This window comes from Mycoplasmopsis agassizii, assembly GCF_002272945.1.
Classification (GTDB): Bacteria; Bacillota_I; Bacilli_A; order Mycoplasmatales; family Metamycoplasmataceae; genus Mycoplasmopsis_B; species Mycoplasmopsis_B agassizii.
This window is the reverse complement of record NZ_NQMN01000002.1, coordinates 57,672-173,014: the sequence shown is the minus strand read 5'-3', so window position 1 is coordinate 173,014 and position 115,343 is coordinate 57,672. Positions and strand designations below refer to the sequence as shown.

Genomic DNA, 115,343 nt, shown 5'->3' with positions numbered 1-115,343 from the left:
ATAATACTTCATTAAAAAAATGAAATGAGCAAGACAAAATCACTAAACCTGCTTTTACAAACAAGCAAGCGGCTAATAAATATATCGAAACTTTACAAAAAATTTTCGATGATAAAACAACATATGCAAATGATGTCAAATTAAAACTTGAAGTCGATTTAACTAAAGGTGGAATTGATTATAAAAATCAAAAAATCTATCTTTTAGGTACATATAGCATTGGAGATTTAGTTTTAGAAACAACAGAAGTTGTTCTAGAAGGTTTCAACGATAAACCATCTGAAGAGAGCAATTTAGTTTTAACGGCTTATAACGACTTTAATAAATTTAATTATCAAGTTAGAGAACCTAAAGAAACTGAAAAAGTTGATGCTAAATGAGTTGCTAGTTTACAAGATATTGATACCATTGAAAAACTAAACGACAAACTACCTGAAGATCAAAAAATAAGTTGAACTAATCAGGATAAAGGTGTTGAAGTTGAAGTCAAAATTATTGACTTTTCAAACAAAGATGGCTCATTAACTTTAGAGTTATTCTTTAAAAAAGGTGACATCAAATCAGAACCTATAAAAATTAATTTATCAGGATTTTTAACTGAAAAACAAGTTTTAGATAATGCTGTAGAAGTCTTTAAACATGCTCTGGATAAAGATAAAAATGGTGAAAATAAATATGAAGAACGCATGAAAAATTTTGTTCTATATTTAAAATCCAATGCTAGAGATACTCTAGATGATCAAGGTCTTTTACAGATGGTTGCTTACCAATCATATGTTAGCAATTTATTAAATTATGGAGATGGGCCTGCTTCTATTAAAGGTTTAAGTAAGCTTGCAAATGGTGCAACTATAGTCTTTAAAGATGGTGGACTTTCAGGTGAATGAGAATTCACTGTTCATTATGGTGGTTTAATTTCTGAAGTTTTCAAACTAAATATTCCACATCCTAAAACGCAAAATATTTAGTTTTTAAGAAATAAAAATAGCCAAGATTTAATTGTAATATTAGATGCAATTTTAAAAAAAACAAATAGCAATTTTCAAAAATTGGAAAATTGCTATTTTTGTGATCTTGATTTTTCTATAGATTTAATCTCTATCAAAAATAAATTTTGTTATAGCACTTTTCTAGAAGTTATCGTAAAAAATACAGTTTTGGACATAAATAAGGGTTATAACGTTATAAAAGATTATAATATATTTATATAAAATAAGGAGTTGCTAAATTTGCTTTACAAATTTAGCTGATATTAAGATGAGAAAAAAATTTCTAATTGTAACTAGTTTATCACTTGCATCAGTAGTTACTGCAACTGCAGCAATTGCTTGTGCACCTATTGATCAATCAATCAAACAAGATCAAGCAGAAGAAAAATTGAAACAAATAGTTAATGAACTAACTAACAAAAGTTGAACTGCTAATGTAAAAGATGAAGTTGATGTTGTCAAATCTCAATTTGAATCAATCGCAAGTGATTACAAAAACAAATTATTGAATTTAATTTCTGATGGTGATTATTTAGGTTATTTACTGGGTGGTATAAAGATAACAAAGATGGAAGTTGCTAACGCAAGTGAATATGTTATCAATTTAAAACTGTCATTTTCTTATGAAGAAAATGGCGTTGTTGCAACTAGAGAAGGGTATTTAAATATTGTTAATTTTGCGCTCAAAGACTGAGAAAGAGTGGCAAGATTTTTAAGTACTGAAATAGAAAAATTTACTGATAGAAAACTAAAAAAAGATTCTTCTAATAAGCAATTACTACCTGCTAAAAGCGATATTAATTCACTAGAATCTTGAAATAATAATACAGTTGGTGAACCTATTTCATTTGATAAAGATATCAATGTAACAATAACAAGAACACAAAGTGATACTGCAAAAGGTATTTCAGTTTTTGAAGTTAAACTTGAAAAATTAGGTCAAATACGAGAAAAAACTATCAAGGTAAGAGGCTTTAAAACAAAGTATTTAGACAGAAATGAAAAAGCTGTTGAAGCAACTGTAAATAATTTTATTTTAACAAAAGCAACCTTAGATCGAGGTGACATATATTTTCCCGAAGGAATGATACATGATTGAAATGGTACACGTAAAAGCCACAGCAATGAATTTAGAATAGATCATGAAAAATGAGCAAAAGTAAATTCTAATTCACACCTAAGAGCAAGTGCTTTTAAACCAACTATTTTGGATAATCAAAAATTTGAGCAAAGTCAATATTTTGATCACGATGCTTATAAGTATTTACAAGCAAGACTATTAGAAAAAAATAAAATTAAACTAGAAGAAGGTGTAACTGGCGAAGTAAAAGTTATTAGTGCTGATGACATCAAGGGTGAAGTTATTATCTCAATTACTTTCGTAAAAGGTGAAGCTAGATCTGAAGAAAAATTAGTAACTATCAGCAACTTTTTAAGCAGAAGAGAACTTGTTGGCATCGCTTTTGATACTTATTATGAGTCATTAAAAAAATGAAATGAACAAGACAAAATCACTAAACCTGCCTTCACTAATAAAGAAACTGCTAATAAATATATTGAGACTGTGCAAAAAATCTTTGATGACAAAGTAGCAACTGCAAACAATGTTAAGTTAAAACTAGAAGTTAATCCTACCAAAGGTGGAATTGATTATAAAAACCAAAAAATCTACCTTCTAGGTACATACAGTATTGGCAATTTAGTTATTGGCACAGAAGAATTAGTTTTAGAAGGTTTTAACGATAAATTATCTGATGATCATAATTTAGTTTTATTTGCTTATAACGAGTTTAATAAATTTGATTATCAAGTCAGAGAACCTCAAAAAGATGAAAAAGTTGATGCTAAATGAGTTGCTAGTTTACAAGATATTGACACCATCGAAAAACTAAATGACAAGTTACCTGAAGGGCAAAAAATAAGTTGAACTAATCAGGATAAAGGTGTCAATGCTGAAGTAAAAACTATTGACTTTTTAAATAAAGAAGGCTCAGTAACTTTAGAATTGATCTTCAAAAAAGGTAATGTCAAATCAGAACCTATAAAAATTACCTTATCAGGATTTTTAACTGAAAAACAGGTTTTAGATCAAGCTGTTGAAGTTTTTAAACACGCTCTCGATCATGATAAAAACGATAAAAACCAATATGAAGACCGTATAAAACACTTTGTTTTATATTTAAAATCTAATCCTAGAAATACTTTAGATGATCAAGGCCTTTTACAGATGGTTGCCTACCAAGCCTATGTAACAAATTTATTAAATTATGGAGATGAGCCTGCTGGCATTAAAGGTCTATCAGAACTTACAAACGGAGCAACTCTAATTTTTAAAAATGGTGGACTTGCTGGTGAATGAGATTTTGTTGTTCATTATGGAAGCTTAGTTTCTGAAACATTTACATTAAACATTCCTTATGCACAAACACAAGATCTTTAGTTTTTAAAAACTAAAAGCAAGCAAAAACAGAAGGCGAAAACCTTCTGTTTTTTACATTTTTGATAACTACAGCAAAAAATTATGCTGTTTTTAAAAGATTGATTTATTCATGGCATCAAAAAATATTTTGCTGTTAACAAAATCTTCAAAATAAAAATTATTTCTTGTTCTTTAAAATCTCCAAAATCTGGTCAACTGCTTTCTTAACATCTGCTAGGTCTTTAGAGTTTTTATCAATTTTCTCATTAAGTTCATTATAGTTTTTGTCTATTTTCTGATTAAGTTCATCATATTTTTTATCCATTTTTTTGTCAAGCGCATTTATTGATGCGTTAAATTCTTCTCGAAGTTCTTCTTTTAGTTTTTGATTTCCTGCGTTAAATTCTTCTCTCAGTTCTTCTTTTAGTTTCTTGTTACCTTCGGCAAACTCTTCTCTCAGTTCTTCTTTTAGTTTCTTGTTACCTTCGGCAAACTCTTCTCTCAGTTCTTCTTTTAATTTTTGGTTACCAGCATTGAACTCTTCACGCAACTCCTCTTTTAATTTTTGGTTACCTTCGGCAAACTCTTCTCTTAATGTTTGACTATTGGTAGCCATTTCTTCTCTTAAGTCAGTTTTGATTGAATCAGCATATTTTTTTCATTCAGGTTCATCACCATTACCTGGTTTTGTTCCACCACCAGTTTTTCCTCCTCCATCAATATCGATAGGTAATTTTTCTTCAGGTTCTCTAAATTCACCAAATACTTCAGAAACAATACGAAGTTGCTTGCGATCAGAACTAAATTCTTCCTTGACATCGCCTTCTCGAAGATCATAATCAACTTTGCGAGTTTTAATAGTTTCATTAAATCTTTTTGGAGTAAATTTCTTAGGATTTTTTTCTTCATTCTTTTTCATTATTTAATTATATCTAAAATATTTTGCTTTAAATTAAGGAATTTCAAAAAACTGTTTTTGACTTTAATTTTAAGGCAAAAACAGTTTTTGAAAGATAATCAAATAAATTATAAATTATATGTTTTGAACTAGATATTTTTATAATCTGCAAGTCTTATTATGACTATGACAAATTTCAAAATAAGACGATTAAATCTAACAAAAATGCTACTTTTATTAGAAAAAATCTAAAAAAACAGAAGGTCAAAAACATTCTGCTTTTGATTTTAAAAGTAAAACTTTTACACTAATAATTCAGAAATATCTTCACCTAAATCATTTAATCTAGGTACATCAAAATTTTTAGCAATTAAGTTTCCTGAAGTCATCATTCCAGTCACAGTTGGTAAAACTTTAGGATTTTTAAAAGCTTTTGAATAAATAGTTAATGGCAACAATTCACGAGTATGATTAAAACCTGGATAAGCAGGATCATTGCCATGATCACTAGTAATAATTAACAAGTCATCTTCAGTTAAAGCATTCACTAATTTTGCTAATTTAATATCAAAATTAGTAATATTTTGCCCATAACCATCCACATTACGTCGATGTCCGTAATGTGAATCAAATTCAACTAAATTAGTGAAAATCAGTTGTCTTTCTTTACCTTTTTCCATCGCTAGATCGATAGTTATATCCATCCCGACATTGTCACTGCCGCTAGGAATGTGCTTACTAATTCCTGAAGCAACGAAGATATCATTGATTTTTCCAACAGAAATAACTTCAACACCATGTTCAATTAAGTTATTTAAAATAGTGCGAGGTGGCACGTTGGCATAGTCATGGCGGTTGAAAGTTCTTGTGTATTTACCATTATCACCAACATAAGGGCGAGCAATAATTCTTCCTACATTTCATTCCGGTCTTGAAGAGCAAATGGCTCTAGCTTTTTTACTATATTCATATAGTTTATCAAGGCCGATTCAGGCTTCATTAGCACAGATTTGTAAAACAGAATCAAAAGATGTATAGACAATCACAGCGTTATTGTCTCTTTCTTCATGGGCTAGTTCATCAATGATTTCAGTTCCTGAAGCAGACTTATTTCCTACAATTTTTTTATTATCAAAAGCTTTTGATAATTCATCAATTAACTCTTTTGGAAAACCGTTTTCAAAAAAAGTTGGAAATGGTTTTTCAGTTTTGACACCCATCATTTCTCAGTGTCCTGCTAAAGTATCTTTAGCATTGGAAATTTCTTGCACAGGCATGACATAAGCAGAAGGCTTTTTAACTTTTCACTTATGGTCTAAATTAGCAATGTTACCAATCCCCATTTTTTTTCATTCATTAATTTCAAAAAGATCAGAAGTTGCTGCACTTTTAAAAGTGTTAGCACCTTCATCACCAAAAGCTTTTTGATCTTCATCAGCACCAATTCCTAGTGAATCAGTGACGATCATAAAAACACGTTTAAATTTTTTCATATATTATTCCTTTCAAATTTAGGTTAGAAATTAAATTCATGTTCAATTTTACTCTGCAAAATTAAAATTTATCAATATAATAAAAGTTAATGCAAAAACCTGAAAAAAAACCGAAAGTAAGGCCGAAATTTAAGGATTTTTGGCAAGTTTTCTACTTTATTCAAATAGTTACCTTCCTAGGATTTGGTGGAGGTAATGCTTTAATGCCAATTATTAGAAAGTATAGTGTCTTAAAGTTTAAGTGATTAAGTGAAGAAGAATTTGATAAGTTATTAATCGTTGCCAATATGTTGCCTGGACCTAGTGTCTTACAGGCTTTAACTTATATAGCAAGTATTAGGCTCGGTAAAATTAATGCGATCTGATTTGTTTTAATTGCAGTTTTACCCCATGTTTTACTTGCAGTTTTAGTTTTTTATTTATTTCAATTTCTACCTCCACGCTACTTATTTGTCGTTAATTTAGGGGTGTTGAGCGCAATTATTGCGACCTTAATTTTGTTTGGTTGAAGGTATTTAAAAATGTCTCATAAGGAATTAAGTATTCCTTTATGAGTCTCTTTATTTTGCTTCACGATCGTTTTTGCACTCTTTATTCCAGCACCTTATAATATCGCTGCAATTGTAATGGTTGGCTTAATTGCAGTCGTTTTTGTGATTGAATTTGTTCGGCAAAGAAAGCTAAAAAAACAACAAAAAACTGAAAAAGAAAGTAAGGATAAATAATGTTTATTGCTTTACTAGTTTCTTTACCTTACACAGTTTTTGTTTCCTTAGTAGTTTTTGGTGGTGGGCAAGTTTTTATGCCAATGTTTCAAAATATGTGAAACTTTCTGGCATCAACTTTTAATATTCCAATCGACCCTGAAACTATTAATAATATCTTTGTAGTTGGTAATTTAACGCCAGGAGTTTTTTCTACTCAGCTTAGTATTTTCACAGGTATTTTAATTTCGCAAGGACAATGATGGGGCTACTTAGCCATGTTTTTGACCTATGCAGTCTTTGTTTTACCAGCGACAATTATCATGATTATTTCGATGGCAATTGTTAAAAAAATAGAACATAATAGGTTCTTAGTTTTATCAATTAAATACATGAAACCAGTGATAGCAGGAATCATTATTGCTTTAGTTATTCAGTTATTAATCGGTTTACTATTACCTTTTGTTTCTTTCAACAAAAGCATTGATCAATATATAGTTTATAAAGATCCTAGCAATTTAAATAGCGATGCTAGTTTCTTTGTTGGTTGAAGACTTTATGTCTTACCTGTTTATTTAATTTTAGCAATTGGTGGTTCATTATTGATAAGTGGTAAATATAAAAAACACTTATTAATTAGTATTTTTTATTCACTTGCATTAGCCTTTTTATTTTTCCAACCATGGCTCGCCTAATTATTCGAATCGGTTTTCATTTTAATGAAACCGATTTTTCAATTTGGATTTAGTGAAGATAGAAGTTCAAAATTGAATTGTTAATTAGAAAATTTGTAAAGATAAAATCAGAGTAAAAAAATAAGTTTTTTGTATAATTATTTAGTGCGTTTACGTATGCAGTTAAACCCCCACATTAGTGTTAAAGCTATCATTTAGTACGCCCCATTGCCGTGATAGAAGTTGCTAAAGAACATAAGATATGAGATAGAGTTTTATAAGACTGGCTAACTAGTATGTTCTCAAGTGTTGGAATGGGTTGTCATCAAAGCGGCAGAGAAAAAGAGTCTTCGGACTCTTTTTTATTTGCTAAAATATAACAACAATGAATAACAATGACCTTAAATTATTAAGACCATATATGATAAAGAATAAGTATTTTTTCAAAAATTTAATGAATATATCTGTTGAAAATGTTCATCCCATAATTGTTTTTGTAGGAAAAAATCATTATTATTTTATGGCACTACAAAGTTATAAAGACAAGCACAAAAATATTGCTTACAATCTAAAAAAAATCATCTTGGAAGGACAGGGCGAAGGCTACCAAATGTCTATAAAGAGTATAATAGATAATGATGTAATTTATAAGGTGGAGAAGAATTTGTTAAATAAAAATGTTTTCTCAGAACAAAAAACAAAAGTAAAACTAATTAAGAGTATAGAAATAAAGCAAATATTTGATGATCTATCGAAAAGGTTGTTAAAAACACCACCTGAGATTGCACTTGCAGAAATAACATTAAATAAGTATAAGAATACTGAAACCAAAATTATTTACGCAAGCAATAGTGTAATGGAGTTATATAAAAATGCTTATGTCAATCACCCTGAGTTTTCGCTAAGCTACCTAAGAGATTTTGAATTTATGTTTTCAGAAAAACAAGTTTCTAAAAATTTTATTAATCACCCAACTATTCAACAAAGTGAATTAGTAAAAGAATTAGAAGACCTAAAATCAATGTTTGTGTGAAATATTCAAGAAATTATAAATTCTAATTTATCAGTTGATTTATCCAAAATAAAGCTATATAAATTTAGACATAAGCTTGATCTAGGAGCTTTAAATGAAAATGGAAATAGTCTAGGGATGAAATAAGTAAAAAGTCAAATAAAAAGTTTACTTATTTTATACTTTTTGAATAACCATTTAATTCAGACAGGCTTCAAGAACTCCCCACTACTGCTTTACTCCTTAAATAATTAAGTGATTTATTAAAAATATTTAAAACTTCTCAAAATTTTGTATAATTATATAGCATAGGTTATTCAAAAGAAAACTTATTTCATAACTATATGCACATTTAAACCCCCACATTAGTGTTAAAGCTATCACATAGTACGCCCCATTGCCGTGATAGAAGTTGCTAAAGAACATAAGATATGAGAAAGAGTTAATTTATTAACTGTCTAACTAGTGTGTTCTCAAGTAGTGGATTGGGCTGTCAATAAGCGGCAGAGAAAAAGAGCCTTTTTAGGCTCTTTTTTATTTTTCTTTTAGTAAGATTTTTTTTGTATTGATCAAGTAGAAATCTCCTTAATCAACTTTGAAAATTTGATCTTTTGGATTTACAAATTTATATTCTAGATCCAAAATATTTTTGTATTTTGACTCATCGAGTAAGATTAAAATTAAATCAGTTTTTTCAACTTTAGATTTTAAATAATCTAAATTATATGCACCAAGAAGCTGACCTTGTTTAACATGATCATCTTGTTTTACAATTGTTTTAAAACCTTTACCTTTTAAATTAACTGTGTCAATTCCAATGTGCAATAAAAATTTAATTTCATCTTTTGTGGTAATTCCATAAGCATGTTTTGAATCCATGACAGTTTCTAAAATACCATCTACAGGTGAATAAATTTTTATTACTCCACTTTTTTCTGATGGTGTAATTACAATTACTTGACCAAGTAAACCCTTTGAAAATACACCATCATTCATTTCATTTAAATGTCTAATATTCCCTAAAATAGGGCTTTTTACAACTAAAGGAGTTTCTAATTTTTCAATTTTATTTAATTGATTTTCTGATTTAGTAATTTCAATTTTTTCATTACTTTCTAGTTTATTAAATTTATCAGGGTTAATTTTATATTCATCTTTATATTTAGAAATTTGCGAATTAAGTGGTGCAGCACTAGGACCAAAAATTGCTTGTACATGATTATCACCAATTATTTGAACACCAAATGCTCCTGCTTCTTTTAATTTATCCTGAGAAACTTTCTTAGTATCTTTAACATCATAACGAAGTCTTGAAGCGCAATTTTCATAAACAAAAATATTTTCAAAACCACCCATACCATCAATTATTTTCATTAATTTAGGATCTAATTTTTCAGGATCATTTTTAGATTTTTTATTTTTAAAATCAGCCTTAGAAAATAATTTAATGTTATCTCCCCTTCCTGGAGTTGCTAGATCTTTTCATTTAATATAATAGTAAAAAATGAAATAGTATAACGGTCCATAGCCTAAGCCAACAACATATGCTCATCAAAAATTAGTACCCTTTTGAACAGGTATAATTCCATAAACAATCATGTCAATTATGCCACCTGAAAATGATCTAGCTAAATGAACTGATAAGACATTCATTAGTAAAAATGATAAGCCTTCTAAGAAAGCGTGAACACCTCAAAATAAGAATGAACTTAAGAATAAAAAGGTGAATTCAATAGGCTCAGTTATACCTGTTAAAAAACTAGTAAAGGCAGCAGGTAAAGTTGCTGACATAGCAATTTTACGTTTATCTTTTGGTGCAGCCATAACCATTGCAAATGCTGCAGCAGGTAAGCCTACTTGCATAACTGTAAAACTGCCTTGTAAGAATCTTCCTACCCTTGTATTAAAATGATTTTGAATGAAAGCATAAATTTCTAAGGTCTGATTTTCGCCATTTGCTCCTATTCTAAAAGTGACTGTGTTAAAGGTTTGTTTCACAACTTGCAAGGAAATTGTTGAATCACCTTGTCAAACATTTTGTTCGTTTTCTAATGATCAAATTCAATGCTGAACACCACTTCCATTTTGCTGAGCAACAACCTGAGCATTGGTTAAAGGATCAATAATGACATTGCCTGCATTAATAAAATTAACATATTGTGCTGATAAGTCACCTCCTACTTGTGTATATCAAAGTGCTGAATAAAAAACATGGTGTAAACCAAAAGGAACTAGCGATCTAGCAACATAACCATAGATAAAACTATCGATATAGACAGCTTTTGATAAGGCATCACCAAAAACTGCTAAGCCCTGACCTAGTCAAGGTCAAAAAATTAAAAATATGAATGCTAAAGGCACCATTGCTAGAACAGAAATAATTGGAATAAATCTTTTTCCTGCAAAGAAATTAAATACTGCTCAAAATTTAATTGCATTGAACTTACGATATAAAAATGCAACAATTAAACCAATGATAATTCCACCAAAAACTGAAGTCTGTAAGGACTTAAAGCCTAGCGAATCCCCGACAATTCCTTTCATAGCAGAAGGGTCTCTTCCTGATAGAGCACCATTAGTTCATAAGATGTCATAACCAATTAACGTTTTAATTGTATGGGTTTTGGTTGTACCATCTGTTAGTGTTTGAATTGCTTTTGTTTCCGTATTTATGGGATAAATAAATGCCTGTTGAATATTGACAAAAACTAAATAAGCAATGATAACACTAAAGACAGCAACACCTGCATCATCTGCAAAAGCAATTACAAAACCTGCAGCAAATAATAGTGGCAAGGCACCAAAAACTGGATTACCAATTGCTTGTAAAAAATTACCAAAAACTTTTAAACCATTTATTCCATTTGCATTAGAAGCAATTGCTGCACCAATACCTAAAAATAGACCTGCAACAGACATGATTGCAATAGGTAGTAAGAAAGCACCAGAAAGTTTTGATAGTAGTTTGCGACCTTTTCCACTATTATGGTTTGCCTTGCCCTTTGGTCTTGCAAAAAGTTTTCATTTGTGATCTTTTAATTTATTTTTTAAAGAAAATAAATTAATTTTGTTGACTTGTAAAAATTGCAATTTTTGCTCCTTTCTAAATTAGATAGAAAATAAAAAATAAATTTAAAGTCATATTAAAACTGCTATTTTTAGTAAATAGAAAAACGATTTATGGAGTGAGTTTTGTAAAGCTAAAAATAATGAAATTTCCTATTATAATAATTATATTAATTTGTCAAAAATTACTGAAGTAATTAATGATTTTTTAGAGGCTAAATTTATTCCCTAAATCTAAAAGATAATTTGAATTTAAATGAATACTTTTTCAAATTAAGATGCCTTAATTTCAAAAAGATGACTTCATGTTTTAATAATGCAAATATTTTTAGTATGTGTTTTTACTAAATAAAATAGTTTTGAACAAATATATTTAAACAATCTAGAAATAACTTAAAAGAGCCGTTTTTAGGGCTTTTTAGACATTATTTAAATAATTGATATCTTTCATTATTGGCATTGATTTATTATTTTAAAACTTGAAAAAATTAAAAAGATGATTACATAATTTGGAAATAAAAAAACGAACCCTATTAAAAAGATTCGTTTATGTTTTGAAATTAAGTTTTATTCAACTTTGAAAATTTCATCATTTTGATTTACATTTTCAAGTTTTAAATCTTTCATTTCTTTGTGTTCCGATTCATCAAGTAAAATCATGATTAAATCAGTTTTTGCAACTTTGGTTTTTAGGAAGTCAACATTGTATGCTCCAAGCAATTGACCTTGTTTAACTTGGTCACCTTGTTTTACAACTGTTTTGAATCCTTCGCCTTTTAAGTTAACTGTATCAATTCCAACATGTAGTAAGAATTTAACTCCATCTTTAGTAGTAATTCCGTAAGCATGTAATGAATCCATAACAGTTTCTAAAGTACCATCAACTGGTGAATAAAGTTTAATTACACCTTTATCTTCGCTAGGAGTAATTACAACTCCATTACCAAGCAGACCTGCAGAAAAGACACCATCATTAATATATCCTAAATCATTAATAGTTCCTGAAATAGGCGCTTTAACTGATAAAGCAGGTACTAATTTGTTAGTAGTTGCACTAGTTGTTTCTGCTTTAGTTTCTTCAACTACTGGAGAAGCATCTGCTGCATAGTTTTTGAATTTTTCAGGGTTAGTTGTGTACTCTTCTTTATATTTATGAATTTGTGCATTAATAGGTGAAGCACTAGGTCCAAAGATCGCTTGAACGTGAGTTGAACCTGTAATCTGTACTCCAAAAGCCCCTGCTGCTTTAAGTTTTTCTTGTGAAACTTTAGATGTATCTTTAACATCGTAACGTAGTCTTGAAGCACAGTTTTCATAAACCATGATGTTTTCAAAACCACCCATTCCTTCAATGATTAACATTAATTTAGGATCTAAGTCACCTTTAGCAACTTTTGCTCCTTTTGATTTGTAATCATCTTTTGAGAATAACTTAATAGTGTCTCCACGACCTGGTGTTGCTAGATTTTTTCATTTAATGTAGTAGTAGAAAATGAAGAAGTAAGTAGGCGCAAAACCTAAACCGACAACATATGCTCATCAGAAATTAGTTCCTTTTTGTACAGGTAACATTCCGTAGATGATCATGTCGATAAATCCACCTGAAAATGACATTGCTAAGTGAACTGATAAAACGTTCAATAATAAGAAGGCAATAGCACATAAGAAAGCATGTACACCTCAGAATAAGAACGGACTTAAAAATAAGAAAGTAAATTCAATTGGTTCTGTTATTCCTGTTAAAAAACTTGTAAAAGCAGCTGGTAAAACTGCTGATAAAGCTAATTTACGTTTATCTTTAGGTGCAGCCATAATCATCGCTAATCCTGCAAAAGGTAAGCCCATCTGCATGAAGGTGTACTTACCTTGCATAAATCTTCCGACTCTAGTTGAGAATTGATCCTGAATGAAGGCATATAGTGGTAATGTCTGATTTTCAGTGCTTCCATTTAATCTAAAAGTAACATCATTAAATGTTTGTTTTACCACTTGCAAGGAAATAGTTGAATCTCCTTGTCAAACATCTTGCTTGTTAAGAAGTGAATAAACTCAATTTGCCACTCCACTTGCAGTACTTGCTTCTGAAGCAACAACAGCTGCATTTGTTGCGGGGTCAATAATTATATGACCTGCATTTGTAAAGTTAGTGTAAGCAGCTGATAAGTCCCCACCAACTTGTGTATATCAAAGTGCTGAATAGAAAACGTGGTGCAATCCAAAAGGTACTAATGATCTTTCAACATAACCGAAGATAAGACTATCTGCGTATGTTGCTTTACCTAAAGCTTCCCCAAAAGCGGCAAGCCCTTGACCTACTCAAGGTCAAAATATTAGAAATAGAAATGCTAAAGGCACCATTGCTAATACTGAAATAATTGGAATAAATCTTTTTCCTGCAAAGAAGTTAAAGACTGCTCAGAATTTAATTGCATTAAACTTACGATAAAGAAAAGCAACAATTAAACCGATGATAATACCTCCAAAAACTGATGTTTGAAGTGAGGTAAATCCAAGCGAAGAACCTACTAGTCCTTTCATGGCGACAGGGTCACGACCACTATCTCCCCCGTTATATCATAAGATATCGTAACCCGTTAGGGTTTTGATTGTGTGTTCTTTAGTTGTTCCATCTGCTAGTGTTTCAATTGCTTTTGCTTCAGTATTTATAGGGTAAATAAAAGCTTGTTGTATATTAACAAATACTAAATAAGCAATGATGACACTGAAGACGGCGACACCAGCTTCATCCGTAAAGGCGATGACAAAACCAGCTGCGAATAGTAATGGTAAAGCACCAAAAACTGGGTTACCAATTGCCTGAATAAAACTTCCAAATGTTTTTAAACCTGCATTATCACCAGCATTTGAAACAATCGCTGCTCCAACACCTAGGAAAATTCCTGCAACTGACATAATGGCAATAGGTAGTAAAAAAGCACCTGATAATTTTGATAAGATCTTACGACCACGACCACTATTATGGTTTGCTTTGCCTTTAGGACGTGAAAATCATTTTCGTTTTTCTTTAGCAGGTTTTTCTGCTTGAGAAATCGAAGCTGACTTCATTCTTAAAGTTTGCATAATTTGCATTTTAATCCTTTCTTTTTTTATTAAAAAACTTCTAAGTTGTTAGAAGTAAATCCATTTTATCATAAATCCCGACCATTTGTCACTGCTTCTTCACAATGTGAAAAATTTTGCAGAATTTTTTTAAAAAAAATAATTAAAAACAGCAAGTGGTTTCACCTGCTGTTTATTATGCTACTTTTTTAGCCTTAAAGGTAGTCTTATCAATGGCGATTCGAATGTTTTCAATCGTATCTTGATCCTTCAATTTGTGATGCAAATTGATGATCAAGGTTTCACTATTATCATCAACAATTGTTGCTAGACTATCATGACTAACAAGGTATTGTTGATTCAAGAAAGTTACTCATTGTTCATCAATAAGACTATTTTTATTAACCAATATCTTTTGCAGATTTTTAGAACGCAAGGCTTTGTTGATTAATGCTAAAATATCATCTTCTTGCGAAAATGAAGCATCGCTTTGACTGCTTTTAATAATTGCATCTTGATTCTGACTAGCAGTTATTTCTTTATCAAAGTGGTCGCTAATTGCAACCGATGAAGCTACTAGTGAAGCAGAAGCAACTACTATGACAGCAAGTGTTATAAATAATTTTGTTCTGGCTCGCATGTTAATTTCTTGGTTAATTAGCTCTCGCCTTTTTCTCTTATCTTAATTATCTTAACACTAAAAAAGCACTCTTTTTTGAAATATATTAAATATCTTTTTTGAGTATTAAAAAACTGTTAAAAAACCAACTTTTTACTTTAGATTTATCTACCAGAAATTGCCTTATTAATTTTTTTAGAAAAAATCAAGTAAATTCCAAGGGGAATAATTGTAGCAATAACTGAACCTGCAGCTTGTAAGTTAATTAACTTAGAAAAACCTGTATCACCTAGGCTAAGAAATCAAATTGAAATTGTCTGATTATCAAAACTGCTTAACACAAATCTAGGTCATAAATAGTCATTTCAAGACTGCACTGAGGTAAAAACTGCTATTAAAAATCAGGCAAATTTGATTGAAGGAAAATAAACATAGGCAAATGATTCATATCATTTTAAATTATCCATTTTGGCTAACTTAATTTTTTTCTCTGAAATATTTTTAACTGCTGAATATAAATAATTAATCAAAAAGAATGAAAAAAAGCCGTTAATCATTAATGAAAAAATAAAAGGAAAGTTAATTAAATTAAACTGATTAGCAAATGTTTTTAAAGACAAATAAATTGTAATATCAGGTACTAAACTGATAAATATTAAAATTATGATAAAGGTTTTTCTAGTCAGATTTGTGACATTATTCAAACCAAAAGCAGCAAGCGTATAAATTAATAATCTTACTAAAACTAGGGAAACTAAAACTGCAACTGATAATCCAAAAGCATCTAAAAACTTTTGATCAACTATTTCTGAAAAATTTTCTCAATTGACTCCATCAGGTGTTAATGAAGCAATGCCACTAGTAATAAATGAATTGCTTGTTAAAGCAAGCACAATTAAATAATAAAGTGGAAACAAAATTAAAATTATAATGGCAATTATTAAAACATATTTAATAATTTCTTTTGAATAAAACTTAAACATGTTTCATTCCTTTTTTATTCGTAATTCATTTATGTTTTAAAAACATAAATGATCTTTTTAATAAGATAAAGATAAATTTTTTACGAACTATATAAATTAAAAAGATGATCATTAAAATGTAAACAAAAGCAATAAATGAAGCTGCATAAGCCATTTCAAAATTTATATTTATACTTCCATTAAGAGGTAAAAATAAATTATAAATAAAACTTGTAATTGTATGACCTCTAACAAGATCGAGATCGTTAAAATCAACAATTGCTGCAGGATACATTAAAGCAGCAAAAATGAAATTAGTGTAAATGATGTTAAAAAAGTTCTTCTTAATTTGAAAAATATAAACATTAAAAAATTTATCAACGATAGTTAACTTATCGTTTTTAAAATTCTTGAAATGAATTTCATTTACACGATTAAAAGTGAAGGTAAATAAAACTATATTAAAGGGTAATGATCTTCAAATCTGAAAAATTAAATAAACTCAAAGAATCGAAACTGAATTATCTGCAGTTCCAAAAGAGATATCTAAATTTAAAATGCTAGCCAAAATATTTTTTTCTCCAAAAAGCATAATAAATGAAGCACCGATTGCAAATGAAGAAATAAAAAATTGTGAATACAAAATAGTTGTAAAAACATTGATTGCAACTTTAATAATTATTGATGACAAAACCAGTGCAAAAACAATTCCCAAAAAAAGCGAAATAGGGGTTGCTACAAACATTAAAAAAGTTGAATTTTTAATGGCGTCATTAAAACTTTCACTTTCAATTACATCTTGAAAATTTTCTATTCCAGCAAAAGATTCTAATCTTGTGTGTGGCGGGTAAACATTAAAAGAATTTGAAAAAGTTACAAAAATTGGAACAATTGTAAAAATGATTAAAAGAATAAGTAAAGGTGCTAGCAAAACAAAACCTTTTCAATTATTTAAAAAGTAATTTTTAATTGCTTGCTTAAAAAAATTTGAATTAAATTTTTTAAGCATACACTCTATCACCTTTTTCATTAAAAACTAAAACTGAATCATTATCAATAATTAAATTGACTTTGTCACCTGCATTAAAAAGTCTTTTTTTGTCAAGTACAACTAGTGGTTTTTTATAATGATTTGAAAAAACTTCATAGTAAACATTTTCACCTATTTCTTTTTTAATAGTTACTAAATCATTTGGATTTTCATCATTTGAAATATGAATATTGTTTGAGCGAATAAAATATTTCTTACCAGTTTCTTCTTTTAATAAATTAATTTCTGGGTAACCAATAAATTTCGCAACAAATAAATTTGTTGGATTTGAATATAAATTTTGTGGTGTATCAAATTGCTGAACAACACCATCTTTTAAAACTAAAACATAATCTCCAACTATCATAGCATCTTGTTGATCATGTGTTACAAGGACAATACTTAAGTTAAATTGTTTTTGAATCTTAGTTAATCAAATTCTTGTTTTTTCTTTGATCTTAGCATCAAGTGCTGCAAAAGGTTCATCCATTAAAATAATGGATGAATTTTTTATAATTGCTTTCGCAAAAGCAACTCTTTGTCTTTGACCACCTGAAAGTTGCCCTGCATTTTTATTTAGAAATTCATCTATTTCTAACTTCTCAGTTATTTTTTTAATTTCCTTTTTAGCGATATTTTTGATTGAAAATTGTTTATATGTTGGTCTGAACTTTTTTATATCTTTGAAGAAAATTAATGTTCATAAAGACTTATAAATTAATCCTAATTTATAAGTTGTTCGTGACATTTGTTTCTTGTTTAAATTATTAATATTTATTAATTTATCGTATTGATTTTTTAAAAAATTATTTAGATATTGTTTATGAGTTTCTATAAAATTTTTATACTTTGAAATCAATCATGATTCAGAATTTTTAGCTGATAAAAAAATATTTCTGAAGGTACTAACTTGATCATATAAAACTGATTCTTGAGTTATGAAACTTAAGTCTTGGTTACTGTTTAAATTGATGTTTCCATTTTTATTTTTTAGAAACCCAGCAATTAGATTAAGTAGGGTTGTTTTCCCTGAACCAGAAGGTCCAAGCATTACTGAAATTTTATTTTTTGGAAAGCTTAATTTATCAATTTTCAAAACAATTTCCTTCTTATAAGAAAATTCTAAATTTTGAATTTCAATAATTGAGTCAGAAAAATTTTTCATTATTTAATTATGCTACCAAAATCACTTTTGTGAATTATAAAATTTGTAAATTGACCGATAGATAAATCGATTCCAGTAAGCGATAATTCTTTACTTGAAGTCAATATATTTTTAATTTCATGGTTATAGAAACCATCTTGAAAATTTAAAAAAATAGTTGTTGATTTTTTTATTAAATGCTGAGTTGAAGGTAACTTAACTTCAGATTGAATGTCAATAAAGGCATAGTCAATATTTACATTTTTATATTTTTCAAAATCAGTTATCTGATTTAAATAAAAAATATTTTTAAAATCATTTTGATTCAAAAAAACATCATCTAATTTTTTTGAATTAGAATTACTATCATCAACAAAAATATTAAATTTGCTTCAATCTAAACTTTCTTCGTTGGATAAAATATTTAGAAAAAAATATAAATCTTGCAGATTATCAGTTGAAGATATTAATAAATTTCCTGCACCTTTTACTCTTAAAATATTCAAAACTGATTGAACAGTTTTAATATACGCTTCTTTTTTGTCATCATAAATACTTAAATTAAAAAACATATAAACACCTCACAATAATATTTTTAATTTGCACTTTTTGAATTATAATTCAGCAATGACAGAAAAAAGAAAAATAGCTATTTTTCCTGGTTCCTTTAATCCCTTTCATAGGGGTCACTTTTTGATTTTAAAAAAAGCATTAAAACTTTTTGATTTCATTTATGTAGTTATAACTCAAAATCCTGATAAAACTAATTCTGATTATTTTGAACAAGCACAAAAAAATATTGAAAAATTAATTACTGATGAAAAACTTGAAAATGTAAAAGTCTTAATAAATAAAAATAAATTTACAGCTCACTTAGCCAAAGAATTAGGCGCAACTTTTTTAATTAGAAGTGCCCGAAATGTAATTGATTATAATTATGAAACAGAGTTAGCTGCTGGAAATAAAATGCTTAATAACGACTTAGAAACAATTATTATTTTTCCTGATTTTGAAGGAATTACATTTTCATCTACTCTTGAACGACATCAAAAATATTTAGACAAAAAAAATACGAAAAAGCCCTAAAACAGGCTCTTTTCGTATCATTTTATAATTATTTTTGTGGTGAAAATTCTTCATATTTTCTTTTGAAAAAGTTTTGAACATCTTCCATAGATAAAACTTCTTCAACTAAATAATCATCAAGTGGAACTAATTTTTCAGCTTCAAGTGAAACACTTATTAAAGTTTTTTTACTCTTATCTGAAAAGCGTAATTTAACGCTTTTTGATTCAAAAGGAATTGATAGTTTTTTAAAAACATCCTTAACAAAACTTAGTGCACTATTTTCTTTTTCGCCAACAATAAAACCACCGTTATATTGCTCTTTTATTAAATAATTAGCATATTGAACTGCCAGTCATTTTATTTGATAATAATCAAGTGCTCGTTCAAGGTCTTCAATTCAGTCAATTCTTTGTACTAAAAGAACAAGTAAAAATTCTTTTAAATCTGCACCCTGACTAATAAATTCAATAAATTTTCTAGGTGAAAGAATGTCTTTTAAAGTATCCATGCTATTAATAAAGTCATTAATTTGCAAGTTTTCTTTAACTTGAGCTAGGTTTCAATACTGATAAAAGTGGTATAAAAATGATGAACACAAAAAGTTAATTAGTTCATCCATATCAAAATTTTCATCTTCGGTATAGGTTGCCCACTCCATTAAAGAAATTCTTTGCATCGTATAAGTTGATGCATGTAAAGCAAGAATTTTGACTTCTGCTTCATGGCTTAATTTATTTTTCTTCACTACTAGAATCTTTCTATCTTTAAAATAATTTTAAAAGTTCAAAACTTTTAATTTGGATAATTAAAATTTTTAATTATCTTTTTTAGCATTAATTTCTGATGCTGCTTGTTCAATATTTTTGATAAGTTGTTTCATTTGATCTTCATTTAAAAATGATAATGATTGTCTTACATTTTCATTTAACGATTCAAGATCAAATCTTTTTAATGCTTCAAGATCTTCAACGGATAAAGTTAAAGTATTACCTGCTTGAATTTCTTGTGAAAGAACATTTCTTTCTCGGTAGGCTGCTTGTGGATTATTAAATAAATCAACGCAAGCATTTAAAGCAATTTGAATAATTAGAGCATCAAATTTCTTTGTACCTTCTTGGGTATAAATTTGGTATGGATTTTTTTGAGCATATTGTGCTAAGTTAGAATTTGTTCTTAATTTATCCATAGCATTAATATGATTTTGTCATAGGTGATCAAGTTGTTTTAAGATCTTACTTCTTTCTTCAACTAGAACATAACCTGCGCCATAATTTTCAGCAATATTAACTCTTAATTCTTCATATTCATCTTTTAAAATGTCGCTTAAATAATCAGCCATATCATCGATATGCATTGATCTTAATTTAGCTTCTTCAAATTTAAATTTACTTAAATTTAAGAACTGATTATTAATGTAATTAGTTAATTCAGAATAATTAATTTGACCTGTTTTTAAATAAAAAATAGGAAGCTTCAAAATATGATTTACACTACGATTAATCATGGCTTCAATTGTTTTTAATAAGTCATCTTGAGAAAGAATTAAATCACGTTGTGAATAGATTAAATCTCTTTGCTGTCTAATAACATCATCATAGTTTAAAACTGTTTTTCGAGAGTCAAAATTGAACCCTTCAATTTTGCGTTGTGCACGTTGCACAACTTGTAAAAGTTGCTTATCATCAATTGGTTTTGTACCTGCTTTGGCAAACATTGCTTTTCATTTATCTTGCACAGCAAAACGTAAAATTAATTGATCATCAAGTGATAAGAAAAATCTTGAATAACCAACATCACCTTGGCGACCACTACGACCACGAAGCTGATTATCTATTCTTCTGCTTTCTGCTTTTTCAGTTCCTAAAACATAAAGTCCACCAGCTTGCAATGATTTTTCATCAGGCTTAATGTCTGTTCCACGCCCTGCCATATTGGTTGCAATTGTGATTGCACCAAAGCGCCCTGCTTGCGAAACAATGTCTGCTTCAGAGGCATTTTGTTTAGCATTTAAAACAGTGTGAGGTAGCCCTGCATTTTTAAAAATTTCGTGCAGAATTTCAGATTGTTCAATTTGTTGTGTTCCAATTAATAGTGGTTGTCCTGTTTTATGAACTCTTTGAACTTCTTCTAAAATACCTTGATTTTTGCTTTGCATATCAAGATAAATTACATCATCATCATCCTTACGAACGATTGGTTTATTAGTAGGAATTACATTAACACGCATGTTATAAATGTCGATAAATTCTTGCTCTTCAGTTTTACCTGTCCCAGTCATACCTGATAATTTATTAAACATCCTGAAGAAATTCTGATAAGTAATTGTTGCTAAAGTTTTAGTTTCTGGTTCAATTTCGATTCTTTCTTTTGCTTGGATTGCTTGTTGCAATCCTTCTGAATAAGCACGACCTTCCATAACACGACCTGTAAAAGCATCGACTAGTTCAATTTTTTCATCTCGCACAATGTATTCAACATTAAGTGACATAATCTTATGAGCACGCAGTGCATTTTGAATGCGGTGCACCAGTTCTGAATTAGCAATGTCAAATAAATTATTTAAATTAAAAAATTTATTTGCTTTATCAATACCTGATTCAGTTAACTTAATAGTTTTTGATTCTTCATCAATTTCATAATCTTCTTGAGAAATTGTTCTAACAAATTGATCAGTTGATAAATACATTGAAGATTGATTTTTTTCTCCACCTGAAATAATCAAAGGTGTTTTAGCTTCATCAATCAAAATTGAATCAACTTCATCAATTAAAATATAGTTCAGCCCACGTTGCACTTTTTCTTCTAAACTACCAACCATGTTATCTCTTAAATAATCAAAACCTAGTTCAGAGTGAATTGAATAAGTCACATCACAAGCATAAGCTTGTCTTTTTAAAGTTGGGTTCATTTGTGGTTTATTAACACAGACACTAATTCCTAAAAAGTTATGTACTTCACCCATTTCTAAAGCATCACGTTCTGCTAGATATTCATTAACTGTTGAAACAATTACACCTTTTTTAGAAAGTGCATTTAAATAAACTGGAGCAATTGAAGTAATAGTTTTTCCTTCACCAGTTTTCATTTCAGCAACTGAACCTAGATCTAAAATAACTCCACCTAGCATTTGCACATCATAAGGAAACTTTCCTAAAATTCTTTTGGTTGCTTCACGAGCAGTCGCAAAAACTTCTGCTCTAATATGTTCTAACGTTTCACCTTTTTCAAGGCGTTCTAGGAAAATAGCAGTTTGTCCTTTTAATTCTTCATCACTCATGGCTGCAAATTTTTCTTTATATGAATTAATTCTCATTAATTCATTTTCAGCCACACGCATTTCAGTTGATTTAAAAACTTTGTTAAATGATTTTTTTAGATTTTCAAGCATATTAGTATTTTACTTTATAAAGAAAAAAGCAACCTGATTATTTCAGATAAAATTAAATTATGTATAATGCTGATTTAGAGAAATTAAAACGAGATTTTATTAAGTATTTATACGAGAAAAAAATCGAGTATAAACTGAATGATAATGCTGATCTAAAAGCAATTGATCTAACTTTTTGATTAAAAAATACCTTGTTTAAAATCATGTTTAAACAAGTAGAAAAATCTGATCAAGAACTTGATTTAGAAGCAATTGAAGAAGACATAATTTTTATGTCTAATTCAGTTTTAGATGATCAAGAATTATGATTAATTTCAAATCATGAACAACTTGAAGAAGTTAAAAAATATCTTGATGAACTATTAAAATAGTCAATTCAAAATATTTTTATTCTGCAAATAAAAAAATAGAACCTGTTAATTCAGGTTCTAAATTTAATTTATTTTTTTGCAGTTTTTTTAGCAGTTGTTGATTTTTTAGGTTTTTCTTTATTTTCAGAATCTTTTTCAGTTTTAGGTTTTTCTGCTTCTAAAGATTTAAGAATTTCATCATATTTTTTAGATTGTTCTTCACGATATTTAGTTAATTCTTCAAAACCCTTTTTGTCGTTTAATTCAATTAATTTATCTGCTACTAATGAGTTAACAATGGTTGCTTGAAGTTGCTCTTTTGTTAAAGCACCTGTAACAGTTTCTAAAGACATTTTATATGTTGCAGCTAATTTTTTATAGTGTGCATCATAATCTTTTTGCTCTGCATTAATTTTTTCACGACGTGAAATTTCAACGTAAATTAATTGATCTGTTAAAGAATTTTTAGCTTCATCTCTGATTTGTTCAGTTAATTTTTCTTCTGAAGATTTTAAATATTCTAGATACTCTGCTCTAGTTAATCCTTGTTGTTTTAAAGTGTCTTCAAAACGCTTGTTAATTGCTGACATTTCACGTAAAACTAGGGCTCTTGGATATAAAATTTCACTACCTTTTTTGATTTCTTTAAATGCTTCTGCTCTGAATTTTTCAATTGCTTTATCAGCAATTTCTGACTCAAGATTTTTCTTTAAATATTCCTTTAAAGATTTTTCATCAGTTACATCTTTAAGACTAATTTTGTCAAAAAATTCTTTATTTAATTCAACAGTTCCCGGCTTTTTAACATCTTTAACATTAATAGCGAAAACCGCTTCTTTTCCAGCGTATTCAGACACATAATAGTCAGTTGGGAAGCTAACTTTAATGTCTTTTTTATCACCAGTTTTTAGTCCAACAAGTTGTTCTTCAAAACCCGGAATAAATGTTTTGCCACCAATTTTTAATGAGTGATCTTCTGCAGAACCACCATCAAATTCAACTCCATCGATTGACCCAACAAAGTCAAAAACCATCTCATCACCTTCGTTAGCTTTTTCAGTTGTTGAATCTCATTTGGCATGTCTTCTAGTGAATTCTTGCATTGCTTCTTCAAGGTCTTTTTTATCAGGAGTTAAGTGTCCTAATTTTAATTTTAAACCTGTGTAATTAAATTTTTCCATTTCAGGATAAATTGGATATAAGAATTTAATTTCTAATTGCTCATCGCTAATTTTTGAAATTGTATAGTTAGGTGAATCTAAAATTGTATCTTTAGAAGGATCAATTTTTTCGTTAGCAATTTGTAAATATTTATTTAAAAATTTTTCATTAATTGCTTTTTCTCATTTTACCTGAGAAGAGATCCTTCTACTTGCTTGTTCTCTAAAAGCAGGGCTTTTTGAACCTGGTCTAAAACCATCAATTTTAACCGTTTTTAATAGTTCGTTAAATGCTTTTTCTTGCGCAGATTTTCATTCTGCTGAAGGTACAGAAACTTCAATAACGATTTCACTATTTTCTTTGTCTATAGTTCTTTTTGTCATTATTTCCTCTTTCATAATTTTTTGAAATTTTAAAAATTATTTATATTATATTAAATAACTCAATATTTTTTTATTTAATCTTATCTAAAAAAATCATTGCTGTTTCAATGATTTTTTGTTGATATTTTTCATCTAAAAAATAATCAACAATTAAAATCTTTTCATTAAAAATGATTTTTAATAAATCCTGAATATGTTCTTCGCTTAAGTTGTTACTTTGTAGCAACTGGCTAACTTTTACATATGCTAAAGATTTTTTAAAAGGCAAAATATCTTTCGTATTAAAGATTTTTTGATTGTAGAAAAAATCAAAATGTTCTTCTAATCTAATCAGTTTATCTAGTGCATGAAATTTTAATGAATGCTTATGAGCAGAATGAAAAATTTGTTTAATTTTATCTATTTCTGATGTTTCATTTTTTAAAATGCCATTAATTGAATCAATTACTAATTCATCTGGATAATTTTGAAAATTAGATAAAATTTCTTGATAGTTATAGTAATTATCTTCTAACTTATCAAGTTTAACTTTTTCAATTGCTTCATCAATTAAATCTTGTTCATGTTGAAAAACAAATTGAAACTTTAATTTTTCGAGCAGAAAAATTTTAGTTTTTACTTCTTCATTAAGCCCTAATATTGTTTCAATTTCAGTCTGAAGTTCTTTTGATGAATTGTCCATATGTTTATTAAATAAAAAAAATGGCGATCGCGAGAGGATTCGAACCTCCGACCACAAGCTTAGAAGGCTCGTGCTCTATCCAACTGAGCTACGCAATCAACCGTTTTTTTATTATAGTAAATTTTTAGTATCTTTTGTTAAAAAAATATTTAGAAAATTACACTAATTTTTCAGGTTAATTTTAGGCTATTTTGTTTCTTAAAAACTGACTAAAATATTGATTTTGTTAGCATTAATTTCATAAATAAAAAATATTGATGCTTTATAAATGGCATCAATATTCTAATAAGCAGTTAAAGATGTTTTCTTGATGACCTAAAAATATAACTAGATTAATCTAAGTAAATTTTTCAGTGTTTGATTTCATCTTCAAAAATATAATAAAACATTTTCTTTGAATAAGCACTCAAGTAATCTTTATTACTTACACTTGTATTTTTAAGTGGAGTTTGTAAAATCACCTGAGCAGCATAATTCATTGCTTGAAAATAAAAGTTGTATTTGTCATATATATTTTCATCTTTTCTCAAAAAAATTGATTTTGCGAATCTTAAATTTTGAATATCTAGCGGTCGATATTTTACACCTAAAGATTTTATATCAAGTTGTATCGTACTTATAGTTTTAAATAGATCTACTAGTTTTTGCTTTGTTAGCAATTTGGAATTTTCCATTATTGTTTTCTTATTGATTTTGTAATTTTTAGCAGTGTTTAAAGATTCTACAATCCAAAAAATAATTGTTGCTAAACCAGTTAAACCATAAATAATTTTTTCAATGATGATTGAATTTTGATCCGTGATGAATTCTAGTGAAATAACATAAGCTATTGAAAAATAAGATAATGGAATAATAGAAAGAGAAATAGCTAAAAAGATTTCTGTAAAAGCTCATGCTATGTTATTGCTTTTAGAAACTTTTCCATCAACAAAAGGTGTAATATATAAAATATTAAATTGCTTTAAACGTTTTTCAATCACTCTATTATTCTTTTGTGCTCTATTTCTAAACAATTTTAGACTTGCTAAAATTGCTAGCAAGGGAAATAAAAAAGTAAGCCCAAAAAATACTCATACAACTGTTTCAATCATGTTTAATACTCTACTTTTAATGCCATATTTATAGCATTGATTTATTAGATAGATATTTCTTTAATTATACCCTTTTCACCAAATTTTAAATATGAAAATAGGGTAACATCATTGCTATCCTATTTTTGGTTAATTGTTAATATTTATAAAACAAGAAAATTATTTCTGTCATTGATTAATTTCGTTTTTGAAAGCATGTAAAAAAACATATTTTGCAAAGCCTAATAAAAAGTCATCATCTTCGATATTAGAGTTTTTTAAAGCAAATAAATTTATCGCTCTAGTTATGCGAAATAGTGTTGAAAGATATAAATTATATTTGTCGTGAAGGGTCTTAAATTTACTTGATTGAAGGTGCCTTCTAAAAATATTTTTATGTGTTTCATAAATTCGAGAGTTAATTTTATACTCACCTAAGTCATAAGGAATTTCTTTAATCTTATTATAAAATTCAGTTAAATTAGCACCATCAAAAATTAGAGTATTAGTCCATAAATATGTGTTTCTTTCTCTATGATTTTTGATTATCATAATTCATGTTAAGACTAAAATTACAAATGAATAAAATCCTGTTAAACCATAAGCTATTTTTCAGGCTGGATATCCTGATTATCAGAAATAAATTCAACATTTATTCAAAAATAAATAGATACAATAATCAAAGGTGCTGTTCATGCAAAAAATCAAATGATCATTTCCATAAGGAATATTTGTTTTATCTTTGAATTAACAAGAGCTCCTTTTACAAAAAATGTAATTATAGGAATATCATTATCATGAAGTAAAGTTGTAATCTTGTTTTTTTGTCATAAAATTAGTTTATTCATGATGAATAAATAAAATATAGACATTATGTTATGCGAAAATGATGCTACAAAAATAACTACTCAATCATATAAATTAAACATTTATATTTCCTTTTATGAGCATGACAAAATCGAAGATCAAATTCACTTTTAAAAGAATATTTTTAAAAGCGAATAGTGATTTAATACATAAATTATTATTGATCTTATTTTTGATATACTGCATTCTCATTACTACATTTTTTAAATTTCTATTTGTCAAGAAATTACCACCAATAAGAAAACAGAATTATAAATTTAAAATTTAGCTAAAATTGTAATAGCAATTAGATAACAACTAAATTATATAATTTTTGCAAAAAGAGTAAATTAAAAGATACTCATTTTTACAGTTAATTAGTAATTAAAAAATTAAAATTAAACAATTTAAAATTTTTAGTTATATCATCTTTGAATTTCGTATTCAAATATTTTTTTAAAAATATTTTTTGCGTAAGCAAGCACAAATGTATCATAACTAAGTACAGGATTTTTCGAATAAAATCTAGATAGTACTCTTATCATACTAATAGTAGCCACAATGTATAAGTTATATTTATCATTAAAAGTTTTAATCTTTTTTGAATAGAGTTTTTTGTAAACAAGCTTTTGTTGCATCCCTAAAATTCCATTACTTAAGTCTGTATCACCAAGTTCGTGTTTTATATTTTTTATCTTTTCATAAAAGACACTAAAATCAGCCTTCTTAAAAATATTTGTGTTGTTAGAAATATAATTAACTCTAAATTTATGATTACTTCTAGTTTTTAATAACAATAAACTAAATAAGATTACTGCATAAAGACCTGATAGTCCATAAATTAACTGTTCCACAAAGATATTTTGATCTTGAGATATAAATTTAATTTGAGTTCAATAAAAAAGTGACATATAAATAAGTGGAAAAAGTGAAACTATAAATGAAAAAAACAACTCGATAAAAAAGAACTGCTTAATTATAGAATTTGAAAATTTACCACTTACATAAAGTGTTAAAAACGGAACACCCATCATAGTTAAATCATCTTTAATACGATCTAAAAATTTTAAAATGAATTTGTTAATTCAAAAAAGTTGAAGAATAAATAATACCTCTGGGAGCAGACTAAAAACTACAAAAATAACTCATATACCTGGTTTAAACATATTTATACTCCTTTACTTAATGATGATACAAAATAAAAATTTTCATTTATCATTCCTAATCCAAAAAATCACGAAACATAATTTCTATTTTTCAGTAGATTTTCAAAGCGTTATTTCCTTTTCAAAAATAGTATTAAATACTTTCTTTGCATATGCATTTAAAAATCTAGCATCACTTATTTTTCCCTTTTCAAGTGAATAAAATTTTATATTTGTTGCTATGTGATTGACTGAAAAAATATACAAATTATATTTATCGTTTAAAGTATTTTCAGTTTCCAACTTTTTTATTATGCGTTTATCTCTTCATACGATGATTTTGTAATATATGTTTAAATCATCATAATTATCTTGTATTGCATTCATTTCTAAATATAAATTTTTTAATTCGCTTTTTCTAAATTGATTTGTTGAAATATTTAAATTTATTAGTCTGAGTTTTTTATTTCTTTTAACTACCAAAGACATCAATAATCAATAGATTATTGTAAAAAATCCTGTTAAACCAAAAACTACTTTTTCAATAGTAATATCTATGTTTTGTTCAATTCTAATGTTTAAAATATTTATATTTATTGAATAAGCAAGTGATATAAAAATTAAGGGTATGAAAGATAAAAAAATAATTAAAAATCATTCACCGACAATTACATTTCGAAGGAGTTGATGACTATATTTTCCTGTAACATAACCAGTTATAAATGGAATTTTATTGTTCTTAAAAACGTTCATAATTTTGCTATTAACATTTATAATTAAACCTTTAGTTATGAATAATGCTCCTAATGGAACTAAATAAATTAAGAAAGTAAAACCAAATATTATTCATATTAAGATTGAAAACATTTTTATTTCTCCTTCCATATTATTAAAGAATAATTTTTTAAATTTCTTCCTTACACTAAAGTGCATGAGCTAAAAATTATTTTACAAAGTAAGTATTTTTTCAATCAACTATTTCTTTTTTAAAAACTGTTTCAAAAATATTTTTTGAAAATGCTATCTTGTAATTCTCTTTTGTCGATGTTTGTGAATTAGCAAAAGAATAATCAAATTTTTCAAGCGACTTATAAACCACTTTAAGATATAAATTATATTTATCTTCAATTGTTAAGTTGTTACTATTTTTAAATTGAACCTCTAGTTGTTTCATAGTTGATAAATATTCTTTTGTATTCTTTTCTCAGGAATGAATGTTGTATGAACTATTAGAAATTTGATCATATAAAGATTTCAAATCTTGGACTTCAAATTTCTTTAATTCTTCAACTTGTAATTGCTGTATTTTCTTTGCTGTTTTCAAAATAACTCATATATAAAAGGTAAAAATTAGTGCAGACAAAACTCACATTGCAATATAAAGTCCTAAAGGAAAATTTTCAAAATCAGGGTTATTTTCATCAATTACAATTGGGTCAATTAAAACAATTATTGTTGATATTATGGCTGGTAAAAAAGAACAAAAAATTAAAGGCAAAAGTTTAATTAAAAAATTTTTCTTGTTTTCTTTTCTAGCTATTTTGCTATCAACATATGAAGTCAAAACAGGTAAATCATTATTCTTAAATAAATTTAAAACTTGATGTTCTTGTCTTGCGAGGTCTTTTTTTAAAAAGTATCTTCCGTAATAAAAAAGAGCAAGCCATCCAATGACACCTAGACCCGTTAGAAATAAAAAAATATATGAGAGTGTCATATTTAAAACCTTAATAATTTTTTGAAAATTATTTTCATATTATAAACTATTGTCAAAAATAAAGGTTTTTTGTTTTGTTAAAAGAATGCAAAGAATAAGTCAAAAAAGCAGTTTTTTAAAACTAATTTAACTAAAATCTGTAGGTTTTTTAGAAAATAAAAAACCTACAGACACGATACTTCTCGATGTGGCTGCTACATCTCTGTCCTGACCAGGTTACAAGGTTATCATTCTATAGGCAAAGTTATTATAAAGATTTTTTTTTAAATTTAATCAAATTTTATGACTAGTTTCGCCATTAAAAAAAGCAAAAATTTATGATTTTGCTTTTTTATAATCAAAAATACAAATCAGCAATATTCTTATATAATAATCAAGTTATGAAAGTCGATCAGATTCTAAAAGTTAAAATTTATAAAATCAATGGAAAAGGTGTTCACATTAAATATGTTGGGCATTGAAGGGGCATAATTCAAGAAAATGCTAAAGGGCAAAAATTAAGAGAAGATGTTAAAGATTTTTTGCTAATAGGTGAATTTATTGAAGTGCAGATTACTAAGGTAGATGATGATCAGCAGTATTTTGAAGCAAGTTTCAACAATTTGCGCCCTAATCTAGACACTAGTCCTTCACACTATCAACTAAAACAGACAGTCGGTGGCTTTCGTAATTTAAAAAAACACTTAGATAAGGAAGTTAAAGAATGAAAAAAATCAAATTAGATTTAAGTAAAAGCACTATCAAAGATCACGATATCTTTGAATATGCTGAAAAAGTCAAATATATTAATGATAAAATGAACAACTTTTCAGCTCCTGGTTTTGAAATGCTAGGTTGAAAAGATTTAGCTGAAAACTATAACATGGAAGAGTTTAGAGCAATGGAAGCTAAAGCTAAAGAACTTGTTGAAGAACAAGTTGAACTACTTGTAGTTATTGGTATTGGTGGTTCATTTTTAGGAGCAAAAGCAGCGATTGATTTTATTAAAGGTGAATATCCTGTTAGAAATTCTATGGAAGTAATGTTTGCAGGAACAAATTTATCAAGTACTGATTTATATCAAAAACTGCAATATGCTGATAGCAAAAAATTTGCTATCTGTGTGATTTCAAAAAGTGGTAAAACACTAGAACCTTCAATTGCTTTCCGTGAATTTAGACTCTTATTAGAGCGCAAAATCGGACCAAATAATGCTTCAAAATATATCGTTGCAATTACTGATGCAAATAATGGTTTATTAGCAGAATTTGTTAGAGAAAGAAAATATACAAAGTTCATTTTACCCGAAAATATTGGTGGTAGATTCTCAGTTTTAACACCTGTAGGAATTTTCCCAATGTTATGTGCAGGAATTGATGCTTTAAAAGTTATTAAAGGTGCTGCTGAAGCAAATCAATATTTTAAAAGTAGCGATCTAGATTTAAATGATGCTTATAAATATGCAGTTGCTAGACACTTACTTCATAAGCGCTACCCTGTTGAATTACTAGTTTCATATGAAAATTCACACCTATATTTCTTAGAATGATGAAGACAATTATTTGGTGAATCAGAAGGAAAATTACGCAAAGGAGTTTTCCCTTCAACTGCACTTTTCACTAGAGATTTACACTCAATTGGACAATTTATTCAAGATGGTTCAAAAGTACTTTATGAAACAGTTATTTGAGTTGAAAGACCAAAAATTGATATTTCAATTGAAGATACAGTCGATGATCTAGATCAATTAAATTATTTAATTGATACTAGTGTTCATAATATAAACAGAGCAGCTTATGAAGCAACTGTTGATGCCCATTTTGCAGTAGGTTCAGTTCCAAATATTCAGGTTTTATTAAGTGATAATTCAGAAGAAAGTCTTGGTGCACTATTCATGTTTTTTGAAAGAGCAGTTGCCATCAGTGCCTACTTATTAGATGTTAATCCTTTTGACCAACCAGGCGTTGAAGTTTACAAAAACAATATGAATCATAAACTTAAAAAATAAGCAAAAATGTCAGTTTCAAACTGACATTTTATTTTGATTTTTTGGTGTCATTTAAAGGAAATGAATTAACAACTTTATCGAAAAAACTTTGTAATATATGTTGCAAATATTGTTTATTAATAGTAGTTTTTTCTAAATATTTTTTAACAAAAGCTTCTTTATCGCTATTTAAAACAAGCAGTACTTTTAAATTAGAAACACTAGTTTTATGAAGAATAGGAACTAAAAAGTTATCCAAATCTCAAGGGTTAGTTGAAGGATCTAAATTTTCAATTATTAAAAAATCACTATTTAATGCTTCATGAAAACTAACTTGACTTTGTTCAACTTGTTGCTTATTTTTATTTTGAATTTGACTTATAAATAATCTAAAATCAATATGCAAAACTTTGTGAGAACGTCTAGTTAATGACTCACTTAAAATAAAAATAGATTCAACTGGATGCATAAAATAAAAGTTATTTTCATCACCAAAACAAATTAAATAATTCTTTTTATTTTTAAAAAGCAATGGTGTCTTTTTAGGCGAAATAAATTGGTACAAATCATCAAAATCAAAATAATAATTTGACACTGATTTAAAGTTCAATTCAAAGCGTAATTTTCTACCCTCTTTATTCTCTAAATAAACAGGTACAATTTCAATTCTATTTTTGTTTGTAAAAACAAATTTTTTAGTAATTGCTTTTTTTACTAAATCATCTTTATCTAGTTCTTCATCCATTGTTGCATCGAGCATTTCAATAGCAAATTTTTCAATTTCTTTTTCAAAAACTTCAACAGGAATTTTATTTTTATTAATTGATTCATTTTCAAATTCTTTAAATCAATTACTTGATTTAATTTTTTTTCAAGTGTCTTCTAATGAATTTTTAAAGCCATATGAAGAAACTTTAATTTTGTCGAATTCACCTGAAAAATAGGGCTTTTTAGTATCTTTTTTATCCATAATTATTTGCTAAAGTTTTCTAAAAATCTTGTAAATGCAGCTTGTCTATCATCATCTAAAATATTTGATTTTTGATTCTTGATTTCTAAATCATCTGTATTAGAAATATTGTGATTCAGTTTGTGATTTGCATTTGGTGAAAAACTTTTTTCACCAATATTTTTTGAAAGTGAACGCTTTGTGTCAAACAGTATATTTGAAAAATGAGACTTAACATCTTCAAAAGTATTTAGCCCTCTATTGGCTAAATCATTAATTATTTTTTCTATTTTTCTTTCAATAATTTTGCCATCTCTTTTTCATACATAATTGATTACTAAATTAATAATATTTTGACGACTTTTTAGCATTCATGTTTTAATTAATTTTATTAAATTTTGATCAGCAACATGACCCTGTAAATAGTATATAAATTGCTCTGTATTTAATTTAAAAGCAGCTTCTTCATTTGAATGAAAAATCTGATTATTTAGTTCAAGAGTTAATGTCTGTTCACTAGCAAATGCTTTCTCATTAATTGTAACTTTTCCAAAAACTTCTGAAAAACTTTTTGACTCAATTGTGAATTCACTTTCATCAAATAGTTCTTCTTTTACAAAATAACTTTTGATTTCATTAAATCTATTTTGACCAACTTTTTTTAGTAAATAAGAACTTAAAATCTTATTACTAAAAAATTCTTCTGAGTTATTTATTTTTGCCAAATAAAAAAGAGTGAAATGTTTTGCATCATTATTTTTTGCAACTACAAGACCACATGCTTGTAGTTGAGCAAGCATTTCTTCAAACTTATTAATGCTAATAAAATTCGACATTAAAAAGCGATCTAGACTGTAATTAAATTGCTTACTTACTTTATGATGGTCAGCAAGTAATTGTAATAGCATAGCAGTTTCAAAACCGATAATAGGTAAATATAAAATACGTAGATTTCTAAAATCTTTTTCACTGTATTCTTCATACAGTTGAATTACAAAATTGTCATATTTCATACGCTCACCTCTTCAGTTCAAATCTCTCTACAGATTATTATGAGACCTAAAAGGCTATTTTTTTAAAAACTGTTTAAGAAATTCTGGATTTTGCCGTTCTTCATAGGATATATTAACAACGTTTTCGTTCGAAAAAGCCCTATTTATCGCCTCAAAAAGCTCAATTTGAGACTTATTAACATTGCGATTTTTGATATGTTTTTGTCTCTGTTGATCATTGACATTTAGAACATAAATCTTAGAAAAAAGTGCAAAAAAATTAAAATTTTTATTGTTTATGTCGGCGATTTCGACAAAATCGTAGTAGTTTGACTTTAAGTGCTCGTAAAGGTAGGGATGGACCACTTTGCTTAGCTTATCAAGGTTAGTTAAATCAGCCAGCAGTCAATCTCTCAACTTTTGCCTATCAACCTCTGTTTCAGTTACAAATTCACTACCTAGTTCGCTTTTAATAGCGTTATAACTAGGCTGGTTTGCCATGTAATTTGACCTATAAAATTCATCACCTATTAAAACTTTAAAGCCTAACTCACGCAACTGATTAGCAAAGTAACTTTTTCCACTAAAAGCCTTACCAGTTATCGCTTTCATATAGTTCCTCTAGTTCTCTGCTGACAGTATTTAGTTTTTTTTCAGCAAAAGATTCTCTTGCTGACTGATCAAAATTGACTTTTAAGCGATAATCTTCATCATCTAAACCTAAATCAAGATCTTTAGTTAAAGTGGCTAGTTTTTTACATTGAAAAACTAGTTCTTTATTTTCAAAAAGTTTTTCCTTTTGCTTATCTGAAACTGATGAATCTGCTAGTTTTTCATATAAGTTTTCTAAATTATTAAATTCGGTTAATAATTTAGCGGCAGTTTTTTTACCAATTCCAGGGACCCCTTTTAAGTTATCGCTTGAATCACCTGCTAGCCCTTTTAAATCAGGAATTTGCGAAGGTAAAACTCCATATTCATCTAAGAAGTTATCGATTGTGTACATTTTTTCTAGTTTTGTGTCATGAGTAACAAAAATATTTTTTTCAACTAATTGTAATAAATCATGGTCTTTAGAAAAAATGTAAACTAGGTCATTATCAGATTTATGTTGTGCTAATGTTGCAATTACATCATCAGCTTCATGATTAGTTTTACCACCAAAAGCAAAGTTAGCTGCTTTTAATAAGTTAAAAATACTCTTTAAGTCTTCACGAAACTGCTCAGGAGTTTCTGAACGTGTCGCTTTATAACCTTCATATGCTTCGTGTCTTCAGGTTTTTCCGGGCACATCAGTTGCTATATATAAATGAGTGGGTGCAATACTTTTAATTAAACTAAGTAATGACATGAAGAAAAAATGCTCCGTGCTAGTGATATATTTAGCACTTTGTGCAGCATAAAAAGAGCGAAAGGCTAGATAAGAGCCATCGATTAATAAAATGCGTTTATGTTGATTATTCATCAGTTTCCTTTGTCGCCAAAACTTCTAAAACACTAAAAACGTTATTCGAACTTTTGGCTTTATTTTTTTGAATTCTAACTAGATATTTTTGATCTTTTTTAACCTGATCAAGAATATCTTGATTGTTTTTTTTGAAAAACATGACCCCACTATTTTGATAAGCATCAGTAAAGTTCATATAAATTAAGTTACCACCTCGGTCTGTATCCTTTTGACCAATTCTAGTAATTGTAATTTCTAGTTCAGCAATTTGCTCTTCTTGCATATTACCTAGATTAACTGATTCTGCAAAGTTAAAAACTCGACCTAAATGTTTTTGCTCGTTAATTTTTTCCTGCTCGACATCTCTTTCATTTTCGTTAATGAAATCGCTTTCGGTTTCTAAATTATCAATATCGATAGTGTCTTGCTTGTTTAGTTTTGCAAAAGCTTCAAGTTCTTTATATAAAAGGTTAGCATCAGTTAGTTTTTCTTTAAGTTGATTTTGAGTTCCAAATTCTCTTAAAACACTTGCTTCGATCAGCAGTTCAATATTTTTTTGAGTTAAACCAGCCATTTTTGCACGAATTGCAAAGTTATAAAAGTTTGTGAACTTGTTTCTTGTTTTAAATTCAACTAATAACTTATTAAGTGTTGATTCACCAAAAGATTTAATCATGTCTAGGGGTAAATAAATTGTTCTAGTTTTTAAATCAATTGTATCTGCTAAGGTCAAGCGATTAATAGTAGGTGAAGCCACTTTTATATTTTGTGTATCTTTAATTTCATCCAAGATAAGTTTTAATTTATCTTGATCACCTTTAACTTTTTCAATTTGAGCTGCATAAAAATATAAAGGGAATTTAGCTTTTAAATAAGCTGTGTAATAAGTTAAATATGCATAAGCAACGGCATGACTTTTATTAAATCCATATTCTGCAAAGGATTGAATTTTTTCAAAAATATTTTCTGCTAGATTAGTTGGAAATCCATTATTTTTAGCTCCTAATAAAAATTCACCTTTCATGGAATCAAGCATGACTTGATCTTTTTTACCAATTGCCCTTCTAAATAAATCTGCTTTAGCAAAACTTAGTCCTGCAATTTTTTGAGCAATCTCCATAACTTGTTCTTGGTAAATCAAAACCCCATTTGTCTGTTTTAAAATTTCATCATACACTGGATGAATTTTTTCAATCTTATTTGGGTTATGTTTATTTTCAATATAAGTATTAATGTATTCCATTGGCCCAGGTCTATAAAGTGCAATGATATCGTAGATATCTTTGAAAACATTTACCTTTGCTCTTTTAAAAACATTTGTCATATTACTTGATTCAATTTGAAATAAACCAATTGTTTTTCCTGAAGAAATTAAGTCTTTAATATCTTCTTGATATTGAATATTATTCGGATCTAAATGTGCTAAATCCAGGTTATTTGAAACAACTTCTGCATTAGCATTTTGGCTATGAGTTTTTATAAATTTAATAATTGATTTAACGACAGTTAAAGCTTGTAGAGAAAGAAAATCAATTTTTAAAAAACCTAATTTTTCAAGGTATTCTTTGTCATATTGAATTTTAAAAAAACCTTTATCTAAATCTTGAGTAACAGGTAAATAATTTATTAGATCTTCATCTGAAATAATTAATCCTGCTGCATGTGTACCACTTTGTCGTGGTGCACCTTCAATTAATTTTGCTTTTTCAAAAAGATTTAAATAAATTTCTTTTAGTTTTAAAGTTCCCGATGAACCCTTGTTCATAAAGCGTTGTAATTCTTTATTTGTTTCTAAATTTTCAGCAATAGTTTTTTTGTCTTTTAAGTACTTAGATAATTCATTAATTGCTGTCACGCTAAGTGAATTTTCAGGCTCATTTGTTTGGTAATATCTATTTATATCTTTTAGTGCACTTTTTGCTGCTAAATAAGAATATGTTGTAATAGATGCAACTTTAGATTTGCCATAATTTGGTGCAATATAAGCATTAATTAAATGGTCTCTTTCACTTGCCTCAATATCAATATCTATATCTGGTAAAGTTACTCTTTCTTCGTTTAAAAAACGCTCAAAAAGAAGGTTATATTTTAATGGATTTACATCAGTTATTTTTAATAAATAAGCAACTAAAGAACCTGCAGCAGAACCACGTCCTGGACCCACTAAAACACCCGTGTTTTTCGCATATTTAATGATTTTTGAAATAATCAAAAAGTAGTCTTCAAAACCTAATTTTGTAATAACTCTTAATTCATTTTTAAGCCGATTTTTTGCTTCATCTAAATTGTTTTTAAACTCATCATTTTTTTGATTAAATGCTTCAATTAATTGTGCTTTTAAAATCTCTTTTGAATCTGTATTTTCTTTTGAAAATTTAGGAATAAAGGAAGTTGGTTTTTTAAAAGTTATATTGATATCTTTAACTAAATCATGAATTCTATTTATCATGATTTGATTAACATTTTTACCATCTTCCAAAACGCTAAAAACCATATTTTTATTGCTCTCATCAGAGTTAATAAAATTCATTATTTTAATGGCTTCATTATCTTCAAAATTCATTATTTTATTTTCCTGAATAAATAGTGATTTTGGATCATCTAAATTATTTTCTGAATTATAAAAATCATTAATTTGATTTTCTAAAAATTCATTTTTAGTAACTCTAAATTTTTCTCGTGGGTGGTTGATAATTATTAAATCATCTTGTACTTTAGATAAATCTAAAAGTGTTGCATGACCTGTAGTCAATGCCTTAAAAGATAATCTTCTTAAATTAATTAATCCACTATTATTTTTTGCTATCAAAATAATTCTTTTATTATTTTCTAAAAATAGTTCTAAACCAAAAATTGGTTTTATATTATTTTCTAAACAAGCAAAATAAAATTCAGCATGTGCATACATATTATTTTGGTCTGTTATTGCTAAATATTGCATCTGATTTTCTGATGCAAATTTTATTAAATCTTTAATAGTTATTTTTGAATTTAAGAAACTAAATTCTGTGTTTAAGTGAAGGTTAACAAAGTTGTTCATTTCTTAATTATAAAGTGTAAATGAATTATTTATTTTCATATGTATCAATATTTTTATGAATTTTTCCTCAAGAAAAAAACTTGTCTTTAATTACTGATTCAGACTTTTTATTTAAGCGAATTTTTCTATATCATTTTTTTTCAAATGAAAAACAGAAAATTTCGTAGAACTTGATTTTTAAAAGAACCATTGCTACATAAATGTAGCTTCATGAAATTAAATTTAACAAAGCTAAGATAACTAGTTGCATAAAAATTCTTAAGAAAATATTAACTGTTGTAACTTCAGTTAAATCTAATGAAAACGGATTATAAGGATCTGCAAAGTGATAGATTAAAACATAAGTCGTATAATCTGCAATATCAGCAGCATTTTGATTTTCCAAAATGTTGTTGATCAGAACATCCGATTCATAAGAAAGTAAAAACAAGATAGTGATTGAAATGTAGTAAAGAATAATGTAAATTGAAATTATTAATCGAGTTCTTCTTTTGATGATTAAATCTTTACGGTTTAAAAAGAAAATTGCAACTGTGACAATTGGAAATAATCCATGACTCATAATTGAATGAAAATTATCTTGTGCATTTGTTCACTCAACTGTGTAAGAAATCAATGCTCAATAAATTGTGAAAGTGATTGTGATTAAAGCTGCTGCTGAAAAAATAAAGTTTTTTGCTCAGTTAGTTTTAATAAAAGTAATAACTAAAACGGCTGTAGCGGCTATTAAATTTGTCTGAGTAGTAAAGTATAAAAAGCCATAACCATGACCTACGAAGACATATAAAGCATTTGAATTAACATCTCATGTGGGGCTCTTTATTAAGTTGATTGTCATCATCTCAATCAACATGAAAAGCCCAAAAACAAGAGTAAATAAATCAAGAATTTTAAATTCTTGATCTTTTAAAACAAATATTGTTCTACCTTTTACTACAAACCCTTTGAAGTTGTATTTAAAAAGAATGAGGTTAAAAAAATTATTAATTTTATATCTCGTTTTCATATTGCGTTCTTTTATATTTATTCTACTTCAAAAAACTCTGCCTTAAAAGAAGAAACAACTTTTTTTTCAAACTCATTTATTTCGTTTAATTCATCTTCAAGTTGTTTTGCTCTTGTAATACTTGGTCTAATTACTGGTTGTTTTGGAGCAAATAATTCACAAGATTCACTGCACTGTTTTATAGAAATATCATGAGTTAAATATTTCTTAGAACGGTTAATAATATCGTTTTTGTTTTCAGTTATTAAGGGTCTAATAATTTCTAAATTACTTTCGCTAGCGATTGTATTTAATGACTCTAAAGTTTGTGAAGCAACCTGTGCTAAATTTTCACCAGTTGAAATAGCAAGTGCTTTTTCATTTCTTGCTAACTTGTTTGCAAGGCGCATAAATGATCTTCTCATTAAAGTAATTTTATAACTTTGATCACTAATTAAACCAATGTAATTCATTAAGTCGGTGTACTCTGTAATATAGATTTTACTACGCCCTTGATACTTAGTAAAAACCTTCATTAAGTCACGTAATTTTGCAACAGTATTTTCATCAGTATGTGGTGGAGTTATGAAAGCTAAAAAAATAACTTTAACACCCCTTTTCATTAAATCAATTGCTGCAACGGGTGAATCAAAACCACCTGATAAAAGGTGAATAACTTTTCCAGAAACTGAAACAGGTAGACCTGATAAGCCATTAATTATTTTGTCAATAATATAAATTCCATCTTTTCTAACTTCAATAATTAAGTTTAAATCAGGATTATGTAAGTCAACTTTTAAATTAAAATTTTGAATTATATAACTTCCTAAATTGCGATTAATTTCATCGCTACTAAATTCAAAAGTTTTGTCATTACGTCTTGCACTTACTTTGAAAGTTTTGTAATTAGGATCAATTATTTTTTCTAAAATTGCTTTGACTTCATCTAAATTTTTTTCAACTTTTAAGACAGGAGAAATTGTACTAATTCCTGGAATATGAATTAATTTATTTAAGTATGTTTCAGCATAATTTACAAACATTCTGTCATATTGTGCATCTACTTCAGTTTTTAATATTGCCTCAATATTATCTTTAAGTTGTCTTGTAAATAATTTTCTATTGTCACCTTTTAAAACTAATTCTCCATATCTAATTAAAATCTCGTTATACATTAACTCACCTTTCTAATTTTCTTTAAAGCAGTTAATAAAAGTAAACAAGCCATCACATAATTATTTTTTTTGACTGCTTCTTTTATTTCTAAATATGCTAAATCTAATTCTTTATTTTTTAGTCTGTATGAAGCAAAATTATAGTTCAAAACATTATACATGTTGTAAGATTCTATTTGTTTTCAAAACTGTTGAAAGAACTTTGTAGTTGATTTTAAATAGTTTTCTATGTCAACATAAATTGAATTATTTATCTTGTTATTATTCATTTCATATTCTTGAATAATCTTGGCAGTTCATGTACTTATTTTTAAAATATTTTTTTGAACATCTTCACTAATTTTAAAATTTATTTTATTTGCTAAAGCAACGATTCAATCGAAAATTTCGTAATAATGTTTGAATCTACAATAAATATTGCTACGATTATAAATAGCAAAATTGACATTATAATTTAATGCATTTGCTCTTTTTGAAATTGAATGAATTGATTTAATTGCTTCTTGTAATTGAAAAAAATTATTCATTAATAAACTAATTGCAGGTGTTTCACTTTGCTCAATATCTTCATCACTTGAAGAAATTAAATTTTTATTTAATTCTTCAATTGCTTTCATCAATTTAATATTTTCAATTATGTCTTTTACCTTTTTCATATCATCAGCAATGACCTTAATTTCGAGTGAATAATTTTCATCTTCATAAGCAAGATCATTTACTAAAAGATTTATTTTCTTTTCTAATGTTTTTGAAAATTTAGTTAGCTCTTTATATTTTTCAACAATCTGTTCTGCATAACCATGAATAAAAATAAGTTGCTGAGATGAACGATTGAAAAAGTCTAAAGCACGATCATAAATATTTAAAATCTGGTTTATCTTTTCATCAATTTCATCAAAATTTGAATCATCTAAACTTTCTTTTATTTCAGTAAAAAGTTCATTAATATCATTAATGGCATTGTCTAATTTAAACTTAGGAATATTTTGTTTTTGAGCAAACAATAATTTATTTTCTAAGTCACTTAAAAACATGCGACACTTACCTCATTCAGCATCGCTGGCAAAGTATTCGTAGAATAAAATTTTCTTTAAAAGTCTGTCTCATTTTTTAGTTTCATCATTTAATTTATTTAATTTTTTAGATGAATCTTTTTGGTTAACTCCAGCATTAACTATTTTTTTATGCTCTTCAACTAATGCTTCATGAGTCTCTGATAAGAAGTCTTTTGTATAAACTAAACGAAACTGATTTTCATTTAAAAATCTTTCAAAAGCAGTCAAATTATTATCAACAATTAAGTTCATCTTATCAAAACTTTCTTTTCGATCATTAATTGTATCAACGATCTTTTGTCATTCAATTTTTGATGACAAAATTTTGCTATTGAACGAAATATTTTCGAGGTAATTTTTAATCAGTTTCTTAGGATTATATAGTTCTCATTTTGAGTCAAAATTATTAATTGTTTTACCTAAAAAGTGTTCATATTCTTTTAAGTTTTCATAATATTTATCGTAGATTTCTTCAAGGTTTTCACCAACTTCTAAAAATTCGGTGTTTTCCTTATCAGAATTTAAAAGATATTGCATTGTATTATATTTATCCTCGACATCTATGATGATGTAAGTATTTTTAGTTTGTTTTTTTCGTCTTGACTTGAAGTAAAGGGTTGCTGAAACAAAATAAATTGTTGCTAGCAAAGCAAGCATAAAGGCAATACAAGAAACGATAATTAAAATGTGTCATCAGTGCATATTTAGTTATTATAAGTCTATAATTTTAAAGCAGGCTTAAATATTCAAAAAAACTATTTTGAGCCTAAAAAACCTTAAAAAATAAATAGTCAAGGTTTTGAATTTTTTTGCTAAAATAAAAAGACAAAGCAGCAGTAAGGTTTAACTGTCGACCTTAAAAAATTCCCTTGATTTGCGTGTAACTTGTAAGCTGACAAGCGAAAACATTAAATTTTTAAGAGCAGTTAGATACTTATTTTTCTTTGAAATCAAAACATACACTTAAAGAGGTAAAAAATGTCAAGAATTAGAGGCTCAGTTTTTAAACGAGCACGTCGTTATGGTTTTTCTATCTTAGAAACTGGTAAAGAATTTTCTAAAGGTAAAAAACGCCAATATGCCCCAGGGCAACACGGAAACAAACGTGTAAAACTATCAGATTATGGGAAACACTTATATGAAAAACAAAAAGTTCGTTTCTTATACGGAATTAATGAAAAACAATTCGCAAGAAGTTTTGAAAAAGCTTCAAAACGTAAAGGTGTTACAGGTACAAACTTTTTACAATACCTAGAACAACGTTTAGATAACTTAGTTTATCGTGCAGGTTTTGCTGAAACAAGAAGACAAGCAAGACAATTTGTAAACCACGGTCACATCTTATTAAACGGTAAAAAAGTTGATATCCCTTCAGTAATTGTTGAAGTTGGTTCAACAATTAGCGTTAAAGATGGATTATTCAAATCTGAACAAGTTAAACGCTCACTAGAAGTTAGAAGTGCAGCATCTTGAATGGAAACAAAAGGTAATAGTTCAACTTTTACAAGACTTCCTGACCGTAAAGAGTTCTTAAAAGAAATCAACGATTCATTAATCGTTGAGTACTACTCAAAATAAAAAGAAAAACAAGGAATTATCCTTGTTTTTTTATTTCTTCTTGCAATAATTTAATTAATTCTGGCTTTTGATTTTCAATGTCATCTAAAGTTGCGCCTGAAGCGTTTTTATGTCCTCCACCTTTAAAATGTTTGGCAATTTCATGAGTAGCAACATTTTTTGAACGCATTTCTAGTTTTCAGGTTTTTAAATCTTCATTTTGAACTAGTGAAAATCAGACTTCATAATCATCGATATTAGCAACTGTGTTTGTAAAGCGAATTGCAATGTCTGAAGTTATTTCATATTTTTTTAAAGTTTCTTGGTTAAGTTCAAAATAAATAATTTTGTCTAAGGTAACTGCATTTTCTAAAATGTAACCTGATAGTCTTGAACTTTTTAAGGTTTTTTTAGCTAGGTTATCATAAAGTTCTTTGACATTAAAATCTTGTCTAAGTAGTCAAGCACCTAGTTCTAAAGTTTCAAAGCGATTACCTGAATAGGCATAACGATTTGAATCAGTTGTGATTGATAAATATAAATATTTAGCAGCTTTAGCATTGATTTTTCAATTCAATGTTTTTGCGATTAAAGCAATCTGCTCACCTGCAGCTGCTGCATCAGGATCGATATATGAAGCAATAAATTTTTCATCATGATTTACTTCATGATGATCAATTCTAGCAATTACATGAAAGTAATCACTTGTAAAATATTCGCCTAGTTCAATTCTTTCTCTTTGAGAAACATCGACAGTAATTGCTAATGCTTTTTTAGGATCTTTGATTTCACTAATATCATTAAATTTTCATTCCATTCATGGATAAGCATCGTAAGCGTTACCAATAATATAAATTTTTTTATTAGGATAATTTAACTTTAATAGTTCAGCAAGTCCTGCTTGAGATCCTAAACAATCGCCATCAGGGCGAATGTGATGAAAGATTGCAATTTCTTCATAATTTTTAATAACTTGATCAATTTCTTGAATTGATCCAATAATTCTGGTTGGGTTGTTTTGATTCATGTTTATATGATATTGCAAACAAGCCTATTTAGTGAAACTAATTTAAAACATGAAAAAATTGCAGTTTTTAAGTCTTTTAAGACTAAAACTGCTTAGTTTTTGAGTAAATAGATTTTAAAAATACTAACAAGCAAAAATATTGGTTGTTATTCTGAAAATATATTTAGATTTTTTTGTCTTTTATGTGTGGTTACATTTAATTTTTAAGTTAATATGTCATAAAAGTACTTGAATTTGATTAAATGTGATCATTAGTTTGCATCATAAATTCGACTAAAAATAAAGACAGTAAATTTTAACTAGCCAATAAACACTACAAAATTAACCAAAAAGATCTAATTTCAAAATCCAAATCTGCTTAATTGTCAGCATAAAAAAACTAAAAAAACCATCCCTACAAGTAGAATATTTGCAGACTAAATTTGTAAAATCATCAACTTGAAACTAACGTTAAAAACAGACATAATTGTTTTCAAAATAAAAAAATCAGGCTATTTAAAACCTGATTTTGTCAAAAAAGAAAGGACGACATATTATGTCATTAATCCAAAAAACGAAGATTAATAACAAATATTGTTATATCGTTGCCTAAATGTTTCACGTATTTAGGCTTCACTATTATACTAAAAATCAAAATTGTAGGTATAAAAAAAGCCCCTCTAACTCAGTTAAAAGGACTTTTATTTTATTATTTGAAGGACAAAAACATTCATTTTTGTCACAAAATTTAAAATTTACATAAAAAATAGGCTACATAAGCCAGAAAGAAAGTACGACCCATAATACTTAAAAATCGGTATGAAAGATAATTAAGGAGAAATATTATGGAAGTCACTCGCCTAAATATTAGATATATTTAGGCTTAATTATTATAACAAATCGATTACCCAAAATTAATAAAAAACCACAGCATGTTACTGTAGTTTTAAAATTTTGAGTAAAAGTCTTTAGTTTCTAAGTAGTAGTTGAAGCAGTTCCTGTATTTGCACTACCAGAAGATGAAGAAGGTGTGGCATTTCTAACCATGGTATCTTTAGTGATAATTGCTTCTAATAAAAATCTAATTGCAATCGCAGTATTATTTTTATATTTATGTGCATCACTAACTGTATGACCATTGTTTGCTACAGGTCTTACAACTGAATCAAATAATGAACGCTTGATTCTTACAGCAGTGGTTCCATTTGCAGCAAAACCATGACCAGGATCTCTTACTTCAAATAATCCATAGAAATATCATTTGATATTATCGTATTCAAAGTAATTTCTTGAAACACCATTACCACCATTAGTTCATGGTTTTCCATTTTCTTTTACTTTATTTGAATTTGATGTATAACCTGCCCATCCACCCAATAATAAGGTTTCTTGATTAGAACCGATTCCATTGACTTTTGTATTACCAGTTCTTACGGTAACTTCAGAAGGTAATTGGCTCATAGGATATGGATTTATATAAAATGTTGTAGTTTTTTCAGTTAGTGAAGGGTTTTTTAAGGCTGCTTCCACCATTTTTAAACCAAGGGCATTTGAAAATTCATCTAATTTTTCATCACTAGTTTTAAATACAGTGGCAACTTTTTGTATTAATCTTTTTCAGTTTGTATAGTTAGCAAAGTTTTCAATTCCTATATGGACATTTTTGTCAGTACCTGCACTAACAATATCAGTTTCATTATTTGGAACTTTTACAGTCATGAAATATGGAGTGTACTCCGCAAAATCATTAGTTGATTTAATTCCTATTTCTGCATCAGTTACTTCATTTAAGTCACTTTTGATTTTGAAGGTTGCTTCAACTGAAGCAACTTTATCTTGATCATAAACTGACTTAACAGTTCATTTATTTTCATCTGCAATTGGACTTAAATGATAGCCAACAACTGAATTAACATCGATATCGCCTGTTCCAGATGCTTTTAAAGCATTAAGTGATTCAACTAAATCTTTTAATGGATTAGTTGTTTGTGCTTCTGATGTAGAGGTTGTTGAAATTGGATTAAATACATTAGATAACTTCTTAATATTTTCTTCATCAGCACTAGTAAAACTATTTTTATAGTTATAACTTGATAATATTGGTGTTAAATAAGCACGACCAGTTACAAAGCCTGATATAGCAGCTTCACGACCTGTTGCTCCTTCTTTAGAATCTTGAGCAGTAACTGTAATATTGGTTTCATCGTGATTAACATCTGCATATTTTCAATACTTAGTTACACCGTTATTGGTGCTTGAAAGTAATAATTCTACTTGTAAGCTACCTCTAGTGTTATCTCAATTAATGTTATTATTTGCTGGTGTATGTTTGATAATTTCAAATTTGAAACCTGCATTTTTTAATGGATCATTTAGTTTATCAAGGCTATTTTTTTCAGGATAGCCATTAGTTTTTAAGACTGAATTTAAGGTGTCAAAATCGCTATCTACAACCTGAGAAGCCATTTTTTTGCTTATCTCTTCTGAATTTTCAGTACCTGTAAATTCAAATAATAATTTAGAACTATCGTCCCCCACTTTAAGTGCTTTATAAGCAGCTAAAGCAAATTTTTCTTCGTTTAAAAAACCAGTTATGGTTACTTCTTTACCTGCTTTAGAAATGTCAGTTTCTTTAATTCCTGCTTCACTAAAGTATTTATCATCTGCTTTAAGAGTAACTTTTACTTTTAAAGAGTTTTGTTCATCATTAGCTTCTACGATGCTAACTTCAACGCTTGCATCAGGAATTGAACTATCTCCTTTTAATAAAGGAAATAGTTTTTCTAAGTCAGTTTTATGAGTTGTTGCATTTACTTTTGAAGGCTTTAAACCTGCTAAAGCAGCACTATTTTCAACTTTTAATAGATGATCTTTAACGCTTTCTGTATAAAACTTAGTTGCGTTTTGAACAACTGGATCAGATGCTTTTAGTCCACTTACGCTAACTATTTTACCAGCATCAGTTGCAGTTGATTCAACTAGTGTACCATCTGTTTTATAAAGTTTGCCATCACTTGCTTTCAAAGTAACTTTAATACTTAAAGTTCCGTTTGAATCACTTTTAGCTGGCTCATCTAAAAGTTTAATGTCAACTGTTGTATCTGTTAATTCAGTTGGAATTGTGTAAAAACTTGCAAAGTCTGCACTAGTTACTTCGCTTGCTTTTTTAGTTGATAAAGATGATAGAGCGATTAAAGTTGTACCAACTTTTTGGCTATATCATTCTTTTGCTATTTGTGTTTTAGTTTTTCTTACAACCTCTGCTGGTGTTGTAAAATTAACATTCATATCAACTTTTGATTGGGTGATGTCATTGCCTTCTCCATAAGTTAATGTTAAAGTTACAACACCTGTTGTTGCACCTGAAGCTTTATTAGCGCTAGAAACTGAAACATCTAGCAATTTAGATTCTCCAAATGGAGGTGATGTTTTAAGTAAAGCATCAAAAGCTACTTTATCAGATTTAACATTTGAAGCAGTTAAAGCAGTAATTAATTCTGCCTTACTTTTGTATTGGTTTTTAGCTTCATAAGTTTTTGATTTGATTTCATCAACTATTTTAATTAATGTTTTTTTATTATTTTCTATAGTTGATATTTGTTGTCCTGCACAAGCAATTGCTGTTGTAAGAATGCTTACAGAAACTGTCCCTGCAAGAATCAGGAACGATTTTTTGAATGATTTTTTCATATCTTTTTGATATCCTTCTTTTGTTTTAATTTTGTTCGTGGTCATTATAAAACAAATGCAAAAAAAGCCTTTAATTTTACAAAAAAAAGCCTTTTTTAGATATTCGTGATTTTTAAAAAATTAAGAGTTAAATTACAAATAAAATTGATTGAAAAAATCTAGTTTTTAAATTTATTTTCATAATAAATTTTTACTGCTGCACTTAAAACATCACTGATTGGATTTATAAAAGTTGGAACTTTTGTTGCATAAGATATGTTACCTATATTCGAAACTATGTTGAGATATTTTGCAAAAGTTGCTTTCTCTTCTTCACTGGCATTTTCACCATTAGAATAATAATCTTCTAAATATGAAGCCATATAATTTGATGAATAATCAATTCCCTCTTCCGTTGCTTCAGGTATTTCTGGAGCACCATAAAGAATTAAATTATTAGCTAAATTTGTAACAGGATTAAAATTTACAAAGTCATAATTTTTAAATCCTTCTTTAGTGAATGTACTATTTTCATCATCATACATTTGCGAAGTTTCGCTAGAATTTTTGTTTTGATATGTCCCATATAATTCATCAGGAATTGTTTGATAATCTTCTACAAATCAACCATCATATAAACTATCATGGGTTGTTTTTAAAACATCCTTTTTTTCATTTTCAGTTAAATAGGAAGGCAAAATTAAACCATCAATTAAAACTATTTCTGTTTTTAATTTTTTGATTCTTACAGGAGTTATGTCAATATTATTTTCTTCATCTTTATATTTTTGAAAATTATCTTTTGCAAAAAAAGCATCAATTGCATCACCGTTATACATGACTGATGCACCGACATTTAAATCAGGATTAATTAAACTATTTAAGACAATGTCACTATCAGGTAACATTTGTAATTTTGCAACATCTGCAAAGGTTGAATTATTTGTTGCATTTGAAATATCACTACTAAATTGATCTAAATATTTTTGGTATTTGTTGTCTTTTAAACTAAGTACAGGATCAAAATTTTCTACTTCTTGATCTACAAAGTTTGATGAACCAATTGCATAGTTATCTCTCATTTCATCGTGCACAACAATCATTTGATTATTACTAAATAAAGAGTTAGTAATTTGCATAACATTACCTAGTGAATTATCCTGATTTTTTTCAGCTAATCTTGTATCAAAATCGATCTCAAGATTCTCTTTTTCTTTGTCAGTTAATTTAGTTTTATCTAGGTCATTTCAATCATAAGCAAAGATCTTTTCTTGTGCATAATAAGGGACAAAAAAGTTTCAAAAATGCAGTGGTTGATTAGGGTATTTATTTTTTAAATTTTCATTACTATTTAGATATTCATCATATGATTTTAACTGCTGATAAACTACAGGTGTAAAAGTTTTTTTTGCTCAATCATCATCATAAAAATTTGCACCTCTTGGTGTTTCCAAATTAAAAAATGCATCATAATCAATTGGTTGAATTAGCCCATCTTTTATGAAAGATGCTGCAGTATATAAACTTGTAATTCCTGAAGCAATTTTTGATGCTAAAAGTTGGTCTTTAAATTCTTCAACATCGCTGTATGTTCGATAGTTAAAATGCTCTTGCATTTTCTCTAAATTTGAATCAGAAGCATATTGCGAAAAGTTGAAAAACACCTTTTTTAGGGGGTTTGTGTCTTTATAAGCAAATGCAGCAGCAATTCCTGCAACAGTTAGTGCACCTACTGAAACTCCTAGAATTGCATTAAAAATTTTTTTATTAAATGGTTTTTTCAATCTTCATCCAATCAACTCAAAAAACCTTAACTATTTAAAGTTAAATGTGAGTTTAAGTTTTATATATATTTGTAATTAATAATTATTGATTTGATGAAGGGAGGATATATGTAAAGAAAAATCAATAGAAGCTATTTTGCTCTAAAAACAGATTATCCTTTAACATACGAAACCTCCTTAAAAAGTGATTAAATTAATAATATCACGATGCTAAAAAATACTTATTTAATTTTAAAAATTTTTGGATTTTAAAATGCTCAAAAAATTGCTTAAAAAATACTTTCTCAACTGGTGAGAAAGTATAAATGAAAGATTAATTATTTGATTATTCCTGAGTTAAAAAATCATGAATTTTTTGTGCTGTAACCTGCTCATCAAACATTACTTTTTCAACATCATCTATGTCGCTAAAAGCAATTCCAATTTTTTCAATATATTCCATTTGATTTGATGCTTTTAAGGCAAGCACAACGACAACTTTTATTTCGTTTTCATCGATATTAATTACATCTTTTAAGTGATAAACTAAAACCTCATTTTTAAGAATTAAATCTTGTGAACCATCTTCACCATGAGGTAAAAATAAATAATTACCTAGAGCAACTGAAGCAGATTTATCACGATTAATCATCGCTTGTTGATAACCCCTTTTTACTGAATTTAATTTAACTAAATCTTCTTCAGCAATTTTAAAAATTTCGTATTTATCTTTGAAGTTTTGATTGATTTTAATATTTTCTAATTTGATCATTTTTACACCTTTTTAATATTTAAAATTTGTTGAACTACATGAATTGGTAGTTTTGTATATTTTAATAATGTTGCTTCTGCACCATTTAATTTGATTTCCTGATTTAGATCTTTTGATTGTAAATCATCTTCATTATTTAGATTAATTAATAGCCTAAAAGGAATTAATAATTTGTCATAATCAAGATTAAATTTTAATGCTGGTTCAAGTGCTAAATGATAGCGTTCACCAGGACTAATTTTAGTAATAGGATTTCTGATAACACGACTATTGGTGTCATATAATTCAGCCACATTAATTCTTTTTAAAAAAATATTTGCATAATTTTTTAATTCATCTTTTTTAAATTTAGGAAATGATTTTAGTAATGATTCAATAGCCTGATTTTGAAACTCATCTAATAAAATTAAGTTATCTTTGACTTTTAAAGTTTCATCAATATATTTTAATGATTGGCTATTTCCTAATAAACCAACTAGTGTGTGAGTTCCATTAACTAAAATAATTTTACGGTTAATATATGAATCTAAATCATCACTATAGTCAACAAAATTTAATTTTGTTAAACTACTTTTATATTGTGATTGATCAATTGTAATTTCATAAAATGATTCGCATAAAAGATAATCATCTTTTGAATTTTGTATAGGTACAATTCTGTCGACAACTGTATCGATAAAGACTAATTTATGGTTAATAAATTTAGTCTCAATTAATCTTTTAAATTTTGATGAAATGCGATAACCATTTTCAAAACAGATGATTGCAATTTCATGATCTAACTCAAAATTTTTAAAAGCTTCTTCGAATATTTCTAGTAAGAACTTTAAATTATTTGAGCCTATTGAAGTTGAAATAAAATTAACTTCTCTTAATTTTTTAACCAGTTGATTTTTTTCACTTAATCAATGTGCATCAAAATTTGTTATTTCAAAAACCTGATTAGTGTCAAGATATTTTATAGAATATTTTTTATCACTATTTAATTTAGCAATTGTATCTTGATTATTATCAACAAAGGTAAAGTCAAAATCGTTTTTAAAATACAATTCACCAATTAATGCTTTACCAATATTACCTGCACCAAAGTGAAGTGCTTTAACTTTTTTATTCATAATTAAGCCTTCACTTTTTCAACTATTTTTAATAGTGATTCAGTATCTGATAAGTTTTTAATTATTTCAAAATCATCTGTTTTAATTTTTTCACTAACTTGATCTTTTAGATCTTCGCTAGTAATAATTAAGTTATCATTATTAATTATTTGTTCAATTAAAATTAATTGAACATTAATATTTTTTAAATTATTAGCAAGTAAAATACCTTGAAGAATTGCACCAAGTTTTTCACTTTCAGAGTCAATTTTATTGACTACTAAATCAATATTTTTGAATTTTGATTTAGTTGCATCTTCATCACTTTTAATTCGATCAATAATTTCTTGATAAGCATTTTTATTGATCAAGTTGTTAATGGATGTCACTTTTTCTGCATCAGTTTTTTTCAAGACACGATCTTTAAGGGCATCAACTGTAATAATATATTCTTCTTTACCAGTGACATCGGCAATTGACTTATGCTCAACCTTGATATCGTTTAAACCATTTGTTGCTAGTAATTTTTTCAAAATACCTGTACCCATAACTGATGAGCCCATTCCTGCATCACAAGCAATTGTTAAAGTTTTTACTTCTTTTATATTAAAAGAAGTAATTAAAGGTTTAGTTTCAACTTTACCTTTTGCTTTCATATCAGCAACTTTTTGTTTAGCTTCACTAATACTGATTTGTTCTTTAAGAGGTTGCTTGCGAATTTTTCTAATGATTTTTTCAAATCAAAAAATAACTAAGCCAACTCCGAAACTAATTACGGCACTACCAAACATTCCGATAGTTAAACCTGCGACTGAATTAGCATCTTTTGCTACTTGTGTATATTGAGCAATAACTGAACCAGGGCTTACTGGTGCAATTGCTCCTGCATTAAATAGCATAAACATTCCGTTGCCAAAAACTCCTGCAGAAATTAAGGCAATGATTAACATTGGTTTAACTAAAACAAAGGGAAAGTAAACTTCATGAATTCCACCAAAAAAGTGAATGATTGAAGCAGAACCTGCTTCACCTTTGATTTTTTTATTATTTCCAAAAATAATATATAAAAGCAAAATTCCAAGCCCTGGACCAGGGTTTGATTCAAGTAAATAAAGAATTGATTTACCACTTGTTAAAACTTCTTGAGTTGCTAAAGGTGTGAAAACACCATGATTAATTGCGTTATTTAAAAATAACACTTTAGCAGGTTCAACAATAATTGCTGCTAAAGGATAGAGTGAATAATTAGACATTCCTTGCACAATTTGACCTAATGCAAAAATAATGTAACCGATCACATATGCAGCCACAAAAAAACCAAATACTGCTAGTAAAAATCCTAAAATTCCTAGGTAAAAATTATTGATTAACATTTCAAAACCAGGTTTAATTTTATGGATTCAAAACTTCTCGCTATGTTTTAAAATAGCAGCAGATAAAGGACCATAGATCATTGCACCAAGTAACATTGGTGCTTGACCTCCAGTAATACTTACAAAAATACTACTTTGTCCTGCAGCAATTGCTGAAATAGTAACTAAAGCACCCATCACACCACCACGTAGTTGATAGATTTTTTGTCCACCCATGAATCCTATCAAGATTGGGATTAAGTAATTAATCCCAATACCGACTAAATTATTTAAGTCAACATTAGGAATTCAACCTGTGGGTATAAAAAATGCAGTCAGTAGTCCTCAAGCGATAAAAATACCAATAATTGGCATTACCATACCACTTATAAAACCACCAAAACGTTGTAGTTGTGCTCTTGCTTCAGAAAGAAACACTTTTGTTGTCATTTAAAACCTTTCAAATTTTTTTTTAACCTTATTTAACTCTTTTTGAGATTTTCAAAAACAGCAAAACAGGCTGGAGCATTATAATGAAAATGCGATTTTTTCGGATTTTTAGAGTAGTTTATTTAGGTTTTAGTTAATTTGTTTCACAAAAATTTCCACATTTTGCGATAAACAGCAAGTTTTGAGATTATAGGTAGTTATGAAAATAAAAACCAGCAGATTTAACTGCTGGTCTAAGATTCGATTAATATAATTTTTTTTTAAACGTCTAAATCAACTACGTAACGTGCATTTTCTTCAATAAATTCACGGCGTGGCAAGACATCATCGCCCATTAAGGTTGTAAATGTTCAATCAGCTTTGGCTGCATCATCAATTTGTACTTGATACATTGCACGAGCTGCAGGATCCATTGTTGTTTCTCAAAGTTGCTCTGGATTCATTTCTCCTAGCCCTTTATAACGTTGCATACTTGCATTAACAGTTGGTGCTAATGAAGCAAGATACTGATTTTTTTCTTCTTCAGTATAAGCGTATTTTAAGGTTTTACCATGAGTTATTTTGAATAAAGGTGGTTGAGCAATGTAGACAAAACCGTATTCAATTAAAGGTTTAAAATATCTGTATAAGAAGGTTAATAATAAGGTTCGAATGTGAGCACCATCGACATCGGCATCGGTCATGATAATAATTTTATGGTATCTTAACTTGTTGATATTGAAATTATCACCAATTCCTGTTCCAAAAGCAACGATTAATGATCTAATTTCCTCATTACCTAAAACTTTATCGATAGCATTTTTTTCTGAGTTAATAACTTTACCACGAAGTGGTAGAATTGCTTGCACTTCACGGTCACGACCCATTTTAGCACTACCACCAGCTGAGTTCCCTTCGACTATGTATAATTCACGTCTTTCAGGGTTTTTACTTGAACAATCTGCTAGTTTTCCAGGTAGTGAAGAGTTATCAAAAACTGCTTTTTTACGTTCTGCATCACGTGCTGAATTAGAAGCAATTCTTGCTTTACGTGCTGAAATAACTTTTTGTACAATTAATAAAGCTTGTGCAGGATTTTCATTTAAATATCTTTCAAAAACTTCACTAAAAACTTTATTGACTGCTACACGAGCATCTTTATTACCTAGTTTTCCTTTAGTTTGTCCTTCAAAAATAGGGTCTGCATGCTTGATTGAAATAATTGCACTTGCACCTTCTTTAACATCATCACGAGAAAATTTTTCTTCTTCTTTTTCCTTACGGATGATGTTTTTTTCCATTGCATAGTTATTGATTAATCTTCAAAGTGCATCATTAAAACCTTGTTCATGAGTTCCACCTTCAATAGTGGTAATGTTGTTTGCATAAGAAACAACATTTGAAGTATAACCTTCTGTATATTGCAAGGCAACTTCCACATAAACATCATATTCACTACCTTGTGAATGACTTCCTTCAGCGTAAATAATTTCTTCATGAAGATGTTTTTTTGATTTATTAAGTTCTTTAATAAAATCAACGATTCCTCCTTCAAAAAAGAAAGTTCTTGAATCATTAATACGGTTGTCGTTAACCTGAACAGTAATTCCACGATTTAAATAGGCAAGTTGTTTAGCACGGTCTAAAATGATTGATAGTTCAAAATCATTTTTCTCCATGATTGAATAATCAGGGCGAAACTTGATAATTGTTCCACTTCTTTCACCTTCATATTCACCAACTACTTTTAAAGGCTCGCTGTTTTTTCCTCCATCGACAAATTCAACGTAATAAATTTTATTATTACGATAAACTGTTGCACTTAAATTAGTACTCAAGGCATTAACGACGCTGGCTCCAACACCATGTAAACCACCTGAAACTTTGTAGGAATTTTTATCGAATTTACCACCTGCATGTAAAACTGTTAAAACAGTTTCCACAGTTGATAAGTTAGTTTTAGGGTGAATATCTACAGGAATTCCACGACCATCATCTTCAACTGTGATTCAGTTATCATGGTCAATTGTGATTGTGATATTTTTAGCATGACCTGCAATTGCTTCATCGACTGAGTTATCAACGATCTCTCAGATCAAGTGATGTAGTCCTTTTTTTGAGGTTGTTCCAATGTACATTCCAGGTCTTTTTCTTACGGCTTCTAAACCTTCAAGCACCTGAATATTGCTTGAACTATATGATGAATTGTTATCTGACATTTATTACTCCAAAATTCTTACTTTTATTTAAAAAAATAATTTAATATAATTATAGCAAAATAAAAGTTAATCATTTAATAGATATTGAGGTAAATATGGAAAAAATTAATAAAGGTATGACGAACAATTCTTACCGTGATGGTAACAATTTTTACCAAGTGAAAACTAATAATTCACTTAATCATCGTATTGATTATCAAGTCCTAGGTAAGCTGGATTTTGTACCTAAACTGATCGAAAATACACCTACTCATACTAGGTGAGATTTTATTGAAGGCGAAGAATTTATTAAATCTGAAGAGAACTTAAAAAAACTAGCAAAAATGCTAGCACAGATTCATAATTCAAAATTAGAATTTCCTAAATTTAATCATCGTGATCGAGTTAATACTTATCGCAAACAACTAGCTGAAAAAAATTTAAAAATCGATGTGATCGATGCTTATTTTAAAAGAATAAATTTGATCTTAAGAAATATGGATACAACTACACCTGTACATAATGATCTATTTCCTTTTAATTTAATAGTTGATAAAGAACAAAAAATTTGAATCGTTGATTGAGAATATGCTTCGCTAGGAGATAAACATTTTGATTTAGCTTACTTTATTGAAAGTGGTAAATTAACTGATCAAGAAGAAGATATTCTGCTTGATAATTATGGTTCATATGATTATGAAAAAATTATTCAACATAAAATTTTTGTCAATTATTTAGTAATACTTTGAGTTAATGTACAACCTGTAAAATATTTTGATGATCAAGAATATATTAATCGTATTTATGAACTTGATAAGTTCTTAAATGAATATCGAACTAAACATAATTTGAAATAAAATTTCAATTGACATAAAAAAGTCTGCACTGAAATTGCAGACTTTTTTAAATTAAATTTATTTAATTATGTTTTGAGGATTGTTTCTTAAATATGCTTTCTGAGCAATTCTAATGGCATATTTTTTTACATAACTATTTCTAATTAAAGAAACAATGGTATAACCAAAAGTAAAAATAAAAGCATACACAAAATGTAAAATTACATCAACTAATTCATATCTTGCACCACTAGACACAAAAACTATTTGCTTAGCATTATCAGGATTTTCTAAACTACTTAAATATGAATAACTTGAAAAAATAGAACATAAAAAAACTAATAAAGATACAGTAAATAAAATGTCTAAAACTCAATTTCAAATAATTATTTTAGTTAGTCTTTTTGAGAGTAAAGTCATCTTATCATTAATTGCTTTTTGTGTAATTAATCCAATAAATGTAAAGTAGTTAAATAGCCAAGAAAATAAAAGATTTCTTTTATAGTATTTTTCGTAATTTTGATTACGAGTGTAATAAACAGTTTTTATAGGAATACCACCAAATCTACCAAGGTAAATAGTATAATGTTCAATTCTATCAATTAACTCTGAATTAAAATAATTTGTTGTGATTTCCTTTTGATTAATACTTTCTAATCCTTCACTAAAAAAATACTTACCCGTTCTTTTATTTGAGACTTTTTCAAGGTTTTTTAACCAATTAAAGTTGTTATTTATTTTACTATTGTAGTAAGGAATGAAATCAGGTTCAAAAACCAAATTCTTATCAATACACAAAATCTTATCAAGATTTTTGATTACAATGTAATTGTTTATTGGAGTAATAATTAGATTGGCTAGAAACGGCGAAAATGTTATTAATAATTTGGTATCTATTAAATAAGGATCCTCTTTTTTTAGCAATGCAAAAATAAATAGAAATGTTGCAGTTACACCTGATATAGGTATTGCTAATCCCATTAAAGCACCAACAGAAACGTTAAAACGAAAGCCAATATTGTATCTAACTCACCGATCTGCTAAATTAGTTAAAACCATTTTTTTAAATAAGTGGAAAATCAAAAATGTTCCTATAACAGGAACATAAATTAATTTTGTAAATTTCATATTTGCAAAATTTACTAAATGGTATGTGTCTGATAATTTGAAATAAAAAACGTTTGATGGTCAATTATTTTGATTTACTAAATCACTATTATTCATGAAATTATTTTAATATATTTTAGTTTATTAATATAAACAAAATCATGCAAATCGATGGCGTTAAAACAGAGAATAATTAGTTATGTAGAAAATAAAATAGCCAACTTTGAGCTGGCTATTTTTTATGTTCTTACTTTTTAAAATTTCTTATATATTCTTGTTGGCATAATTTTACTGCAAGTGTTTTAACATATCAATTACGAACAATTGATAAACCTGCAAATGATATAACAAAAACTAAACAATATACATAATGTAAAATAATGTTTTTAACTTCATATAAAGCACCAGTGGATACTAGTGAAATATTTTCAATATCAGTAGTATTTGGAATGCTTGGTAAATATGAAAAACTTGTGTATATGCTTGATAAAAAGATAAATAATCCTAATGATATAAGTACATCAATTATCCAATTGATTGTAATTAATTTAGATAATTTTTTAGATAAATTGATCATTTGATCATTTATTGCTTTTTGATTAAGATTAGATAAAAAGTTAAAGTAATTAAATAAATTAGAAAGTGGAAAAGATTTATTTAAAGATTTTTCTAATTGCTGATTTCAACTAGTTTTATATTTTATATAACTAAGTGGATTAAGTGGATCACCAATATATGGTCTTACTTCTCTAATTTCATCTACCTTTGAATATGTATAGTTTACACTTACTTCATTTTCATTTATACTTTTTAAGTTCTCACTTAAAAAGTATGTTGTTTGTTTTTTATTTACAGATTTAGCAAGAATTTTAAAATAATTTTCATTATTTAAGATTTGACTATTTCTATATGGTTTGAAGTCACTTGCAAACTTTATGTTTTTGTCAACCTCTAAAATTTTTGCAATGTTTTTGACAACAAATAAAACAAAAAAAGGTGATGATACAAGAGCAACTAAAAAGGGTATCGATATGTATAAAAGTTTTCACTCAAATAACATTTCCAATCTAGTTACTGGTCAAATAAATAAAAGAAGGATGATTGCTATAGTGATAGGAATAAATAAAACTCAGTGCATTGATAATCTTAGTGAGATTGCTCTTGAATATCTATATCTTAAACCTCTATCTACAAGATTTACAACCACCATTCTTTTAAATAACGAAAGAAACAATAAAGTTCCGATTAAAGGAATGTAAATAAATTTAGTAAATTTTGTGTTCACAAAATTTAATAGATGATATTGGTCAGACATTTTATATAATAAATATTTGTCATCTTTAGGTGGAACTGATAAAAAATCTTTTTTCATAATTAATATATTTTACTAATTAAAGTACAAAACACATTCAAACAATTAGAGTTTTTAAAATGAACTAAAACAATTTTGCATTTTGGACATTCTGTAAAAAAAATATTTAATAATTCCTTATTTTTAAAATCGAATTTAAAAGATATAAATTTTTATTTTTCATTCAAATATTCTTTTGTACATCATTTAATAGCAACGCTTTTTACAATAATATTTCTAAAAAGTGACACCACAGAAAATGATAAAACGAATAAAAGAAAGTAAATCCAGTGTAAGATGACATCATTTACATTATAGATAAAATCATTTGACACTAATACCGTATTATTTAAATCAGATGCACCTGATAAATTTTGAAGATAAGAAAATCCTGTATAAATGCTTGATAAAAATACAAATAGCGAAATAGTTACAAGAATATCAAAAATCCAATTTATCAAAATTAAATTATTTAGTTTTTTTGATAGTGAAATCTTTTTATCATTAATTGCTTTTTGATTAAGTGTTCCAACAAAACTAAAATAATTAAAAAATCATGAAAATGGAATTGATAAATCTTTCTTTTTATCGCTTTTAGTAAATCTACTTAAAGTAGCTTTATTTTCATCTCATAACTTGTACTCTTTTTTATCTGCAAAAAGTGATTTTCTATAATCAGAATTTATCTCTACTTCATGGATACTTTTTAAATTTTCACTTAGTGAATATCTATTTAATCTTTTGTTTCTAGAACTGTAAAGATTTTTAAAATACTTACCATTGTCAATGATTTGACTGTTAAAATAAGGTTCAAAATCATCTGGAAAATCTATTGTTTCATCTATATTTAGAACTGATGCTAAATTTTGAATAACTATTCTATTGGTAGCCGAGGATCAAAATAGCAAAAATAAATCTACAAAAAGTAAAATTCATATTCTAGATTCTACTGTTCAGATACTTAAATTAGGATGCAAAAATAAAATAAAAGCAAGAATCATGGTAATTAATGCAAAAACAATAAATGGCAATGCAAGAAAAATCATAAACTTAGTTTTTCCTTTTGATATAAGTTTTCGATCTATTAGATTAACTAGAACTTGTTTTTGAAAAAGCGAAATCAGTAAAAAAGTTCCCACAATTGGAAGATATATTAACCAACTAAATTTTGTTTGTAAAAATTTATTTAGATGGTATTGGTCAGACAATCTGTAGAATATATCTTTTTCTAAATTTTCTTTTTTATTTAATACATTTGTCTTGACATTAATATTAATACTGTCCATAATTATTTAATAATGTTTCAAGTATAAACGCAGCAATTGCAATAACAGGTGATGCTCAAGATGTTGCATAAGTAACAGTTTTAATAACTTTTGCTGCTGTAATTACCTTGCGAACGTTTTGAATAAGATCATAGTAAAACTTTAAATCTTTATATGTTTCTCTAATTGCATATAATGTTGAAGCAAGAACATATGAAGGTTGTGATAAAATTCACTGTTCTGCTCCAAGGAATATAAGCCCTTGTGCAGTATATGTTGCTGCTTGTGTTGTTGCTGCAACAGCTCAAGGAACAGTTGCTCCAAAAGTTCAGAATGATGCAGCTCAAAAACCAGCTGCAGTCGCGCCAGCTACACCTGCAACAATTAATGATGTTTTATAACTCTTATTAAAATCTGCTGCAATAGATCTAACTGTCTGGTAATTACTTGATGAATAATAACTTTTGTATGATTCTAATTCTTCGCTATCTTCAACAACTTGGCTAGTTAAATCTGCGCCTGATGTATCATATTGCGAAATATCAATATTTTTATCTTTTAAGAAATTATCAAGAGCTGATTTAACATCTTGCTGATTTTCTAAATTAGTTAGATAGTTATCAATAAATTCATTTGCAACTGATTGCATTTTTGAAATTGTTGATGCATCTAAATCAGGTAATGTAACACTACTTTCACCATTTGTATTTAATGAAAATAATGATGCTGCTGATTCGCCACTATTTTGTTTTCCAAAATTTTCAAAAACATTAGCAACACCTCTTTTAACATCTGTTACATATGCTCTTTCTTGTGCATTTGTATTGTTTGTTTGAGACACAATAACAGGAGTAATTAAACCAACTGCTAAACCAGCGGTTGCTAATCCACCAAAAATTATTGTTTTCTTTTTAATTTTCATATTATATTTTCCTCGTTTCCGGGAGATATGTTATGTAATTTTATATTATTTATGTTGTTAAGTTTTATCTCCCAAAAATAATTTACCATAAATATTCATTAATTTTTAAAAAAAATCAAAAACTTATTGAATATTTATCAATTGCATATGAATAAACAAAAATTATCGAGTAATTTGATGAATAATAAGTTTTATACTTAATTAAAAGCAATTTAAAAATAAAATAATATGAAAATGAGTAATTCGTAAATTCCTTTTCAATTCATAAAATTAGAAAAAAGTTATTCTTTATGTTATTCATTTGATAATTTAAAAACTAATTTAATTTTCATTATTTAGAGTATTGTGAATCAGTCTAATTTCCAAAACATTTAATAAAATATAGAATGTTTATCAAAAGTTAATTTGTATTAATAAATATAATTATTTTTTCTGCATATTAACCAACTTTATAGGCAATAGAAAATAAAAATTTCACTTATGATAAAAACTAAGAATAGTAAATATTTTGACCAACATTAATTAAGGACTTTTTTGTTATGATCTAAAATAATTTCTAGATATAATTTCTGTAAAATTATTACTCTTCAAAAAAATGAACTTTCTTTTTGAAAGAAAGTTCATTGAAATAATATTTATATACTGTTTAATTGAGTCTTAGAAACTTGCAATTTTTATATTTTCAGTGTCTGATAAATCCTGACGATAATTTCTAAAATTTTCAATTTTCAATAGAATCAATTTAATTTTTTCTTTTATAAGTTCGTTTCTTAGTTGATTATTCATTAAAGTTGTTGCAACTCATAAAGAAACTACATATTGAGATAACTCAACATAAATTTTAGAATCTAAATTAAAATTTTCTTTTGATTCTATAATTTTTTGTATATTTTTCTCTGCTATAGTCTGTAATTTTTTTATTATGATTCTTCTTCTTCTGAAATTATGGTCAAATTCAAGAGGCAAAGTTTCAGATGAAATTGAATATCCTGAGTATGTTAACAATTCATCGTTATCAACTCTTGATTGTTGATTGTCAGATTTAGATCTTATGATTTTTTTTGTTATGTATGATGTAAAAATAAAAATTAAATCAACACCAAGATTTGCACCAATAGAAATGCCTAGTCATTTATACCCTTCATTTCTAAAAGTCTCTATGGCTAAATCATCTGTTAAAGCAGTGATGCTTAAAAATCTCCCTCTTGCAAAGGATACTAAGCCACCTATAAAAAGAGCAATTTGAATAACTAAAACTGATAATAATACTCAACAATAAATAAAAAAATATATTTTATGGTTTTCTTTACGTGATGCATAAACAAAGTTTTTGGATAAACCTGTTTTGCTAATTAAAGAGTCATTGGTCTTTCTATAAAAATAAGATCAAAACACTAAGTACAAAATTAAATTAATTGTTGCAAAGATTGCAATAGGAATTATAAACACAATTAATTTAGATATAAAAAGTGTATTTTCCATTTATCCCTCCTTATGACCTATTATTTTAGTAACGATATAATTATAATAAATTTCGTAAATGTTTAATATAAAATTGTTATTGGAAAATTTTTTTCATTTTTAAACATTTTAGCATTTTCACAGTTGTATAATAACCATTAAAAAATTAGCATAAAAAACCACACAAGTTGAAATCCCTTTCAATTTGTGTGGGGTTAAATAAATATTTTGAATTTAACTTTTTGATTAATCTAATTAACTATTTAACTAGTTTAGAAATTTCTTCAAATGCTTTATCACCAGTAATTTTTGAACCACCTTCTTTTGTGGTTTCTAACATTAAGCTAGCAATCTTATTAGCAATTTCTGAAGCTGTTTTATCTACTGCAAAATTTAATAAATGAACATCTGAAGAATCGATAAATTTCATTAATGATAATAATGAAATGTAAGCAGTTTTTGTATAACTACGTCTTGTAATTAACTTATTAAGTTTAGTTTTTTCAGCATCAGTTTTATCTGCTTTATCATTTAAGGTTTTAATTTCAGTGTTTAAAGTATCTAAAGATGTTTTTAATTCGGTAACTTTAGCTTGAGTTAAATTTTCACTTGTAGGAATAATGTAACCTGATTCACGAATGATAAAATCATTAACTGAAATTTCTTCTTTACCAGAACCATCTAGTTTATCGACTTTAACTTTACCTTTGTAAAGCCAATTTAAAAACTTAATAGTTGCTTTATCTTCAACATCATTTTTTGTTAGAGCAATTAAACTTGAACCACCTTCTAGATAGGTTTTAGTATTAAGTTGATTGGTTGAAAGCATTACTTGTGGATGGTGTTCAATGTCTTCATAATGAGCTCAATTAGCTTTATCATCACTATTTTTTCCATCAAAAAATGCTATCGAAGTAGGACTTAAAATTGATTGTTCAATTCCCACGGCTGCAACATAAGTAAAGGCTGCATTATATTTTCTCATTTCTCAAGAAGCTCATTGATTATTATTACTCATGTATTGAACTGAGAAAAATGACTTTTTATCACTATCAATAGTTTTTAATTCAGTTTGTAAATTATTTGCCATGTACTCATCTCAAACTGTTTTGAACTGAGTAGCAGTATTTGCATCTGTTTTAAAAGTAAAATCAATAACTGAAGCACCTTTTTTCTTATCAGATTCTGCAGTTGCTTTTAGATCTCAAAGAAACTTTCCATCTAAACGATTATTGATATCTTTAAATAAAGTATCTTGTTGATAATCAAGTGCAAAAACTCTTGCATCAGTCATACTTTTAGTGATTTTATCCTCTGGAAACTTTACGTTTTCATATACTTTTTTAGCAAAATCTTGTGCAGATTTAATGCTTTTGAAAGTGTCGGCATTGACTGTATAATCTTTAAAAGCATCACTTGATTTAGCTTCAATAATGCTAAATAAAGAGTTTGCAGGAATACCATCATGTCCTGAAGTTGACGCTTTTTGAGCACTCTTATAAAGGTCAGTAGTTTCATCAACTGTACCACCAGCACCTTTAATAATTGTGAAAAGTTTTCACATAATATCAAGGTTGAATGCTAGTGAATCAACATCAGTAACATCGAATGGGATGTTATAAATTTTGTTGGCATCAATACTTTGACCTGGTAATTTATTGTGCCCATTTAAAATTTTAGTTGGGAAAATTCCAGGTTTAATTTCTGATTTAGATAAATCAAGTAATTTTCCGTATTGATTGATTAAGAAGGCAGTACCCTTATTTCCTAATAAAAGGTTTGCAACATTGCTATTAGTTTCAAAAGCAGAGATAGTGTTAGCTCCTAATTGTGATTCACTTGTTGCTTTTGATGCTTCTGAGTCCTGAAATTTCACTTCTAAAAAGTCGGTTGTACCTTTTTGTTGCTCATTATAAAGTGGAACCAATTTATTCAAGGCAATGGTTAGAGGGTAAACTTTTGATTGCGCCGTTGCAAACACGATCTTATCAGCTGGCTTTGTAGGGTTTGGAGCAGGTGTTGTTGAACAGGCAATCACAGTTAAAGTAGCAGCTGCTGCTAGAGATGCACCTAAAGCAATCCCTAATTTTTTAATTTTTTTCATATATTTTCCTTTTCTGTTTTCTTTTTTCTCTATTTTAACCCCTAAAGAGCGAAAAAAAACTAAAATGTAATTATTTTAAATATTGTATGTAAAAATTTAATTTAATTTGAAATCTTTTCAAATTTAATGCGATTTTTAACTATAGCTAATTTTTTAGGCGCTTTTAAAAAGCCATAATTAGAGATTAAAAAGCACTGGTTAGTTATATAATTTTATTTAATGTTTAAATTAGTTTCCAAATATCAACCATCAGGTGATCAACCACAAGCCATTAAAGAATTAGTTGAAGGTCTTAATCAAGGTAAAAAAGATCAGGTTTTACTAGGAGTAACTGGTTCAGGGAAAACCTTTACAATTGCTAGTGTAATCGAACAAGTGCAGCGACCTGTGATCGTTTTATCTCATAATAAAACGCTAGCTAGTCAACTATTTGTAGAGTTAAAAGAGTTTTTTCCAGATAACAGAGTCGAGTATTTTATTTCCTATTTTGACTACTATCGACCTGAAGCGTATCTGCCTTCGACAGATACTTATATCGATAAAACTTCGGCAAGAAATGAAGAAATTGAAGCGATGCGTATGAGCACTTTAAATAGTTTATTAACAGAACGTAATACGATAGTTGTTGCTTCTGTTGCTTCAATTTATGGTACTCAAAATCCTGAAGAATATGAACTAGGGTTTATGAAAATTGAAGTTGGTAAAACTATTAAAAGAAGAGAATTTTTTCTTGAACTAGTTAAAAGACAATATGAAAGAAATCATGTTTCATTAAGCCCTGGTGAATTTAATGTTAAAGGCGATGTGATTGAAATTTACCCTTCATGAACAACTGAAAATATTATTAGAATCGATCTTTTTGGTGATGAAATTGAAAAGATCTCTTTAATCGATCCATTAAATAAAACAGTTGTCAAAACTTATAAAAACTATACCCTTTATCCTGCTAGTGCTTATGTCACAAACCATACAACTATGCAAAATGCGATCAAATTGATCAGAGAAGAATTTGAAAGTCGCAAAGAAGAATTTGCACAGCAAAATAAATTATTAGAACTACAAAGACTTGAGCAACGCATTAAAACTGATATTGATAATTTAGTAGAATTTAGCATGACACCTGGAATTGAAAATTATTCACGCCATCTTGATGGGCGTGCTGAAGGTGAAAAACCATTCACCTTATTAGATTATTTTCCTGAAGATACTTTAATGATTATTGATGAATCACACATGATGATTCCACAAATTCACGCCATGTATAAAGGTGATCGTTCTCGTAAAATGTCACTTGTAGAATATGGTTTTAGACTGCCTAGTGCGCTTGATAATCGCCCTTTAAAATTTGAAGAATTTGAAAAGTACGAATTTCAAAAAATTTATGTTTCAGCAACACCTGAAAAATATGAATTAGCAAGAGCAAATGATTATGCAACAAGATTAGTAATTAGACCAACAGGTCTATTAGATCCAGTGATAGAAGTGCGCAAAAGTGAAAATCAAATCGAAGATATTTATGATGAATTGCAAAAGCAAATTGCTAAAAATGAACGTAGTTTAATTTTGACAACTACCAAACGTTATAGTGAAGAATTAACTAGATATTTTCAATCTAAAAAACAAAAAGTTGCTTACATCCATAGTGAACATACTACGTTTGAACGAGATGAAATCTTGCGTAAATTACGTAAAGGAATTTACGATTTTGTAATCGGAATTAACTTACTTAGAGAAGGTATTGATTTACCAGAAGTTTCTTTAATCATCATCTTAGATGCTGATAAAGAAAGTTTTATGCGTAATACTAGAAGCTTGATTCAGATAGTTGGTCGTGCAGCACGTAATCAAAACGGGCGTGTGATCATGTATGCTGATTCAATTAGTAAAAGTATGAAAGCAACTATTGAAGATAACGAAGCAAAGAGGGCAATTCAAATTGCTTATAATCAAGAACATAACATCATTCCTAAAACAGTTATTAAACCAATTCCTGAACCTATTCAAGGACATGGCATTGAAAACGCTGTTAGTTACTATTTAAGTAGCGAGAAAAAGAAAAAAGAAAAAGTACTTGCTAAGGATGAAGTTATTAAGCAACTTGAAAAACAAATGAAAGATGCTGCTAAAGAAATGAATTATGAAAGAGCTGCTGAACTAAGAGATTTAATTTTGGAATTAAAAGCAGATGAAAGGTAATAAAGTGGATAAATTAAAAATAGTTTTAGCAGGTACTGGAGATTTTGCTTATCCATCTTTTAAAAAAGTAATTGAAAATTTTGAAGTTGTTGCCATTATTACTCAGCCTGATAAACCAGCAGGTCGGGGTTTGAATTTAAAACATAATAAAGTTAAAGAATTAGCTAGTTTTTATGATATTAAGCTATTCACTCCTGAAAAAATAGGGACTATTTATGAAGAGTTAAAAGTACTAAATTTTGATATTTTTTTAACAGCAAGTTATGGTCAATATATACCGATGAGAATTTTGGAACTACCCAAATTAGCATCTTTAAATATTCATGGATCACTTTTACCTAAGTATCGTGGTGCTGCTCCGATTCAATACAGTTTATTAAATGGGGACGAGTTTAGTGGACTAAGTTTGATTTATATGTCAAAAGAAATGGACGCTGGAAATATCTTAAAAACTGCAAAATATCAGATTCAAAAAACTGATATAGCAGATGATTTATTTAAGGAATTAGCAGTTTTAGCTTCTGAAAATATCGTGCAATGACTAGTTGATTTTAAAACTGGAAATTTTTCAGAAATTATTCAGAATCTGGATGAAGTTGTACCTTCTCCTAAACTTCAAAAAAGTGATGCTGAACTTGATTTAGAAAATTTTTCTAATCAAAAATTGATTAATAAAGTAAGAGCTTTTGCTACAAACCCAGGTGCATTTTTAATGATAAATAATAAAAGAGTCAAGGTTAATTTTGCAGTCGAAAATCTAGAAATTTTAGACATAAAAGTGAGGCGACACCCTTCACTTATCAAAGTCAAAACAAGAGATTCATTTATCTATTTAACTGATTATCAATTCGAAGGAAAAAAACGAATTAAAATCTATCCAACTAAAAATTAGAAAAATAATTAATTTAGCAAAAAGTTGGTTTTTATTCACTTTTTAAGCAAAAAAGTGACTTTTTTAATTTTTTTATATATTTTGAAGTTGTAAAATAAATTTTTGAAAAAGCGAAAATAACTCTAAAAATATTGCAAAAACTATTCAAAATTTATTTTGCTTTTCTAAAAAATAGTCTTATAATTAAAACAGAAAATATATAAGGAGGCAATATTATGATCAAAATTGCTATTAACGGATTTGGGCGCATTGGAAGAACAACATTACGTCGTTTAATCGATGCTTACCCAGGGAAACTGCAACTAGTTGCAGTTAATGATTTAACAGATAAAGCAAACATTGTCTATCTATTAAAATATGACACTGTTTATAAAACATTTAACGGATTCTTAAAAGAAACAGAAAAAGGTTTCTTAGTAGGAAGAACTGAAAAAGATGCTCAAGAAGTAATCGTAACAGCTGAAAGAGACCCACGTAACCTAAAATGAGGTGAACTAGGTGTTGACATTGTTATTGAAGCTACAGGGTTCTTTGCTAACAAAGCAGGAGCACAACTACACTTAGATGCAGGTGCTAAAAAAGTTATTATTTCAGCTCCAGGTGGAAACGATGTTAAAACTATTGTTTACAACGTAAACCATACTGACTTAACTAAAGATGACAAAATTATCTCAGCTGCTTCATGTACAACAAATTCAATTGCACCACTAGTTGCATTTATGGATAAAGAATTTGGTATTGAAGTTGGTAAATTAACAACAGTTCATGCTTACACAGGAAATCAAGCTATTGTTGATGCACCTGCTAAAAAAGACATTCGTCGTGGACGTGCAGGGGCACAAAACATTATCCCTTCATCAACAGGTGCTGCAAAAGCAATCGGATTAGTTGTTAAAAACGTATCAGGATTCCTAGATGGTGCTGCTCTACGTGTTCCAGTTGTTGCTGGATCAGTTTCAGACTTAACATTAGTATTAAAAACTAAAGGTTTAACAGCTGAAAAAATTAATGAAACAATGAAAAAATACTCAAATGAATCATTTGGATACAATGAAGACCAAATCGTTTCATCAGATATTTTAGGAAGTACATACGGAGCTATTCTAGATGCTACTTTAACAAAAGTTAATCATGGTAGAGATGGTCACGAACTTGTAACTGTTGCTGCATGATATGACAATGAAATGTCATTCGTTTCACAATTAGTTCGCCTAATTATCCACGTTGCTGAATTATCATAATCAGTTAATAAACTAAACAATTTAAGATGCTCTTTTGGGCATCTTTTTTTGTGCAAACCAAAAATAGCATTAAAGCCTTAATAATTGTAAAAATATTTATTTTTTAGCCAAAAACCACCAAATCAATTTAGAAGAATATAATTTATAAAAACAGTTTTTTCAAGAAGGTATAAATATGGCAAAAATAAATAAAAAAAGATTCTTAATTAATTCACTGCTTACAGTTGCAATTTCATCTGCACCTGTAATTTTAATAGCTTGTTCACAAGTAAGTGATCCAGTTGATTTACCACCTAAAAAAGTTCAAGATCCTGTTAAAGTTGACACTCCAAAAGAACCTGATAAAGGTAACCCATCTAAAAAAGATGCTGATCCTAAAAGTAATAAAAAAGATGATCAAACAAAAACAGGTGATACAACTAAAATTGACAAAAAAGATGATCAGACAAAAGCAAATGAGGAACCTAAAAATATTAAAAAGGATGAACCTATAGATTCAACTCCTAAAGCAGGTGTTTCTGGTTCTACTACAACTAAAACTGAAGAACCTAAAAAAGATGATGCTTCAAAACAAGAGTTAAAATCTGGTTCTACTTCAGAGCCAAAAGATGATCCAAATAAAATAAAAGATGAACCCGTTACTCAAGCACCAAAAGATCCTGAAAAGCCCCAAAAACCAGTGTTTCCAGAACAAAATAGTATAATTTTTACTATTAAAAATAAAGTGCTTCCTTCAGAAATTAATAACTCAAATTTTGATGATACCTTAACAAATTCAATTGATACTAGTGAATTCAAAATGACAAGTTTAAGCATAATAAATTTTGATGATGCTAAAGGAGAAACTGAGTTTTCTTTTAAATTACAAGATAAAAAAACCAAAGAATTTTCTGAAACTGAATACAACTTTAAAGTGACTGGTTTAAAAACTATTTTGGAAGACTTAAATTCTAGAGATGTTGTTTTTTCTCCTAAAAATTCATCACTAAAACCTAGTCAAGTTACAACAGAAAACTTTGAAGAAAAAATAAGTATTTTAGGATTAAAAAGTGGTGAAACATTTATCCTAGACAATTCATTTAATTTTGAAAAGGATGATCAAAAAGGAACCTTAAAAATTAAGTACAAATTACAAAAAGATAGCGCAACTTCAACCTCAAAAGAAGAGACAATTTCACTTAGTGCGTTAACACCCTTTAATCCAGATATTTCATTTACAGAGGAAAGTAAAAAGGCATTAGTTGAAGCCAAAAAATATGCTTCAGAAGTTACAATTGCTGACTTAAAAAACTATTTAAAATGAAGCGATACAAGTAATACTGGTAATGATAGTAAAGCAAGTGAATTAATTTTTTCAGATTTAAATCCTGATAATGCAAAACATCAACTTAGTTTCAGATATTTAGCCAAAAATAAATATGGACAAGGTACAACAGTTAAAAAAGTTGTTTATGTAAGAAACTTCAAAGATGTTGATCAGTTTTTAGTTTCTGAAAGTAGTGAAGTGAAAGTTAGTTTAACTGACTTAGCCAAAACTAAAACACAAGCTGAAATAACTAATGACCTTAGAAACTATAATAAGTATTTCAGATTTTCATTCAAATCGAAAGATATGAATTTAATTGCAAATCCTTTTGCAATTAATAAATCATCTGATGGCCAATATATGCTTGGTTATAACTTATATTTACAATCTGACAGAAATATTCGAAAAAGATTGTTTTTAAAATTTGGAGGTCTTAAAGAAGATTCTGAAAAACAAGAATCTGTTAATACTCCAAAATTAGCACCAACAATTTCAAGTATCAAAAAATTTGATAGTGATAACATGTATAACTTTTTTAAAGTTGCACAGAGCGATGAAGCACAACAAAATTTAACTGCCTCTATTGATGTAACAAGAACAGGTGAAGAAAGACAGCAATTTGAATTCTTGAAAGATCGTACAATTGCTTTACATGTCAATTTCAAAAAAGACAATGTATGAAATTCTCTAGGGGGCACAGGTTGGCTAATTGGCAAAGCTTCTAATTCAACTGATTGAACAGATCCTGACTTTTATTCATACTACGTGGCAACTAATCTACATGTTTACACTGCATTTTTAGAAAGAAAACTAGAACATCCTGAAAGTACTTATAGTTGATCAACTTTTAAACAATATGGTAATAAAGATGAGTTTATGAGAAGACTAAATAGTAAGGGTAATTGAGATGATACTCAAACTGCATTAACTGGTGCAGACTATAATTATTCTTCTGAAATTGATTTTATCTACGCTGCTCAAGGCTTACAGGCTAAAGTAAATAATCATAGTCAAAACGGTGGTGAAACACTAACAAAAATCAAAACATTTGATGAATATGAAAAAACAAAAGAAGTAGAGCAGAAGTTAGGTGTTGATTTTGCTGTAATGAAAATCAATCTTTTATCAGAAAAACAAAAAGAACTACTTGCAAAAGTTACTGACAAAACAGATTCAAGAAAATGAATCAAACAACTTAAAGAACAAGCATTAACAGAAAGTAGCGGAGATACTGAAAAAGATAGATTGTGAAATGTTAGATTCATTGAAACTCTTGCATCAAATACACCAACTAGTTTTAAAGATTTAAGTTTTGCAATCACAACATTTAATCCTGATTCAGACGGTTATGATAAAACTAGCGAAGACTTAAAATTAACTGGTTTAATTGGTACTTTTCCCGCAACCGTTGTACCTAATATAGTAAATACAAATAATGAGAAGTATCAACTTTATAGTGGTGAACATAATGAGAAAATCGGTAGTGGATTTATCCTAACTAAAATTAATAAAATAGACTTTATGGTTCAGTTCAATGGATTAAAAAACGTTGATAGAGAAGATCCACTTGAAGTTGTTGGCTCACTTGATGTTTACGAAAAAAATGGTGAAGATACTAAAGAAAAATCTACTAAACATAGTCATATATCAGTTTCAAAATCTGTAAGATTTTTAAATGTAGGTGGCGGTTCATCTGGAAGTGTTTTATTTTCAAAGGATGATAATTCAGTTTTAGGAATTTATCGTGGAGTTTCACTTCAAACAAAAGATAGAAGTAAATGACCACCTAATTCAAAAATATTTGGTCAAATTGTACAACTTAGAGTTAAAGGTTATTATGATGTAATCGGTGGTAAAACACCACTTGAAGATACACCTGCAAATCATACTTTATACGATACAATTAAAAAACTGAATCAAGACAAAGGTGGAGATCAAAAATATCGAATTCCCGATTTTAGATAAACACAAATTTATTGATATCAACTCAAAAATTGAGTTGATATTTTTAATTTTTGAATAATTAAATTTATTCAAAAAATGCAGACATGTATATGGTTTTGCTATATATTTAAACTATGGAATTAAATTTAAATCAAGAGTTAATTGTTACTTGTTCAGAATTATCTTATGAAGGTTATGGATTAGCAATTTATAATGATCGAAGAATATTTGTAGCGGGTTTATTAGTTAATGAACAAGCAAAAATTAGAATAGTTAAAAAAGTCAAAAATGTAGTTTTTGCTAAGATAATTGATCTAATAAAAAAATCATATTTAAGATCTGATTTTGAGTTTACAAGTAATGCTGATTTAATTCATCTTAAACATGATGAGCAAATTAAATTTAAATTAAAATATTTTAAAAATTTATTTACTCGTAATGTATCTAGTAATTTTGATATTGAAAATATTAATTTTGTAACTTCAAAAAATATTTTTAATTATAGAAATAAGGCTAGTGTATTTGTAAAAATTCAAGATGAAATTTTACATTATGGTTATATGGCTGAGCAAAGTAATCAATTTATTTTTCAAGAAATTGATGAGATGTTTTTGTATGCAGATTCAATTAAAAATTTTCTAAGAGAATTCAAATTTAATTTTCATAAATTTGAGAATAAAAAAATTTTTGAAAATTTAAATCAATTAATTATTAGAAAAAATCAGGAAAACAAATTACAAGTTGTTTTACTTTTTAATAAATCTTTTGATCATAATTCAAAAGAATTAAAAACGTTTTTTGAATCCATAAATAAAAATATTAATGGTGCTTTTTATGTAATTAAAAAGAGTGCAAAAAGTTTTAAATTAGAAAATCATAAAATTTTTGGAAACGAAAATTTATTAGTCGAATTTGCTAATTTAAAATTCAATATAAATGTTGCAAGTTTTATGCAAGTTAATTTTGAAATTGCAAATAAAATTTATGACCATGTAAAACAATTATCTTCTTTAGAAAAATATTCTAAAATTTTTGATTTATATTCTGGAGCAGGAACAATCGCTTTAAATCTTGCTAATAAAAATAACCTAGTAACTGGCGTTGAAATAATTGCTGGAGCAGTTGAAAATGCTAAAGTAAATGCAAAACTCAATAATATTAAAAATGCAGATTTTATTAAAACTAGTGCAAGCGCAAAATCAATTTTAGAAATTTTAAATGATCATGATTTATTAGTTGTTGATCCACCTAGAAATGGACTTGACAGTGAATTAGTTGAAACGATTGCTTCTTCAAAAATCAAAAGTATGATTTATGTAAGTTGTAACCCCAGAACCTTGATTAGAGATCTAAAAGTGTTAACTAATAAGTTTGAAATTAAGTCTGTAACACTTTTTGATATGTTTCCAAGCACTCATCACTTTGAAATTGTTGTACATCTAACAAGTTAAACTAGTTTTAGAACTAGCCTTATTAGTCATTTTTGAATAAAAAATAGGTATATCTAACTAAAGTAGAGTTATTTTCACACCCTGACATTAATAACTTAATCACAATTTGGCTAATAAGTAGTAAAAATAATATTTATTAAGAAAGTTTTTTTCATTTCTAAAAAAAATATATAAAATGTAATTGGGGAGTTTTTCCTTAGCTCCCCTAAATATCAGGATGAGTTTTCTATTATCATCCAATCCATTCTATCTATACTTATTATATTTTTATATTTTATTGAAATTCAATATTCGTCAAAAGTCTATTATATCGGTATCAAATAATCAATCTATTTATAATTAATTTCTTGATTGTATTTTTGTTATATATTTTATTTATTTTTATTCTTTATTGTTCTATGAGCTTTCTTAATGTGTTTGTTTTTAAGAAAGTACTATGTAATTCGTAATCTGTGTGTAGGATTTTGTTATTTTAACCTACACCAACCAATCTATCTATTATCTATCTATGCTTATTCAAAGAGTCTTTTGTTTAAAAATTCTCGATTTATAAATATTCTATAAAATTAGACATGTTTTATTAGATGAAATTCATTATTATGTGTATTTCTATGTTATTGTAATCTATTTTTGATTGTTCTTTTTCGGAACTTCATATAGTTTTAAAAGTTTTTTTGGTTTTCATTCATTTTATTCTCCTTTCTGGGTAATTTTGTTGTAATGGCATAACCTCCTTTCTATTTATATTAGTTAATATATTATTTTTAACTTACGGCAAGTTCAGAACAAACTTTTTGTTATTTTTTGTAGTTAGTTCTTTGAACTCATTAATATCTTGGTTTTTTTATTTCCCCAAGAATTAAAATTGTCTCTGTGAAAATAATAATTCAAACAATAATTAAAAAAAGTCCACGACATTGCATTTATTTGCAAAATAGTGGGCTTTTTTATTGATCTTTTTTAAAGTGTTGAGATAGTTGAACCAACACAGAAGACAACTCCAACCATAATCGAAGCTATGGAAACAAAGATTGGTCAAAAAGTTCTTATTCTCATATTTCAACTGACATACATGCCAGTTTGCTCATAAGTTTTGGCTTTTGCTTTTTTCACCTTTTTATAATAATCATCCATTTGTTCTTGCTTATAAATGCGAAGCTGGGGCACTGTTTTTAATAAGACAAGTAAAATTAAGAGTCCAAAGACAATTAAGATTATCCCTGCTGTTAATGCTAATCAGCGTGGTACATTAATGGATTGCAAACTAGTTTGGTAAAATGGATTATTACTTAACAAGTGAATTGCATTTTGAAATTCAATAATTAGATTTTTCATATCATTTATTGTATTTTATTTTATATAATTTAAAACTAATTAGTTACATAAATAAAAGAGGTATCATGTTAGATCTAAAACAACTTATTAATAACCCTGATTATTATTTAAAAAAATTAAAAGAGAAAAATTTTGATGTCAATATTTTAAATGAATTACTAAGTATTGTCACTCTTAGAGGGCAAAAAATGAACCGTGCTGAATCATTAAAAGCAGACCTTAATAAGTACTCTAAAATAATTGTTAATATCAAAGATAAAGATGAAAAAGCAAAGACTTTAGATAATTTAAAAAAGTTAAAAGATGAGCAAAAAAAACTGCAAGATGAAGCTGATGTTTTAAATAAGAGTGTGCATGAATTACTGGCTCAAATTCCTAACGTTACAATTAATCTAGTACCTGTTGGTAAAGATGAAACTTTTAATAAAGTTATTTTTGAAAAAAATAATTTATGAAAAGGAACTTTTAAATCAGAAATTTCACATTATGAAATTGCTGAAAAATTAGATCTAATCGATTTTAATCGTGGTGTCAAACTAAGTGGTTCAAGATTCATTTTTTACAAAAACGATGGCGCAAAATTAATCAGAGCATTGCAAAACTACATGCTAGATTTTCATGAAAGAAATGGTTTTCAAGAATTTGTAACACCTGTCATTGTCAAACCACAAATGCTTTTTGGTACAGGACAATTACCTAAATTTGAAGAAGATTTATTTAAATTAAATACTAATGATTTTTTAATCCCTACTTCTGAAGTTTCACTAACTAACTACTATAATGATGAAATTATTAATCTAGATAAACCAATTAGATTAACTTCATATGGAGATTGTTTCCGTAGTGAAATAGGTTCAGGTGGTAAAGATAATCATGGAATTATTAGAATGCATCAGTTTCGTAAAGTTGAAATGGTTAAATTTGCCAAAGAAGAAGATGCTGAAAAAGAATTTAACTTGATGGCAGAAAATGCTGAAAGCATGTTAGAAGAATTACAAATCCCTCACCAAAAGCTATTGCTAGCAAGTGGAGACACAGGTTTTTCAAGTCAAATAACTTATGATTATGAAATCTGATTACCTAGTGAAAATCGTTATCGTGAAACAAGTTCTGTTTCATGAATGGGAGAATTTCAAGCACGTCGTGCTCAAATTAGATATCGTGCTCAAGATGGTAACATTAAATTTGCTCACACAATGAACGGTAGTGGTTTAGCACTAGATCGTGTTGTTGCTAGCATTTTAGAAAACGGTTATGATGAAGTAAATCAAAGAGTTGAAGTCCCTGAAGTATTAGTTAAATATTTAGGTAAAAAATATTTAACTAAAAAAGAATTGAATTAAAAATAGAGCAAACCTAATTGCTCTATTTTTTTACGAATAAAAATGTACCAAAATTAATTAGCACATTTTTTAAAGTAAGATTAAGCCTTTGTTTCTACTACAGTGTCTTTAGCTTTTGTTAATTCACCTTGTTTAAAGGTAAGTGTTAACTTAGTTTTTTTAGCATCTGATTCATCAGAAGTTGCAATAGTTGTTAATGTAGTTTCAGGTTCTAACTCTAGAATTTTTGCGTTAATTGGTGTTTTACTGTCAAGTAAAGCAGAAAGTCCTGCAAATTTATCAGCAGCTGTAATTGCTTCAATTTTAGTTTTTAAATCAGCACGGTTAGTTACTGATGCTGCTGCTGTGTAAGTAGCAGGTAGAGTAACTGAGTCTAGGAATCCTTGTGGTGTTGTGTATAAAGTAATTGCTTTTGAATCTTTACTTACGTAACTAGATTCACCTGATTTCCCTTTAGATAGTTTTAAAACAACTGAAACTGATGTTGTACTCCCTGATGGAACTGTTGTAGTTACTTTTTCAACAACTACATCACCTACAAGGTCTGTAAGTTCTTTTCCGTATTTTGTTGATAATAAAGCATTAAGAGGTTTTAGTAAACTTCCACCATCTGCTTTAAGGCCATCTAGGGCTGTTTTCAATGCTGCTGTGTCAGTGTAAGATGTAGCTAGGTTGTACTTGGTTCTTAAACCAGTAGTAACTTTTGTTACAGCTTCTTCATTAGATTTTTTAGGATCTGTGTTATTATCTGAACAAGCGATTGCAGTTGAAACGACAGCTACAGATGCAACAGCTAGTCCTGTAAGTAAGAAGGCTTTCTTGTTAAGCTTTTTCATAAAAAACTCCTTTTTATAATTTTTATTTTGTTGTTTTACTCAACGTATTTTTGTTAAATAAAACAACAATAGTATAAACCAAAACGTTTTTCTTTTTGAAATTTTTATTTTTTATCAAAAATTTAAAAATACGTTTTTTAACTGGTTTATAAGCAAATATATTAATAACTTCAAACTTATAAAAACCAAAAGAAAAATTTCATAAGTAAATAACAAAAGGTATATTTTGCAAACAAGCTTAATTAATCACAAAATAAAGCAACTTTTATTTGCTCTATTCTAGGGCAAATAAAAATGGACTAACCTGAATTAGTCCATTTTAAAATTAACTTTTTAAGCTTTTGTAGTAACTTCAACGTCTTTAGTTGTAGTTAATGTACCTTGTTTAAAGGTTAGTGTTAATTTAGTTTTAGTTGTTGCAGAACCATCAGCGACAACAATTGTTGTTAAAGTTGTTTTAGGAACTAAGTCTAATGCTTTAGCACTAAACGGTGTATCCTTATCAAGTAAACCAGCTAGTCCTTCAAACAAATCAGCGCCAGCAAGTGCTTTGGCTTTTGTTTGGAAATCAGCACGGTTAGGAATTGTTGAAGCTGCTTTATAACCATCTTTAGGGAAGGTTAATGAATCCAAGAATTTTTGTGGAGTTACATACATTTGGATTGCTTTAGATTTAACTTCTGCTAGTGTTGAATCATCTTTTTTACCTTTTTCTAGGTGTAAAACAACATCAACACGGTTAGCTGCATTAGTTTTATCTGCTTCAGTAACACCATCACCTGTAGGTGCTTTTGGGATTTCCACGTCAAGTTTTGCAATAACTGCTTGACCAACTAGTTTCACAAAATCATCTTTGTATAGAGGATCAATGAAGGCAACTAATTTTTCTAATTTGTTAGTAGCACTATCACTACTGATTGCTTCAACAGCAGTTTTAAGTGCTGCTTGATCAGCATAAGTACCAACAAGGTTGTACTTGTTATACATTTGTTTACTGATTAACTCTAGATAGGTTTTATTAGCTTTTTGCACCTTTTCATTTTCATTAGTACATGCTACTGCTGCTGAAATTGCAGCAACTGAAACAACAGCGATTCCTAAAAATAGGAAGCTTTTCTTGTTTATTTTTTTCATAAAATTTCCTTTGTAAATTTTAATTAAAAAGTTTTTAATTAAATTTTGATTGTTTTGAAATTTATTAGAGATGATGTATTTTTTCGATATCTTCCTCTCTAAATTAAAATACGAACCCAGATAGCAGAGTTCGCATTTTAATTATTTGTGATTATTACACTTAATATTTGCAATTGCGAATCCACTGACTAAAAGAATGGAATTTAATAATTAAATTAATAAGTTTTTTAGACCTAAAATTAGATTACTAATGATTTATTCATTTCGTCTAATTGAAGAAGTTTTGCTTTAACCTCATTTTCAAGATTAACTGTTTCTGCATCTTTTTTACGCATTAATTTTCCTCAGAACAGTTTTCTTTCTAATTTGTTAATACCTGCTTCAAATTTAACTGCTTCTTTAAATGCAGCGGTTCTTGTAAATCATGTTTGGTTTTCAAGAGATGCAAGCGCTGGTTTCAATTTTGGAAATAGTGCATTTGTAATCATCGATAGCCCATAACCAATTGAAACTGTAGCTGCAAAACTAACAATTGTTAATCATTGTCCACTGAATGAGATTTTGTTTGCTGCTGGTGTAAATGCTGCTGATAATGCTCAAACTGGTAAGGTTCCGAAGAACACGACAAGCATTGCAGTAAAGACGCTTCATTTGTTGCTTCTGGTTGTGTATAGAGCAAGCACGAATGCACCAAAAATAGGAGCGTTAAATAGACCAATGATACCTGTAATATAGTTAACGAAGTCACCTTCTCCTGAAAAGACGATTAGCGATCCAAAGGCGAAGGCTCAAACCCCGAAGACGAGAATCAAGATTTTTGAGATCAATGTTTTAGTTTGATCTTTTATTCCTGGTCGTCATCTATTAACAAAGTCGACCATGATTGTTTGTACCATTGCGGATAATCCCGATGAAACAGTTGATTGCGATGCCGCAAAAATAGCAGCAAAGATGATACCTACAACACCAATAGGTAATTCACTAGCGATGAATCAAGGTAGAATAGCTGTTTGGTTACCGTGTCTTAGCGCAACACTAATTTGGTTAGCAGCACCACTATTTAATTCACCGACTCTTGTTAAGACGGCCTGCATATTAGCATCTGTTTTATATGCTTCTGCTGAGGTTAGTCCTAGAGAATCAGCTGCTGTATTGATTAATCCAGGTGTTACGTTTGAACCGTTTTCTGCATAAGCACTAGTAATTGCGTGGAATTTAGCAGCGTTATCAACGCCATTCATTGCTAAATTATATCCTTGCGCAGTATAGAATGATCAAACTGCTGAGCCGGCTCCAAAGAATAGTAAGACGGTGACTACTCCCAGACCTGCAGTAATTCATAGTGTTCTTTTAACTGTAGATACTGATCTTGTTGCTTTATATCTTTGCACAACATCTTGTGAACCCATAAAGGTATACATACTGTTAATAATGTTGTAAACAAAGATGAAGACAAATCCTGCTTGTGCAACTGATACTTCGAAACTTTTTTTAGTAAAAATTTCTTGAAGTGGTAATGCAGTACCTTGTGCGTGTGCAAGTCCTTGTCCTTTATCCATAGCAAATGCTAATACTAGAATCATTCCACCTAGTAGCACAACCCCTTGTAATGAGTCATTGTATAGAACTGATTTAAATCCACCAAAAATTGATGTTACAACAACGACTAATGTAATAATAAATAGAAGTGCGTATGGACTAATATCAATGAAAATTGATAAAGCTAGTGTTGGAATATATAAAACAACGGCAACTCTAAAGATTTGGAATAAAATAAATAGAATTGATGTTAAGGCTCTAGTTGAGTAACCAAAACGTGTTTCTAAATATGAATAAGCTGTTGTTGATTTAAATCGACGATAAAATGGAATAACTAACATTGTAACTAAAGGAGTTACACCAATTAAGGCAATGTTAGCTGCGGTTCACATTCAACCGTTTGCGATTGTGTTTCCCACCGTAGAAACGAAGAAGATCGATGACAGAATTGTTGATCACATTGATAGTCCAACGAAGATAGGGTTTACTTTACCACCACCATCGAAAAATGTCTTGCTATCTTTTGTCAATTTTCGCTTACGTTGGTATCACCATGTAACGAAAGAAATTGCCAAGACTACGACAAAGTACAATATCATCAACACTCAGTCAACTGCGTGTAATTGTTTTTGCATATTTTTTCTCTTTCTTAATTAATAAGTTAAATTTATATTTTTTAATTTCCTTTCTTAATGTAATAATTATTATACGATTACAAAAGTTTTAAAAATTAGCCCCTATTTTTGAAAAAAATTTTTGATAATTCGCCTGTTTTTCTTTCATTATTTGAAATAATTTCAATTTTTGGTAACTTTGCCATGTTTATCTAAAGATATTTAAAAAATCTGTGAAATAAAAAAGTCGCTTTTTGCAGAAAAAAACGACTGTAAAATATATTTAAATTTTGTGATTATTTTTTGTAGCGAAATGCAAGGTAATTAATTTTTTTACCAACTTGTGAAAACTTTTGCTCGTAGTCAGTCATTTCATTATCAATTGCAAATGGTGAATTATGAAAATCATCGCTTATTTCAACAATTTCACAACCAAATTCGATTATTGATTGCTTTGAATAAGCAAAAAAAACGTCATTATCAGTTTTAAGTTTGATCAAACCATCATTTTTGATCATATTTTTGTATAAACTTAAAAATTTTTTATTTGTTAAGCGAAACTTTTCATGTCTTGCTTTTGGTCAAGGATCTGAAAAAGTTAATCAAATTAAATCAGCTTTTCCTTGAATATTTATTAATGCATCTTTGACATCATCAATTATAAAGTTAATATTTGATAATTCAAGACTTTCTGCTTTTTTAACAGCATGAGCAACAACAGTTGCAAACTTTTCAATTCCATAATAATGTTTATTTGGATTCTTAAAAGCTAAAGCTGAAAGCATTCTCCCTTTACCCATGCCAATTTCTAAAACTGCATTTTCCTTTAAAACTAAAGGAAAATTTTTAACTGTATAACTACTAGCAAATGCTTTGCTAGTTTTTTCTTTATCAAATCTAAGTCGACCCATAGTTTAAAATGATAAAAGAAAAATAACCCAATCTTGAATTATTTTTAAATTTTATTTAGTTTAGTTTTTAAACTGTTTTAATCAGTTCTTTTTTTGAGTTATCTTCACCCTCAGTTTTTTCACGAAAAACGTGGTAGATTTCAATTAGCTCTTGACCTTTTGTATGTTCACCTTTTTTCTGTGCTCTGCGATATGCTTTGATATCATTTTCAACATCTTTGACTGAATGACCTTCAGCAACTACTTCTTTTGTTGATTTCAAAATTGCTTTATATTGATACATATAGCCTCCTTTCTCTATTATAAGCCACATAGGCGTAAAAAATTTAAAAGTGCAAAATTTTCCACAAATATTTCACTAAATCCTATTATTTGGCTTTAAATTTGTTTTACAACTAATTTATTATTAACAATAATTTGGCAAATCAGTCAAAAATTGTGGCAAAATGAAAAACTTTTGCTGCAAAAAATCAGACAAAAATCAAAATCGTTATTTTATGGGTAAAATTTGCACATTAATTGATTTTTTTGTATAATATCATTGCCTAGGTGGTAAACGAACACCTTAGATAATTAATTCTAAGTTACCTTCCTAGGCAGTACAACTTATTTAAAATAAACTAAATTTTTGGTTTTTTTATAGTATGTACCTTCTTTTTTGTTTTAACCCCTTGATTTATCAGGGGGCCATTTTTTTAATTTAAAATTTAGAAAAAAAATAGTTGCTTAAAAGCATTACAAAAGGCTTTTAAGCATAAAAAAATAAAAAACTTATTTATTAATGAAATTGAATAACTTTTTCAATTACTAAAATAAAATAATATAATGATTTTATGAAAAAAGTTGTTTCAAAAACCAGTGTTAAAGTCGTTAAAAATGTTTTGATAGCATTATCGTCGATTTTTGTTGCTGCAATCGCTGCAACTACTGGTGCAATCATCATTGTCACCACAGGTGCACTAAAAGGAAGTTTACCGATTGCACTAGATCCTAGTGCAAATGGTTCGCTCGTAACTTACTCGCCTAAATCACCTTTTAGTTCTAATTCAAATTGATCAGTTGCAACAACAGTGCAAAACTCAGCAGGAGCTGCTACAGATGTACCTGCAACTAACTGAATCCAATATGATTCATTTGCTTCACGCTTAACAAATGGTAGTGAGAAATGATTTTTTTCAAAAGAAGAACTTGCTGATCTTCATAAAATAATTTTAGATCGTCTAGCCTATGGACCCGAAATTTACGACTTAAAAAGAATTTCTTTTAATAATGTCGATATTTTATCATCTGGAGTTAATGGGCAATATTTTCCAGCAACTAATGAGATTTTCATCAGTGTTAATAGTTATATTATGCAGGACATGACTTTTGAACAAAAAGTCGATGCTGTTTTACCAACTATTTACCATGAATATTTCCATCACTTTGCAAATTCATATTTGCAAAGCGACAATTTAAATCAAATTACAAGAGTTAATAACACAACCTTAGTTTCTAAAGCAGTTTCTACTTCAGCATCAGGACAAAATAATGTGACAGTTTCTGCTAGTCAGTGAAATAAAAACTTTGTTGATGAATTTCAACAACTTTTAAATTACGAAAACACAGCTGATAATAACGCTTTAAAATCAGAACATTTACGTTCGTGAGTTTCAGCGGCTGGACCTAGACAATGTCTTTGTGCAGTTTATGCTGCTTCAGTTTTATACGCAATGGCTAATGAAAATTCAACTGTTGCCAATGCACAACTGCAAGCAGTTACTAATAATTTATATGTCAGTGCTCCTGAAGTTTCAACCACTAATGGTTTTCGCAATAATTCAGCGATCACTTATGGTGCTGAGCAAATTGCTTACTTTTATTCTCAAGCAGAATTAGTGCCACGGGAATTTCAAAAAATTGGTTATGTACCATTTTATTCAGTGGAAAATCCTGGAACAAATTTTTCAAACCGTTTTGCGTTTGCACAAAACGGCTTTGGCACTTCAGTTTCAGAAACCGTTAATACATCAGTTACAAATATTCGCACTTACTCAGATACTTATATTGAAGATCTAGGACGCAGTAATAAACTATTATCACAAAGTGTTAATAATGTTGATGTGCCTTACATCGCTTCAGATAATCGTGGTGCTCAATATTTACTAGCAAATAATGTAAGTAAAGGTTCATTACAAATTAATAATCGAGAAGTTGTTACTTTTGAAGATCGCACTAAAGATTTATATAACGCTTACTTAAAAGCAATGGGTTATGATAATGAAATTAATCAGATTTATTTTGTTAATCCAAATATCGCTGTTAAATCATTAGGGATTGTGCAAGCAAAAAACCCTAATGATTCAGTAAGTATTAGAGATAAATTTAATAATATTCGTATGAGTGGTTTTTTAACTAAGGAAAAAGCTGCTAAATATGATGGCTTAATCATTGAAAACGGGAATAAGAAAATTAAGGTAGCAATTACTTATTTGAATAATAAAAATATTAATTCAAATAAGAATGTGTTAACAGACAATAACGATTTTGCTTCACAAAATCTTGTTTTCAATCCAGTTGATAACTTATTAAAAGATGGTGAATTTACTTTTAAAGCAAAACAAAATGTGAGCGATTTAAGTAAGACTTTAGGACCGCTTGAAAGTAAGGTAACTAATTCAACTTCAGAATATGTTTCATGAATGAGTGATGCTTATTTTATGGATGTTTCAACTCATGTTTCAACCTCAAGAATTTATTTTTGAGATGATTTAAATAATGATGATGAAGTTCAAGACAATGAAAAATTTGTGCCACTTTTGAATAACACTTCACGCACAATTACCTCTTTTAGAGCAAGCCAACAAGGCGAATTAGGATCAAGAAATTTTTATACAATCGCAAAAGATAGTGACCAGCAAGTTCAGATGACAAGATCCTCATAAGGAGATGTTTGATGAATAAAAAAACACATAAATACCAAAAAGTTAATATTCAGGGATTTAAACATGACGGTACTTTGTACCGGCAATGAAACAACGCCATTGTCATTGCAGATGATGATGAAAAACTTGTACTTTATCTATATCGAGCTAAAGTTCAAGACATAAAAGATCGCAAGTATTCAGTGACTGAACCTTCGATTTGATTTTTTTATAAAAAGCATTTTTTTAATGCTTTATATTTACTTAGACCAACTGGAAATTTTTTATATATAAATATGTCCAGTCCATATTTTTTTGAAGATAATACAGTCAAATATATTGACTATGATTTAGATTTAAAAGACTATGCTGATAAGGAATTAGAAATCGTCGATATAACTGAATTTAAAGCAAATAAAGTTAAATATAACTATTCCAATGAACTAGTTAATATTTTGTTTAAAGAGGTTAATACTTTATTAGACTGAAAAGAACAACATAAAGATATTTTTAATCAGGAAACCTTAAATAATTATGTTTCTAATTTAGCTAATGATTGTTTATTACTTTTTAAAGAAAAAAAATTAAAATACTTTGCCAATCAATATTTAAGAACTAATAGGCTAAAAACTTTAGTGCAAAGTAAGCATGATAATATTATCAAATTATATACTTGTGGACCAACCGTTTATGATTCACCTCATATTGGAAATATGAGGCCAGTTTTAACATCACATATTTTTGCTAAAGCAAATTTATTTCATCAAAAAGCAGTTACTTTTGTTCACAATATTACAGATATTGATGACAAGATAATTCAAAGAGCTGATGAAGAAGGAGTGCACCCTTCAGAGATTTCGCAAAAGTATTCTAGAGAATATGTGCAACTTTTAAAAAAGTATGGAATTAGAACAATTACTCATTTAGTCTATGTTACAAAAAGCATTGTCATGATTAAAGGTTACTTAAATAAGTTATTAAAATCTAATAAAGTTATTCATGAAAATGATGGTGTTTTACTAGATATTAGTAAAGTTGAAAACTATGGTAAAAACGTAAATCGTGATAAAGATATCGATTATGAAGAAGCCAATTTTTACTTATGAAAACAGTCAGATATTCAGCCACTTTATAGTTTTAATAAATACACAGGAAGACCTGGATGACATACTGAATGTGCTGCCTTTATCAACAATTATTTTCATGGAGAAACAATTGATTATCATGGGGGTGGAATGGATTTAAAATTCCCTCATCATGAAAATGAAAACGCTCAACATCAAGCAATTTATGGTAAAGATATTACTAAAAATTGAATGCACACAGGACAGATTTTTTATGAAAATAAAAAGATGTCAAAATCACTTGGAAATATAATTAAGGCAGATGATTTTGAGCCAGATATTTTTAAATTAATTATTTTAGGAACAAAAATAAGTGCTCCAATTAATTTAAATAATGTCTTAATAAAACAACAAGAAAACATTATTAAGAAATATAAAAAAATTATTTTTGAAGCAATGTTATATAACTGTGATCGCATCGTTGTTGATGATACAACTAAAGAAGCAGTTAATCATTTAGTTGAATTAAATTTTCAAAAATATTTATTTTCAATTGACAAATTAATTTCTAATTACAATAAAAGTTTAAACAAAGAAACATTAAAACATATTTACACTTTAATTAATTTAATGGACTTTAATTGACATGATCATTTAAGAAAAAATAAAATTAAATTTTTAGAGTTATATCGTATTTGAAAAATTCATCATGACAATCAAGACTATATTCAAGCAGATGAATATCGAGAAATGTTACTAAGTGAAAACTTGATTTAATAGTAAAAAAATTTAATGAAAAAGCATTTTTAAAAGATGCTTTTTTTAATTCAGTTTTCGATCATATTTTTCAAAATATGAATTGCAAAATAATCAATTTATTAGTTGCAAATGTATTATCATTTAGGTATGAAAAATCATATTAAAAACCACATGCAACCAATTACAAAATTTAATGAAAATGAAAAAGGAATTTACGTTCTTGAAATAGTAATTGACAAAGTTAATTCTTTCTATTATATAGGTAAAACACTGAATTCTAGGGGCTTTCGTGCAAGAATTCAATCTCATAAAGCAAGTATAAAAAAATATTTTGAAGATGTTATGGAAGCTGCAACAGTAAACAATGTAGGCATCAGAGAGGGCTTTCAAATTGTTGCTAGTTCAACCATGTGAGATGGAAAACATTTATATACAAAAATAGTAAAACTATTATTAGATACAGATCAAACTGTAGATGATATAAAAGAACATGTTCTAGCAATTTTAGATAATTCTTTATCTAGTCAAAATAAAGAAGATAATGAATTAGCAAGCATGATCGAATTAAACTATATAAATAAATTTGAAACATATATTTACGGCTTAAATCAATGAGAACATATAATCTGTTTTCATAAATTAGCTAATAGCGAATCACCTGTTCCACCTGATTTAGGATACTGTGTTGAAACTATAGAAGATTTTTTAGATTACATTTTATCTGATAGATATGTTGAAGATATACATGTTGCATTTGGAAAATTTAATTTTTATCATGGAATAGATTTCATGATGAATTTAATAAAAATCATAGGGGAAAAATTTCTTCCTAATATTAAAGAAGGCAGCGATTTATATATGGATATTGCAAAGCTACTTTTTGTCTTGAATGAAAGTAGAGACAAAATAAGAGAAGCTATGGAGTTTCAAAGTAATGTTGAAAAAGATCTTTTAGATATCAGATATACAGTTTATGATTTTATTGAACAGGGCAAAAAAAGTGACAAACAATAAATTATTTTTAACTGGTAAAAATTCAATTTATGAAGCCATAAAATTCAATTTTAAAATTGAAAAGATATATCTAGAAAAAGGCAAAAAATTAGATCTAGAAACTGATATTAAAATTACCTACTTAGATAAGTATGAAATGAATAAATTAACTAAAACAAATCATCAAGGATACATTGCTCAAATCAGTGATTTTAATTATCTAACAATTGAAGAATTAATCAAAACACAAGAGCCAATTATAGTTCTTGATCATTTAGAAGATCCCCAAAATTTTGGCGCAATAATTCGTAGTGCAAATTCATTTGGAATTAAGAATATTGTTTTTGCAAAAGAGAGAAGTGTACAAATAACTGATACTGTTTTAAAGGCATCATCAGGTGGTTTTATTAATATGAAATTCCATAAAGCTTCATCACTAACCACAACAATTCAAAAACTAAAAAAAGCAGGTTATTGAATTTATGCTTCCCATTTATCAGAAAAAACTGTTGATTTAAAAGCAGTTGATTTTGATAGTAAAAGTGTCATTATCATCGGTAACGAACATAAAGGAGTGAATAATTCTCTAGTTAAAGAAAGCGATTTATTATTTAAAATTCCTAGTTTTGGAACTGTGCAATCTTTAAATGCTTCAGCAGCTTCTGCAATTATTTTTTATGATTTGAAGCTAAAAATTGAAGCTAAAAAAGTTGTTTAAAATAGATTTTTTACAACCCCATTGTCTCATAAATGGTTATAATAAACAACAATTACCATATTTTGCAGTTTAATCAAATTCGCAGTCTCGATTTTAATCAAAAATTGTTTGCCATTAATAAAAATTTTGCAAAATGATAGTCAGTAGATTAGATGGATCGTATGCTGATGAGAGAGATTTTGAAACAACTGACAATGTCTGAAAATTTTTCAGGCACCAGCGGTATTAATCAAAAGCAAGAGAGTAAAAGTAGCAAACTAGTCAATCTTAAGAAGAGTAGACAATTAAGATTGTATTATCAAGATTATTCAGCTTTAATGCACACCATAGCAAGGAAACTTCTCAGTATCCATTATTCAACCTGTCTAAACGAAGATGATCTAGTTTGAATATCCCTATTCAAAACTTATGAATTAATGAAAAACTACCAGCCCGAGGATGGTAAAACTTTACTAAGTTATCTATATACATCATGAAAAAATGTAATGCTTGGTGAAATTTCATCAATGAATTCGCAATCAAATCGCTTTAACTATGCAATTCTAGCAAAAGAAGGCTTTGAGTTTGATTGAGTTGAAGGTGATGATACTATTAAGGAACGCATTTTAAGGCAAGATTTATACTTGATGATGAAAAATGAAGACCTTTCAGAACAATTAGCATTCGTGGTTCGTAAAATCATTGTCAACGATTTTAACCCACGAGATGTCTATAAAACTAGACCTTGAAGCAAGTATGAACAGAAAAAACTTGCAAGTGAATGAAAAAAACACCTTAAATGAGTACAAAATTAATTATTTTTCATTTTTTTGTTTATCATAATTAACAATGTCGACTAAAATTGCAATTGCATGCGAGATCTGTAGAAATCGCATAAAGAGCACCAACAGTAAAGAAGAACGTTTAGCTATCAAAAAATATTGCAAGGTATGTAAAAAACACACAATGCATAAAGAGGAGAAATAAATGTTTAAAAACAGAAGTGCTCGAGTTAGAAAAATTAGAAAAAGAAATTGATTGTGAAAACAATTAGTTCTCTTTTTTAAAGAACTTAAAAGAGTTCGCTGACCAAAAACTAGAACAAGTACCCAACAATTTCTAAAAATTATTATTTTTACAGTTGTTTTTTCGCTATTTGTTTTAGCAGTTGCTACAGCATCTTCATCGGTGCTAAATGCTTTAGGAGTAGGAGTTTAATTTATGAGTAACAATAGTGAAAGATATGCTTGATATACAGTTGTGGTTGTACCTAACAAGGAAGAGCAAGTCATTGAGTCTTTAAAAAATAAAATCAATGCCACAAAAATGGGAGAGTTTTTCCAAGATTTTAAAATTTTTAAAGAGCCAAAAATTAGTAAAACTGAGTTAGAAAAGAAACAACGTGGTGAAAATTATGTTGTCAAATACATCAACCTTTATAAAGGTTATGTCTTTATCAACATGCTAATGACTGATGATACCTGATACTTAACCCGTAATACGGAATATGTAACAGGGATAGTTGGTTCTCATGGTGATGGTGTTAAACCAACACCAATTAGTAAGCGTGAATTTCGCCGTCTTTTAGACAGTGAAATCAAGCACCAAAAAGCATTTGAAGAGCGTATTAATCAAGCACCATTTTTAGAAGGTGATCTAATTAAAATTATTGCTGGTCCTTTAGTTAATGAAGAACAAGAAATTTATTACAAAGTAAAGCAAGTGAATGAAAAAATGAAATACGTAACCATTGATTATGAATCATTAGGTCGTAAAATCGTTACGGAAATTTCATGAGATCATATCGAGAAAATGAAAAAATAAAACAAAAGACTTTTACAAAAGTAAAGGTCTTTTTATTAAAATAGAAAACATAAACAAGGAGTGTTGCTTATGGAAACAAAATTTAATCATGCACTAGTTGAAGCAAATCGCAATCAAAAATGAGTAGATAAGCGTTTTTTCTCAAATCACGATTTGAGAAAAAAACCTTATTCAATTATTTTACCTCCGCCTAATGTTACAGGTAATTTACATATAGGTCATGCTTTAAATAATTACCTTCAAGACACTGTCATTCGTTATAAAAAATTAACTGATCATGATGTTTTTTGAGTAGCAGCAACTGACCATGCAGGAATTGCTACTCAAGTTAGAGTTGAGCAAGAAATTGCTAAAAATAATCAGACTCGTTATGATCTAGGTAGAGAAGCATTTTTAGAAAAAACATGAGAATGAAAACATTTATATGCAAATAACATTCATAAGCAATGAGCGAAACTAGGGCTTGCTTTAGATTATGAAAACGAGCGCTTTACGCTTGATGCTAAAGCAAATGAAGCAGTTAATAAGGTTTTTATTTCACTTTATGAGCAAGGTTTAATTTATCGAGATTATCGAGCAATTAATTGAGATGTGCAGCAAAAAACTACACTTTCAAATATGGAAATAGTTAATAAAAATGCTGAGCAAGTTATGTATTACATTAAATATTTCTTACAAGATAGTGATCAATTTTTAACAGTTGCAACCGTAAGAACAGAAACACTTTTTAGCGATGTTGCTTTAGCAGTTAATTCACAAGATAAACGTTATCAAGATTATTTAGGAAAGTTTGTTGTTCAGCCTATTTCTAAAAAATTAATTCCTATCATCGCAGATGATTTTGTTGATATTAAATTTGGTTCAGGTGTGATGAAAGTTTCAGCACATGCTACAGATGATATTGATATTATTAAAAAACATAATTTAGAAATCCTTGAATGTATTAATGATGATGGTTTCATGAACGAAAATGCAGGCGATTTTCAAGGTTTAGAACGTTTAGAAGCAAGAGTTAAAGTTGCAGATTATTTAAGAAAAAACAACTTATTAGTTAAAGAAGAAAAAACAGTTTCTGCTTTATCTTATAGCGATCGAAGTAATTCTTTAATTGAAATTTTAGTTAAAAAACAGTGGTTTGTAAAGATGAAACCACTTGCTAAAAATGTTTTAAAACACCTTGAAACTACTGATGCAGTTAAAAGTTTTCCCACTCGTTTTAAAAACGTTTTAAAGCAATGATTGAATAATGTTAACGATTGAGCAATTAGCCGTCAGATTTGATGAGGTCACCAAATTCCAGCCTGATATAAAGATGATGAAGTCAAAGTTCAAGTTGAATCTCCAGGAGAAAATTGAACTAGAGATGAAGATGTTTTAGACACTTGATTTTCATCAGCTTTATCTCCATTTTCATTTTTATCTTGACCTCAAGAAACTAAAATGCTTGAGAGATACTATCCAACAGATTTATTAGTAACTGGTTATGATATTTTATTTTTTTGAGTAACTAGAATGTATTTCATGGGACTACAATTTCAAAATAAAAAACCTTTTAAAGATGTTTTTTACCATGGTATAGTTCGTGATGAACAAAATCGTAAAATGTCAAAATCTCTTGGTAATGGAATTGATCCAATTGATGTTATTGATAAATATGGATCTGATTCACTTAGATGATTTTTAATTACAAATACAACAGCAGGACAGGACTTATCAGTTAATTTTGAAAAAATTTCTGCAGCGTGAAATTTTCAAAATAAAATTTGAAATGTTGCACGTTTAATTAAATTAAATTTTGAAAAAGATGACACTGTAAAAAAACAAAATAAATTTGATTTATGAATCAGTAATAAATTTTCTAAGTTAGTAAAAGACATAGAAAAATATATTAAAAAATATGAATTTACTTTAATTGGAAAAGTAATTTATCAATTCATAATGGAAGATTTATCTTCAAATTATTTAGAGTTAACAAAATTAAATCCTAATGCTAATTTTCAGTTTAATTTATTAAAAGATCTATTAATTTTAATTCATCCATTTTTACCTTTTTTAACTGACTATCTTTTTGAAAATATTTATCATGATGAACTATTAAATCATTCAATTAATAAAACATATAAAGCAGTTAAAACAAATGTTGATGACATTATTGAATTAGTTAAAATTTTAAGAAACAAAAGAGTTGATTTAAATTTAACTAAAGATGAAATTATTTATTATGATTTAATTTCTTCAAATTTCAGTAAAGAAGATTTTGATGTAATTAATAAACTATGTAATGCTAAAACATCAGAAAATAGGGATGAAAATGTATTTTTCAAAAACTATGATTTATACATTAAATTAGATGAAAGCATCAAAAAGAAATTATCTGAAGAAAAGCAAAAACAAATTAATTTTTTAAATTCTGAAATTGAAAGAGCCAATAAAATTCTTTCAAATAAAGGTTTCTTAGAAAAAGCAAAACCTGAAAAAATACAAGAAGAAAAAGATAAATTAGAGCTATATAAAACTCAATTGGAAAAATTAATTAATGGATAAATTATTTGGAAAAGATCTAGCCTTAAATATAAAAGAAAATTTAAAAATAGAATTTTCAAAATTAAATAAAAAGGCTACCTTAAAAATAATTTTAATTGGAGATAATCCTGCTTCTATTACATACATAAATTACAAAATGTTATTTGCAAAAGAAGTAGGTGTTGATGCTGAATTGATTCGTTATTCTGAAGAACATGATGAAGAATTAATTATTAATGATATTCATAATTTGAACAAAATTTCTGACAGTATAATTGTGCAATTACCTTTGCCTGATAAATTCAATACTGAAAAAATTTTGGATGCAGTTGATTATAAAAAAGATGTTGATGGCTTATCAACTTTAAGTCAAAAATATTTACTAAATGATCATCAGGAATTTTATTTAAAACCTGCAACTGCAATGGCAGTAATCAAATTTATGGATCATCATAAATTAGATTATATTAATCAATCAGTTGGAATAATTGGACAAAGTAGATTAATTGGTTATCCACTTAAAATAATTATTTCAAGGTTAAATAAAAACCTAAAAACATATGACATTGAAACTACTTTAGCAAATAGTGAAACTCATGATTTGTTAATAGTTGCAACTGGAGTACCAGGTTTAATCAAAGCACATAACGTAAAAAAAGATGCTACTTTAATAGATGTTGGTTTTAGTAAAATCGATAACAAAATTTATGGTGATATTGATGAAGAAAGCGTTTCATCAAAGGCTAAATTTTTAGCTCCTGCTCTAGGAAGTATCGGACCAGTTACAGTTGCAATGTTATTTGAAAATATCTTAATTGCAGCCTTAAATAACCTGAAAAAATAGCTCTAAAAAAGACAATTTAAAAACTTATAATTTTAATTTATTGTGCTATTATTGAAAAGCATTAAATTGCAGAAAGTAGAATCACTTCTCACCTGATGAACTAGAGTTCATGGGTCTGCGCTACAATTTAAATTTTTTAAATTTTTATTATAGTTTGCAAGCAAAGTGGTGATATTTATATTGCCACTTTTATTTTTTATCGAAACGGAGAAAACAGAAGACTTTTTCAAGTCTTAATCTATGAGTCAAAACAACAATAGCACCATCAAAAAAAATCGTGGACCTCAAAAAGAGGCGTATTTAAATAAGGATATCCCCTTTAACAAGGTTTTCTTAATCTCATCAGATGGAGAAAAACTAGGGGTTTATGAACGTGATAAAGCACTAGAACTTGCTCGTGAAGAGCGCAAAGATTTAGTTCTAATTACTACCCAACCAAAACCTGTAGTCAGAATTTTAGATTATGGTAAATTTAAATATGATAAAAAGCGCCGTGAAAAAGAGCTTAAAGAAAAACAAACAGTTGTTAAAAATCATCAAATTCGATTAACACCATTAATCGATGAAAATGATTTAGCAATCAAAGCTAGAAAAGCAAGGGAATTCTTGCTTGAAGGTGACAGAGTTAAGTTATCTTTAAAGTTTAGAGGTCGTGAATTATCTCGCCAAGATATTGGCCATGATACTTTGAAACGCTTTTTTGCGCTTGTTGAAGATGTTGCTAAAATTGACAAAGAAGCAGCCCTTAATGCTGGTCGCTTCCTAGATATGGTGATTCACCCAGATAAAAAGAAAATTGCTAAATATTTAAAAAATAATGAAAACGCAGTTAAAACTAAAGATTCTAATGAAAACCTTCAAACAAATGATGAAGAAGATGAACAGGAGAACTAATGCCTAAGTTAAAAACAAAAAGTGGCTTAAAAAAGCGTATCAAAATTACTGCTTCAGGAAAAGTTAAACGTGGTGGTGCATACCGTTCACATTTAGCTCAAAATAAATCAACAAAGCAAAAACGTCAATCACGTAAAGGTGGAATGATGCATGCTAGCGATTATAAAAGATTGAAAGATATGTTATAAGAGGTGTATTAAATGAGAGTTAAAACTGGTCCAATAACAAGACAACGTCGTAAAAAATGATTAAAACTTGCAAAAGGATATTTCGGACATAAATCAATTGGATTTAAAGTTGCTAAACAAGCAGTTGTTAAATCATGAACATACGCATTCCGTGACCGTAAGCAAGTTAAAAGAAATTTTAGAAAACTATGAATTGCTCGTATTAACGCAGCAACTCGTGCACAAGGTATGACTTATTCACGTTTTATCGCTGGTCTTAAAAAAGCAAATGTTGATATTAATCGTAAAATGCTTGCAGAATTAGCAATTCGTGAGCCAAAAATCTTTGACAAATTAGTTGATTTAGCAAAGAAAGCTTAAAGCAAAATTTACCGCTGTAAGCGGTTTTTTCTATTTTTTACTAAAAATAGTTTTTTTAGTAAAAAAAGATAGAAATTCAACTCATGTTATAAAATTTAAAAAAGAGAAAATTTTTTAACAGTAAAGGAAATATATGGATAAAAGATTCAAAAGGACTCTAATTGGTTTAGGTGCTTCACTAGGTGCTGTTGCAGTGGTTGGTGCTTTTGCAATTGGAGCAGTTGTAATTGGTAATAATAATTCACCAATTAGTGCTGTTGCTAGTTTAGAAGAAGTGAAGAATCAAATTAAATCTTCACCTGATTTAAGACCAACTTTAAATGATGGAACTAAAGAAAGAGCAAGAAATGGTGAAATTACTTTAACAACTGTCACAATCGATGATTTAGTTATTGATAACACAAACACCAATTTAGCTTATAAAGTAATTGCGATTGCTGAAAATAATACTACTTCAATCAATGTTACAGTTTCAGTTTCAGGTACTAATCAGCCTACTTTAGAACCTAGAATTTATCAAACAAGCGTTGATTTAGAAGGAATCAGTTTCATTTCAATTGGTCAAGGATCAGAACGTGATAAAAGAATTGCTTACATTCAAGCAATTCAAACTGCTGCTAATAATATTCACAATGTTAACTTTCTAGAGTTTGATAACTTCCAAGCATCTTCATCAACTGAAACATCACTAAGAACATTTTTTAGAAATGTTCCTTCAATTGTTTCAGTTCATACAATTCCAAATTCATCAGTAATTAAAACTTTTGAACCAAAAATTGACACAAGCAAAATTGCTAGTCTAAAAAGCAATCCAAACTTCAATGATATTGTTATGAAATTTGAATTTTTAGGCTTTTCTAATGCTGATGATTCAACTGGATTTATCCAATTAAATTTCCGTGGTTCAACAGAAGCAACATCAGTTGCTCCTGCTTTTTCTCGCGATTTTTCATTAAATTTAACAATCTCAACAGCAGATCAATTCATCGCTGATCAAATTGTTAGCAAACATTTTGCTGCTTTAGAAGTAAATTCACGTTTAGATTATCCAAATATTAGAATTAATAATGATAATATCCGTAGCCGTGATACTGCTTTAGCAAGTGCGATTACAAGAGCACAATTAATCACTCAAAGTTACCCTTTTGAAGGTACAGTTAAGGCTTCAAATGCTAACCGTTTAATTACAATTGCAGATCTAGAAGGAGTGCGAAATCCTAACGGAACAGTACTTACTCAAGAGCAACGTAATGCTTGATTAGCAAAAGAATTAAATTTCACAATTGGTTATGTTGGAGAGCAATTACAAACTCGCTTAAAAGGTACTATTCCTAGTGTAGTTTCAGGTTCAAACCACGAAGAAAATATTATTTTTGATCGTGCTAACTGAGTAAATTTTGATCTTGATCCAGTTATTCAAGAACGCTTTATGAAAAAAATCAATCGTAGTGAACAATATCAGAATTTAATCCAAGAAAACCAATTATTCGTTGATCAAGCGCAAGCAAATCCTGGAGAAGGGCAAATATTAGTGCAAATGTCAGTTTCACTTAATGCTGCAACAACTGCTGCACCTAATAAAAAATACCAAACTAGTTACTTTGAATTTTTAACCAAACTAGCTAATAACCAAACTTTAATTAACGCTTTAAAAGCAGATACACCTTCACTAACAATTAAGCCAGTAATTGCTCAACCTTTAAATCAATTACTAACAACTGACTTTGTGGCTAACGGTGTTTCAGACCCTAGTGAATCAGGTTTTAATGGTGTAATCGATACAAGTAAATTACTTACATATTTCAATTTACCTAATCAGCAAACAACTTTAAGAATCACTAGTTTATGACCTTCATTAAGATATTCATTAACACCAAAAAGTGCTTCTCAAGCAACTAATGATTCAGGTTCATTAGAAGCAAATGTTAAGGTATTTTTAAACCAAGCAGACCTAGATGCTTATAACAGTGATGCAACAAATGATAAAAGCATTTACAATTATGACACAACCTTAGCAGGCTTTACAACCACAACTGCTAACGATATTAGAATTATCAATAATTTAATTGGAACCATTCGAGCAAATCGCTTACGCTTTTACACAGACAGTAACAAAACTTCACAAATTACTAATCTTTCTCAGGTAATGCCAACAGCGATTACAGATGTTAATCAAATTGCTCTTCCAGATGCTTTAAATACTAACGGAGCAACTGTCACAATTGAGTCAATTACATCACCAACTCAAAAGCAAATTAACGATGGACAACTACGTGTTGTTATTAAAGTTGTCAAAGGAAATGAAACTAGAACTGCTAATATTGACACCAATGGATTTAGAAATCAACAAACAATTAGAGCAGAGGCAATTGCTCAGGCAGAGCAAATTTTTGCAAGTGATGCTAATGCTATTGACTTTAAATTCAGCACTACAGCAACTGGTGATCAAAAACAATCAGTTCTACCTTCAAATGCAACTTTAAGTCAATTTAGTTTAAATGCAAACGTGCAGACTCAATTAGATAAATTGACTGCAACAACTGAAAATGAAACTCCAAAAGTTGTAACAGTTGGGATAGTTTCAATTACTGAAACTTTCAACGTAACTGGTGAACTTAATTTACAATTAAGAATTTTGTACAATAAAATTGAAGCAAAATTAATTAACTTTAGAGTTTCAGGATTTAAAACTGATGCACAAAATAATTTAAATGAAGCAACTGCTTTATTTAAAACAGATAACACTACTTTAAAAGCTTCAGAAGTAAACGTTACAAACGTTTCTTCATTATTAGAAAGAGTAACAATTGCAGGACATGCTTTCACTGCAGCACAAACTAACACTAATAATATTGATGCAATTACAGTAAATGCAACAAGTATTACAGCAAATGATACTAATGGAACTGTAAGTTTTACTTACACACTTTCTTATAACGGTCTTACTCAGCAAACAACTAAAACAGTGACTGTTTCAGGATTTATTACAACTAATTTAGAAAAAATTAATGCAGCAACAGTTGTTTGAAAAGAAGGAAAAGGTCGTGAAGAAACTACCGAACCAAAAGATATTGCCTTTACTCCTTCAGTTGTTCAAAACTGAATTACATCAGTTACAATTGATGGTCAAACAGTTAATTACGATCAAAATGGTGGTACAAATACAACAACTTATTCATTAGTTTTAGTGCGTACCAGTGAAAATGCTAACCAAGGAACTAAAACAATTGTTTACAAAATTAAGTGAAATAATGTTGAATCAAAAGAATTCACACATGTAATAACTGGTTTAAAAACTTTAGACCAAATTACAGCTAATAATGCAATTGTGCCAACAGTTACTTTAAATGATGGTTCAAGAACTAAAAATCCTACAACAGTTAATGCAGCGGACTTTACAATTTCAAATGGTCAAGCTAACTTAGAATACACTTTAATGTTTAATAACGTTGAAGGTTACACTGAAGCAATGGCTCCAACTTCTCAACAAGGTGGAAAAGCAGTTCGCTTACAAATTAAAATTGCTATTCGTTCAAATCCAAGCGCCTTTGTTTATAAAACAATTGATGTAACTGGATTTACAACTGAGCAAGAAACTTCATTGGCTTCACTAGAAAGTGCAAAAAGTCAACTTGCAGCATTACAAGGTCAAATTACTTCGGGTTCAACTACCTGATACAACACAACTAATGCACCACGCTATAGTGAATTCAAAAACTTAGGAAACCAAGAAGTTTTAGCATTATTAAATATTAGTTCAATTACAGCAGCAACTGTTGCAGTAACAGGACAAACAAATGCAGGTTCAGATGTTGTTCCTAATGTCACAATTAAGTTAACCTTAACTTCAGGAACAGAAACAGCAACTGCAGAATTGAATGTAACTTCATTCTTATCATAAAAATTGAACTTATAATTAAAACCACAGTTGTGGTTTTATTTTTATAAACAAGAAAGGAATCAAAATGGCAAAAGTAGTAGTCGGTTTATCAGGTGGAGTCGATAGTTCCGTAGCAGCTTATTTATTAAAACAGCAAGGTCATGAAGTAATTGCTGTTTTTATGCGTAATTGAGATTCATATATTAATAACGATTTTAAAGGTAATAGCACTATCAATGATAGTGTTTGTCCCCAAGAACTTGATTATCAAGATGCACAAAAAGTAGCTAAAGCATTAGATATTGAACTACATCGAGTTGATTTTATTCAAGAATATTGAGACCATGTTTTTACTAATTTTATTGATGAATTTAAAAAAGGTCGCACACCTAATCCTGACATTTTATGTAATAAATATATTAAGTTTGACAAGTTTTTAAACTATGCTTTAAAAACTTTTAACGCAGATTATATTGCAATGGGTCATTATGCAAAAACTAAAGGTGCTAACCTTTATAAAGCAAAAGATCAAAATAAAGATCAATCATATTTTTTAGCTCAACTTTCACCTTATCAAGTTTCAAAAACATTAATGCCACTTGCTAATTTAACTAAACCTGAAATTAGAGCAATTGCAAAAGAGCTTAATTTAATTACAGCAAGCAAAAAAGATTCCACAGGAATCTGTTTTATTGGTGAAAGAAACTTTCAACAATTTCTGCAAAACTATATTCCAGCGCAACCAGGAAAAATCATTTCAACAGTTACTAACGAAGTAGTGGGACAGCATTATGGAGCAATGTATTACACTTTAGGACAACGTAAAGGTTTAAATCTAGGTGGGATGAAAGAGCCACATTTTGTCAGTGGTTTTGATCTAGAAAAAGCAATTATTTATGTTAGTCCACAATCACATGAAGATGCTTTGATTTCTTACAGTTTAGATGCTTCAAATTTTAATTTTATCGGTGAAGATTTTGATAATATTAAATGAGAAAATATCACAGCAAAATTTCGCTATCGCCAAGTTGATGAACCTGTAAAAGTGGAATTTATTGATAAGCAAAATATCAAGGTTTACTACCCTCAAGGTTCTAAAGCAGTAACCCCTGGACAACAAGTTGTTTTATACCAAAATGAACGTTGTTTAGGTGGTGCTGTGATTGAAAAAACATATTTAAAAAAACTAGAATTAGGAAATGTAAATGCTTAAATTAACTTCAAAACAAATACGCCAAATGTGAATTGATTTTTTCAAAGAAAAAAATCATTACTATTTACCATCAGCATCATTAGTGCCAATTAATGATCCTTCTTTATTATGAATTAATTCAGGTGTTGCAACCTTAAAAGATTATTTTTCAGGTATCAAAGTACCACCTTCACTAAGACTAGTTAACTCACAAAAATCAATTCGTACAAACGATATTGAAAATGTCGGAGTAACTGCTAGACACCATACATTTTTTGAAATGCTAGGTAATTTTTCAATCGGAGATTACTTTAAAAAAGAAGCTCAAAAGTGAGCTTTAGAATTTTTATTAGACACTTTAAAAATTGATTTAGACAAATTATATTTTACAGTTTTTGAAGAAGATGAAGATGCTTATCAAATTTGATTAGATTTAGGAATTGAAAAAAATCGTATTATTAAGGGTACAAGAAAAACAAATTTTTGAGATGTGGGACTTGGACCTTGTGGACCTAATAGTGAAATATTTTATGACCGTGGTGAAAAATATGATCCTGAAAAAGTTGGTTTAAAACTTTTAAAAGAAGACTTAGAAAACGATCGCTATATTGAAATTTGAAACCTAGTTTTTTCAACATTTAATAATGATGGAAAAAATAATTACACTCCTTTAAAATCAAAAAACATCGATACTGGTGCAGGTTTTGAAAGACTAGTTTCAATTTCTCAAAACGCTCCAACTAATTATGACACTGATTTATTTTTACCTATCATTGCCAAAATTGAAGAGTTGAATAATAAGAAATATGTAATTGAAAATTACTTTGATAATGAGCCAGTTCAAAAAGAAATTAATACTGCTTTTAGAGTTATTGCTGATCATATGCGCTCATCAGTTAATGCAATTGCTGATGGTGTTGAACCTTCAAACGTTGGTCGTGGCTATATTATCAGACGCTTAATTAGAAGATCATATCGCATGGGTATTCGCTTAGGAATTAAGAGTCAAACATTCTTACATAAATTAGTTCAAGCAATTCATGATGCCTTAATTTTTGATTATGATATTGATAAGGTTTCAAAAATTATTGAAGAAGAAGAAATCCTATTTTCAAAAACAATTGATGCAGGATTAAAAATTCTTGAAAAAGAATTAGAAAGAACTAATAACAAAATTGATTTTGCTTTTGCTTGGAAATTATTTGAAACATATGGTTATCCAATTGAATTAACACAAGAAATTTTAAGAGAGAAAAACATTTATTTAGACATTAGCGAATTTGAAAAATATCGTGAAATGCATGTGGAAAGATCTCGTTCTAAAAAAGGTGTTGCAATGAAAAATGTTGTCAATTCATTAGCAGATATAAAATCAAAAATTGGTGAATTTATTGGTTATGAAAATTTAAATTCAACAAGCAAAATTTTATTTTTAGCTAATCAAGAAAATGAAATTGATGAGATAAATGGTGAAGCGTTTTTAGTGCTAGATAAAACACCTTTTTATGCAACTAGTGGTGGTCAAAAACATGACCAAGGATATCTACAACAAGGTGAAGAAAAAATTGAAGTTTATGAAGTCTTTAAAGATAAATTTGGTAACCATGTTCACCACGTAAAAGGAAAGATAAATAAAGCAAAAAGTATTGATGCTTTTGTCGATCCAGATAACCGTGTAAATCTTGAAAGAAATCACTCTTCAACGCACTTATTATTTAAGGCTCTTAGAGAAGTTTTTGGAAGTGAAATTAAACAACTTGGTTCTAATAATAATGAAAATCGTTTAACCTTCGATATGCCTGCAAATAAGAAACCATCTGCAGAAAAAATCGCAGAAGTTGAAAGATTAGTTAGACATTATATTGATCTAGATGTAACTCGTACTTACTCTAACACAGATGTCGAAAATGCCCGAAAAATGGGCGTTATCATCACAATTGAAGAAACAGAATATATGGATCCTTCAAATGTTAGAGTGGTAAGTTTTAAAAATATTACAAGCGATTTATGTGGTGGAACCCATATCTCAAATACAGCAAGAATTGAAAATTTTAAAATCACTTCTGTTGAAAATAAAGGTACAGGAATTTTCCGTGTAACTGCTGTTACAACTCACAAATTAGTTGATAAATTTAATCAATCTAGATTAGAAAAAATCAAAGAAGAAATTGCTAGATTAAAGAAAAATATTCTTGAATATGAAAGTCATTTTAAATTCAAAAAAATTGAAGAAGATGATCTTGAATTATTAATTGATTGCTTAATCAAATACAGTGAAGAATTAAAAGAATCTTTAAAGACTGTAATTAAAAATAATTCCAAAAAAGTTGATGACAAAATCAATGTCAAAAACTACACTAAAAATGATCAACTTTTCATTATAAATTTAGATGTTGATGATTCAATAATTACTAATCAAGCAGCAGCTTTGAGAAAGCAAAATAAAACTGCAGTTGTTTTATTATCTTCAAATAAAAATCCTAATTCAAATAAATTTGTAATTACTTCCGAAGAAAAAGATGTTAAACAAATTTGAAATGATCTAGCTAAGAATTTAAAAATTCGTGGTGGTGGAAATGAGAGAATGATGCAAGGCGTTATTCTTGAAAAACCAAACTACGAAAAGATTGAAGAACTTTTATAAATGAGAATTATTGCTTTGGATTTAGGGATTAAAAGTTGTGGAATTGCAATCAGCGATCCTTTTAATATGTTTGCAATCGCTTTAGAAAATTATATTTTTTCAGAAAATGATTTTCCATCTTTGATAAATCATTTAAAACAAATTTTTCAAGAATATGAAATTCAAAAAATAATTTTAGGTTATCCTTTAAGGATGACTGGTACTAAAAGTCAAACAACTTTAATGATTGAAGAATTTAAAATTTTATTAGAAGAAAATTTTAAACAAGAAATTATTTTGTTTGATGAAAGGTTAACAACTAAAAAAGCAATGACGCATTTAAAAAATGCTAACCTAAGTACGAGCAAAGCGAAACAGCATAAAGATGTAATTGCTGCAACACTAATGCTAAATGAATATTTAAATAATTACTAAGGAGTGATTGTGCCAAATGATAATGAACTTGCAAAAAAATTTTTCAAAGATCAATTAGATAACTTTGAAAAATTTATTGATGAAGCAACAGTCGAATTTGAAACAGATAGTGGTGTAGAAGAAGGTATTCATATATTTGCTGCTAATGATGTGGATACTGATTCGAATTACATTTATATTTTTACAGCAGGGGAAATTTACCCCTTTGAAATTTCAGAAGAAACCCAATCAGCAAATCTTGTGGATGATGAAATACTTCAAAAAAGTTTAATGGAACTACTTTACCTTTGAATGTCTGAAGATGAAATTCATGAAAAATTAATACGTAAAGTTTTTGATTACTTCGAGTTCGATTTTATTTATGAAAAAGACTATATTGATTTTTTATTTAAAAAAAGTCGTAAATATCTTGATGATGCACCGAAAGTGAACGCCTTAAAACTAAAATTAGGTTCTGATAAAAATACTAAAAAAAGCGAGGATAAATAACCTTGAGTGATGAATTAAAAATTGGTCTTGGTGTTAGTGCTGTAATTGTTTTAATATTAGGTGTTCTTTTCTATTTCTTTATGTTCAGAGCTGTACTGAAAAAAAAGAAAGAACTTTTTAAAGTTGAAGACGCAAATATTTTTAATAGTAATATTAAAAGACCTAATAGTGGTGATGTAGATAGTTCCTTAAAAACAACTTTAAAATCATCTTTTAATATTTTTGACCTTGAAGAGCTCTTAAATTTAATTTACCAAAAGAGTTATAAAAGTGTCGCAGTATATGGCAGCGATACTAACTTTTTAGCCCTAAGTATTTGAAAACAAATTCAAACAGGTGTAACAGTTTTTGATAGCAATTATAAGGAAGATTTAGATAAATCTAAGTTAAGTGAAACTTATGATTACTCAAAATTTGAAAACACTAAACTGCCTAAATATGATCTAATCATAGTCAATCAGGCAGACCTAAAATATGATAAAATTTTTGAAGAATATTTTTATGATTTAAATGATAATGGAATGCTAACAATCATTGAAAATTCTAAGCAGGCAGATATTAAAGATTCATGAAAAAAACTAGAGAAAAAACTAGTTAACTTATTAATACCAACTGCAAGTATAAAATCTAAAGAAACCTTAACTTTCATTTATAATCTAAAAGTAAAACCAGTAGAAAAAACTGTTACTCAAGTGCAAACACTTGAGACTAAAATTGAAACTACTGAAGAAAAAAATAATTAATTAAAGGAATTAAAATGTCAGAAATTATTCAAGATAATAATAAAATCTTTTTAACTAAAGAGACACTACAACTTTATAAAAAGGAATTAGACCACCTGATTAGAGTTGAACGTCCAAGAGTTATTGAAGAAATTAAAGATGCTCGTTCACAAGGTGACCTTTCAGAAAATGCTGAATATGATGCAGCTCGTGAGCAACAAGGAATCATAGAAGATCGTATTAGTGAACTTGAAAACATTATTTCACGTGCTGAAATAATTAAAAGTAATAATACAGATTCAATCGGAATTGGTTCAACTGTTAAGTTTAAAAACTTAACAACTTCAGAAGTTTTTGAAATCAAGATTGTTGGACCTCTTGATGCAGATCCTTTTAACAATCTAGTATCTTTTGATAGCCCACTTGCACTTAGTTTAAAAGGTGCAAACGTTGGTGATACTGTTGAAATTGATGCTCCTACAAAGTATAACACTCAGATTTTAGCAGTCTAGGTCGATTATGATTATCGGTATTTCAGGAATGATTAGTGCTGGAAAATCTACCTTAGTTGAAAGTTTAAAAAAACTTTATCCTAAGTCACTTTTTCTAGCTGAATTCGAAGAAGAAGATGAAATTTTCAACACCTTCTTAAAATGACTTTATGAGAAAAAACCACACTTGACAATGTCTTTTCAAACTTATGTAGTTGAATCTCATTCAGCTAAATTTCACAATATTTTGAAAAAATTTGTTGAAGAAAAACTAGATCCTATTTACGATTACATTTTTCTAGATCGTTTTGCAATTGAGCATTACATTTTCGCTTACTTAAATTTACTACCTAGTGGCGAAAAATATTTAAATGCTTATGATTCACTATTTAGCAAGATGATTTTTGAAGATGAAATCCCTGATTATGCAATTTATTTAGATGTAACTTACGAAAAATTTGTTGAAAGAATTAAAAATAGAGGGCGTGATGTTGAAATTGCAAATTTCAATTTAAATGAATCTTACTTTCAGCAACTACATGCAATTTACAAACCTAAATTTGAAGAACTTGCAAGAAAATATAAAATTCCTTACACTATAATTGACACAACAAATTTGGATCATCAAGGCGTTTTAGATAAAACTGTTGCTATCTTAAAAATCATTAGTGATGCTAAGAAAATCCAGTTCAATAAAATTTAATTTTTAAATTTGACTCTCGCTGAGAGTCATTTTTTATTAAAAAACATCTATTGGTTAAATTTTTAATGCAATTTCCTATTTTTTACTAAATTACCTTCAAACCAAGAATTTTAAAAAATTTTGTAAGAAATTTTGATAAATCTATAAAATTTATTTATGACTGAAGAAAATAAAACTAAAATTCATCCCCACTTCAAAAAAGTGATCTATGATGAACAAACTATTTCAAACAGAATTAAAGAGCTTGCTCAGTGAGTTGATGAAACTTATAAAGACAGCCAAAACTTAATTCTAGTTGGTATTTTAAAAGGTTCAATGCCTTTTATGGCTGAATTAATGCGCAATGTTACAAAGACACATGCAATTGATTTCATCGTTGCCTCATCTTATGGTGGAGCAAATGAATCAAGTGGTAGTGTTAAAATTGTGCTTGATTTAGCTGCAGATATTCGTGGCAAAGATGTTTTACTAGTTGAGGATATTATTGAAAGTGGTATCACTATTAATAAAATTGTTAGACTTTTAAAAGATCGTAAACCTAATTCAATTAAAACAATCACCTTGATTGATAAACCATTTAGAAAAGAAACTTTTGTACCTGAAAAAAGTGGCTTTTTACTAGAACAAAAAGTTTTCCTAGTTGGTTTTGGATTGGATTACCAAGAAAAATTAAGAAATGTACCATATGTAGGAGAGTTTAACCAAGATTTTTTAAATCACCCTGATTACGATAACTAATTAGGTCAATAAAAATACTAGCACAAATTTAGCTAGTATTTTTTATTGATTTTTAAGATTCAAAACCTTCATAAGTAACAGTCATTTCTTCACTAATTAAGCCTGGTTTACCATTTTTAGGTGCCCCTTGAATTGTGAATTTCATTTCTACTGTTTTACCTTTTGCAGTTGCTTTAAAAGTTTTTAAACTTACTCCTGGTTGGACAAGAACTGAAACTAAAGCATCGTTATAGTCTTCTAAGTCTTTTTTAGTAATGGTGTCTGTAGTTTGATCTCTATCTGCGAAAGTGAGTAAACTAATTAACACTAGTTGTCTTCTTTCAAAACCTTGGTTTAATAGACTAGCAGCTTGTGCAGCAGTGCTTTTTGGTCTTGGTCCTTCTGCTTTTGCCAAAGTAGAAATTACATGTTTACCATTAATTTTATCTGTAACCTTTTTAAGTTCAACTGTGTCAGTTGTATCAACATCTTTAGTTAAATTTGTAATATTTACCTTAGCTAACTTAATAGTTTTTAGTTCAGGATATGTAACAAGTAGACCAACTGTTCAGGTAGTTAGATCGCGATTATGAAAGTTACTATCCAGAGTTACAATTTCTAAGTTTTCAAGCAATGTATCAAATTCTGCTACTAATAAATCTTTAAAAACTTCGGCAGTTTTTTTCTGACTTCTTCCACTTGCAATATCTGCTAATTGTTGTTGAAGATTGTAGCGAACAAATGATAGTTGTCTTTGTCTATCATTTTTTTGGCCTTCAACACTAGCATCCACTTGTCAGTCTTTTGCTTCAAGTTTTTTAATAGTTTCATCTAGTTTTTTGACTTTTTCAGGATCATCAAAGTTTACAAGTTTAAAACTTGTTGTCAGAGTTTCAGATTCTGGTGCATCTTTATTAGTTTTTAAAGTTAAAGTCACAGTTGTAGTTTTTGCTGCTTCATCACTAACTTGTTTTGCACTAACAAAAGTTTTTTGACTTGGTTCAAAAACGTTCAAGAATTTTTCCAATTCTTTATATGCAGTTAGTGTTGTTGAATTTCCTAAAGGTTCATCAACTATCTTTTTACTAAAAGAAAGATTAGTATCTTCTAAACCATCAAAATATGTTTTAAAATCACTTAAAGTAGATACATTTTGAATACTAAGCGTTCTAGGAAAATCTGGTGTAGGTGTAGGAATTGTTCGGGGTTTTGGTGCTTCAAAAGACTTGTTTTCTAGTAGTTTTACTAGTTTTTTCAAATCATCTAAACTAGCAGTTCTTGCAAAATTAGAAATTTTTAAGGTTACAGGAACTGAAGTTTGTCCAGTGTCTTTTAGCGTTGCTGAAATTGTAATAATTCCTTTATCATCATCGGCTACAAAACTGACATTTACAAGTTTTGCAGTTTTAATTTCCGATTTAAATTTTGCAGGTAAACCAGTCGCTAGTCATTCAACAAAAGCTTCACCACCACCTTGTTCAGTTGGACCTCTTAGCACTTGTTGAAAAATTTTAATTTGTTCAGATGCTAAATTTAGTTCTGGATTTACTTGATCAATTAGATGTCCGTTTTGCCCCTGTACTAAATATCTAACGGCAAAAACTTCTTTTTCAAGATTTTCCTTAATTTTTTCTAGTGATGTTTGTGCCGCTTTTAAGTTAATTAACTTAACTTCAACATTAGCTAAAGTTGCATCTGATTTTTTAAGACCTAACTTCATGGTGGCAGTGGTTTTACCGCTACTTTCTAGCGTAATTTTGGTTAAGGTTGCTACTTTTAAAGCATTAGTAAATTCTTTGCCAAGGTTATCTTCAAGCAACTTTTTAACTTTTTCTTGGTCAGCTGCTTTTACTTCACTTTTGTAAGAATTAAATTCAGTTTCTAATTGTTTTAAGGTTTTAGCAAATGCTGCTTTACCAGTTAAACCTCAATTTTTAGCCGCTAAGGTAGATTTAACTTCTTCTAATTCTTTTTCATCAGCAGTTTTAGGTGGATCTTCTGGTGTTTTAGTGCCACCACCTGGAGTTTGCGTGCAAGCAATTGCTGTTGTAACTAGTGTTACTGCACCTAAAGATGCAGTGATTAGTCAAATATTCTTTTTAAATTTTTTCATATGTTTATAGATTTTCTATAAGCCTTTCTCATTGTTGTGTTAATAAGTATTTAAGTTAAAAAAATGTAATCATCTAGTCTGATGATTACATTTGTTGTAGTTATTTACTTGATTTTAATAAATGAATGTTGCTACGATTTTCTAACTTTTAGGTAAAACAAATGTAATCATGATTTTTTTCATGATAAAGTTATTGGTTCAATAAATTTGTTTTCCGTTTAAATACATGCCATTATTTTAAAGAAAAATTATTTTTTACTGTAGAAAAAAATATTTTTTGATTTTTTTAATTTGAATGCATTTGCAAATGAAAAAAATATTTTTGATTTAGATAATTTCTAGAAAAATTTATTTTTTTCATATAATAACCATATGAAAAATTTTAATACAAACAAAATTATGTACTTCACTATTCAATAGTGTGTCATTTTGTATTGTAATTTTCAAGACGAAACGGCACACAGGTGTCGTTTTTTATTAAATTTAAAGAGGTATTTATGAAGTTAAAGTTTAAAAAAATATTTTTACCAACTGCTGCAGTTTTATCAACTTCAGCATTTTTAGCAGCAATTGCTTGTTCTAATGAAGGCGATAAACCTTCGATCCCTAGAAACCCTGAATTGAAACTAGAAGTAACTAATTTAGAAGCAGATTTACAAAAAAGCGAATCAACTTTTTTAGAAGATACAGAAAATTTTTATACTTATCAAGATGGTTTAACAGGTTTAAAATTTTATGTCAACAAAAATAAATCAAGTAACAAATTCTTTTTTAGTAAGGCTGAAATCGTTGAATTTGTTAGAACTTTTATGAAAGAAATTGATTATGGACCTGAAATTACTGCTTTAAATGGAGTAGTAATTGACTTTGAAAATGAAATAGTTCCTAACACAGCAGGTTTATATATTCCAGAATTAAAACAGGTTTTTGCTACAACTGATGCTGTAGCAAGAAATCCTAATTTAACTTATCAGCAGCGAGTTGCTTATATTTTGCCTACTCTAAAACATGAATATATTCACCATTTTGCAAGCATTTATATCGATAGAGACTTTGATTCTAAGGTATTAGATCCAACTAATACGCAAGCCACAATCGATAGAACAGGTAGAGAAGGATATATTAAAAATTATGATAAACATTTTTATGATAACTTTACAAAGTTATTAAATTATGCTAACACACCACTTAATAAAACTTATTATGATGGTTCAATTAAACAAGGACCTTGTCTATGTAACTATCTTTCGGCAGCTGCATTATTTAATATTTCAAATGGCACTTCACAGGAAAATGCTGAAGATATAGCACTTTTTGAAAATGCCTCTAAAGATTGAAATGGTCAATTAACTTATGACACTTTTAAAAGTAATTTAGCACCAAATAAAACAACAGAAGAATTAAAAGGTACTCAATGAGATCCTGCTAGTGAAGAAAGAGCAAAAAACCGTAACTATATTTCTAAGCCACTTAGCAAGCAGGGAATTAACTACCATTATTCAATGGCTGAATTAATTGCTCGTGAATGAACAAAACTTGCACAAACTTCAAACTATGATCAAAGTGAACATGGTGACACATTTCAAAACTGATTTTATACACAAGGTTATAGTCTTACAGGCGCTCCTGGCCCTTCAATTCAAGCTATAGCAGATGATTGAAGTCGTACAATTGAACTGCGTTCAGGTGCTGTTAAAAATAGTGTAGGTAATTGAGAATCAGATCTAGTAATTAGACCTGAAGGTAAAAACGGTAAACTAATAGCAGCTAACTCTGCTTATGGTGGTATTTTAAAAATTACAGATAAAAATGTCACTTTAGATGACAATTCAAAAGCACTTTACAACACTTATTTAGCAGCTGCTAAAGCTGACAATGAAATTAGTAGTTTAACTGTTTTAAATCCTTTAAATGTTCACACAACAACATCTCTAGATACAAGTAAAATTGGTTTTGATAAAATCAATAAAGATAGTATTAGAGTTGGTGGTTTTTTAACTGAAGAAAAAGCTAAAAAATACAAGTCACTAATTGTTAAAGGTAATTATGCAACACCATATGTAAAAACTGATTTAGTTTTTTTAAATTGAGACAATAACTCAAAAACTGCTGAAGATTTTACAATGAGGGCAAAAAGTTCTTTATTAAGTATGACTAGAGATCTAGAGCCTGTTTCAAGTAATTTTTCAAGTGAAAAATTAGTTACTTTTTATGCAGGAGCAAGAATTGATTTTTCAAAAGCAAAAGAATTATATTTTTGAGAAGATAAAAATAGCGACTCAATAGTTCAAGAAAGTGAACTAGTAAAACCAGTTAATAAAAGTAAAAGTCTCGTTACTTCAAATACTTCATATATGTATTCTAACTATGAAAAATATGCATACAAATTAGTAACTGATAAAGATGGAATTGTTAAGGTTGAAAAACAGTCAGATTTAACATCAGACCCAGACAGTTAATTTTTGATAGTTTTTTGAAACAGGCTTTTTACCGATGTTTTAGAATAATTACTGATTAAAATGAATTAAAAAAAGTACGTTTTAGGCGTACTTTTTCGCAATCAATTTTATTTAAAATCCTACTAATATTAGAGTAATTCAATCACTTGAAATTTCAGTCGAATCACTTTTCTTAGTAACACCAATTTTAAATTGCAAGGTTAATTTTGTAGGTTCAGGTATTGCTTGTACTTCAGTTATTGTTGGTCCATCTAAGGTACCTCAAATCGCTAAAGTGTTTTTAACTTTGTTAATTTTTTGTTTGCTAGATAAACCTGTTGCAGTATCAAATTTTAATAAAGCATATAAGTCTAATAAACTTAATTTATTATTTTGATATGCTTGTTTTAATCTCTCATTAGCTTGATCAGTTGTTGATTTTTCTCCAGTAGATAAATGAGTTAGTTCAGTGTGAAGTATTGTACCATTCATATCTTCACCTGCTTTTTTAAGCACTTCGACATCTTCAAAGTCAATATCTTTAGTTAAATTAGTAATATTAATTGTAAAAGCTTTTGTAGTTTTAAGACCTTTATAACGAGCTAAAAAGCCGATTGTTCATGTTGTTTGATCACGATTTTTAAAATTATAATCAGGGTATACAATTGATACATTACCTAGTGCTTCTTTAAATTTAGGTCCTAAAAGTTTTGAGAAAATAGCATCTCTTCCAAAGGGATCTCTTGGATTTGATAAGTTTATATCTTGATTTATATTATATTTAATATAAGACACATAACGGCGTTGTGCAACATTGTAATCTTCAACTGTATCATCTACTGGTCAATCAGTTGCTTTTAAAACCTCAATTGCATCGTTAAATTTTTTCAATTCTTTTGGATCATCAAAGTTAATTATTTTAAAACTTGCCTTAACTATTTCTGAATCAGGAGTATCTTTTGTTAGTTTCAAAGTTATATTGATTATTAAAGTTGTATCAGTAGATTCTCCTAAACTTGCATTAACTACAACCTTTTGATCTGAACCCAATTGATTCAAAAGTGTAGTTAGATCTTGATAATCTTCAAAACCAGGTTTTCTTATTCCTGGTTGTTTAATTAGGTCGGTTAACAGTGTTAAAGAATTAGATTTTAATGTTGCAAAATATTTTTTGTAACCTTCAACATTGGAAACTTCAACTGGAATATAAGTTCCTTGAACAGCAGAATCTTTGTTAAATCTTGTAAGTGCTCTTGATGCATCAAATTCTTTGTTGTTAATAATCTCAGCAAGTTTTAAAAGATTACCTGTTTCAAGATCTTTTGAAAAGTTAGTAATTTTAATTTTTACATCAACACTAGTTTGACCTGTTTGATTCAACTTTGCTTTAATAGTTAACGTGCTAGTTTTGTTATCTGCTTCAAATTTAAAGTTAGATAAAGTTGCATTTTTTAATGTTTCTTTAAACTTGTCTTATGTTTGAATTAATAAGGTACTTAAAACTCCATCATCACCACCATTTTCTGTTGCAGGTTTATGCAAAATGTCTTCGTATTCTTTAGCGGCTGTTGAAGCAAATTTTAATGTTGGATTTTCAACTGCAACAAATTTGTTAGCAGCAAGATCGTAGGTTAAATATTTGAACTCAAATGTTTGATTTTCAAGTTCATGTTTAATTGTTTCAAGTGCTGAATCAGGTTCTTTAAAGTTAATAACTTTCACCTTAATATCATTTAAAGTTGCATCATCTTTTTTCAAATTTATACTTAAAGTTGCACTTGTATTATCTAGTGATGTAATAGTAATTCTGCTAACGCTAATGCCATCTAATATTTTGGTAAAAGGTTTGCCAAAGAGATTTTCTAATAAAGTAATCACTTCTCTTTGAGAACCAACTTTAACTGATTCTTTATATTTTTCAAGTTGCTTTTCTAAATTTTTAAAAGTTAATGCAAAAGCATTTCTACCTGTTAAACCTCATCCTTCAGTTTTAGCAGTTAATTCCTTACTTGCTGTCTCTAGATCTTTTTGATGATCTATTTTAGGATCACTTGGATCCGTAATGCTAGTGCAAGCAATTGCACTAGCGATAGTTACCAAAGGAAGGGCAACTAATAAAGTCGATAAGATTCTTTTCTTAATTTTATTCATATGTAAATAGATATTTCTATTTCCTTTCTTAATATTTAAAACATGTATTTAAAAATGTAACTGACTAAACAGTTACATTTGCGTGCGAATTGATTTTTGAGTGAAAGCAAAACAAATGTAACCTAAAAAGGTGACATCATAAAATAGTTAAAAACTACATTTATTTGCTTTTGGTTTAAATACATGAACACATTTTAAATTATTTGCATTTTTTCCAGAAAAAAATCCAGATTTTTTTGGTGCAAAAAGATCTATAAAAAAATGGTGCCATTTTTTTGCAATACTTCAAATTTCTTTATTACTAATTGAAAGGAGCAAAAACAATACTAAATAAAATTTAATTTAATAAGGAGAATATGTGTTAGATTTAGAAAAACTAACCGAAGAAGAAGAGGCAAATACATATGGTGGTGCCTTCTTAGCAATTATAGCTGCCATCCCAGCAGTTGTCTTAGCAATTACTTCAATTAGTAATTTGTTCCGTAGCTTTACAAGCAACGGATCAAGTTCGGGAGCAATTAAAACAAAAGAATTTGATTATAAATGAGAAAATGAAGCGCCCAAAGCCTCTGCAGAATCAGGTTCAAGTAAAGCCGACAACGTACCAATTTATTTTGGTTATTAATTTTTATTTTCTTACTTTTTGTATATAATGAAAAACGTTACAATTGTAACCATTCTAAAATGGTCATTTTTTAAGTATCACTAAAAACTTATAGTGAGCACCATCAGGATGAATATTTAAATATCGGAGTTAAATATGTATGCAATTATTAAAACTGGTGGTAAACAACTACTAGTCAAAAAAGATGATGTGATATTTATTGAAAAAGTCGAAGGTGACGAAGGAAGTACAATATCATTTGATCAAGTATTAATGGTAGGGGACAAAATCGGTACTCCTTACCTAGAAAAAGCTGTTGTTAGCGGAATTATTGAAAAACAAGGAAAAGCAAAAAAAATCGTTGTTTATCGTCATAACGCTAAAAGTACCCATAAACGTAAATATGGGCACAGACAGCCATATACAAGAGTAAAAATTACTGAATTGAAAGGATAGGTCCAGAACATGGCAAAAACAAAAGCAGGTGGTTCGACTCGTAATGGTCGTGATTCAGCTGGTCGTCGCCTTGGTGCAAAACTAGGTGATGGTCAATTTGCAAGTGCTGGGTCAATCATTTACCGTCAAAAAGGAACTAAAATTTTTCCTGGTGAAAATGTAGGTATGGGTGGAGATCACACCTTATTTACAAAAATTGACGGATTTGTAAAATACGAATCACGTAGAAATCGTAAATACGCTTCAGTATACAGCGAAAGAAAATAAAACTCACTACACAATAAAAAGGGCGCTTATTTATAGGCACCCTTTTTTCATTTTTAAGCAATTTACAAAGGAATTAGATGGAAGATATAATCGTATATTTTTGAATCAAAAATAAAGGCGACTTTACACTCGCTTACAATGATATAAATAAACGTAATGCCATTGACTATGGAGTTTATTTATTTTACTTAAACAAGATGAAGGAACTAGATATTAAGTTCATCACGATCTTAGATGATGAATATCCAAAGGAACTTTTAAATAGTAATAAACCTCCACTTGTACTATTTTATAAAGGTAATTTTGAACTTTTAAATTCAGTTAATAAGCACACCTTAAATGGTGACATTGAAGATGCTGAAGCAGTTCATTTAATGAATGATTTTTTTGAAAATCATCCTAAAATTACTTTAATCACAAGTAATTTTCCAGGTTTTGAAAGTCAGATAATTAATAAAGCACGTGAGCAAAATATTGGCATTATTCACGTGCTTGCAAATGGTCTAGAAAGCCCGTATTTAGGGAATAATAAGATCAATTTTGATAAAGAATTATTACTTACCAAATACCCTTGATATGTTCATGTAAAGCATTCAAGATTTTATGAACGTAATGAAATGATCGCTCATTTATCTAAGCAATTAAGTTTGTTAAAATTAAAACCTTCAAGCAAAATTTTAAACCAACTGCACTACTTTTTAGAACTAGGAAAAGAGATTTTTGTCTTTGAAACTAAAGACAAAAATGCAGCAAATCAGGGCTTATTAGATGAAGGTGCAAGCAACCTGACAAATACATTCAAATATAATTAAAAACTCTTAAAAAACAACGAAAAGCCCCTAAAATAGGGGCTAAAAATAAATAAAATTTTTCAGATTTTATTTAAAAAATTCTATAAAATAAAAAGGCTATTTGCATTACTTTGCAATGGCTTTTTATTAATATTTTAAAGAGTTTAAAAAGTTAGCAAAGTCGAGAATGCAAAAGAAACATTTTCTAGCTTAAAGGAGCACAATGGCAACTAATAAAACTAATTATGTCTTAAGAAAATTTGGTCCAATTACCGAGCGTAGAGACTATTCAAAAACTAAGAATAACCTACCATTAACAGACATTTTAGAAATGCAAAGAGATTCTTTTGAAGAATTTTTAAACAAACAAATCGAGAAAACTTTAAGAGATAGTTATCCAATTGTTTCAACCAATGGAAAAGTGGAAATTTCATATGTTCATAATTCATTAAGAATTGAAAAGCCACTAGTTTCAGAAGTTAAAGCAATTCGTGAAGCAAAGCAAAGAGGTTCAACTTACGCTGCAAATATTCATGTTAAATTACAAAAGCAAGTAACTGAAACAGGGGAAATTGCAACTGATGAAGTTCTACTTTGTGAAATTCCTTTAATGACCCGTGGTGGTTCATTTATTATCAATGGTAGTGAAAAAATTATTGTTTCACAGTTGATTAGATCACCTGGAGTTTACTTTTCAACTAAAACTCGTGACAAACAATCTGACGATCTTTTCAACAAGGTCGATTTATTACCTCGTATGGGTTCATGAGTTGAAATTAAACATAAAGTTAGTGGTAATTCAATTGACAATGTTAAGATCAGAATTGACAAAAACAAACAATTTTCACTTTCACTATTTTTAGTTGCTCTAGGTCTAAAACATGAAGACATGATCAACCTTTTTGGTAAAAGTGAAACTTTATTAGAAACCTTGAAAAAAGATAAATACGATTTTTCTAAAGATGAACATAGAACCATCATTCGTGATGCTCAAGAGAAAATTTTTAGAACAATTCGTAAGGGTGACCGTGTTACTAAAGAAGCAACTAAAAACTTAATTGCTTCTTTATTATTTAATGAAAAACGCTATAACTTAACAGCATCA

General features: G+C 28.3%; 93 protein-coding genes, 1 tRNA gene and 1 other RNA gene (2 of these 95 cut by a window edge). 45 read left to right on the top strand and 50 right to left on the bottom strand.

Annotated features, from left to right (window positions below; genetic code table 4):
- Window positions 1-968: the final stretch of a lipoprotein 17-related variable surface protein gene (locus tag CJF60_RS03385; protein ID WP_084232765.1), read on the top strand. The gene continues 1,231 nt to the left of window position 1, outside the view; only the last 968 of its 2,199 coding nucleotides appear in the window; its start codon lies beyond the left edge, outside the window; the stop codon is at window positions 966-968.
- 289 nt (window positions 969-1,257) lie between these two features.
- Window positions 1,258-3,429, top strand: a complete 2,172-nt coding sequence (locus CJF60_RS03380) for a lipoprotein 17-related variable surface protein (protein WP_084232764.1) — start codon at window positions 1,258-1,260, stop codon at window positions 3,427-3,429.
- A gap of 157 nt (window positions 3,430-3,586) precedes the next feature.
- On the opposite strand, the gene CJF60_RS03375 is transcribed toward CJF60_RS03380, so the two are convergent.
- Window positions 3,587-4,327: a hypothetical protein gene (locus tag CJF60_RS03375; protein ID WP_095279141.1), complete on the bottom strand. Its 741-nt coding sequence runs from the start codon at window positions 4,325-4,327 to the stop codon at window positions 3,587-3,589.
- A 281-nt stretch (window positions 4,328-4,608) separates the two neighbouring features.
- Entirely contained in the window at window positions 4,609-5,799 is a 1,191-nt protein-coding gene (locus tag CJF60_RS03370) for a phosphopentomutase (protein WP_084232840.1), read from the bottom strand.
- A gap of 89 nt (window positions 5,800-5,888) precedes the next feature.
- Between CJF60_RS03370 and CJF60_RS03365 the strand changes: the two genes are divergently transcribed.
- From CJF60_RS03365 to CJF60_RS03355, 3 genes are all read left to right on the top strand, one after another.
- Window positions 5,889-6,524, top strand: coding sequence for a chromate transporter (locus tag CJF60_RS03365; RefSeq protein ID WP_084232841.1), 636 nt, complete (start codon window positions 5,889-5,891; stop codon window positions 6,522-6,524).
- Window positions 6,524-7,198 carry a chromate transporter gene (locus CJF60_RS03360; protein WP_084232842.1) on the top strand — a complete coding sequence of 225 codons (675 nt, stop codon included), beginning with the start codon at window positions 6,524-6,526 and terminating at the stop codon, window positions 7,196-7,198. Before CJF60_RS03365 ends, CJF60_RS03360 begins: the two co-directional genes overlap by 1 nt.
- Window positions 7,199-7,562: 364 nt before the next feature.
- On the top strand, window positions 7,563-8,336 hold the full coding sequence (locus CJF60_RS03355) for an Mbov_0400 family ICE element protein (protein ID WP_143823426.1): 774 nt from the start codon (window positions 7,563-7,565) through the stop codon (window positions 8,334-8,336).
- A gap of 438 nt (window positions 8,337-8,774) precedes the next feature.
- Here the strand turns inward: CJF60_RS03355 and CJF60_RS03350 are convergent, their stop codons facing one another.
- The 7 genes from CJF60_RS03350 to CJF60_RS03320 all read right to left on the bottom strand — a co-directional run bounded on the left by CJF60_RS03350 (window position 8,775) and on the right by CJF60_RS03320 (window position 18,642).
- Window positions 8,775-11,279: a PTS transporter subunit IIABC gene (locus tag CJF60_RS03350; RefSeq protein ID WP_095279139.1), complete on the bottom strand. Its 2,505-nt coding sequence runs from the start codon at window positions 11,277-11,279 to the stop codon at window positions 8,775-8,777.
- 543 nt (window positions 11,280-11,822) lie between these two features.
- Window positions 11,823-14,345 carry a PTS transporter subunit IIABC gene (locus tag CJF60_RS03345; RefSeq protein ID WP_234805272.1) on the bottom strand — a complete coding sequence of 841 codons (2,523 nt, stop codon included), beginning with the start codon at window positions 14,343-14,345 and terminating at the stop codon, window positions 11,823-11,825.
- A 166-nt stretch (window positions 14,346-14,511) separates the two neighbouring features.
- Window positions 14,512-14,955: a hypothetical protein gene (locus CJF60_RS03340; protein WP_084231925.1), complete on the bottom strand. Its 444-nt coding sequence runs from the start codon at window positions 14,953-14,955 to the stop codon at window positions 14,512-14,514.
- 143 nt (window positions 14,956-15,098) lie between these two features.
- Window positions 15,099-15,917 carry an ABC transporter permease family protein gene (locus tag CJF60_RS03335; protein WP_084231926.1) on the bottom strand — a complete coding sequence of 273 codons (819 nt, stop codon included), beginning with the start codon at window positions 15,915-15,917 and terminating at the stop codon, window positions 15,099-15,101.
- Window positions 15,910-16,905, bottom strand: a complete 996-nt coding sequence (locus CJF60_RS03330; protein ID WP_084231927.1) for a sugar ABC transporter permease — start codon at window positions 16,903-16,905, stop codon at window positions 15,910-15,912. The genes CJF60_RS03335 and CJF60_RS03330 overlap by 8 nt, the downstream gene beginning before the upstream one ends.
- Entirely contained in the window at window positions 16,898-18,091 is a 1,194-nt protein-coding gene (locus tag CJF60_RS03325; protein ID WP_084231928.1) for an ABC transporter ATP-binding protein, read from the bottom strand. Before CJF60_RS03325 ends, CJF60_RS03330 begins: the two co-directional genes overlap by 8 nt.
- Complete coding sequence (locus CJF60_RS03320) at window positions 18,091-18,642, bottom strand: hypothetical protein (protein ID WP_084231929.1); 552 nt, start codon at window positions 18,640-18,642, stop codon at window positions 18,091-18,093. The genes CJF60_RS03325 and CJF60_RS03320 overlap by 1 nt, the downstream gene beginning before the upstream one ends.
- A 55-nt stretch (window positions 18,643-18,697) precedes the next feature.
- Here CJF60_RS03320 and coaD point away from each other — a divergent pair, with 55 nt between their 5' ends.
- Entirely contained in the window at window positions 18,698-19,156 is a 459-nt protein-coding gene (gene coaD, locus CJF60_RS03315) for a pantetheine-phosphate adenylyltransferase (RefSeq protein ID WP_084232051.1), read from the top strand.
- A gap of 28 nt (window positions 19,157-19,184) precedes the next feature.
- Here the strand turns inward: coaD and CJF60_RS03310 are convergent, their stop codons facing one another.
- A complete protein-coding gene (locus tag CJF60_RS03310) occupies window positions 19,185-19,883 on the bottom strand; it encodes a hypothetical protein (protein WP_084231930.1) in 699 nt (232 codons plus the stop codon).
- Window positions 19,884-19,952: 69 nt separating this feature from the next.
- Window positions 19,953-22,526 (bottom strand): preprotein translocase subunit SecA, encoded by a 2,574-nt coding sequence (gene secA, locus CJF60_RS03305; RefSeq protein WP_084231931.1) that lies wholly within the window; start codon window positions 22,524-22,526, stop codon window positions 19,953-19,955.
- A gap of 59 nt (window positions 22,527-22,585) precedes the next feature.
- Here secA and CJF60_RS03300 point away from each other — a divergent pair, with 59 nt between their 5' ends.
- A complete protein-coding gene (locus CJF60_RS03300) occupies window positions 22,586-22,897 on the top strand; it encodes a hypothetical protein (RefSeq protein ID WP_084231932.1) in 312 nt (103 codons plus the stop codon).
- A 68-nt stretch (window positions 22,898-22,965) separates the two neighbouring features.
- Here CJF60_RS03300 and tig read toward each other — a convergent pair whose 3' ends face one another.
- From tig to ffs, 9 genes are all read right to left on the bottom strand, one after another.
- Window positions 22,966-24,420, bottom strand: a complete 1,455-nt coding sequence (gene tig, locus CJF60_RS03295) for a trigger factor (RefSeq protein ID WP_159444192.1) — start codon at window positions 24,418-24,420, stop codon at window positions 22,966-22,968.
- Window positions 24,421-24,490: 70 nt separating this feature from the next.
- Window positions 24,491-25,102 carry a hypothetical protein gene (locus CJF60_RS03290; protein WP_084231934.1) on the bottom strand — a complete coding sequence of 204 codons (612 nt, stop codon included), beginning with the start codon at window positions 25,100-25,102 and terminating at the stop codon, window positions 24,491-24,493.
- Window positions 25,103-25,123: 21 nt separating this feature from the next.
- Window positions 25,124-25,200: transfer RNA gene (locus CJF60_RS03285), tRNA-Arg, on the bottom strand.
- A gap of 234 nt (window positions 25,201-25,434) precedes the next feature.
- Window positions 25,435-26,193: a hypothetical protein gene (locus CJF60_RS03280; RefSeq protein ID WP_084231935.1), complete on the bottom strand. Its 759-nt coding sequence runs from the start codon at window positions 26,191-26,193 to the stop codon at window positions 25,435-25,437.
- A 159-nt stretch (window positions 26,194-26,352) separates the two neighbouring features.
- Window positions 26,353-26,724 carry a hypothetical protein gene (locus CJF60_RS03275; RefSeq protein WP_084231936.1) on the bottom strand — a complete coding sequence of 124 codons (372 nt, stop codon included), beginning with the start codon at window positions 26,722-26,724 and terminating at the stop codon, window positions 26,353-26,355.
- A 710-nt stretch (window positions 26,725-27,434) separates the two neighbouring features.
- The gene (locus CJF60_RS03265) at window positions 27,435-28,184 is read right to left on the bottom strand and encodes a hypothetical protein (RefSeq protein WP_084231938.1); all 750 of its coding nucleotides are present in this window, start codon (window positions 28,182-28,184) and stop codon (window positions 27,435-27,437) included.
- Between the two features lie 84 nt (window positions 28,185-28,268).
- Window positions 28,269-29,030, bottom strand: a complete 762-nt coding sequence (locus tag CJF60_RS03260; RefSeq protein WP_143823378.1) for a hypothetical protein — start codon at window positions 29,028-29,030, stop codon at window positions 28,269-28,271.
- A 76-nt stretch (window positions 29,031-29,106) separates the two neighbouring features.
- Window positions 29,107-29,880 (bottom strand): hypothetical protein, encoded by a 774-nt coding sequence (locus tag CJF60_RS03255; RefSeq protein WP_084231940.1) that lies wholly within the window; start codon window positions 29,878-29,880, stop codon window positions 29,107-29,109.
- Window positions 29,881-30,037: 157 nt separating this feature from the next.
- An RNA gene (gene ffs, locus CJF60_RS03250) (signal recognition particle sRNA small type) lies at window positions 30,038-30,122 on the bottom strand.
- A 75-nt stretch (window positions 30,123-30,197) separates the two neighbouring features.
- Between ffs and CJF60_RS03245 the strand changes: the two genes are divergently transcribed.
- On the top strand, window positions 30,198-30,602 hold the full coding sequence (locus tag CJF60_RS03245) for a S1 domain-containing protein (protein ID WP_084231941.1): 405 nt from the start codon (window positions 30,198-30,200) through the stop codon (window positions 30,600-30,602).
- Entirely contained in the window at window positions 30,584-31,867 is a 1,284-nt protein-coding gene (locus CJF60_RS03240; protein ID WP_084231942.1) for a glucose-6-phosphate isomerase, read from the top strand. The genes CJF60_RS03245 and CJF60_RS03240 overlap by 19 nt, the downstream gene beginning before the upstream one ends.
- Window positions 31,868-31,895: 28 nt before the next feature.
- Here CJF60_RS03240 and CJF60_RS03235 read toward each other — a convergent pair whose 3' ends face one another.
- From CJF60_RS03235 to CJF60_RS03200, 8 genes are read right to left on the bottom strand one after another with little or no spacing between them, the layout of a single operon-like run.
- Window positions 31,896-32,816 carry a hypothetical protein gene (locus CJF60_RS03235; RefSeq protein WP_084231943.1) on the bottom strand — a complete coding sequence of 307 codons (921 nt, stop codon included), beginning with the start codon at window positions 32,814-32,816 and terminating at the stop codon, window positions 31,896-31,898.
- 2 nt (window positions 32,817-32,818) lie between these two features.
- Entirely contained in the window at window positions 32,819-33,808 is a 990-nt protein-coding gene (locus CJF60_RS03230; RefSeq protein WP_084231944.1) for a DnaD domain protein, read from the bottom strand.
- Window positions 33,809-33,862: 54 nt separating this feature from the next.
- Window positions 33,863-34,399: a dephospho-CoA kinase gene (gene coaE / locus CJF60_RS03225; RefSeq protein ID WP_084231945.1), complete on the bottom strand. Its 537-nt coding sequence runs from the start codon at window positions 34,397-34,399 to the stop codon at window positions 33,863-33,865.
- Window positions 34,380-35,252 carry a 5'-3' exonuclease gene (locus CJF60_RS03220; protein WP_084231946.1) on the bottom strand — a complete coding sequence of 291 codons (873 nt, stop codon included), beginning with the start codon at window positions 35,250-35,252 and terminating at the stop codon, window positions 34,380-34,382. The genes coaE and CJF60_RS03220 overlap by 20 nt, the downstream gene beginning before the upstream one ends.
- Window positions 35,245-38,274: a DNA polymerase III subunit alpha gene (gene dnaE, locus CJF60_RS03215; protein ID WP_084231947.1), complete on the bottom strand. Its 3,030-nt coding sequence runs from the start codon at window positions 38,272-38,274 to the stop codon at window positions 35,245-35,247. The genes CJF60_RS03220 and dnaE overlap by 8 nt, the downstream gene beginning before the upstream one ends.
- 25 nt (window positions 38,275-38,299) lie before the next feature.
- Window positions 38,300-39,280: an MAGa3780 family membrane protein gene (locus tag CJF60_RS03210; RefSeq protein WP_084231948.1), complete on the bottom strand. Its 981-nt coding sequence runs from the start codon at window positions 39,278-39,280 to the stop codon at window positions 38,300-38,302.
- Window positions 39,281-39,297: 17 nt separating this feature from the next.
- Window positions 39,298-40,434, bottom strand: a complete 1,137-nt coding sequence (gene thiI / locus CJF60_RS03205) for a tRNA uracil 4-sulfurtransferase ThiI (protein WP_084231949.1) — start codon at window positions 40,432-40,434, stop codon at window positions 39,298-39,300.
- Complete coding sequence (locus CJF60_RS03200; RefSeq protein ID WP_143823380.1) at window positions 40,434-42,191, bottom strand: hypothetical protein; 1,758 nt, start codon at window positions 42,189-42,191, stop codon at window positions 40,434-40,436. Before CJF60_RS03200 ends, thiI begins: the two co-directional genes overlap by 1 nt.
- A 276-nt stretch (window positions 42,192-42,467) precedes the next feature.
- Between CJF60_RS03200 and rpsD the strand changes: the two genes are divergently transcribed.
- A complete protein-coding gene (gene rpsD, locus CJF60_RS03195; protein WP_084231951.1) occupies window positions 42,468-43,067 on the top strand; it encodes a 30S ribosomal protein S4 in 600 nt (199 codons plus the stop codon).
- Between the two features lie 16 nt (window positions 43,068-43,083).
- Here the strand turns inward: rpsD and CJF60_RS03190 are convergent, their stop codons facing one another.
- From CJF60_RS03190 to gyrB, 7 genes are all read right to left on the bottom strand, one after another.
- Complete coding sequence (locus tag CJF60_RS03190) at window positions 43,084-44,073, bottom strand: DHH family phosphoesterase (RefSeq protein ID WP_084231952.1); 990 nt, start codon at window positions 44,071-44,073, stop codon at window positions 43,084-43,086.
- 954 nt (window positions 44,074-45,027) lie between these two features.
- Entirely contained in the window at window positions 45,028-47,787 is a 2,760-nt protein-coding gene (locus tag CJF60_RS03185) for a lipoprotein 17-related variable surface protein (RefSeq protein ID WP_084231953.1), read from the bottom strand.
- Window positions 47,788-47,900: 113 nt separating this feature from the next.
- On the bottom strand, window positions 47,901-49,520 hold the full coding sequence (locus CJF60_RS03180) for a type 2 periplasmic-binding domain-containing protein (RefSeq protein ID WP_084231954.1): 1,620 nt from the start codon (window positions 49,518-49,520) through the stop codon (window positions 47,901-47,903).
- A 310-nt stretch (window positions 49,521-49,830) separates the two neighbouring features.
- On the bottom strand, window positions 49,831-50,256 hold the full coding sequence (locus CJF60_RS03175) for a PTS sugar transporter subunit IIA (protein ID WP_084231955.1): 426 nt from the start codon (window positions 50,254-50,256) through the stop codon (window positions 49,831-49,833).
- A 2-nt stretch (window positions 50,257-50,258) separates the two neighbouring features.
- A complete protein-coding gene (locus tag CJF60_RS03170) occupies window positions 50,259-51,371 on the bottom strand; it encodes a mannitol-1-phosphate 5-dehydrogenase (RefSeq protein ID WP_084231956.1) in 1,113 nt (370 codons plus the stop codon).
- Between the two features lie 2 nt (window positions 51,372-51,373).
- Entirely contained in the window at window positions 51,374-53,152 is a 1,779-nt protein-coding gene (locus tag CJF60_RS03165) for a PTS transporter subunit EIIC (protein ID WP_084231957.1), read from the bottom strand.
- Window positions 53,153-53,412: 260 nt separating this feature from the next.
- Window positions 53,413-55,350, bottom strand: coding sequence for a DNA topoisomerase (ATP-hydrolyzing) subunit B (gene gyrB, locus CJF60_RS03160; protein WP_084231958.1), 1,938 nt, complete (start codon window positions 55,348-55,350; stop codon window positions 53,413-53,415).
- Window positions 55,351-55,445: 95 nt separating this feature from the next.
- Between gyrB and CJF60_RS03155 the strand changes: the two genes are divergently transcribed.
- Window positions 55,446-56,186: a phosphotransferase gene (locus CJF60_RS03155; RefSeq protein ID WP_084231959.1), complete on the top strand. Its 741-nt coding sequence runs from the start codon at window positions 55,446-55,448 to the stop codon at window positions 56,184-56,186.
- A 57-nt stretch (window positions 56,187-56,243) separates the two neighbouring features.
- Here CJF60_RS03155 and CJF60_RS03150 read toward each other — a convergent pair whose 3' ends face one another.
- The 6 genes from CJF60_RS03150 to CJF60_RS03125 all read right to left on the bottom strand — a co-directional run bounded on the left by CJF60_RS03150 (window position 56,244) and on the right by CJF60_RS03125 (window position 64,375).
- Window positions 56,244-57,389 carry a hypothetical protein gene (locus CJF60_RS03150; protein ID WP_084231960.1) on the bottom strand — a complete coding sequence of 382 codons (1,146 nt, stop codon included), beginning with the start codon at window positions 57,387-57,389 and terminating at the stop codon, window positions 56,244-56,246.
- Window positions 57,390-57,519: 130 nt separating this feature from the next.
- Window positions 57,520-58,644 (bottom strand): hypothetical protein, encoded by a 1,125-nt coding sequence (locus CJF60_RS03145; protein ID WP_084231961.1) that lies wholly within the window; start codon window positions 58,642-58,644, stop codon window positions 57,520-57,522.
- Between the two features lie 152 nt (window positions 58,645-58,796).
- Window positions 58,797-59,669 (bottom strand): hypothetical protein, encoded by an 873-nt coding sequence (locus CJF60_RS03140; protein ID WP_084231962.1) that lies wholly within the window; start codon window positions 59,667-59,669, stop codon window positions 58,797-58,799.
- Between the two features lie 226 nt (window positions 59,670-59,895).
- On the bottom strand, window positions 59,896-60,810 hold the full coding sequence (locus CJF60_RS03135) for a hypothetical protein (RefSeq protein ID WP_084231963.1): 915 nt from the start codon (window positions 60,808-60,810) through the stop codon (window positions 59,896-59,898).
- Between the two features lie 657 nt (window positions 60,811-61,467).
- Entirely contained in the window at window positions 61,468-62,292 is an 825-nt protein-coding gene (locus CJF60_RS03130) for a hypothetical protein (RefSeq protein ID WP_084231964.1), read from the bottom strand.
- 238 nt (window positions 62,293-62,530) lie between these two features.
- A complete protein-coding gene (locus CJF60_RS03125) occupies window positions 62,531-64,375 on the bottom strand; it encodes a P68 family surface lipoprotein (protein ID WP_084231965.1) in 1,845 nt (614 codons plus the stop codon).
- Between the two features lie 219 nt (window positions 64,376-64,594).
- Here CJF60_RS03125 and uvrB point away from each other — a divergent pair, with 219 nt between their 5' ends.
- From uvrB to rlmD, 5 genes are all read left to right on the top strand, one after another.
- Window positions 64,595-66,571 carry an excinuclease ABC subunit UvrB gene (gene uvrB, locus CJF60_RS03120; protein WP_084231966.1) on the top strand — a complete coding sequence of 659 codons (1,977 nt, stop codon included), beginning with the start codon at window positions 64,595-64,597 and terminating at the stop codon, window positions 66,569-66,571.
- Window positions 66,561-67,463 (top strand): methionyl-tRNA formyltransferase, encoded by a 903-nt coding sequence (locus tag CJF60_RS03115; RefSeq protein WP_084231967.1) that lies wholly within the window; start codon window positions 66,561-66,563, stop codon window positions 67,461-67,463. Before uvrB ends, CJF60_RS03115 begins: the two co-directional genes overlap by 11 nt.
- 215 nt (window positions 67,464-67,678) lie before the next feature.
- Window positions 67,679-68,704 carry a type I glyceraldehyde-3-phosphate dehydrogenase gene (gap, locus tag CJF60_RS03110; protein WP_084231968.1) on the top strand — a complete coding sequence of 342 codons (1,026 nt, stop codon included), beginning with the start codon at window positions 67,679-67,681 and terminating at the stop codon, window positions 68,702-68,704.
- Window positions 68,705-68,879: 175 nt separating this feature from the next.
- Window positions 68,880-71,975, top strand: coding sequence for a DUF31 family putative serine protease (locus CJF60_RS03105; RefSeq protein ID WP_084231969.1), 3,096 nt, complete (start codon window positions 68,880-68,882; stop codon window positions 71,973-71,975).
- A gap of 113 nt (window positions 71,976-72,088) precedes the next feature.
- Window positions 72,089-73,405 carry a 23S rRNA (uracil(1939)-C(5))-methyltransferase RlmD gene (rlmD, locus tag CJF60_RS03100; protein ID WP_084231970.1) on the top strand — a complete coding sequence of 439 codons (1,317 nt, stop codon included), beginning with the start codon at window positions 72,089-72,091 and terminating at the stop codon, window positions 73,403-73,405.
- A gap of 960 nt (window positions 73,406-74,365) precedes the next feature.
- On the opposite strand, the gene CJF60_RS03095 is transcribed toward rlmD, so the two are convergent.
- The gene (locus tag CJF60_RS03095) at window positions 74,366-74,740 is read right to left on the bottom strand and encodes a TMEM128 family protein (RefSeq protein WP_084231971.1); all 375 of its coding nucleotides are present in this window, start codon (window positions 74,738-74,740) and stop codon (window positions 74,366-74,368) included.
- A gap of 65 nt (window positions 74,741-74,805) precedes the next feature.
- Here CJF60_RS03095 and serS point away from each other — a divergent pair, with 65 nt between their 5' ends.
- Window positions 74,806-76,083 carry a serine--tRNA ligase gene (gene serS, locus CJF60_RS03090; protein ID WP_084231972.1) on the top strand — a complete coding sequence of 426 codons (1,278 nt, stop codon included), beginning with the start codon at window positions 74,806-74,808 and terminating at the stop codon, window positions 76,081-76,083.
- Window positions 76,084-76,163: 80 nt separating this feature from the next.
- On the opposite strand, the gene CJF60_RS03085 is transcribed toward serS, so the two are convergent.
- The 5 genes from CJF60_RS03085 to CJF60_RS03065 form a co-directional block, all read right to left on the bottom strand.
- Entirely contained in the window at window positions 76,164-76,919 is a 756-nt protein-coding gene (locus tag CJF60_RS03085) for a hypothetical protein (RefSeq protein ID WP_084231973.1), read from the bottom strand.
- 333 nt (window positions 76,920-77,252) lie between these two features.
- Entirely contained in the window at window positions 77,253-78,053 is an 801-nt protein-coding gene (locus CJF60_RS03080; protein WP_084231974.1) for a hypothetical protein, read from the bottom strand.
- Window positions 78,054-78,292: 239 nt separating this feature from the next.
- The gene (locus CJF60_RS03075) at window positions 78,293-80,227 is read right to left on the bottom strand and encodes a sodium:solute symporter family transporter (RefSeq protein ID WP_084231975.1); all 1,935 of its coding nucleotides are present in this window, start codon (window positions 80,225-80,227) and stop codon (window positions 78,293-78,295) included.
- 275 nt (window positions 80,228-80,502) lie between these two features.
- Window positions 80,503-81,117, bottom strand: coding sequence for a tRNA (guanosine(46)-N7)-methyltransferase TrmB (gene trmB / locus CJF60_RS03070; protein ID WP_084231976.1), 615 nt, complete (start codon window positions 81,115-81,117; stop codon window positions 80,503-80,505).
- Between the two features lie 67 nt (window positions 81,118-81,184).
- Window positions 81,185-81,400, bottom strand: a complete 216-nt coding sequence (locus tag CJF60_RS03065; RefSeq protein ID WP_084231977.1) for an MAG6790 family protein — start codon at window positions 81,398-81,400, stop codon at window positions 81,185-81,187.
- Window positions 81,401-81,950: 550 nt separating this feature from the next.
- On the opposite strand from CJF60_RS03065, the gene CJF60_RS03060 reads away from it, so the two are divergent.
- From CJF60_RS03060 to hpt, 22 genes are all read left to right on the top strand, one after another.
- Window positions 81,951-84,041, top strand: coding sequence for an MYPU_1760 family metalloprotease (locus tag CJF60_RS03060; protein WP_084231978.1), 2,091 nt, complete (start codon window positions 81,951-81,953; stop codon window positions 84,039-84,041).
- 11 nt (window positions 84,042-84,052) lie between these two features.
- Entirely contained in the window at window positions 84,053-85,861 is a 1,809-nt protein-coding gene (locus CJF60_RS03055; protein ID WP_084231979.1) for a DUF402 domain-containing protein, read from the top strand.
- A 111-nt stretch (window positions 85,862-85,972) separates the two neighbouring features.
- Window positions 85,973-86,857 (top strand): hypothetical protein, encoded by an 885-nt coding sequence (locus tag CJF60_RS03050; protein WP_084231980.1) that lies wholly within the window; start codon window positions 85,973-85,975, stop codon window positions 86,855-86,857.
- Window positions 86,844-87,554 carry a 23S rRNA (guanosine(2251)-2'-O)-methyltransferase RlmB gene (gene rlmB, locus CJF60_RS03045; RefSeq protein WP_234805273.1) on the top strand — a complete coding sequence of 237 codons (711 nt, stop codon included), beginning with the start codon at window positions 86,844-86,846 and terminating at the stop codon, window positions 87,552-87,554. The genes CJF60_RS03050 and rlmB overlap by 14 nt, the downstream gene beginning before the upstream one ends.
- 152 nt (window positions 87,555-87,706) lie before the next feature.
- Window positions 87,707-88,348, top strand: a complete 642-nt coding sequence (locus tag CJF60_RS03040; protein ID WP_143823383.1) for a sigma factor — start codon at window positions 87,707-87,709, stop codon at window positions 88,346-88,348.
- 34 nt (window positions 88,349-88,382) lie between these two features.
- Complete coding sequence (rpmG, locus tag CJF60_RS03035) at window positions 88,383-88,520, top strand: 50S ribosomal protein L33 (RefSeq protein ID WP_084231983.1); 138 nt, start codon at window positions 88,383-88,385, stop codon at window positions 88,518-88,520.
- Complete coding sequence (gene secE, locus CJF60_RS03030; protein WP_084231984.1) at window positions 88,521-88,751, top strand: preprotein translocase subunit SecE; 231 nt, start codon at window positions 88,521-88,523, stop codon at window positions 88,749-88,751. It abuts the gene before it with no gap.
- A 3-nt stretch (window positions 88,752-88,754) separates the two neighbouring features.
- On the top strand, window positions 88,755-89,357 hold the full coding sequence (locus tag CJF60_RS03025) for a transcription termination/antitermination protein NusG (RefSeq protein ID WP_084231985.1): 603 nt from the start codon (window positions 88,755-88,757) through the stop codon (window positions 89,355-89,357).
- Between the two features lie 69 nt (window positions 89,358-89,426).
- Complete coding sequence (locus tag CJF60_RS03020; protein WP_084231986.1) at window positions 89,427-91,901, top strand: valine--tRNA ligase; 2,475 nt, start codon at window positions 89,427-89,429, stop codon at window positions 91,899-91,901.
- A complete protein-coding gene (locus CJF60_RS03015) occupies window positions 91,894-92,724 on the top strand; it encodes a bifunctional 5,10-methylenetetrahydrofolate dehydrogenase/5,10-methenyltetrahydrofolate cyclohydrolase (protein WP_084231987.1) in 831 nt (276 codons plus the stop codon). The genes CJF60_RS03020 and CJF60_RS03015 overlap by 8 nt, the downstream gene beginning before the upstream one ends.
- A gap of 240 nt (window positions 92,725-92,964) precedes the next feature.
- Window positions 92,965-93,618: a translation initiation factor IF-3 gene (gene infC / locus CJF60_RS03010; protein WP_084231988.1), complete on the top strand. Its 654-nt coding sequence runs from the start codon at window positions 92,965-92,967 to the stop codon at window positions 93,616-93,618.
- Window positions 93,618-93,806: a 50S ribosomal protein L35 gene (gene rpmI / locus CJF60_RS03005; protein WP_084231989.1), complete on the top strand. Its 189-nt coding sequence runs from the start codon at window positions 93,618-93,620 to the stop codon at window positions 93,804-93,806. The genes infC and rpmI overlap by 1 nt, the downstream gene beginning before the upstream one ends.
- A 12-nt stretch (window positions 93,807-93,818) precedes the next feature.
- Complete coding sequence (gene rplT, locus CJF60_RS03000; protein WP_084231990.1) at window positions 93,819-94,166, top strand: 50S ribosomal protein L20; 348 nt, start codon at window positions 93,819-93,821, stop codon at window positions 94,164-94,166.
- A 133-nt stretch (window positions 94,167-94,299) separates the two neighbouring features.
- Window positions 94,300-98,067 (top strand): lipoprotein 17-related variable surface protein, encoded by a 3,768-nt coding sequence (locus tag CJF60_RS02995; protein WP_084231991.1) that lies wholly within the window; start codon window positions 94,300-94,302, stop codon window positions 98,065-98,067.
- A 64-nt stretch (window positions 98,068-98,131) separates the two neighbouring features.
- Complete coding sequence (gene mnmA / locus CJF60_RS02990) at window positions 98,132-99,259, top strand: tRNA 2-thiouridine(34) synthase MnmA (protein WP_084231992.1); 1,128 nt, start codon at window positions 98,132-98,134, stop codon at window positions 99,257-99,259.
- On the top strand, window positions 99,252-101,882 hold the full coding sequence (alaS, locus tag CJF60_RS02985; RefSeq protein WP_084231993.1) for an alanine--tRNA ligase: 2,631 nt from the start codon (window positions 99,252-99,254) through the stop codon (window positions 101,880-101,882). The genes mnmA and alaS overlap by 8 nt, the downstream gene beginning before the upstream one ends.
- Entirely contained in the window at window positions 101,883-102,296 is a 414-nt protein-coding gene (ruvX, locus tag CJF60_RS02980) for a Holliday junction resolvase RuvX (protein WP_084231994.1), read from the top strand. It begins immediately after the preceding gene.
- A gap of 9 nt (window positions 102,297-102,305) precedes the next feature.
- A complete protein-coding gene (locus tag CJF60_RS02975; RefSeq protein WP_084231995.1) occupies window positions 102,306-102,785 on the top strand; it encodes a hypothetical protein in 480 nt (159 codons plus the stop codon).
- 2 nt (window positions 102,786-102,787) lie between these two features.
- On the top strand, window positions 102,788-103,528 hold the full coding sequence (locus CJF60_RS02970) for a BC85_0335 family putative methyltransferase (RefSeq protein WP_084231996.1): 741 nt from the start codon (window positions 102,788-102,790) through the stop codon (window positions 103,526-103,528).
- A 14-nt stretch (window positions 103,529-103,542) separates the two neighbouring features.
- Window positions 103,543-104,019 (top strand): transcription elongation factor GreA, encoded by a 477-nt coding sequence (gene greA, locus CJF60_RS02965; protein WP_084231997.1) that lies wholly within the window; start codon window positions 103,543-103,545, stop codon window positions 104,017-104,019.
- Between the two features lie 7 nt (window positions 104,020-104,026).
- Window positions 104,027-104,701, top strand: a complete 675-nt coding sequence (locus tag CJF60_RS02960) for a deoxynucleoside kinase (RefSeq protein ID WP_084231998.1) — start codon at window positions 104,027-104,029, stop codon at window positions 104,699-104,701.
- A gap of 156 nt (window positions 104,702-104,857) precedes the next feature.
- Window positions 104,858-105,439 carry a hypoxanthine phosphoribosyltransferase gene (hpt, locus tag CJF60_RS02955; protein ID WP_084231999.1) on the top strand — a complete coding sequence of 194 codons (582 nt, stop codon included), beginning with the start codon at window positions 104,858-104,860 and terminating at the stop codon, window positions 105,437-105,439.
- A 52-nt stretch (window positions 105,440-105,491) separates the two neighbouring features.
- Here the strand turns inward: hpt and CJF60_RS02950 are convergent, their stop codons facing one another.
- Complete coding sequence (locus tag CJF60_RS02950; protein ID WP_084232000.1) at window positions 105,492-107,531, bottom strand: hypothetical protein; 2,040 nt, start codon at window positions 107,529-107,531, stop codon at window positions 105,492-105,494.
- A gap of 497 nt (window positions 107,532-108,028) precedes the next feature.
- Here CJF60_RS02950 and CJF60_RS02945 point away from each other — a divergent pair, with 497 nt between their 5' ends.
- Complete coding sequence (locus tag CJF60_RS02945; protein ID WP_084232001.1) at window positions 108,029-109,990, top strand: MYPU_1760 family metalloprotease; 1,962 nt, start codon at window positions 108,029-108,031, stop codon at window positions 109,988-109,990.
- A 111-nt stretch (window positions 109,991-110,101) separates the two neighbouring features.
- Here the strand turns inward: CJF60_RS02945 and CJF60_RS02940 are convergent, their stop codons facing one another.
- Both CJF60_RS02940 and CJF60_RS02935 read right to left on the bottom strand, forming a co-directional pair.
- Complete coding sequence (locus CJF60_RS02940) at window positions 110,102-111,349, bottom strand: hypothetical protein (RefSeq protein ID WP_084232002.1); 1,248 nt, start codon at window positions 111,347-111,349, stop codon at window positions 110,102-110,104.
- A 93-nt stretch (window positions 111,350-111,442) separates the two neighbouring features.
- Window positions 111,443-112,120, bottom strand: coding sequence for a hypothetical protein (locus CJF60_RS02935; RefSeq protein WP_084232003.1), 678 nt, complete (start codon window positions 112,118-112,120; stop codon window positions 111,443-111,445).
- A gap of 358 nt (window positions 112,121-112,478) precedes the next feature.
- On the opposite strand from CJF60_RS02935, the gene CJF60_RS02930 reads away from it, so the two are divergent.
- From CJF60_RS02930 to rpoB, 5 genes are all read left to right on the top strand, one after another.
- Window positions 112,479-112,745 carry a hypothetical protein gene (locus tag CJF60_RS02930; RefSeq protein WP_084232004.1) on the top strand — a complete coding sequence of 89 codons (267 nt, stop codon included), beginning with the start codon at window positions 112,479-112,481 and terminating at the stop codon, window positions 112,743-112,745.
- Between the two features lie 135 nt (window positions 112,746-112,880).
- Complete coding sequence (gene rplU / locus CJF60_RS02925; protein WP_084232005.1) at window positions 112,881-113,180, top strand: 50S ribosomal protein L21; 300 nt, start codon at window positions 112,881-112,883, stop codon at window positions 113,178-113,180.
- A 9-nt stretch (window positions 113,181-113,189) separates the two neighbouring features.
- A complete protein-coding gene (rpmA, locus tag CJF60_RS02920) occupies window positions 113,190-113,447 on the top strand; it encodes a 50S ribosomal protein L27 (protein WP_084232006.1) in 258 nt (85 codons plus the stop codon).
- Window positions 113,448-113,524: 77 nt separating this feature from the next.
- Window positions 113,525-114,259, top strand: coding sequence for a DNA-processing protein DprA (locus tag CJF60_RS02915; RefSeq protein WP_084232007.1), 735 nt, complete (start codon window positions 113,525-113,527; stop codon window positions 114,257-114,259).
- A gap of 202 nt (window positions 114,260-114,461) precedes the next feature.
- Window positions 114,462-115,343, top strand: partial view of a DNA-directed RNA polymerase subunit beta gene (gene rpoB, locus CJF60_RS02910; protein WP_084232008.1) — the 5' portion only. 2,790 nt of this gene lie beyond the right edge of the window; only the first 882 of its 3,672 coding nucleotides appear in the window; its start codon is at window positions 114,462-114,464; the stop codon falls past the right edge of the window.